Source organism: Caproicibacterium sp. NSD3 (genome assembly GCF_053613275.1).
On record NZ_CM132119.1, the window covers coordinates 287677 to 403019 of the forward strand.

102 protein-coding genes, 1 tRNA gene, 1 riboswitch and 2 other annotated features (2 of these 106 only partly in view) are annotated in these 115343 nt (G+C 44.9%); of the genes, 68 read left to right on the plus strand and 35 right to left on the minus strand.

Features of this window, described 5'->3' with window-relative positions; translation table 11 throughout:
* On the plus strand, positions 1 to 150 hold the 3' end of the coding sequence (gene spoVAC / locus ACVS9P_RS01360; protein ID WP_452103861.1) for a stage V sporulation protein AC. The gene continues 294 nt to the left of window position 1, outside the view; the window shows 150 of its 444 coding nt (coding positions 295-444); the start codon falls outside the window, past its left edge; the stop codon is at positions 148 to 150.
* A 15-nt stretch (positions 151 to 165) separates the two neighbouring features.
* Positions 166 to 1176 carry a stage V sporulation protein AD gene (gene spoVAD / locus ACVS9P_RS01365; protein WP_452103862.1) on the plus strand — a complete coding sequence of 337 codons (1011 nt, stop codon included), beginning with the start codon at positions 166 to 168 and terminating at the stop codon, positions 1174 to 1176.
* 98 nt (positions 1177 to 1274) lie between these two features.
* On the opposite strand, the gene ACVS9P_RS01370 is transcribed toward spoVAD, so the two are convergent.
* Positions 1275 to 2801, minus strand: a complete 1527-nt coding sequence (locus ACVS9P_RS01370) for a phosphomannomutase/phosphoglucomutase (protein ID WP_452103863.1) — start codon at positions 2799 to 2801, stop codon at positions 1275 to 1277.
* Between the two features lie 143 nt (positions 2802 to 2944).
* On the opposite strand from ACVS9P_RS01370, the gene ACVS9P_RS01375 reads away from it, so the two are divergent.
* Positions 2945 to 3853, plus strand: coding sequence for a ComEC/Rec2 family competence protein (locus tag ACVS9P_RS01375; protein WP_452103864.1), 909 nt, complete (start codon positions 2945 to 2947; stop codon positions 3851 to 3853).
* Between the two features lie 43 nt (positions 3854 to 3896).
* Here the strand turns inward: ACVS9P_RS01375 and ACVS9P_RS01380 are convergent, their stop codons facing one another.
* Positions 3897 to 4877: a hypothetical protein gene (locus ACVS9P_RS01380; protein ID WP_452103865.1), complete on the minus strand. Its 981-nt coding sequence runs from the start codon at positions 4875 to 4877 to the stop codon at positions 3897 to 3899.
* Positions 4878 to 5081: 204 nt separating this feature from the next.
* Here ACVS9P_RS01380 and ACVS9P_RS01385 point away from each other — a divergent pair, with 204 nt between their 5' ends.
* Complete coding sequence (locus ACVS9P_RS01385; RefSeq protein WP_452103866.1) at positions 5082 to 5924, plus strand: DegV family protein; 843 nt, start codon at positions 5082 to 5084, stop codon at positions 5922 to 5924.
* Positions 5925 to 5965: 41 nt separating this feature from the next.
* On the opposite strand, the gene dusB is transcribed toward ACVS9P_RS01385, so the two are convergent.
* The gene (dusB, locus tag ACVS9P_RS01390; protein ID WP_452103867.1) at positions 5966 to 6949 is read right to left on the minus strand and encodes a tRNA dihydrouridine synthase DusB; all 984 of its coding nucleotides are present in this window, start codon (positions 6947 to 6949) and stop codon (positions 5966 to 5968) included.
* A gap of 117 nt (positions 6950 to 7066) precedes the next feature.
* On the opposite strand from dusB, the gene polA reads away from it, so the two are divergent.
* The 10 genes from polA to ACVS9P_RS01440 all read left to right on the plus strand — a co-directional run bounded on the left by polA (position 7067) and on the right by ACVS9P_RS01440 (position 18851).
* Complete coding sequence (gene polA, locus ACVS9P_RS01395) at positions 7067 to 9691, plus strand: DNA polymerase I (protein ID WP_452103868.1); 2625 nt, start codon at positions 7067 to 7069, stop codon at positions 9689 to 9691.
* 10 nt (positions 9692 to 9701) lie between these two features.
* Positions 9702 to 10532, plus strand: a complete 831-nt coding sequence (locus ACVS9P_RS01400) for a putative RNA methyltransferase (RefSeq protein WP_452103869.1) — start codon at positions 9702 to 9704, stop codon at positions 10530 to 10532.
* Positions 10533 to 10545: 13 nt separating this feature from the next.
* Entirely contained in the window at positions 10546 to 10992 is a 447-nt protein-coding gene (rimI, locus tag ACVS9P_RS01405; protein WP_452103870.1) for a ribosomal protein S18-alanine N-acetyltransferase, read from the plus strand.
* A 134-nt stretch (positions 10993 to 11126) separates the two neighbouring features.
* Positions 11127 to 11951, plus strand: coding sequence for a helix-turn-helix domain-containing protein (locus ACVS9P_RS01410; protein ID WP_452103871.1), 825 nt, complete (start codon positions 11127 to 11129; stop codon positions 11949 to 11951).
* 109 nt (positions 11952 to 12060) lie between these two features.
* A complete protein-coding gene (gene tsaD, locus ACVS9P_RS01415; RefSeq protein WP_452103872.1) occupies positions 12061 to 13065 on the plus strand; it encodes a tRNA (adenosine(37)-N6)-threonylcarbamoyltransferase complex transferase subunit TsaD in 1005 nt (334 codons plus the stop codon).
* Between the two features lie 139 nt (positions 13066 to 13204).
* Positions 13205 to 14968: a phosphoenolpyruvate carboxykinase (GTP) gene (locus ACVS9P_RS01420; RefSeq protein WP_452103873.1), complete on the plus strand. Its 1764-nt coding sequence runs from the start codon at positions 13205 to 13207 to the stop codon at positions 14966 to 14968.
* Positions 14969 to 15403: 435 nt separating this feature from the next.
* Positions 15404 to 16801 (plus strand): NCS2 family permease, encoded by a 1398-nt coding sequence (locus tag ACVS9P_RS01425; RefSeq protein WP_452104656.1) that lies wholly within the window; start codon positions 15404 to 15406, stop codon positions 16799 to 16801.
* Positions 16802 to 16953: 152 nt separating this feature from the next.
* Positions 16954 to 17670, plus strand: a complete 717-nt coding sequence (locus tag ACVS9P_RS01430; protein WP_452103874.1) for a 16S rRNA (uracil(1498)-N(3))-methyltransferase — start codon at positions 16954 to 16956, stop codon at positions 17668 to 17670.
* A gap of 11 nt (positions 17671 to 17681) precedes the next feature.
* Positions 17682 to 18386 carry an elongation factor P 5-aminopentanone reductase gene (ymfI, locus tag ACVS9P_RS01435; protein ID WP_452103875.1) on the plus strand — a complete coding sequence of 235 codons (705 nt, stop codon included), beginning with the start codon at positions 17682 to 17684 and terminating at the stop codon, positions 18384 to 18386.
* Between the two features lie 78 nt (positions 18387 to 18464).
* Complete coding sequence (locus ACVS9P_RS01440; protein ID WP_452103876.1) at positions 18465 to 18851, plus strand: desulfoferrodoxin family protein; 387 nt, start codon at positions 18465 to 18467, stop codon at positions 18849 to 18851.
* 96 nt (positions 18852 to 18947) lie between these two features.
* Here the strand turns inward: ACVS9P_RS01440 and ACVS9P_RS01445 are convergent, their stop codons facing one another.
* The 5 genes from ACVS9P_RS01445 to ACVS9P_RS01465 form a co-directional block, all read right to left on the minus strand.
* The gene (locus tag ACVS9P_RS01445) at positions 18948 to 19796 is read right to left on the minus strand and encodes a YhfC family glutamic-type intramembrane protease (RefSeq protein WP_452103877.1); all 849 of its coding nucleotides are present in this window, start codon (positions 19794 to 19796) and stop codon (positions 18948 to 18950) included.
* Positions 19797 to 19962: 166 nt separating this feature from the next.
* Complete coding sequence (gpmI, locus tag ACVS9P_RS01450) at positions 19963 to 21477, minus strand: 2,3-bisphosphoglycerate-independent phosphoglycerate mutase (RefSeq protein WP_452103878.1); 1515 nt, start codon at positions 21475 to 21477, stop codon at positions 19963 to 19965.
* Between the two features lie 101 nt (positions 21478 to 21578).
* Complete coding sequence (gene tpiA / locus ACVS9P_RS01455; protein WP_452103879.1) at positions 21579 to 22349, minus strand: triose-phosphate isomerase; 771 nt, start codon at positions 22347 to 22349, stop codon at positions 21579 to 21581.
* 23 nt (positions 22350 to 22372) lie between these two features.
* Entirely contained in the window at positions 22373 to 23569 is a 1197-nt protein-coding gene (locus ACVS9P_RS01460) for a phosphoglycerate kinase (protein WP_452103880.1), read from the minus strand.
* Between the two features lie 194 nt (positions 23570 to 23763).
* A complete protein-coding gene (locus ACVS9P_RS01465) occupies positions 23764 to 24267 on the minus strand; it encodes a tRNA (cytidine(34)-2'-O)-methyltransferase (protein WP_452103881.1) in 504 nt (167 codons plus the stop codon).
* A 154-nt stretch (positions 24268 to 24421) separates the two neighbouring features.
* Here ACVS9P_RS01465 and ACVS9P_RS01470 point away from each other — a divergent pair, with 154 nt between their 5' ends.
* The 5 genes from ACVS9P_RS01470 to ACVS9P_RS01490 all read left to right on the plus strand — a co-directional run bounded on the left by ACVS9P_RS01470 (position 24422) and on the right by ACVS9P_RS01490 (position 30439).
* Positions 24422 to 24604, plus strand: a complete 183-nt coding sequence (locus tag ACVS9P_RS01470) for a hypothetical protein (RefSeq protein WP_452103882.1) — start codon at positions 24422 to 24424, stop codon at positions 24602 to 24604.
* Positions 24605 to 24850: 246 nt separating this feature from the next.
* Positions 24851 to 26482: an MORN repeat-containing protein gene (locus tag ACVS9P_RS01475; RefSeq protein ID WP_452103883.1), complete on the plus strand. Its 1632-nt coding sequence runs from the start codon at positions 24851 to 24853 to the stop codon at positions 26480 to 26482.
* Between the two features lie 23 nt (positions 26483 to 26505).
* Complete coding sequence (locus ACVS9P_RS01480) at positions 26506 to 27789, plus strand: MBL fold metallo-hydrolase (protein ID WP_452103884.1); 1284 nt, start codon at positions 26506 to 26508, stop codon at positions 27787 to 27789.
* 43 nt (positions 27790 to 27832) lie between these two features.
* The gene (locus ACVS9P_RS01485; protein WP_452103885.1) at positions 27833 to 29221 is read left to right on the plus strand and encodes an MBOAT family O-acyltransferase; all 1389 of its coding nucleotides are present in this window, start codon (positions 27833 to 27835) and stop codon (positions 29219 to 29221) included.
* 12 nt (positions 29222 to 29233) lie between these two features.
* Entirely contained in the window at positions 29234 to 30439 is a 1206-nt protein-coding gene (locus ACVS9P_RS01490; protein ID WP_452103886.1) for a DHHW family protein, read from the plus strand.
* Between the two features lie 49 nt (positions 30440 to 30488).
* Here the strand turns inward: ACVS9P_RS01490 and spoIID are convergent, their stop codons facing one another.
* On the minus strand, positions 30489 to 31532 hold the full coding sequence (gene spoIID, locus ACVS9P_RS01495) for a stage II sporulation protein D (protein WP_452103887.1): 1044 nt from the start codon (positions 31530 to 31532) through the stop codon (positions 30489 to 30491).
* 275 nt (positions 31533 to 31807) lie between these two features.
* Between spoIID and ACVS9P_RS01500 the strand changes: the two genes are divergently transcribed.
* From ACVS9P_RS01500 to gap, 3 genes are all read left to right on the plus strand, one after another.
* Entirely contained in the window at positions 31808 to 31936 is a 129-nt protein-coding gene (locus tag ACVS9P_RS01500) for a hypothetical protein (RefSeq protein WP_452103888.1), read from the plus strand.
* Positions 31937 to 31956: 20 nt separating this feature from the next.
* The gene (locus ACVS9P_RS01505; protein ID WP_452103889.1) at positions 31957 to 32817 is read left to right on the plus strand and encodes a hypothetical protein; all 861 of its coding nucleotides are present in this window, start codon (positions 31957 to 31959) and stop codon (positions 32815 to 32817) included.
* Positions 32818 to 32934: 117 nt separating this feature from the next.
* Positions 32935 to 33951, plus strand: coding sequence for a type I glyceraldehyde-3-phosphate dehydrogenase (gene gap, locus ACVS9P_RS01510; RefSeq protein WP_452103890.1), 1017 nt, complete (start codon positions 32935 to 32937; stop codon positions 33949 to 33951).
* A gap of 192 nt (positions 33952 to 34143) precedes the next feature.
* Here the strand turns inward: gap and ACVS9P_RS01515 are convergent, their stop codons facing one another.
* Both ACVS9P_RS01515 and ACVS9P_RS01520 read right to left on the minus strand, forming a co-directional pair.
* A complete protein-coding gene (locus tag ACVS9P_RS01515) occupies positions 34144 to 35445 on the minus strand; it encodes an Nramp family divalent metal transporter (protein ID WP_452103891.1) in 1302 nt (433 codons plus the stop codon).
* A gap of 162 nt (positions 35446 to 35607) precedes the next feature.
* A complete protein-coding gene (locus ACVS9P_RS01520; protein ID WP_452103892.1) occupies positions 35608 to 36579 on the minus strand; it encodes a dihydrodipicolinate synthase family protein in 972 nt (323 codons plus the stop codon).
* Between the two features lie 333 nt (positions 36580 to 36912).
* Here ACVS9P_RS01520 and ACVS9P_RS01525 point away from each other — a divergent pair, with 333 nt between their 5' ends.
* The 16 genes from ACVS9P_RS01525 to glgA all read left to right on the plus strand — a co-directional run bounded on the left by ACVS9P_RS01525 (position 36913) and on the right by glgA (position 55734).
* Positions 36913 to 37911, plus strand: a complete 999-nt coding sequence (locus tag ACVS9P_RS01525) for a LacI family DNA-binding transcriptional regulator (protein WP_452103893.1) — start codon at positions 36913 to 36915, stop codon at positions 37909 to 37911.
* 571 nt (positions 37912 to 38482) lie between these two features.
* Positions 38483 to 40267 (plus strand): gamma-glutamyltransferase, encoded by a 1785-nt coding sequence (gene ggt, locus ACVS9P_RS01530; RefSeq protein WP_452103894.1) that lies wholly within the window; start codon positions 38483 to 38485, stop codon positions 40265 to 40267.
* An 88-nt stretch (positions 40268 to 40355) separates the two neighbouring features.
* Complete coding sequence (locus tag ACVS9P_RS01535) at positions 40356 to 41021, plus strand: DUF6305 family protein (RefSeq protein WP_452103895.1); 666 nt, start codon at positions 40356 to 40358, stop codon at positions 41019 to 41021.
* 102 nt (positions 41022 to 41123) lie between these two features.
* The gene (locus tag ACVS9P_RS01540; RefSeq protein WP_452103896.1) at positions 41124 to 42392 is read left to right on the plus strand and encodes a TRAP transporter large permease subunit; all 1269 of its coding nucleotides are present in this window, start codon (positions 41124 to 41126) and stop codon (positions 42390 to 42392) included.
* 18 nt (positions 42393 to 42410) lie between these two features.
* Complete coding sequence (locus ACVS9P_RS01545; protein WP_266162618.1) at positions 42411 to 42560, plus strand: hypothetical protein; 150 nt, start codon at positions 42411 to 42413, stop codon at positions 42558 to 42560.
* 19 nt (positions 42561 to 42579) lie between these two features.
* Positions 42580 to 43731, plus strand: a complete 1152-nt coding sequence (locus tag ACVS9P_RS01550; RefSeq protein ID WP_452103897.1) for a succinylglutamate desuccinylase — start codon at positions 42580 to 42582, stop codon at positions 43729 to 43731.
* Positions 43732 to 44082: 351 nt separating this feature from the next.
* Entirely contained in the window at positions 44083 to 44727 is a 645-nt protein-coding gene (locus tag ACVS9P_RS01555; protein WP_452103898.1) for a succinylglutamate desuccinylase/aspartoacylase family protein, read from the plus strand.
* Positions 44724 to 45875 (plus strand): poly-gamma-glutamate synthase PgsB, encoded by a 1152-nt coding sequence (pgsB, locus tag ACVS9P_RS01560; protein ID WP_452103899.1) that lies wholly within the window; start codon positions 44724 to 44726, stop codon positions 45873 to 45875. The genes ACVS9P_RS01555 and pgsB overlap by 4 nt, the downstream gene beginning before the upstream one ends.
* The gene (gene pgsC / locus ACVS9P_RS01565; RefSeq protein ID WP_452103900.1) at positions 45865 to 46299 is read left to right on the plus strand and encodes a poly-gamma-glutamate biosynthesis protein PgsC; all 435 of its coding nucleotides are present in this window, start codon (positions 45865 to 45867) and stop codon (positions 46297 to 46299) included. The genes pgsB and pgsC overlap by 11 nt, the downstream gene beginning before the upstream one ends.
* An 11-nt stretch (positions 46300 to 46310) precedes the next feature.
* Positions 46311 to 47375, plus strand: coding sequence for a poly-gamma-glutamate system protein (gene pgsW / locus ACVS9P_RS01570; protein WP_452103901.1), 1065 nt, complete (start codon positions 46311 to 46313; stop codon positions 47373 to 47375).
* On the plus strand, positions 47372 to 48766 hold the full coding sequence (locus ACVS9P_RS01575; protein ID WP_452103902.1) for a sensor histidine kinase: 1395 nt from the start codon (positions 47372 to 47374) through the stop codon (positions 48764 to 48766). The genes pgsW and ACVS9P_RS01575 overlap by 4 nt, the downstream gene beginning before the upstream one ends.
* Positions 48759 to 49430 (plus strand): response regulator, encoded by a 672-nt coding sequence (locus tag ACVS9P_RS01580; protein WP_452103903.1) that lies wholly within the window; start codon positions 48759 to 48761, stop codon positions 49428 to 49430. Before ACVS9P_RS01575 ends, ACVS9P_RS01580 begins: the two co-directional genes overlap by 8 nt.
* A gap of 423 nt (positions 49431 to 49853) precedes the next feature.
* Entirely contained in the window at positions 49854 to 51875 is a 2022-nt protein-coding gene (gene glgB / locus ACVS9P_RS01585) for a 1,4-alpha-glucan branching protein GlgB (protein ID WP_452103904.1), read from the plus strand.
* Between the two features lie 17 nt (positions 51876 to 51892).
* Complete coding sequence (locus tag ACVS9P_RS01590) at positions 51893 to 53116, plus strand: glucose-1-phosphate adenylyltransferase (protein WP_452103905.1); 1224 nt, start codon at positions 51893 to 51895, stop codon at positions 53114 to 53116.
* Complete coding sequence (gene glgD, locus ACVS9P_RS01595) at positions 53113 to 54231, plus strand: glucose-1-phosphate adenylyltransferase subunit GlgD (protein ID WP_452103906.1); 1119 nt, start codon at positions 53113 to 53115, stop codon at positions 54229 to 54231. Before ACVS9P_RS01590 ends, glgD begins: the two co-directional genes overlap by 4 nt.
* 75 nt (positions 54232 to 54306) lie before the next feature.
* Positions 54307 to 55734 carry a glycogen synthase GlgA gene (glgA, locus tag ACVS9P_RS01600; protein ID WP_452103907.1) on the plus strand — a complete coding sequence of 476 codons (1428 nt, stop codon included), beginning with the start codon at positions 54307 to 54309 and terminating at the stop codon, positions 55732 to 55734.
* 73 nt (positions 55735 to 55807) lie between these two features.
* Here glgA and ACVS9P_RS01605 read toward each other — a convergent pair whose 3' ends face one another.
* Positions 55808 to 56521, minus strand: a complete 714-nt coding sequence (locus ACVS9P_RS01605) for a YczE/YyaS/YitT family protein (RefSeq protein ID WP_452103908.1) — start codon at positions 56519 to 56521, stop codon at positions 55808 to 55810.
* A gap of 119 nt (positions 56522 to 56640) precedes the next feature.
* On the minus strand, positions 56641 to 57324 hold the full coding sequence (locus ACVS9P_RS01610) for a helix-turn-helix domain-containing protein (RefSeq protein ID WP_452103909.1): 684 nt from the start codon (positions 57322 to 57324) through the stop codon (positions 56641 to 56643).
* A gap of 119 nt (positions 57325 to 57443) precedes the next feature.
* Between ACVS9P_RS01610 and ACVS9P_RS01615 the strand changes: the two genes are divergently transcribed.
* The 5 genes from ACVS9P_RS01615 to ACVS9P_RS01635 all read left to right on the plus strand — a co-directional run bounded on the left by ACVS9P_RS01615 (position 57444) and on the right by ACVS9P_RS01635 (position 63457).
* Positions 57444 to 58199 (plus strand): histidine phosphatase family protein, encoded by a 756-nt coding sequence (locus tag ACVS9P_RS01615; protein ID WP_452103910.1) that lies wholly within the window; start codon positions 57444 to 57446, stop codon positions 58197 to 58199.
* Between the two features lie 41 nt (positions 58200 to 58240).
* Positions 58241 to 58470 (plus strand) — a binding site (T-box leader).
* A gap of 127 nt (positions 58471 to 58597) precedes the next feature.
* A complete protein-coding gene (leuA, locus tag ACVS9P_RS01620) occupies positions 58598 to 60328 on the plus strand; it encodes a 2-isopropylmalate synthase (RefSeq protein WP_452104657.1) in 1731 nt (576 codons plus the stop codon).
* Complete coding sequence (gene leuB / locus ACVS9P_RS01625) at positions 60325 to 61395, plus strand: 3-isopropylmalate dehydrogenase (protein WP_452103911.1); 1071 nt, start codon at positions 60325 to 60327, stop codon at positions 61393 to 61395. The genes leuA and leuB overlap by 4 nt, the downstream gene beginning before the upstream one ends.
* Before the next feature lie 102 nt (positions 61396 to 61497).
* Positions 61498 to 62520, plus strand: a complete 1023-nt coding sequence (locus tag ACVS9P_RS01630) for an alpha-hydroxy-acid oxidizing protein (protein ID WP_452103912.1) — start codon at positions 61498 to 61500, stop codon at positions 62518 to 62520.
* A gap of 55 nt (positions 62521 to 62575) precedes the next feature.
* Complete coding sequence (locus ACVS9P_RS01635) at positions 62576 to 63457, plus strand: DUF6612 family protein (protein WP_452103913.1); 882 nt, start codon at positions 62576 to 62578, stop codon at positions 63455 to 63457.
* A gap of 53 nt (positions 63458 to 63510) precedes the next feature.
* On the opposite strand, the gene ACVS9P_RS01640 is transcribed toward ACVS9P_RS01635, so the two are convergent.
* The 6 genes from ACVS9P_RS01640 to ACVS9P_RS01665 form a co-directional block, all read right to left on the minus strand.
* Positions 63511 to 63999 (minus strand): deoxycytidylate deaminase, encoded by a 489-nt coding sequence (locus ACVS9P_RS01640; RefSeq protein WP_452103914.1) that lies wholly within the window; start codon positions 63997 to 63999, stop codon positions 63511 to 63513.
* A gap of 15 nt (positions 64000 to 64014) precedes the next feature.
* Positions 64015 to 64209: a hypothetical protein gene (locus ACVS9P_RS01645; RefSeq protein WP_452103915.1), complete on the minus strand. Its 195-nt coding sequence runs from the start codon at positions 64207 to 64209 to the stop codon at positions 64015 to 64017.
* A complete protein-coding gene (gene rsmA, locus ACVS9P_RS01650) occupies positions 64206 to 65069 on the minus strand; it encodes a 16S rRNA (adenine(1518)-N(6)/adenine(1519)-N(6))-dimethyltransferase RsmA (RefSeq protein ID WP_452103916.1) in 864 nt (287 codons plus the stop codon). The genes ACVS9P_RS01645 and rsmA overlap by 4 nt, the downstream gene beginning before the upstream one ends.
* Before the next feature lie 31 nt (positions 65070 to 65100).
* Positions 65101 to 66795, minus strand: coding sequence for an arginine--tRNA ligase (gene argS, locus ACVS9P_RS01655; RefSeq protein WP_452103917.1), 1695 nt, complete (start codon positions 66793 to 66795; stop codon positions 65101 to 65103).
* Complete coding sequence (locus ACVS9P_RS01660; protein WP_180341533.1) at positions 66788 to 67225, minus strand: DUF1934 domain-containing protein; 438 nt, start codon at positions 67223 to 67225, stop codon at positions 66788 to 66790. Before ACVS9P_RS01660 ends, argS begins: the two co-directional genes overlap by 8 nt.
* A gap of 110 nt (positions 67226 to 67335) precedes the next feature.
* On the minus strand, positions 67336 to 68412 hold the full coding sequence (locus ACVS9P_RS01665) for a D-alanine--D-alanine ligase family protein (protein ID WP_452103918.1): 1077 nt from the start codon (positions 68410 to 68412) through the stop codon (positions 67336 to 67338).
* 260 nt (positions 68413 to 68672) lie between these two features.
* On the opposite strand from ACVS9P_RS01665, the gene mltG reads away from it, so the two are divergent.
* The 9 genes from mltG to rplL all read left to right on the plus strand — a co-directional run bounded on the left by mltG (position 68673) and on the right by rplL (position 74055).
* Positions 68673 to 69446 carry an endolytic transglycosylase MltG gene (gene mltG, locus ACVS9P_RS01670; protein ID WP_452103919.1) on the plus strand — a complete coding sequence of 258 codons (774 nt, stop codon included), beginning with the start codon at positions 68673 to 68675 and terminating at the stop codon, positions 69444 to 69446.
* Between the two features lie 155 nt (positions 69447 to 69601).
* Positions 69602 to 70420 carry a DUF7674 family protein gene (locus ACVS9P_RS01675; protein ID WP_452103920.1) on the plus strand — a complete coding sequence of 273 codons (819 nt, stop codon included), beginning with the start codon at positions 69602 to 69604 and terminating at the stop codon, positions 70418 to 70420.
* Positions 70421 to 70574: 154 nt separating this feature from the next.
* Entirely contained in the window at positions 70575 to 70724 is a 150-nt protein-coding gene (gene rpmG / locus ACVS9P_RS01680) for a 50S ribosomal protein L33 (RefSeq protein WP_180341529.1), read from the plus strand.
* A 15-nt stretch (positions 70725 to 70739) separates the two neighbouring features.
* A complete protein-coding gene (secE, locus tag ACVS9P_RS01685; protein WP_266162644.1) occupies positions 70740 to 70976 on the plus strand; it encodes a preprotein translocase subunit SecE in 237 nt (78 codons plus the stop codon).
* A 15-nt stretch (positions 70977 to 70991) separates the two neighbouring features.
* Positions 70992 to 71513 (plus strand): transcription termination/antitermination protein NusG, encoded by a 522-nt coding sequence (nusG, locus tag ACVS9P_RS01690; protein WP_452103921.1) that lies wholly within the window; start codon positions 70992 to 70994, stop codon positions 71511 to 71513.
* A 152-nt stretch (positions 71514 to 71665) separates the two neighbouring features.
* Positions 71666 to 72091, plus strand: coding sequence for a 50S ribosomal protein L11 (gene rplK / locus ACVS9P_RS01695; protein ID WP_452103922.1), 426 nt, complete (start codon positions 71666 to 71668; stop codon positions 72089 to 72091).
* 74 nt (positions 72092 to 72165) lie between these two features.
* Positions 72166 to 72858 carry a 50S ribosomal protein L1 gene (rplA, locus tag ACVS9P_RS01700; RefSeq protein ID WP_452103923.1) on the plus strand — a complete coding sequence of 231 codons (693 nt, stop codon included), beginning with the start codon at positions 72166 to 72168 and terminating at the stop codon, positions 72856 to 72858.
* A 41-nt stretch (positions 72859 to 72899) separates the two neighbouring features.
* Positions 72900 to 73058 (plus strand) — a sequence feature (ribosomal protein L10 leader region).
* Positions 73059 to 73085: 27 nt separating this feature from the next.
* The gene (rplJ, locus tag ACVS9P_RS01705; protein WP_452103924.1) at positions 73086 to 73628 is read left to right on the plus strand and encodes a 50S ribosomal protein L10; all 543 of its coding nucleotides are present in this window, start codon (positions 73086 to 73088) and stop codon (positions 73626 to 73628) included.
* Positions 73629 to 73680: 52 nt separating this feature from the next.
* Positions 73681 to 74055: a 50S ribosomal protein L7/L12 gene (rplL, locus tag ACVS9P_RS01710; protein WP_452103925.1), complete on the plus strand. Its 375-nt coding sequence runs from the start codon at positions 73681 to 73683 to the stop codon at positions 74053 to 74055.
* A 126-nt stretch (positions 74056 to 74181) separates the two neighbouring features.
* Here rplL and ACVS9P_RS01715 read toward each other — a convergent pair whose 3' ends face one another.
* Positions 74182 to 74568, minus strand: coding sequence for a VOC family protein (locus ACVS9P_RS01715; protein ID WP_452103926.1), 387 nt, complete (start codon positions 74566 to 74568; stop codon positions 74182 to 74184).
* 50 nt (positions 74569 to 74618) lie between these two features.
* On the minus strand, positions 74619 to 75971 hold the full coding sequence (locus tag ACVS9P_RS01720; RefSeq protein ID WP_452103927.1) for a D-alanyl-D-alanine carboxypeptidase family protein: 1353 nt from the start codon (positions 75969 to 75971) through the stop codon (positions 74619 to 74621).
* Positions 75972 to 76088: 117 nt separating this feature from the next.
* On the opposite strand from ACVS9P_RS01720, the gene ACVS9P_RS01725 reads away from it, so the two are divergent.
* Positions 76089 to 77234: an exonuclease SbcCD subunit D gene (locus ACVS9P_RS01725; protein WP_452103928.1), complete on the plus strand. Its 1146-nt coding sequence runs from the start codon at positions 76089 to 76091 to the stop codon at positions 77232 to 77234.
* Positions 77231 to 79654 carry an AAA family ATPase gene (locus ACVS9P_RS01730; protein ID WP_452103929.1) on the plus strand — a complete coding sequence of 808 codons (2424 nt, stop codon included), beginning with the start codon at positions 77231 to 77233 and terminating at the stop codon, positions 79652 to 79654. Before ACVS9P_RS01725 ends, ACVS9P_RS01730 begins: the two co-directional genes overlap by 4 nt.
* A gap of 62 nt (positions 79655 to 79716) precedes the next feature.
* Here the strand turns inward: ACVS9P_RS01730 and recG are convergent, their stop codons facing one another.
* The 4 genes from recG to rny all read right to left on the minus strand — a co-directional run bounded on the left by recG (position 79717) and on the right by rny (position 86077).
* Positions 79717 to 81741, minus strand: coding sequence for an ATP-dependent DNA helicase RecG (gene recG, locus ACVS9P_RS01735; protein ID WP_452103930.1), 2025 nt, complete (start codon positions 81739 to 81741; stop codon positions 79717 to 79719).
* Positions 81742 to 81778: 37 nt separating this feature from the next.
* Positions 81779 to 83458 carry a DAK2 domain-containing protein gene (locus ACVS9P_RS01740; RefSeq protein ID WP_452103931.1) on the minus strand — a complete coding sequence of 560 codons (1680 nt, stop codon included), beginning with the start codon at positions 83456 to 83458 and terminating at the stop codon, positions 81779 to 81781.
* Positions 83459 to 83596: 138 nt separating this feature from the next.
* Complete coding sequence (locus ACVS9P_RS01745; RefSeq protein WP_452103932.1) at positions 83597 to 84364, minus strand: TIGR00282 family metallophosphoesterase; 768 nt, start codon at positions 84362 to 84364, stop codon at positions 83597 to 83599.
* 159 nt (positions 84365 to 84523) lie between these two features.
* Positions 84524 to 86077 (minus strand): ribonuclease Y, encoded by a 1554-nt coding sequence (gene rny, locus ACVS9P_RS01750; protein ID WP_452103933.1) that lies wholly within the window; start codon positions 86075 to 86077, stop codon positions 84524 to 84526.
* A gap of 580 nt (positions 86078 to 86657) precedes the next feature.
* Between rny and thrS the strand changes: the two genes are divergently transcribed.
* The 7 genes from thrS to ACVS9P_RS01785 all read left to right on the plus strand — a co-directional run bounded on the left by thrS (position 86658) and on the right by ACVS9P_RS01785 (position 94493).
* Positions 86658 to 88568: a threonine--tRNA ligase gene (gene thrS / locus ACVS9P_RS01755; protein WP_452103934.1), complete on the plus strand. Its 1911-nt coding sequence runs from the start codon at positions 86658 to 86660 to the stop codon at positions 88566 to 88568.
* Between the two features lie 442 nt (positions 88569 to 89010).
* Positions 89011 to 89084, plus strand: a tRNA-Gly gene (locus tag ACVS9P_RS01760).
* A 234-nt stretch (positions 89085 to 89318) separates the two neighbouring features.
* Positions 89319 to 89378: riboswitch (Fluoride riboswitch) on the plus strand.
* Between the two features lie 49 nt (positions 89379 to 89427).
* Positions 89428 to 89811, plus strand: a complete 384-nt coding sequence (gene crcB / locus ACVS9P_RS01765) for a fluoride efflux transporter CrcB (RefSeq protein ID WP_452103935.1) — start codon at positions 89428 to 89430, stop codon at positions 89809 to 89811.
* 197 nt (positions 89812 to 90008) lie between these two features.
* Positions 90009 to 90791, plus strand: coding sequence for an ABC transporter ATP-binding protein (locus ACVS9P_RS01770; protein ID WP_452103936.1), 783 nt, complete (start codon positions 90009 to 90011; stop codon positions 90789 to 90791).
* Positions 90781 to 92802: an FtsX-like permease family protein gene (locus tag ACVS9P_RS01775; RefSeq protein WP_452103937.1), complete on the plus strand. Its 2022-nt coding sequence runs from the start codon at positions 90781 to 90783 to the stop codon at positions 92800 to 92802. Before ACVS9P_RS01770 ends, ACVS9P_RS01775 begins: the two co-directional genes overlap by 11 nt.
* Before the next feature lie 6 nt (positions 92803 to 92808).
* Positions 92809 to 93483, plus strand: coding sequence for a response regulator transcription factor (locus ACVS9P_RS01780; RefSeq protein ID WP_452103938.1), 675 nt, complete (start codon positions 92809 to 92811; stop codon positions 93481 to 93483).
* A complete protein-coding gene (locus ACVS9P_RS01785) occupies positions 93480 to 94493 on the plus strand; it encodes a sensor histidine kinase (RefSeq protein WP_452103939.1) in 1014 nt (337 codons plus the stop codon). The genes ACVS9P_RS01780 and ACVS9P_RS01785 overlap by 4 nt, the downstream gene beginning before the upstream one ends.
* A gap of 278 nt (positions 94494 to 94771) precedes the next feature.
* Here the strand turns inward: ACVS9P_RS01785 and ACVS9P_RS01790 are convergent, their stop codons facing one another.
* Complete coding sequence (locus ACVS9P_RS01790; protein ID WP_452103940.1) at positions 94772 to 96073, minus strand: hypothetical protein; 1302 nt, start codon at positions 96071 to 96073, stop codon at positions 94772 to 94774.
* Between the two features lie 397 nt (positions 96074 to 96470).
* Between ACVS9P_RS01790 and ACVS9P_RS01795 the strand changes: the two genes are divergently transcribed.
* The 4 genes from ACVS9P_RS01795 (at position 96471) to ACVS9P_RS01810 (ending at position 100756) form a co-directional block, all read left to right on the plus strand.
* Entirely contained in the window at positions 96471 to 97916 is a 1446-nt protein-coding gene (locus tag ACVS9P_RS01795) for a M20 family metallopeptidase (protein WP_452103941.1), read from the plus strand.
* 114 nt (positions 97917 to 98030) lie between these two features.
* Positions 98031 to 99302, plus strand: coding sequence for an SLC13 family permease (locus ACVS9P_RS01800; protein WP_452103942.1), 1272 nt, complete (start codon positions 98031 to 98033; stop codon positions 99300 to 99302).
* 403 nt (positions 99303 to 99705) lie between these two features.
* Positions 99706 to 100089, plus strand: a complete 384-nt coding sequence (locus tag ACVS9P_RS01805; RefSeq protein ID WP_452103943.1) for a desulfoferrodoxin family protein — start codon at positions 99706 to 99708, stop codon at positions 100087 to 100089.
* A gap of 154 nt (positions 100090 to 100243) precedes the next feature.
* Positions 100244 to 100756: an O-acetyl-ADP-ribose deacetylase gene (locus ACVS9P_RS01810; protein WP_452103944.1), complete on the plus strand. Its 513-nt coding sequence runs from the start codon at positions 100244 to 100246 to the stop codon at positions 100754 to 100756.
* 14 nt (positions 100757 to 100770) lie between these two features.
* Here the strand turns inward: ACVS9P_RS01810 and ACVS9P_RS01815 are convergent, their stop codons facing one another.
* From ACVS9P_RS01815 to ACVS9P_RS01830, 4 genes are all read right to left on the minus strand, one after another.
* On the minus strand, positions 100771 to 103278 hold the full coding sequence (locus ACVS9P_RS01815) for a cation-translocating P-type ATPase (RefSeq protein ID WP_452103945.1): 2508 nt from the start codon (positions 103276 to 103278) through the stop codon (positions 100771 to 100773).
* Positions 103279 to 103452: 174 nt separating this feature from the next.
* On the minus strand, positions 103453 to 105720 hold the full coding sequence (locus tag ACVS9P_RS01820; protein WP_452103946.1) for a hydratase: 2268 nt from the start codon (positions 105718 to 105720) through the stop codon (positions 103453 to 103455).
* Positions 105721 to 105789: 69 nt separating this feature from the next.
* Positions 105790 to 107103 carry an SLC13 family permease gene (locus tag ACVS9P_RS01825; RefSeq protein ID WP_452103947.1) on the minus strand — a complete coding sequence of 438 codons (1314 nt, stop codon included), beginning with the start codon at positions 107101 to 107103 and terminating at the stop codon, positions 105790 to 105792.
* A gap of 15 nt (positions 107104 to 107118) precedes the next feature.
* Positions 107119 to 108030 (minus strand): DUF6282 family protein, encoded by a 912-nt coding sequence (locus ACVS9P_RS01830; protein WP_452103948.1) that lies wholly within the window; start codon positions 108028 to 108030, stop codon positions 107119 to 107121.
* A gap of 198 nt (positions 108031 to 108228) precedes the next feature.
* Here ACVS9P_RS01830 and ACVS9P_RS01835 point away from each other — a divergent pair, with 198 nt between their 5' ends.
* Positions 108229 to 109152: a LysR family transcriptional regulator gene (locus tag ACVS9P_RS01835; RefSeq protein ID WP_452103949.1), complete on the plus strand. Its 924-nt coding sequence runs from the start codon at positions 108229 to 108231 to the stop codon at positions 109150 to 109152.
* A 127-nt stretch (positions 109153 to 109279) separates the two neighbouring features.
* Here the strand turns inward: ACVS9P_RS01835 and ACVS9P_RS01840 are convergent, their stop codons facing one another.
* The 3 genes from ACVS9P_RS01840 to ACVS9P_RS01850 form a co-directional block, all read right to left on the minus strand.
* Positions 109280 to 110008: an ABC transporter permease gene (locus ACVS9P_RS01840; protein ID WP_452103950.1), complete on the minus strand. Its 729-nt coding sequence runs from the start codon at positions 110006 to 110008 to the stop codon at positions 109280 to 109282.
* Entirely contained in the window at positions 110001 to 110924 is a 924-nt protein-coding gene (locus tag ACVS9P_RS01845) for an ABC transporter ATP-binding protein (RefSeq protein WP_452103951.1), read from the minus strand. Before ACVS9P_RS01845 ends, ACVS9P_RS01840 begins: the two co-directional genes overlap by 8 nt.
* A gap of 155 nt (positions 110925 to 111079) precedes the next feature.
* Positions 111080 to 112426: a Na+/H+ antiporter NhaC family protein gene (locus tag ACVS9P_RS01850; RefSeq protein WP_452103952.1), complete on the minus strand. Its 1347-nt coding sequence runs from the start codon at positions 112424 to 112426 to the stop codon at positions 111080 to 111082.
* A 59-nt stretch (positions 112427 to 112485) separates the two neighbouring features.
* On the opposite strand from ACVS9P_RS01850, the gene ACVS9P_RS01855 reads away from it, so the two are divergent.
* The gene (locus tag ACVS9P_RS01855) at positions 112486 to 113415 is read left to right on the plus strand and encodes a LysR family transcriptional regulator (protein ID WP_452103953.1); all 930 of its coding nucleotides are present in this window, start codon (positions 112486 to 112488) and stop codon (positions 113413 to 113415) included.
* Between the two features lie 101 nt (positions 113416 to 113516).
* Here ACVS9P_RS01855 and ACVS9P_RS01860 read toward each other — a convergent pair whose 3' ends face one another.
* Together ACVS9P_RS01860 and ACVS9P_RS01865 are read right to left on the minus strand one after the other, a co-directional pair.
* A complete protein-coding gene (locus ACVS9P_RS01860; protein ID WP_452103954.1) occupies positions 113517 to 113825 on the minus strand; it encodes an AzlD domain-containing protein in 309 nt (102 codons plus the stop codon).
* Positions 113822 to 114568, minus strand: coding sequence for an AzlC family ABC transporter permease (locus ACVS9P_RS01865; protein WP_452103955.1), 747 nt, complete (start codon positions 114566 to 114568; stop codon positions 113822 to 113824). The genes ACVS9P_RS01860 and ACVS9P_RS01865 overlap by 4 nt, the downstream gene beginning before the upstream one ends.
* 97 nt (positions 114569 to 114665) lie before the next feature.
* On the opposite strand from ACVS9P_RS01865, the gene ACVS9P_RS01870 reads away from it, so the two are divergent.
* Positions 114666 to 115343, plus strand: partial view of a LysR family transcriptional regulator gene (locus ACVS9P_RS01870; RefSeq protein ID WP_452103956.1) — the 5' portion only. The gene runs 210 nt beyond the window's last position; the window shows 678 of its 888 coding nt (coding positions 1-678); its start codon is at positions 114666 to 114668; the stop codon falls past the right edge of the window.

Here is a 115343-nt window from a genome sequence, read left to right on the forward strand (position 1 = left end):
ATTGTTTCCCCAGCAATCGAGTTTAAAAGTGAAGGATTTATTACCGGAATGGGTGCGAAAATGTTTGTCATTGCAGGCCCTGTTCTGGTATATGGAACGGTTGCATCGGCAGTTTATGGACTGATTCTGGTGCTTTTCCATTTGTATTGAGGGGAGGAAAGCACGATGCGCGTTGGCACTTATACACTGAGACTTAAAAATCATCCACGGATTGTAGCAGGAGGTTCGGCTGTTGGCAAAAAAGAGGGAGAAGGCCCGCTGAAAAATTATTTTGACCACTGCTTTACCGATACAACCTTAGGAGAAAAGAGCTGGGAAAAAGCGGAAAGCGATCTGCAGCAGGAAGCGGTAAAAAGCGTTCTAGAGAAATCAGGAATTAAGCCTAGTGAAATTCAGTATCTGTTTGCGGGAGATCTGCTCAACCAGTGTATTTCTTCTGTTTTTGGATTGAGAAGTATGAATATCCCGTTTTTGGGGCAGTATGGCGCCTGCTCCACTATGGCGCAGACATTGGGGCTTGCGGCGGTCTTTGTAGACAGCGGACTTGCGCAAAACGCACTGGCAGTGACCAGCAGCCACTTTTGTTCGGCAGAACGGCAGTTTCGATTCCCGCTGGAATATGGGGGGCAGCGAACCCCTACTGCACAGTGGACCGTAACCGGCGCGGGAGCACTTTTGGTGGGACAGAAAGGAAATGTCTCGATAGAAGAAGTGACTTTCGGCAGGATGGCTGATCTGGGAGTCAAGGACGCTGCCAATATGGGAGCGGCAATGGCACCGGCTGCAGCACAGACAATTGAAGATTATCTAAAGGATACCGGGAAAAAGCCCGAAGATTTTGATTTGATTCTTACCGGAGACTTAGGACAGGTCGGCAGTACTTTACTGAGAGAGATTCTCAATCAAGATGGAATCGATGTTGAACGTCAGCAAAATGATTGTGGGTTGATGGTTTACGATCGTCAAAATCAAGATGTCCATGCAGGGGGTTCCGGCTGCGGATGCAGTGCTGCGGTTTTTAGCAGCTATGTGCTTCAAAAAATTTCTAAAGGAGATTTGAAGCATGTGCTTTTCATTGGTACCGGAGCGTTAATGTCACCAACCTCTTCCCAGCAGGGCGAGACAATCCCAGGAGTTGCTCATTTGGTGCATGTTGCGTGGAATCCGCAGGCATAAAAAATAAAAAGAGCTGATTTTACAAGATCAGCTCTTTTTTATTGGGTTTTTGAGGGGTCCCTTAATATCCGTTCCAAGAAATCCGAAATAATGATTTCTTATTTCCGTAAAAATTCTTCCAGAGGAGAAAGATCGATTCCGGATTCTTTTTCTAAAAAGGCGTTTGCTTCTTCAGCAATCGTACGAACGCCGCCCTTAGAGTCACTTTCCATGTTGAGCGGCAGAATCGGATCGTGAACACTTAGCCGCAGAAGCATCCAGCCGTCACCGTGAGCTTTGTCAAAGGAGATGCGGATTCCCTCTCGGTTATCCGGCGCGATTGACCAGCCTTCCTGTTTTTCGGCGTAATCGGTCAGATGATCAATTACAATCTGACCCGCTTTGCGTGCATCTTCTTGGGTAATGGGGATTCTGATTTCAGAAGCTTCCTGTGGTTCAGCGAGTGGCGCAAGCAGGTCTTCCAGAGACTTTCCTTCGCAGCGAAGCGCTGCCGTTTTAATAATAATTTTTGTGACCAGATAAGCGCCGTCGTCCAAAAAGTAATTTTCCCGCATGGCGGCATGACCGCTGGTTTCGATTGCCAGAGGGCAGTCAATCCCTTCGTTATTTAACCGGATGGCTTCATTAATTACATTTTTATAGCCGCGTTTAAAGCGGTGATGAATGCCTCCGAGTGTTTTTTCAATATAATCTTTAAGACCGGTGCTGGTGATAGAATCGGTGACGACGGTTCCGCCGGGATGATTTTCGAGGGCAATGGCACTGGCGACTGCTACGAGACGATTTCGGTTGATTTCTTCTCCCAAAGCATCTACGGCGCCGCCGCGGTCCACGTCGGTATCAAAGATCACGCCAAGATCTGCTTTGACATTGCGGACTGCTTTACAGATGGATGCCATTGCTTCTTCATTTTCCGGATTCGGGATATGATTGGGGAAATGACCGTCCGGCTCCAAAAACTGGCTGCCGGAAATATCGGCGCCAAGGGGCGCAAGAACATCGGTTGCGTAAAATCCTCCTGCACCATTGCCGGCGTCAACAACGATATGCATATTTTTAAGCGGCTTCTCTGATTCAGCAATTCCAATTCCATCACAGATCATTTTGCGAAGATGGGCGGCGTAGGTTTTCATATAGTCGCAGGGAACAGCAGAACCCATTTTTTCAGGCGCTTTTTTGTCCGCCTGTGCAAGAGCCAGGACTTCTTCCAGATCAGAAGAATCTAGTCCGCCGCTGCGGGTGAAAAATTTTAATCCATTGCGGTTCCATGGGTGATGGCTTGCGGTAATTTGAATGGCACCGTCGCAAGAAAGATCCACAGTTGTCATAAACATACTGGGGGTCGAAGCAAGTCCGCAGAGAAGAATCTTTATACCGGCCCGTTTTAGTGCCTTAACGACTGCCTGCTCAATCCGATCAGCGGAAATACGCGAGTCATGTCCCAAAGAAATCGTCAGTTTATCCGGCTCCTTTTTGACTTTTTGAGAAAGCCAGACGACGAAAGCCGCTGTAATTCGTTCGATAACGGAATCCGTCAAATTGATCTTTTCATTTGGAACTCCTTCACATGCTACACCACGCACGTCAGTGCCGCTTTTTAATTCTTTCCATAAGGGATCGAGCATAAAAAATTCCTCCTATTTTGATATCCTCTCTATTATAAAGGATTGCTGCCTTTTTCTCAACTTTTTCTGCAGGGGGTCAAATTGACAAGATGTTGTTTTCAAGCCTATAATGAAAATCAAAGTAAGAGAAGAGGAGAGATGATATGCGATTTTTTGATCGGCTGTGCCGAATTATTGCGGCGGCCGTATCAGTATTGTTTTTAGGCAGTTGTGCGGCGCCGGGAGCTGTGAAGCAAACATCCTCAGGCACTTCCTCAAATATAGACATAGAGGGAAAAAGCCAAATTTATTATTTTGATGTGGGGCAGGGCGACAGCGAGCTCATTCAGCTTTCAGACGGAAAAAACATATTGATTGATACCGGAACACCAGATTGTGCAGATCAGTTGGTGCGAAGGCTTCAAAAGCTGGGGGTCAAAAAGCTGGATGCTGTGATTGGAACACACCCGCATGCAGATCATATTGGCTCTATGGCAAAAATCATTGACAGCTTTGAGATCGGAGGAGTTTATCTGCCTCGTCTGCCGAAAAGTCAGACGCCGACAACAGCAACTTATACAAAACTGCTGGAGGCTATCTCGAAAAAAGGGTGTCGTGTTACGCAGGCAAAAGCAGGGGTGGAAGTTTTAAAGGAAGGCTCAATTTCTATGGAGATGTTGGCGCCGAACAAAGAGAATTATGAAGAGATCAATAATTATTCGGCGGTCTGCATGCTGCAGATCGGCGAAAAGAAATTTCTTTTTACCGGAGATGCCGAAAAAGAGAGCGAAAAAGAAATGCTTGCTTCCGGAAGAGATTTAAAAGCGGATGTGCTCAAAGTTGGCCATCATGGAAGTGCCACCAGCACCACGGCGAATTTTTATGAAGCGGTATCGCCGAATACAGCGGTGATTTCTTGTGGAAAAGACAACAGCTATGGGCTTCCAAAAGAAAGTGTTTTAAAGCGTCTTTCAAGCGGGAATACAGAAATTTACCGAACAGATACCAGTGGGACAATCCGGGCTTCGACCGATGGAACAAACATACAGATGGAAGTTCTTCCCGATTTTTAAGTTAAAAAAAGCTCCGACCATTTTTAGTGGCCGGAGCTTCTTATTATTTATTTCGATTACTATTTAAAAACTGATCCCAGTCAAAATTATCATTGTTTTGTGGTTTTTTAGGAGAAGCTGCGCGTGCAGCTGCGTCTAGATGGTGAGAGGGAGTATATCCTTCACAATCTTCCTGGTGTCCTACGTCATTACTGTAGGACTGAATATCTTTATATGGAGTCTGTTGCGGAGAAGATGTATGAGGAGCAGCGGAGGAGTGGCGAAGCGGAATGGTGTGAGTAGACTCATCTGCATCTGCATCATTATCATAGAAATTTTTGTCGGCATAATCAGAATCGTCGTAATCTTCTTCTTCATCGTCATAGTAATCGTCTTCATCTTCATAATCTTTATTTCGGCCTTTTCCGCGGGGAGAACGGGAATACCGTATTTTTGCGCGGTGGTGCAGAATAATAAAGACAATGATGCCGATAATACCGACTGCTACCAGAATAATCCCAACCAGCATAATTGTCGGCAATGTGGTGACGATCGTCCCTGAAAAGAATCCGGAAGAGACGGAAGAACTGACCTCGCTGGAACCAGAAGCAGTTTGGCTTGCAGTGCTTGAAGAACTGGTTACTTTGCTGCTTGAGGAAGAACTGGAAGCAGCTTTGCTTGTACTGGACGAAGTTGTTTTGCTAGAGGCGTTTGAGCTGGTCAGTGTCCCAATATAGGTACCGGTTTTGTCATCGTATCCATCATGATCTTGATCGGTATAGTTTGGTGGGCCAATGTAAGCGCCTGTGTTATCATCATATCCGTCATGGTCTAAATCGGTATGGCCATTGACTGCTGCACCTGTATTATTATTTTGGGTAACAGTTTCAGCACCGTTCCCTGCCTGGGCGGTTCCAATTGCGGAATTTTGATATCCGGCACCGGGCTGTTGAGTTTCGACTGCAAATGAAGGGATCTGCATGGTACCAACCGAAAAAATAAAAATCAATGTTAGTATAAAAATTTGGAAAAACTTTTTTCGCATATCCTCTGTCAACCTCCGATTCTTAAGATTCTCTTTAAATTCGATAAAACTCCATAAATCTCTATCATATTTTTTAATATTAACACAAATAAAAGGTAAATTACAAGAAAAATTGCAGAAAAAGCGGTTAAAGATAGTTTGATTGCAATTTTATCTTTGTTTTGGTATAATAATAAAACCCTGTATAGAATGGAAGTGGAGAATATGTCTGCTGCGATTACAACAGATTCCGGCTGCGATTTATTCCCGGATTTATATCTGAAAAAAAAGGTGGATGTCATTCCGCTTTATATCACGATCGGCAATCACACTTCCCGTGACTTCTTTGAGATCAAACCGCAGGATGTATTTGAAGATTTTGCGATTACAAAGAAGCTGCCGAAAACGGCGGCTCCGGCACCTGCGGATTTTTATGAAGTCTTTAAGAAATATGTTGATGCAGGGGAAGATGTTGTTCATCTTTCCATGAATTCAAAAATGTCAGCGTCTTATCAGAATGCAGTCATTGCTGCGCAGGAGTTTAAAAATGTTTATGTGATTAATACGTTTACCATCAGTTCCGCACAAGGGCTGATGGTTTTGGATGCCTGTGATCTAAGAGATCAAGGGAAAAGCGGGCAGGAGATTGCTGCTCTAATGGAGCAGGAAAAAGATAAAATCCGTACCTATGTTTTGCTGGATACATTGGAATTTGCTTATCGCGGCGGTCGTGCCAGCAGACTGCAGACAATGGGAGCCAATCTTTTAAAGCTGCGTCCGTGCCTGCTTTTAAGTCCACGAGGAGAACTTTCCATACACAAAAAATTCCGCGGAAATTATCCGCAGGTATGCAGAGAATATGTGCGTCATGTTTTGGAAATGCCGAATATTTGCAGAGACCGTGTGATGGTTTCTACTACCGGGATGGATCAATCTTTATTGGAGAGTCTCGTGCAAATGATCAAAGATTCCGGCATTTTTAAGGAAGTTTTGCTGACGTATGCCGGATGTACCACGACTGTGCATACCGGACCCAATACGTTTGTGGTGTTTTATAAAGAAAATTAAAAACAAATGTCCCCGATACTTTTACAGTACCGGGGACATTTTTAGCTTTCAGAGGAGCTCCCAAGATTTTCTGCCAGAATATCTTTAGAGAGCATCACAAGATCCTCATAGGTGTTGAGCCCTCCGGCTCTGCGCCGGAATTCTGCAGCACCTCTAAGCCCATGCAGATACCAGGAGACGTGTTTGCGCGCTTCCTGCATGGCGCGGTGTTCGCCTTTATATTCCACCATCTTTTGAATATGCTGCAGCATGACGAGCAAGCGCTCATGAATTTCAGGTTCGGGAAAAATCCGGACGTCTTCCCGGAGACAAGCGTTGATTTGAGAAAAAATCCATGGATTTCCCATGGCGGCTCGTCCTACCATTACGGCGTCGCAGCCGGTTTGTTCCAGCATGCGCGCGGCGTCGTCGGCATGGATAATATCTCCGTTTCCAATAACCGGGATCGACACGGCTTCTTTTACTGCGCGGATGATCCGCCAGTCAGCAGAGGGTGCATACATCTGGGTTTTGGTTCGTGCATGAATCGCGATCGCACTCGCACCGGCTTCTTCGCAGATTTTAGCCACCTCTACGGCGTTTTCATGAGAGTGGTCCCAGCCTTTGCGGATTTTTACGGTGACCGGAATATCAACGGCATTTTTAACCGCTTTTACGATTTCACCGCAGAGCTGCGGCGTTTTCATCAAGGCGCAGCCGCTGCCGGAAGTGTTGATCTTAGGAACCGGGCAGCCCATATTAATATCAATGGCATCAGGAGAAAATGCCTGCGCTTTTTTTGCGGCAATCGCCATCGAAGCTGGTTCGCTGCCGAAAATTTGGATCGCACAGGGATGATCGTTTCCAAGTTTCATCAGAGAAGGTGTGTGTTTGTCGCCGTATTCCAGCGCTTTGGCACTGACCATTTCAGTGGTGCAGAAGGCTGCGCCGAAGCGCATGCAGAGTTCCCGGTATGCAAGATCGGTAACACCTGCCATTGGTGCCAAAAATGCTTTTCCATTTAATTCGAGAGTTCCAATTTTCAAAATTCGGATTCCTTCCTAAAAGTTTTCTTAAGAGCAGTAAAAGAAGTATAACACTTAATTTTTCGCTTGAAAAGTGGTATAATGATTCAAAATTGAACCTTTCAAACGGAGGACTGTATGAAAATTCTGGTATTAGATGGAAACTCCATTTTAAATCGCGCATTTTACGGGATCAAAATTCTGACGACAAAAGAAGGGCTTTACACCAATGGAATCTATGGATTCCTGACGATGTTCCAAAAGCTTTTGGATGAAGTGCAGCCTGATTCGGTGGCGATTGCTTTTGATTTAAAAGGTCCAACATTCCGGCACAAAAAATATGCGGGATATAAGGCGAACCGTCACGGGATGCCGGAAGAACTCGCGCAGCAAATGCCAACACTCAAGGAACTTTTGAAAGATTTAGGCTATCATCTTGTGACCTGTGAGGGATATGAAGCCGATGATATTTTGGGGACTTTTTCAAAAGCCTGCACGGAAAAAGAGAACACTTGTGTCATTGCGACCGGGGATCGTGACAGTCTTCAGCTTGTTGGTCCCTATACCAGCGTGCGCCTTGCTTCCACAAAATTTGGCCAACCGCAGGTAACGCTCTATACGGAAGAAAAAGTAAAGGAAATTTACGGGGTAACGCCGAAAGAAATGATTGAAATCAAGGGGCTGCAGGGAGATTCTTCCGATTGCATTCCTGGAGTTCCGGGGATCGGGCCGAAAGGTGCCGGCGAACTGATTCAGAATTATCATTCGATTGATTATATTTACGATCATTTGGACGAGCTACCAATCAAAGAGGGCATGCGCAAAAAGTTGCGGGAAGGAAAAGAGAGTGCCTATCTTTCGCGGGAGCTGGGGACAATCTGTCTGAGTGTACCGATCGATACCGACATTTCACATTATGTGCCGTTTCCCATTAAAAAAGAGGAAACGACTAGACTGATGGCAAAACTGGAGCTTTTTAAATTGATGGAAAAGCTTCAGTTGCAGAATCTTCCGGATGAGGCGCCTAAAAAGCAGGAAAAGATTGATCATGCGGTCCTTTTTCGCAACCCGGCATTGGACATGTATCTGCCGGAGCTTGAGAAAAAAGGGGAAGCGCCGCTCTTGGCTTTTTATCAGAAAGACGGCTCGATCGAAGCATTAGCTGTCGCGACCGAACGTGGTGTCTGCATCTTGGAAAATCCGGAAGACATTCGCAGCCTTTTGGAAAATCCAAAAATTCCGGTCATTACCTATGACATAAAGTCTCTGCAGAATGCTGCTGCAAAGGACGGAATCTTTTTAAAACAGGTAAAAATGGATGTGCTTTTAGCAGCATATCTTTTAGACCCCTCTGCCGCAGGATACGATTTTGACCGTCTGTGCCAGGAATATGGGGTATCGGTCTGCGAAGTGTGGAAAATGGAGAATCCGGTACCGGAAGACCTTTTGCCGGAAAATCAGAAAAAAGCAGAGCGCTTTGCACGGGTGCTTTCTCTGCCGGGACTATTTGGGGCACTTTCAAAGAAAATTGCCGAAGCCGGACAGGAAGAGCTTCTCTCTAACATTGAACTGCCGCTTGCATGGGTGCTTTCCTGCATGGAGCGGGAGGGCTTTGCAGTAGACGCCGAGGGAATCAGAAAATATGGCGAGTCCATGCAAAGCGATATCGAGACCATTCAAAAAGGAATTTTTGAGGAAGTCGGCTATGAGTTTAACCTGAATTCTCCAAAGCAGTTGGGGGATGCGCTCTTTGTAAAATTGGGGCTGCCGCATGGGAAAAAGACAAAGAGCGGTTACTCGACCGGTGCGGCGGTATTGGAATCTTTGCAGTATGAAAATCCGGTCATTTCGGAAATCCTTCGGTATCGGAGTCTCTCCAAGCTCAAATCAACTTATTGTGACGGCTTGTTAAAAGTGATTGGCGCGGATGGAAGAATTCATTCCAGCTTCAATCAGACCGAGACCAGAACCGGCAGAATTTCGTCGACTGAACCCAATTTACAGAACATTCCGGTGCGTTCCGACCAAGGACGAGAGCTGCGGAGATTTTTTGTGGCTCGTCCCAGATGGGTGCTTGTCGATGCCGATTACAGCCAGATCGAACTAAGAGTGCTTGCTCATGTTGCAAATGATGAAAATATGCGCCAGGCGTTTTTAAACGGCGATGATATTCACCGTGCCACCGCTTCACAGGTGTTCCATATGCCGGAAGATTTAGTGACGCCTTTAATGCGCAGTCGTGCTAAGGCGGTGAACTTTGGCATTGTTTATGGAATTGGCGCTTTTTCTCTTTCGAAAGATATCGGAGTTTCCCGCAGAGAAGCCGATCAGTATATTAAAGATTATCTTGCCCACTATAGCGGCATTGATGAGTATATGAAAAAATCGGTAGAGCTTGCCAAAGAGCATGGCTATGCTGAGACAATCTTTGGCCGCCGCAGGTATCTTCCGGAGCTTCGGAGCAGCAATTTTAATCTGCGTTCCTTTGGGGAGCGGGTCGCACGGAATATGCCGATTCAGGGTGCTGCGGCAGATATTATTAAGATTGCGATGATCAAGGTGCAGAATCGACTCGAAAAAGAACACATGAAATCAAAGCTGATTTTGCAGGTACACGATGAATTGATCGTGGAAGCGCCCCGCGAAGAAGCGGAAAAGGCCACGTCTCTTTTAAGAGAAGAGATGGAAGGCGCGGTCGCGCTTTCTGTTCCGATGGTGGCAGAGGCAACAATTGGAAAAACATGGTACGAAGCAAAGTCCTAAGGAGAAGAATATGGGGTTTATCTGTCCAATCTGTAAAGATCCGCTGTTTTATGCGGAGAAAGAGCATGCCTTTCGCTGCCAAAAAGGGCATAGTTATGACCTTGCTTCAGAAGGCTATCTTTATCTTTTGCCGCCGAATCGGAAACACAGCAAAATGCCCGGTGACGATAAAAAGATGGTGGCGGCCCGAAGGAGATGTCTGGAGCGGGGCACCTATCAAATTTTTGGGGATGCTTTAGATCAAATTGCTTCCCGCTATCTTTCCCAAAAGAATTCCCCAGTGATCCTTGATGCCGGCTGTGGAGAGGGTTGGTACACGAACGGTTTAAAAGAATCACTTTTGCAGGAGGGCAAAACGCCTCTTGTTTTTGGTTTCGATATTTCAAAATTTGCCATCAAGGCGGCTGCAAAACAGTATCCTGGGATTTCTTTTGCAGTGGGGAGCAGCTTCGAGATCCCATTTTCCGATTGTGGCGCCGACTTTTTATTGGATGTCTTTTCTCCGGTGATGCCGCAGGAATTTCTGCGGGTGGTAAAACCGGGCGGAATCTTTTTGCTGGCAGTGCCGGGAGAGCGCCATCTTTTTGGCTACAAAGAGATTCTATATGAACACCCCTATGAAAATGAGCACCGCGAAACACAATACGATGGTTTTTCCTTTTTGGAGCGAATTCCGGTGCGCGGAGAGCTGAAGCTCGATGACAAAGAAGCAATCATGGATCTGTTTGCAATGACGCCTTATGCGTGGAAAACGCCCAGAGAAGGAATTGAACGTTTGGAACAAACAGAGACACTCAAAACAGAAATTGCATTTGATTGGATCGTTTACCGGAAAGATTAGGGGGGAGAAGCGATTGATTCGATTGAACCCGATGGAGGAAAAACACATTTCGGCTCTTGCTAAAATAGAAAAGCTATGTTTTTCCGCACCATGGACAGAAGCAGGACTGCGGGCGGAATTAGAAAGCAGTACGGCTGTTTTTCTGGTGGCAGAAGAAGATGAAACGGTCTGTGGATATGGTGGGATGCACTTTGTTTGCGGAGAAGGGTATGTAGATAATATTGCGGTACATCCGGATTTTCGCCGGAAAGGTATCGGAGAAATGATTACGAAGGGGCTTCTTCAGTATGGAAAAGAGCATGAGGGCAGCTTTATTTCATTAGAAGTCAGGCCATCTAATTGGGCGGCGGTCAGCCTTTATCAAAAACTGGGATTTCAAAAGAATGGGGTACGAAAACAATTTTATACAAATCCGTCGGAAGATGGGTGGATTTTTACGAAATTCTTAAAAAAAGATTGATTTTGGCTTTAAATTAGGATTCGCAACCAAAAGTTGCGCCATTTGAAAAGTAGAATTGCTGGTCGCAACCGAATCTTTTATGTTATTTTTAAAACACAAAATCAATTAGAAAAATCAGGAATGGAGTACAATCAATGAATATTGAGATTGCAAACCGAATGGTGCAGCTGCGGAAGAAGCAGGGACTTTCCCAGGAGGAATTGGCAGAAAAACTTGGAATCAGCCGACAGGCGGTTTCTAAATGGGAGCGGGCCGAGTCTTCTCCCGACACAGATAATCTGATTCTGCTCGCGCGGCTGTATCAGATTTCTTTGGACGATCTGCTTAAAACAGACGGACCCGTTGAAAATCGTGATCCGGAAGGAATCGTGGGAGAAAAAGAGGAAAAGATCTCTTTGGAACTGCCAAAAGTGCCGGGCCAAGAAGAAGCTTCTGCTGCGGAAAATTTGCAAAAAGGAGAGGAGCCGGCTCTCGAGATGCCTTCTGAAGAATCGGTAAAAGAAGCGGCGGAGCGCCTTCAAAAGCAAGCGGAACAAATGAGAAATGCGGCAGCTAATTCCTATGGACAAAACACGGAACAATCACAGCCGCAGCAGTCGGCAGAAAAATCAGAGCCGGATTTTTCGCAGGGATCCGTTGTTTATTCGGACCCTATTCCTGAAGAGCCCCGCAGGCATTCTATTTCTAATCAGATGATTGGAATTTGTGTTGTGGCGCTTTTGATTTGTATTGTGCTGTGGATATTTTTAAATATAAAATGGGTTTTGGTTCTCGGCTGTATCGTCCTTTGTCCGATTATCGCCAGGGTTTGTCATCTGGAAGGGGTTTATCCCGTCTTGATCACAATTCTTTATTTGGTACTTGGCTTTCTTTTTGACCTTTGGCATCCGGGCTGGATGTTATATCTGACCATTCCAGTTTTTTATGCATGGGTTGGCAATCAGAAAAAGAAAAATTGATTTTCTGGTCATTTTCAAAAGAATATGATAAAATAAAAAACTGAGTATGGAGAAAATCACATACTCGGTTTTTTATTTATTTTGAGCAGAATAAAGGAGATACGATCCTATGAGGATTTTAGCATTGGAAAGCAGCTGCGATGAAACTGCCGCGGCAGTTGTGGAAGACGGAAGAAAGGTGCTTTCGAGCGTGATAGCGTCGCAGGTAGAAGAGCATAAGCTCTATGGCGGGGTTGTGCCGGAAATTGCCTCTCGCAGACACTGTGAGGCAGTGGTGCCGGTAACAGAACAGGCGCTGGAACAGGCGGGCATGACGCTTTCTGAGGTAGACGCGATTGCCGTGACCTATGCGCCGGGATTGATTGGTGCTCTTTTAGTAGGTGTCAATTTTGCGAAGGGACTCTGTATGGCTTCCGGAAAGCCGCTGATTCCGGTCCATCATCTCAGAAGTCACATTGCGGCAAACTATCTGACTTCACCGGAGCTTACTCCGCCGTTTCTCTGTCTGGTGGTTTCGGGCGGACATACCCACCTAGTAGAAGTTCGGGATTATACGGATCTTCGTGTTTTGGGACAAACCAGAGATGATGCCGCCGGAGAGGCATTTGATAAAGCTGCCCGCGCAATGGGATTGCCTTATCCTGGCGGAATTGAACTGGATCGGCGCGCCGAAGAAGGAAATGAGAATGCTTTTCGCCTGCCGCACCCAAGAGTAGACGGGGCTCCGTTAGATTTCAGCTTTTCCGGATTAAAGACGGCAGTTATCAATTTGCTGCATAACGCAGAACAGCGTGGAGAAGAGGTCAATCTGACGGATTTGATGGCATCTTACCGTAAAGCGGTCGTGGATTGTTTGGAAGAAAATACGGTGAAAGCGATGGAGCAGACCGACAGTCAAAAGCTGGTGATTGCCGGCGGAGTGAGCGCTAACCGCCTTTTGCGCCGCCGGCTGCAAAGCGTGAGCGACAAACGCCATTGGCAATTTTATTGCCCGGAGATTCGCTATTGCGGAGATAATGCAGCAATGGTTGGCGCACAGGCTTACTATGAGTATCAGGCGGGGCATACTGCGGGACTTGATCTGAATGCGAAACCGGAACTTTCTATTTCTTAATCATTAATTTGGTAGATTTTATATTTTATAAAGATTACCCGCTGGGAATTCAACACAATTCACATTGATTCTAGATATCTTTTGTATTATAATAAAAATCGAATTTGAAAGGCTAAACGAGCTGGAAGGAGATTGGACTATGACTAAAAATCAGTCCGTATTGAAATGGATCGAAGAAATGAAAGCGCTGGTAACGCCGAAGGACGTCGTTTGGATTGACGGTTCTGAAGAGCAGTTGGAAGCTCTTCGCAAAGAAGCATGTACGACCGGCGAAATGATCAAACTGAATCAGGAAAAGCTGCCGGGTTGCTATCTGCATCGTACCGCTGTCAACGATGTTGCACGTGTGGAGGACCGCACTTTTATTTGTTCCAGAAAAGAAGAGGATGCAGGCCCTACCAACCATTGGATGGAGCCCCAAAAATGCTACAAGATGCTCTATGATATTGCCCGTGGAAGCTATAAGGGTCGCACCATGTATGTGATTCCTTATTCCATGGGGCCGATTGGTTCCCCATTCTCCAAAATTGGTGTGGAGCTGACCGATTCCATCTATGTAGTGCTCAATATGTCCATTATGACTCGTGTAGGCGATAAAGTCTGGGAGTCTTTGGGCGACAGCAGCGACTGGGTCAGAGGATTGCACGCAAAGTGTGATATCGACGCCGAAAAGCGGTATATCTGCCACTTCCCGGAGGACAATACCATTATTTCGGTTAATTCCGGTTATGGTGGAAATGTACTGCTGGGCAAAAAATGCTTTGCTCTGCGCATCGCTTCCTTTCTCGGAAAGAACGAGGGCTGGATGGCTGAGCATATGCTGATTCTGGGAGTACAGAATCCGAAGGGCGAGATTAAATATGTTTCTGCCGCGTTCCCGTCTGCCTGTGGCAAGACGAACCTTGCAATGCTGATTCCGCCGGAGGTCTATCGCAAGAAGGGCTATAAGGTTTGGACAGTTGGCGACGATATCGCATGGATGAGAATCGGACCGGATGGCCGTCTCTGGGCGGTCAACCCTGAAAATGGCTTCTTTGGCGTGGCGCCAGGCACCAATGCAAAATCCAATCCGAATGCGTTGGAATGCACGCACAAAGGCACTATCTTTACAAATGTTGCTGAAAATCTCGATGACAAGACCGTTTGGTGGGAAGGCCTTGACAAGAATCCGCCAGAGAACGGAGTGGATTGGAAAGGAAACCCATGGAACGGGAAGACAAGCACGGAAAAGGGTGCACATCCAAACAGCCGCTTTACTGCGCCTGCAAAGAATTGCCCGTGCGTCAGCCCTGAATTTGATAAGGGTACTGGTGTGCCGATTTCTGCAATCATATTCGGTGGTCGCCGTGCACAGACAACGCCGCTTGTTTATCAGTCCCGCGACTGGAATAATGGCGTATTTGTAGGTTCCATTATGGCTTCTGAGACGACTGCAGCTGCTACCGGTGCAGTTGGTGTTGTCCGCCGCGATCCAATGGCGATGCTGCCGTTCTGTGGATATCATATGGGAGACTATTTCCAGCATTGGATTGACATGGGCGAAAAGCTTGGAGACAAAGCCCCGAAGATTTTTAACGTTAACTGGTTCCGCCTGGATCAGGACGGACACTTTATCTGGCCTGGATTCGGTGATAACCTTCGTGTGCTTGAATGGGTTCTTGCACGCTGCGAAGGAAAAGCCGATGCAGTAGAGACGCCGATCGGATTTGTGCCGAAGGCGGAGAATATTAACCTGGATGGCCTTGATATGAGCCGCGAGACCCTGCAGTCCATTTTGAACGTAAATAAAGAGCAGTGGGCAAAAGAGGCAGAGGGAATTTCCGAATTTTATAAGAAATTCGGAGATAAGATGCCAAAGACACTGAAAGAAGAACTAAAGGGACTTCAAGGTCGCTTGAAATAAAAGCAATAAAAACAGCTCTCTATCTTTTTATAGATAGAGAGCTGTTTTTTTGTTAAAAAAGAAAATCATGATTGTTCCCCAATGCTTTTCATAAGAGATGGATTTTTAGAATGGAACATGATGAATGGGGCACCTTATTTTTTGTAGAACAAGTTCGGCTGTTTTTTTGGGATTTTTTAAATCGGCTTTCGCTAAAAAACTATTTTTAAAATATGGGAATTACTGGAATATAGGCAGTACAATGGAACATGGAACGATAATTTTGTCAAATTCTTGCTCATCTTTACCAGATTGCATGCATATTTTGAAGCATTTCCTGTAATTATGAACGATTTATGAATAATCTGTTGATTTTTTTGTCAAATGAGGTATACTTAAATCTGTAATTCTTGCGGAAAATCCGCAAAAAAGATCGAGAGTGAAAGAGGAGCGTGAATACTTTTGGAAAAAATCTTCAAGCTAAAAGAGCACGGTACCAACGTAAAAACTGAAATCCTGGCCGGCCTGACAACCTTCCTTGCGATGGCTTATATTTTGGCGGTAAACCCCAGCTTGTTGGGGTTAACAGGGATGGATCAAAACGCGGTATTCGTTGCAACAGCGCTGTCTGCAGCAATTGCAACTTTTGTGATGGGCTTTTTCGCAAACTACCCGGTGGCTTTGGCTTCCGGCATGGGACTGAATGCCTATTTCACCTATTCCGTATGCCTTGGCATGGGATTGGGAGATGGCGCCTGGAGAATCGCATTGACTGCGGTTCTGGTAGAAGGCTTTATCTTCATTTTGCTTTCCCTTTGCAAATTCCGTGAAAAGATTGTAAACGGAATTCCGGAAAACCTCAAATATGGAATCACTGCTGGTATTGGCCTCTTTATTTCGATGATCGGGCTGAAAGGTGCAGGAATCATTCGGTCGGATGCTTCTATTGTTGATGGAAAAGTTTCCTCTTCTACTTTGGTTGCACTCGGTGATTTTGCTTCTCCTACCGTTGTTCTCGCTTTAATTGGTGTTATTTTGATCGGTGTTCTGACTCATTATCATGTGAAAGCTGCTATCCTTCTTGGAATTTTGGCAACTTGGATTCTTGGTATTTTTGCAGAGCTTTCCGGTTGGTATGCGGTCAACCCTGCAGCGGGAGTTTATTCCAATATCCCGTCTTTTGCAAATTACACACCATTCCCGTCGCTTGCACCGACTTTTATGCAGTTTGACTTTAATTATGTGGTACACAATCCGATGAATTTTGTCATCGTGATGTTTGCGTTTTTGTTTGTTGATTTGTTTGATACGGTCGGCACTTTAATTGGTGTTGCTTCCAAAGGAAATTTGCTGAACGAAAAAGGAGAGCTGCCGAGAGCAGGCCGTGCACTCCTTTCCGATGCAGTCGGCACTGTTGTAGGCGCATGCCTTGGTACTTCTACCGTCACCAGCTTTGTAGAATCTTCTGCAGGTGTGGCAGAAGGCGGACGTACCGGCTTGACGGCAGTGACCAGCGGCGTTTTGTTCCTGGTTGCAATTCCGCTTTATCCGATCTTTACTTCGATTCAGGGATTTGCAACAGCACCGGCTTTGATTTTTGTTGGTCTGCTGATGATGAGCAGTGTTCTGAAGATGAAGTTCTCCGGAGATCTTGCCGATGCAGTTGGCGGATTCCTTGCAATCATCATGATGCCGTTTACTTATTCCATTGCAAATGGCATCATGTTTGGAATGCTTTCTTGGGTTATCATCAAGATCTTCACTGGTAAGATTAAAGATATTTCCCCCATTATGTATGTTGTTGGTGGCTTGTTTGTTCTGCGTATTATTACGCTGGCGATGCATATCGCATAAAAAGCATTCTTTTGAAATAATCGCTTTAAAACGATGCTGTAAAAACAGCATCGTTTTTTTGTTTACAAAGCCAAAAGTAAAAATCTCCATAGCAATCAAAATGGCTCCATGCTATAATTACTTTAGAACAAGAGTGACAGGAGAGAGATAAAATGCCACGTTTTTTTATTGATACAATTCCTGATGATGAAGCGATTATTAAGGGAGAAGATGCAAAGCATATTGAGAAGAGCCTGCGCATGACCGTGGGAGAAAAAATCACGCTGTGTGATTGCTTAGGAAATGATTACCTAGGAGAAATTGCTCAGATGAACTCAGACTTTGTGCGAGTAAAAATTATGGAGATCCAACAAAGTTTTGCGGAACCGACTGTAAAAGTGACTCTTTGTCAGGGGTTGCCAAAAAATGATAAGATGGATTGGATTATACAAAAATCGGTGGAACTTGGAGTAAGTCAAGTTCAGCCGATGGAAACTTCCCGATGTGTATCGAGGCCGGATCGAAAAGCGGCGGAAAAGAAAATTGCGCGGTGGCAGAAAATTGCGCTGGAAGCTGCAAAACAGAGCGGACGAGGAATGATCCCAAAAGTGGATCCAATTGTTTCGTTTAAAGAAGCGGTTCAAAATGCGGAAGGGAAGAAAGTCCTTTTTTATGAAGGCGGCGGAGAAAAAATTCGAACGCTTTTAAGCCCGCAAGATCAGAGAGTGACGATTTTTATTGGGCCGGAAGGTGGATTTTCACAGGAAGAAGTCCAAATGGTAACAGAGTCCGGAGGCGTTCCGGCAACCCTTGGCCCCCGCATTCTCCGTACAGAGACAGCACCGCTTGCGGCATTGACAGCAATCATGATGGCAACAGATAATTTATGAGGTGAAGAAATATGAAAACGGCATTGGTAACGGGCGGCAGCCGCGGAATCGGTGCGGCGTGCTGTCGGGTCTTAGCAAAAAAAGGATTTCGGGTGGCGATCAACTATCAACATAGTAAGGAACAAGCATTGGAATTGGCAAAAGAAATTGATGGAATCGCAATTGAAGCAGATGTGTCCGATCGTGAACAGGTGGTAAAAATGTTCCAGAGGACAGGCGGCGTAGATGTTTTGGTGAACAATGCGGGAATTGCACAGCAAAAACTTTTTACGGATCTGACCGAGGAAGATTGGAGACGGATGTTTGCCGTCGATGTAGACGGTGTGTTTCATTGCTGCCAATGTGCACTGCCTTATATGATTCATGAAAAAACAGGGAGTATTATTAACATTTCATCCATGTGGGGACAAGTGGGCGCTTCCTGCGAAGTGCATTATTCGGCGGCAAAAGCAGCAGTCATTGGCCTGACAAAAGCGCTGGCAAAAGAACTTGGACCCAGTCATATTAGGGTGAATGCGGTAGCTCCAGGAGTTATCCTTACAGAGATGAATCAACAGTATAGTGCTGAAACACTTCGGGAGCTTGCGGAGGAGACACCACTGGAACGCTTGGGAATGCCGGAAGAAATTGCGCAGGCAGTTGCTTTTTTGGCAGATGAGAATTCCTCTTTTATTACCGGTCAGATCTTGGGAGTAAACGGTGGATTTGTAATCTAAAATTGAAGATCACGGCTTATTTTCTTTGGAACAATCGTTGGGAGCAGCATAGATTGTTTTAGAAGGAGGTTTACGAATATGAATTCATCGAAAATTAAATTTTATCAATGTAAAGGCAAAAGCAATTTGGTTTATCTGCAAATGCATCCAGGTTCAGTGCAGAATGAATGCGAAAACGCTTTGGAAGAAGCACCATCGAACGCAAAGGGAAGTGCCGAAAGGCATTTGCCGGTTATTACTGTCACTGGAAATACGGCCAAAGTGCATATCAGTGTGCAAGATCACCCAATGGTGGACGCACATTATATTGAGTGGATTTTTCTTGAAACGAATCATGGAGGAAAGCTTCATTGGCTTTCTCCGGGAGATCGGCCGGAAGCGGAATTTTGTCTTTCAATAGGAGAAAAAGTAACCGGCGCAGACTGCTTCTGCAATTTACACGGACTTTGGAGAAAAGAATTATAAAAAAATCCCCGACAGGAAAGATTCTGTCGGGGATTTTTTAAAATCAAGTTTTATTTTTTTGCTGGGAAATTGGCTTTTTCAGGACTCGAAAAAAGCTTATTTTTTTCGAGAAGTACGCGGTTGTTCCGTAATTGGCGGAACCAAATCCCAATATTTTCGATAAAGCCAGTAAGTAAGAAAAATGACTGCAATCACAATCAGTGCAAATAAAACTTCTGCTACAATCAAATCCAAAGCGCTGGCTGCGGAAAGTGCGGTGGGGACTAAAGCAAGCATATGCAGTATAATGGCAATCGGGAAAAAGTACCATTTCAAACGGTGTGTAATAACCATCCACACTAATACTGCCAATGCAATCTGAAGAGAAATCATAAAAATTTGCTCTATGCCGGTAACAAAATATAGATAAGGCTGGATATCGGCAATCGCTTGAATTTGTTTTTGAGCAAGAATCTTTTGATCATCTGTAAAACTCTGGAGAACAGTGTCGATGCCCTGACTATTGACTGTGGCCGCAACACGAAGGGTCGAAATCTGATAAAGTCCAAACTCCAATGCTGATTTTAATCCGCCAAAGGCAATTCCAAAGCCGATTCCAATACCAATTTCAGAAGCGGGGGCTTTGTCTCGGCAGATTTTCGAACGTAGCAGAAAAGCAGAGGTCAGCATACCGGAGCCTTCGATCAGGCCAGCCATCAGCAAAACCATCACAACGTAAAGTGTTGGGTTGGTGGTTGGAAATGCGTTTAGAAGAGACAGCAGTTGCTGCCCCATAACGTCTTCGATGGCATAGCCGAAAAACAAATATGCTGCAAGTCCAAAAATGACCGGATAGACTCGAAAATTTTGAAATCGTGCATGAAAATAAAAATAAAGGCCGAATGGTAATATCACAGATGCCAGTATAATAAATCCCATACCGGCGATGTTTATGCTTGGAATCATGTTTTAAACTCCTTTTTGGAAAAGACTTCCCCGAAAAAATCATAACATAATAAAGAATAGGCGATTTTAAGTAAAATGTCAAATTAAAATATTTTTGAAGAAAGCAAAAAGCAATAAAAAAAGCCGTACAAGTTTAAGCCTGTACGGCTTTTTCTAAAATTACATTTTAAATGATTAGACTTTTCCCTGTCATTTCGGTAGGTTGCGGCAGTCCCAAAATTTTGAGCATTGTCGGAGCGATATCCGCTAGGCGGCCACCGCTTCTCAGCTTGCAGGGGTATCCGATGACACAAAACGGAACCGGATTAGTGGTATGTGCCGTAAAGGGGTTTCCGTTTTCATCCACCATCTTATCAGCGTTACCATGGTCTGCGGTGATAAGGGCAACGCCGTGCATATCGGAGATTGCGTTGACTACTTTTCCAACGCATTGATCGATTGTTTCTACGGCAGCTTTTGCCGCCGCAAAAATACCGGTATGCCCAACCATATCGCAGTTAGCGTAATTTAAAATGATAACGTCATATTTCCCGGAATGAATAGCGTCTACCAACTTGTCCGTGACCTCATATGCACTCATTTCGGGTTGTAAATCATAGGTAGCAACCTTCGGCGATTTGACAAGAATGCGGTCTTCGCCGGGATATTGCTTTTCTACACCACCGTTAAAGAAAAATGTAACATGGGCATATTTTTCGGTTTCTGCAATCCGAAGCTGTGTCATCCCATTTTTCGAGAGATATTCTCCCATCGTATTTTTAAGGCTTTCCGGTTTAAATGCGACCAGCACGTTGGGCATGGTAGCATCATACTGCGTCATGCAGACATAAGTGAGCGGGAAGAATCCTTTTTTGCGCGGAAAACCGGAAAAATCGGGATCAACAAAGGTACGTGTAATTTCGCGGGCACGGTCAGGGCGAAAATTAAAGAAGATTACGGAATCGCCGGATTTCACACAGCCTCTCTTGTCAATGACCGCGGGAATCACGAATTCATCGGTTACCTTTTCCTGATAGGATTTTTCTACCGCCTCTTCGGCAGAATCGGCAAAGTTGCCTTCTCCATATACCATGGCAGCGTAAGCTTTTTCCACGCGCTCCCAGCGGTTATCGCGGTCCATTGCATAATAGCGGCCCATCACAGTCACAATTTTGCCGACACCGATCTGTGAAAGTTTTTGATTGCAGGCAGCTACAAACCCTTTGCCGGAGGTTGGAGGAACGTCGCGGCCGTCCAGCAGTGCATGGATATAAACATTCTTTACATTCATGCGTTTTGCCATTTCTACAAGTGCATAGAGATGCTCAATATGACTGTGAACACCGCCGCTTGAGAGCAGGCCGATGAGATGAAGGGCTTTGCCTTCTTGTTTTGCATTTTCCATGGCAGAGAGGAGAGCCGGATTTTCGAAGAAATCGCCGTCTTGAATCGACTTTGTAATGCGGGTGAGCTCCTGATAGACGATGCGGCCGGCACCAATATTGGTATGACCGACTTCACTGTTGCCCATTTGGCCATCCGGCAGTCCCACGTTTAATCCGGAAGCGCCGATCTGAGTGATGGGATTTTCGGAAAAGAGACGGTCAAGATTCGGTTTGTTGGCACTGGCAATGGCATTCCCAGTGGGAGGGGCAATTCCGAAACCGTCCAATATCATTAGAATTAAAGGCTTTTTAGCCATAAATAGTTCCTCCTTTAAAAGAATCCTTTTTCTGCTTTGATATACAGAGCGCGGACAGGGCAGAAACGCCCGATCCGCGCCGAAAATTTAATAATTTATGATTAGCCTTTTGAAGCAGCATCTACGATTGCAGCAAAATCATCCGGCTTTAAAGATGCGCCGCCGATGAGACCGCCGTCCACATCAGGCTGAGCCAAAAGTTCCGCAGCATTCTTTGCCTTCATGGAACCGCCGTACTGAATAGTGGTTCCTTCGCTTACCTTTTCGCCATAAAGAGCTTTAAGGGTGTTGCGAATGACCGAGCAGACTTCGTTTGCCTGCTCTGAAGTTGCGGTTTTGCCGGTCCCAATTGCCCAAAGAGGCTCATAAGCGATAATCATTCGCTTCATTTCTTCTTCGGAAACACCGTTTAAAGCGATCTTTGTCTGCATAGAAACCAGTTCCGAAGTAATTCCTTGTTCCCGCTGCTCCAAAGATTCTCCAACACATACGATGACGGAAAGACCGGCGTCCAGTGCAGCACGAATTCGTTTGTTAACGGTAGCATCGGTTTCACCAAAATAGGTTCGGCGTTCGCTGTGGCCGATAATCACATAGGGCACTTCCATAGAAGCGAGCATATCGGCGGAAATTTCACCGGTATAGGCGCCGCTCTTTTCCCAATGGCAGTTTTCGGCACCGACCTTTACGTTGGTTCCATGAGTAAGCTCCAATGCTACGGGAAGATCAACATAAGGGACACAGCAGATGACTTCGCAGTCTGCATCTTTTACGAGCGGCAGAATTCCGCGGATCAGTTCAGCTGCTTCTTTCGGCGTTTTATTCATTTTCCAGTTGCCGGCAATTATCGCCCGGCGGCATGATTTTTTCATGGAAAAATCTCCTTCTTATGTGGTTAGTCTTTATCGTTCAAGCAGGCAATTCCCGGCAGAATTTTTCCCTCAAGGAATTCAAGAGAAGCGCCGCCGCCTGTGGAAATATGAGTCATCTTATCGGCAAAACCGAATTTCTCGACTGCAGCAGCAGAATCGCCGCCGCCGATAATGGAAATTGCACCGCTGTCGGCAACTGCTTGTGCAACCGCTACTGTGCCGGATTCAAAATTTTCCCATTCGGAAAGTCCCATAGGACCGTTCCAAACAACGGTTCCGGCTCCACTGATAGCAGAGGCAAAAAGTTTTTGCGTTTTGGGTCCAATATCGAGGCCCATCCAGTCGTCTGGAATTTGGTCGGAATCGACAACTTTTGCTTCGGTATCCGGCTTAAACTCATGGCCGATCTTGTTGTCTACGGGGAGCAAAAGTTTGACGCCCTTTTTCTCTGCAGAAACCATGATCTCTTTTGCAAGATCAACTTTATCTTCTTCGCAAAGAGAAGTTCCGACTGAATAGCCTTTCGCGCGGAGAAATGTGTAAGCCATGCCGCCGCCGATAATTAAAGTGTCGACTTTTGTGAGCAGGTTTGTAATGACGGAAATTTTATCCGATACTTTTGCTCCTCCCAAAATTGCAACAAAGGGACGTTTGGGATCGGAGAGCGCTTTGCCCATAATGGTGATTTCTTTTTGAATCAAAAAGCCGCAGACAGCCGGAAGATAATCGGCAACGCCTGCTGTAGAAGCATGAGCACGGTGTGCGGTTCCAAAAGCGTCATTTACATAAATATCTGCTAAAGAAGCCAACTCTTTTGCAAAAGCGGGATCATTTTTTTCTTCTTCCTTATGGAAACGAACATTTTCGAGCAGTTCCACTTCGCCGTCTTTTAAAGAAGCGGCGATCGAACGAGCGCTTTCACCAATGACGTCGGTTGCCATTTTTACAGGAAAACCAAGTTTTTCCGAGAGGCATTTTGCGACGGGTTTAAGGGAATACTTTGGATTGAATTCTCCCTTTGGGCGCCCGAGGTGAGAGCAGAGAATTACTTTTGCCTTGTGATTGACAAGGTAAAGGATCGTTTTCATTGCACCATCAATGCGTTTGGTATCGGTAATGTTTCCATGATCATCAAAGGGAACGTTGAAATCGCAGCGGACAAGAACTCTTTTTCCGGTTACATCAATGTCCTCAACTGTTTTTTTGTTCAGATAGTTCATGGTGTTTCTCCTTCCGTTTTTTCGCTTCCAGATAGGTAAAGAATCTTTAAATTGACTTTATTATACAACGCCCCAAACGGGTTTTCAAGCAACCAAAGGGCAATTTGGAAAAGATAATTAAAAATTTAACAAACTTTTTATTTCAAACATGGTTTTATTTTTTTCCGAAAAAAGGATTTCATTCATGATCGTTTTTACCAGTGCAGCCGATGCAGTTCTCCTTTGACGAGAAGTTCCGGATATCCCCATTGCCGCAGACATTCGTAAACGCCGATTGCAACGGAATTGGAAAGATTGAGACTTCTGGCGTCTGGATTGTTGAGCATAGGGATTCGTACGCAGGATTCCGGATTTTTGAGCAGCAGCTCTTCAGGCAGACCAGCGGTCTCTTTTCCGAAAACTAGATAGCAGTTTTCTATTGGGTAGGAGATATCGCTGTGGATGTGCCGGGCTTTTGTGGAAAAATAGAAAAAATTTCCGTCGTTTTCCGAAAAAAAATCGGTAAGACTATCGTAATAGGAAATATCAAGCAGATGCCAATAATCAAGGCCGGCGCGCTTTAATTTTTTATCGTCAATTTTAAATCCCATGGGGCCGACCAGATGGAGCCGGGCACCGGTCAATGCACAGGTACGTGCAATATTTCCGGTATTCTGTGGGATTTCGGGTTCGACAAGAACAATATTGAGTTTTGACATGAAGGGAACTTCCTTTCGCTTTTTATTTATTTTAACAGGAGATGGCAATTATTTCACCGAATGTTTCAAGCCATAAAACCATTCTAGAAGGGGATGATAGAAGATGGGACTTGTAATTATAGGTTCCGCAATTTTATTCGGGAGGTTGTATCTAATGTATAAGAATACAATGGGTTTTGTAAAAGGAATCGCCACTGGCGCCGCTGTTGGTGTTGCCGCTGTAGTTATTGGAGGAAAGGCAATGGAAAATAACCACCAGCTGAAAAAAACTGCCCATAAGGCAGCACAGGCTGTTAACGGCTTTGTTGATGAAGTCGGCTCGGCAATCCGCGGTTAATGAAATGAATTTTTCCTTTGGCATTAGGCTGTCCGGAAAAACCGGATGGCCTTTTTATTTTTTTGAGGTAGAATATCAGGATTGCTTTTCTAAGCATTAAATATATCATATTTTTTGGGAATGGTCTATCTTCCTTTCATTTAAAGAAGGAAATTCTGCAAAGTAGGTTGCATTATGCAAACGCTTTTCTTATAATAAATATGGACTATTTTGTTGAATTTTGGTTTTGAAAGGATGGCGGCAGTGGTGAGTGACCCGGTTTTTTATTCAGTAACCTGTGCGCGTTTCTGCGAGGACGGACAGGATCTCTTGGGGAAAGTGCGCCAAAACTGGTTCCGGGAAAAAATTGCCCAGCGTGGAGAGATCAGTTCAGAGGAATTTGGTGCAGACTTGAGCGCCAAATATCACCTTGCTGACCATCACTTTTTATGGAAAATGAAGAGCTCCGGAGAGATTTTTCAAAAAGCGATTCCGCAAAAAAATGGTTGGGCAGTGATTTCTTGGTATCCATCCGGCGCTGTTCGATCAAAAACTACTTTTAATGGGCAGCAGCAATGGGAGCGCACGGCGTATTATACCGGAAACCTTGAAAGGCCGCAGGTAGTGCTGATGCCTTCTCAAGAGGGAATCTCTATGCTGGAGTATGATCGAACGATAAAGAAGTACCGTAAAAAAGCTTTATATCCCGTCCAATTGGAAGAGGGGACAGCCCGTCGAAGCTTAGTGGATACTGTTGCAGGAAGTCCGCGGGTGATCGCGCGTACGCAGGATGGAATTTTTGGCTATGAAACCCAGGAAGAACTGGAATGCCGAGCAGCTGTCGAACGGGATTTTTCCAAAGGGGATTACAGCGAAGAACCGGATTGGAAGCCGGTAAAGATGGAGCCGATCGATTTTCAGTTTGTGCCGAATGATCATGCGCTGGATCCGGTTCAGCCCGCAGAAAAAGAACATCTTGAAGCAAAAACAGTGCCGTTGACGGTAGAGCAAGAAGACCAAGATGAAAATGAGGACGTCATTGTTGAAGCAGTACCGCCCAAAGAATCCGCAGCAATTGAAATTGCAGATTCGGAAGAGGAAAAGATAAAAACGCTTTCTGAAGAGAAAGTAAACATAGAAACAGCTGTAACAAAGCCGAAAGAAGCACCCGAAGATCATTTGCCAAAAGCGGAAGATCCGGAAATACAGCCGGAGAAAAAACAAGAACTGCCAACGAGGGAAGCGGAACCCGAGATCGCCGAGATGATTCCTGCAAAACGAATTGTTGTGAGTGCAAATGAAGATTATCGGTATTTTGGCCGTGTGATCGATGGTTTGCGGCAAGGCAAAGGCCGAACCGCTATGGAAAACGGGGATACAGCCTATGAGGGCAATTACAGAGACGATAAGCGCGACGGCTTTGGAACTTATTATTATCGTTCGGGGAAAATCTGTTATGTCGGCTCATGGAAAGAGAATCTCCGCGAAGGGATGGGAGTTAGCTTCAGCGCAAAGGACGGCTCTGTTTTTGTGGGCCGCTGGAAGGATAATATTCCGACCGGAACAGGTGCGGCCTTTGATTCCGAGGGCAATCTGACCTATTCCGGCATGTGGGAGAATGGAAAGCGCTGCGGGCAGGGAACAGAATATCAAAATGGTGCTGTCTGCTATGAAGGCAGCTTTCAAAATGATATGTGGGAAGGCCGCGGAATCCAGCATCTTGCCGGAGGAGGAAAACTTTCCGGAAACTTTAAAAATGGCATAGCGGACGGTGTCTGTGAAGAACACAGCGGGAAAGGGCAGCTTTTGCGTACTGGTGTGTGGAGAGCAGGAAAATTTGTTTCCGGCGTGCTCTATCAAGATGGACATCCGGTTGATCTGGTTACAGAGAAAAAATAAAAGGATCGGGGGAAAAAAGCGCGATGGAATGGCTCGAAATGCACAATGTAGAATATGGAGAATGTATTGTGCTGGGAGGCCATCACAATGATCTTTTAATGGTTGACTGCGGCAGTACCAACCGAAAGATTCGAGAGGGAGAGGTAGATTTTCGCAGCTATGTGGATCCGGCGCTTCTCAATCGATACGATGGCTTTTCGAGTCGTGCTTTTCTTTTGACCCACTATCACAGAGATCATCTCTGCGGCATGCGGGAAATTCTTGAAAAAAGGCCGGGATGGTTTTCAACGTGCTATCTTCCCTGCACCCCTGCAGATGAAAATGGAAAAGCATTATTGCTTGATTTTTCTCTGATTGCATATGCTTTTATGACAAGGCGCACGGGTTATGGTCAGGTGAATACGGCGGCAGTTAAAATCTTTTTCCAGACGATGCGGGCCCTTTTGGGAGGAAAACTCTATGCACTGGGAGAAGGGGACCGATTCCTGTTTGATGATGTGGAATATGAGGTGCTTTGGCCAAAACGGACAGGGTTTCTCTTTCAGGAAGCATTCGTGGAAATTTCGGAAGAACTCAACGTGATGCTTGCTTCCCCTTTTTTGCCGGATTGTGTGCGGGATTTTGTCGAGCTGAAAGAAGACTTTTGCAGAGCTTATTTGGAGATGTGCGATCATGCTCCAGTAAGAGAAGCTGATGTTGCTCATACGATGGCAATTTTAAATCGAATTGACGATTTAATTCCGATTTTGCAGAAGCAGCCGGTGGCTTTAGATATTTGTGAGTATCTGGAAAAGCCGCTTGTCCGCGAAGCTTATTCCGAACAGATCAATGCGGCAGGGATTGTTTTTCAGAATGTTCGCAAGCATCAGGCGACTTGTGATGATATTTTGATGACCGGAGATGCCCCGGCAGAAGTGATCGATTTTATTTCGGATTCCCTTTATTCGGATTATTATATTTTAAAAGCACCCCATCACGGCATGGAGTCTGGATGGAGTACTCGCTTTTTAGAGCTGAATCCTGCACATATCTTGATTTCCAATGGAGAAAGTCCGGCGGGCGGAAAAATTTCACCAAAATATGCGGAGCTTTCGGGCGTAAAGCATTGTACAAACTGCTCTGCCTGCGCGTGGTATCAGACGACCGGCTGCTCCTGCAACCGTGTTTCTACCTGCTATGATCAGGAACGCCCTGGCTTGGCACTGCGCTGTCCCGGAAATCAAAAAGGATTTAGCGGAGAAAGGCATCTGCCTTGTGGGATTTATGTGATTGGGCCTTCCACTTTGCGCGGATGTCTATGTGATTGATAATATTGAAAGCTGAGAGATCGAGAAAGGAACCTTTTAAGATATGACACTGAATACGTTGCCTTTTCTTGCGTTATTTTTACCGATTTCTTTGATAGTAGCGCTGCTTTTGCCGGAACGTTTTCGAAACGGCGGGTTGTTCGTGCTTTCTCTGATCTTTTATGCGTGGGGTGGTATTTGGCAGCTGCTGTTCCTTTTGGGCGCTGTACTGGTGGATTATTTTTGTGGAAGACTGATTGGAACTTTTCGGAAGACGCCCCAAAAAGCAAAAGTGGTTTTGATTTTCAATGTCATTTTTAGTGTACTTTTGCTTGGCGTCTTTAAATATAGCTCCATGGCGGTGGATACCGCTAATCACCTTTTTGATCTTTCGGTTTCGGCCCCAACGTTGATTTTGCCGTTGGGGATCAGCTTTTTTACATTTCGCAGTATCAGCTATGGAGTGGATGTTCTGCGGGGCGACTCACCGGTACAGAAAAATCTGATTGATTTTGGATTATATCTTACGTTCTTTCCACAAATTACGGCAGGGCCGATTGTTCGCTATCGTGATTTTGCGCCACAGCTCAAAAATCACCCGGTTACCCTTCAAAAAGTATCCCATGGGCTTACTCGATTCGGAATCGGTCTTTTTAAAAAAGTTCTGATTGCCGATTTACTGGCACAGATTTCTGCGCGGGTACAGTTTTATGAAGAGCCAAGTGTCTTAGCTGCATGGATTGGCGCATTGGCGTTTACCTTTGAAATTTATTTCGATTTTTCCGGTTATTCCGATATGGCGATCGGACTTTCCGAAGTCTTTGGATTTGAGACGCCGGAAAATTTCTTGCATCCTTATGAGAGCCTTAGTGTTTCGGAATTTTGGCGCCGCTGGCATGTAACTCTTGGAGCATGGTTTCGAGAATATATTTATATACCTTTGGGCGGAAACCGCCGGGGAACGGCGCGCACCATCTGGAACCTGTTTGTCGTGTGGCTTTTAACAGGCTTTTGGCATGGAGCCAGCTGGAATTTTGTCCTTTGGGGACTCTATTACGGAATTTTAATCATGTTGGAGAAATTCAGCCTTAAAAATTTTTGGGGCAGGCTTCCGAAAGGAATTTGTTGGTTTTACGCATTTTTAGCGGAAGTTTTGGGCTGGGTACTTTTTAGCCATACCGATCTTGCGCGTGCAGTCGGCGCTTTGGGAGCAATGTTTGGGGGTGCACCTGGAGTTGATCCTTTAGGGCTGTATCTCCTTTCCACTGCTTGGCCATTATTATTGATCAGTGCCGTCTTTTGTACAGAATTTCCGCACAGACTGTTTTTAAAGATGTGTCGGTCGATGCCGGGGAAAATTCTTTGGAGCGCAGGATTTGCAACTTTGTTGCTATTGAGTCTTTCTGCAATGGCCGGTAACGGATTCACAACATTTCTTTATGCGAAATTTTAGGAGGTGTGCGGATTGAATCAAAAAAAGAAGGGCCGCACATTTTTTGCTGCAGAATCCGGCAAAAAGCCCTGCGGCGAGCAGCTCTTTTCCATGGGATTGATTCTCGCTGTTTGCTTTTTTTCATTTGGTTGGATTTTGTTTGGACCAAAAGAGACTTATTCGCAGGAGGAAAATCGTTCGCTCACAAGTTCCTTACAGTGGGATTTGTCTAAGATTTCGGATGGAAGCTTTCAAAGCAGTATCAATGATTTCGTAAATGATCAGTTTTCGGGGAGACGACAGCTGGTAGAGCTCAATGCCGATGAAAAGGCAGCTTTGGGACAAAAAGATTTAAGCGGAAACTATATGCAGCAGCCACCGGAAGGCGGCGTTTATCTCGGAAAAGAAGGACATCTTTATGAGGTCTTGCTGCCTCCCGACCGCACGCTTCAGAAAAATGTGCAGGCGTTGGCAGACTTTGCCGAGGAAACTGGGCTTCCATTTTACGTGATGCCGGTGCCTTCCGGTGCTCAGGAACAGCCAGAGTGGCTTCCTGAAAACGCACCGAGTTACGATCAAACACAGGCATTAAACCTTGTGCAGACTAAATTTGATGGGATTCCCAATGCAAAAGTTTTAAATCTATTTGATGCGTTGAGTTTACATAAATCAAGCTATGACTATTACTTTAAGACGGACCATCATTGGAATCTTTATGGGGCATATGAGGGATATTCTGTTTTGACAAAAGCGATGGGGGAAACGCCAATTCCACTCTCTTCCTATACGTTGAAGGATCAGGGCGACTTTTATGGGACGCTCTATTCCCAAGCACTGCTTACAGCGCAGGAGGCAGATTGCTTTTTGCTTCCCTACTATAAGGGAGAGGAAAATGTGACTCAAGAGACAAATGGACAGACCAGAAGCGGAATTTACTGGGAAAGCTATCTTAGCGGAAAAGATAAATACAGCACTTATCTCGGCGGCAATCATAATCTGGATGTGATTCGGAATCCCAAGGCCAAGAGCTCAAAAAAACTGTTGGTTTTGCGGGACAGCTATTTTAATTCAATGGTACCATTTTTGGCGGATCAGTTTTCCGAGATTGATGCGGTTGATCTGCGGCACTATACGGGAGATCTTTCTCAATATATACGAGAAAATGGAATTACAGAGATTGCGGCTGTTTACAGCATCAAACAGCTCTGTGACGTGAACATTTCGAGACAACTTGGATAATCTCACAATAAAGAGAAAGAGCGGAAAACCAATTTGGTTTTCCGCTCTTTTAAACAGATTCTAGTGAAGATCCTGGATAGTACCACGAAAGAATTTCCCCATAAGAGTTTCCGCTTTGTGCCATTGCTTTGGCACCCACTTGACTCATTCCAACCCCATGCCCGTATCCTTTTACGGTAAAGGTAAAAGTATTATTCTCATAAGTCCATGTGAAATTTGCACTGCGCAGTCCCAGTGCAAAGCGCAGATCTTGTCCCTTTACTGTTTGATTCCCAAGCGTTTGGGTTAAAACATTTCCGGCTTTGCTGCGATTCGTTTCGCCAAACCATGAAGAGGGGTCCCCGTCCATGGTACAGCCTAAAGATTCCGCTGCGGTTTTTACTTCGTCGGACGAAAGCGTTTTTGTAGATAGAAAACCGGGATCAAAGCAATCTTCGGGACTTGCAACGCTGACGAGACAGGATTGCCCGCCACCCCAAAGATCACTGGCGTTTTCTGTCTCACCGGAACTAATTGCAAAGTAGGTCGCATCCACAAGTTGTCCGTCTATTTTAAGTGCTTGGCCTATGGTGGCATCTACGGCCTGCTCTACGGCTGCTTCGTAATTTTGATAATTATCACCCCAGCGATCCTTTCGCTGCTGCTCATCGGCATAGGTGAGCCATTTTCCTGTTTCGCAGGAAAAGTCTGCCCCCGAGAGGGCTGGATCCGGATTTGCCTGATGAACCTGCTGCTGCCGAAGATAATAGGTGTTGGCGGCAACCGCCTGTGCCTTTAAAGCTTCTGGAGGAGAATCTGGACTCATTTCGGTGCTGACGGTGCCGATTAAAAACTCTCTCTGAGAAATGGACTGCACGGTTCCACTCGTTTTATCAAGTACCGAAAAGGTTGTTTGTCCCGTTTCTGCCAGTGGGGCTGCAGAAACAGGCGCACTGCTTTCTGAAGTCTGTAAAATGGCGGAAGAGGAGATGCTGCTCGAAACGCTTGGAGTTTCTGAGGAGGAGTTTCGAGAACCGTTTCCGAAAAAGACAAGGCACGGCAAGAGCAGCAGCAATAAAAAGAACAAGACAAGCAAAGCAATGGTACCTTTCAAAGTAAAATCAGGCTCCTTCCTTTTTCTATTCATGAATCACATCAGATTCCTTTATTTTCGATCAAATAAAATTTCAAGAACAAGTGAAAGAGAAAAACAAATGAATGAATCAGTCGAATCAGGTTCATTTTGAGACAAGCAGGATAGGGGATAATATTGACTTTATCAGGGGGCTGCTATAAAATTATTACATTCTTTAGCCGGATATTCCTGATATCCTGAAAATCTCGTGAAAAAAGGGTGGAAGTTGAGTATACCGGGTAAACATCTTTATAATGGACAAGAGGAATGCTTCCTGTGAAAAATTTCGCGAAAGCAATGACGTTGACCAAAAGAAATTTGGTCTGTATAATGATATGGAAGAATTGGAAGCTGCAAAGCGGCAGGAATATTGCCTAAGTTGACAACGATAGGAGTTTTTGTGATGATAAAATCAAAGAAAGCAGGATTTACCAGCTTCTTTTTGGCAGCTGTCCTGATTTTTGGACTGCGTATCGCTATTTTTTTGCAGAAGGGGACTGCCGGAACCCTGTTTTTTTCTGATGGAGGAATCTTTTCTCTGCTCACAATGATTTGCCTTTTTGTTGGGACTGTTTTAATTTTTGCCCTTTTTCGTGGGACCAAGAGAGAAATCTGGCGTGCCGAACGCAGCGTTTTGCAGGCGGTGGTCGCTGTTTTATGCGGTGCTTGCCTGATTATTCAGTCTATTTATGCGGCTGTCGGTTCTTTTACGATAGAGACAATCCTCCTCTTGATTTTGGGAATTGCAGCCGGACTTTCGCTGGTAGTCCTTGGCTGTGCAAGTGGTGCCGGGCAGAATTTTTATGAAGATCATCCTTATCTGGCATTATTGCCATGCCTTTGGTGTGCAGCAGTACTGATTGTTCAGTTCCGTAAAAATTCCGCGCAGATTCTTTTACCGGAAAGCCTCTTTTTAACGATTGCATTTTGCTTTTTTCTGTATTTCTTTTTTGAACAGGCAAAAATTCTTTGTGGAATCGGAGCACCGTCTCTTCCTACGTTTTATCGTGCGGGACTTGCAGCGGCACTTTTTGGGTTCTCCGCTTCTTTGCCGGAACTTTGTGCAATGCTGTTTTCCTGTAATCCTACTGGGGAAACCTTGCCCGGTATGCATGGGCTATTGTTCCCGATGTCTCTGTATGTGATTGTGATTCTGAAAACTTTAAAAACGACGCCGATTTCTTCTTATGAAACCGTTCTTGATTTTTTGCAGAAGGAATATGAAGCAAAACCGAATTTTTTATTCAAAAGCGGGAATCATTAAATGCGTAAATAAACATTGATAATTTTTAGACAATGTGCTGATTCCACCGTAAATACTTGTAAATTACCAAAAAATGCGATACACTAATGGCAGAAATTAATTCGGGAGGTAAATCCAATGATTAAAATCGGTATCAATGGTTTTGGCCGCATCGGTCGTCTTGTTTTTAGAGCTGCGGTTGCACAGCCGGACAAATTTGAGGTCGTGGGGATTAACGATCCTTTTATGGAGCCGAACTACATGGTATATAACGTAAAGTATGATACCATGCATGGCCGCTTCCATGGTGACATCTGTGATGATGGGGACAAGCTTATTGTCAATGGAAAGAAGATTGCTGTTTTTGCAGAAAAAGATCCGGCAGATATTCCGTGGGGAAAAATTGGCGCTGAATATGTGGTAGAGTCTACCGGCGTTTTTGCAACCACTGAAAAGGCTTCCGCACATCTGAAAGGCGGTGCAAAGAAGGTTGTTATTTCTGCTCCTGCAAAGGACAAGGATACCCCAACTTTCGTTTGCGGCGTAAACCTGGAGACCTACACTTCCGATATGAATGTAGTATCCAATGCTTCCTGCACGACAAACTGCTTAGCTCCGCTCACCAAAGTAATCAACGATAACTTTGGAATTGTTGAAGGCCTGATGACAACGGTGCATTCCACTACAGCAACCCAGAAAACCGTTGATGGACCTTCTAAAAAAGACTGGCGCGGTGGCCGTGCGGCTTCCGGTAACATCATTCCTTCCTCCACTGGTGCTGCTAAAGCATGTGCTTTGGTTATCCCGGATGTTAAAGGAAAGTTGACCGGTATGTCCATGCGTGTTCCGACTTTGGACGGTTCTGTAGTTGACCTGACTTGCCGCCTTGCAAAATCCACTACTTATGATGAGATCTGCAAGACTGTAAAAGAAGCTTCCGAAGGACAAATGAAGGGAATTTTGGCTTATACCGAAGATCCAATTGTTTCCTCCGATATTTTGGGCGATCCGCATACCTCCATTTTTGATGCCGGTGCCGGGATTATGCTGAATGATCATTTCGTCAAATTGATTTCCTGGTATGATAATGAATGGGGCTATAGCAACAAGGTTCTTATGCTGATTGAGCATATGAGCAAAGTTGACCATGCCTGATAATGGCTTTTTTATCGTATAACAAATAATCGACACCCCTTATTAGAGTATTTTTTATGCTTTAATAAGGGGTGCTTTTTTATTTTATTGAAGCCGCATGTTTATTCCTCTGGTTTATAAAAATAAAGCCGTCATCTTTTAAGAAGGTGACGGCTTAAAGAAGGTTAAGTATGATGTATGTCCGCGCTGTTTTTAGAAGGAATGAATGAGCTTTGGAATTTGATCGGTTAGTGCGTTGATGGTCATATAGACTGCGAAAAGATAGCAGACGGTCATGGAAATCTGCAATACTCTTGGTGCTTTATAGCCATTGAACAGTTCCTTTTTCCACAGAATCAAAACCATGAAAAGTCCAGCGACAGGCGTTGCAATCGAGGTTGCAACATTTGCGATAAAGATCAGCTGTGTTGGAGATCCGCCGTATGAAAAGCAAATCACAGATGCGACGGCAAGGCATACAAAGCAGGGTACTTTGACAGCCTTAGAATCCAACGCGGTTTCCTTGTTGACACCAGCATTGAACAGAACAACACCGCGCTGAGTGTTTCCCAGTAAGGAAGAGAAGCCGGCTCCGATAATGGCAACGCCCATAATAATGGGAGCGGCATTGCCAAGGAATGGGCGAAGCAGATCCCCGAGTTGTGCAGGAGCTTTAATGGTTATGCCATTCGGATTCAGAACAATGGCACCGACCAAAACAATGGAACCAGAGATCAGGACGACGGTTGTAATGTGGAAAATCGCATCTGTGCGCATTGCACCATTAAAAAGGTCCTCTTTTTTCCAGTTCTTTTCAAAGCCGAGATAAGTGCCGTAAATACCCGCTGTGACGGCGGCGTTAGTGCTGATGTAGCCGAGCGCTGTAGCAAAGGAGTTATCCGCGAACTTCCAGTTGGTCAAGCCTTGGCCGAATGCGCCCCAATTCGGGCCGCCGGTCGCCACCAGTGTTGCAAAGAAGGAAATGATCATTCCAATAATGCAGATCAGAATTCCCTTTTCAACTTTGCCGTAGACACCCTTGGATAGGTAGCAGAATGCAAGCACAGCGAGCATAATAAGCGCACCGATTCTCCAGTCAAAACCGAAGATCAGGGTCATGCCTGCACCGGTACCTGTAATGTTGCCAAGTGTAAAGAAGAAGCAGGCGAGAAAAAGTGCTGTGCCGCAAAACGCGGCAGCGACACGGCCAAAATAATGGTCAATTGCGTGAATGACGGGCATTCCGGTCATAGTGGAAATTCGATACGATGCCATGGTGAAAGTGATGCCCATAACGATGACGGGGATCAGCAGCCACATCATTGTGTATCCGTAGTTTGCACCCAGCATGGCGGAGGTGGTAATATTTCCGGGACCGATGACAATGCCGGTTGCGATGATTCCGGGACCGACCTTTTTGAGCATTTCTAGGAAGGAGAGCTTTTTGACCGATTTAGGGTCAAAGCCAAGCCGCTCGGGCACTGGTTTGCTCATATCTACTTTTTCGTAAGCCATAGTGCACTCCTCTTTCTTGTTTGTTGAGAAAAGGGGCAGAAAAACAGGCGCGCATGAAAATAAATATGTTCTGATATATGCCTGCCTTTTCATTGCCAATTTTACTTGTTTTTAGAACCGCGCATATCCGATTTTAACTGCAGACTGCGCAGTACAACCATATTATTTATATTGCTCCATGTCAACCTTTGGCAGATCGCTGAGCTTCAGGCCATTCGCAACCCAGTCAATCTGATTCTGATCCAGAGGAAGAACCGGCTTTCTCATAAGTGCAGACGTAAAGATACCGCGCTGTTTGAGTGCTTCTTTGAGTCTTGCATGTGCTTCGCCGGAAGGTTGGCCGCCGCCATAAATTGCTTGGCTGATCGGATAAATACGGTTGGATGCGTCTTGTGCTTCCTTGAGTGTATGCTTCTGGGGATTCTTGAAAACATCCCATGCTTCGGTGATCAGTTCAGGCACGCAGCCTGCAAAGCCAATCAGTGCGCCGTCCATGCCGGGGAACCAACTGACACACAAGGTTTCGTCGTGGCAAGTGATCAAGGAAATGTCCGGGCACTGTTTGCGCAATTCGCGAACATCGTGCTCGTAAATGGAGGTAACACGTGTGCCCATCTTGATGCACTTTACATGCTCAATTTCCTTGCACATTTTGATTAGAGTTTCTACCGGGTAGAACGCCTTGGAGGTGGCAGGATACAGATGAATAATAATATCAATGTCTGCGCCCTCAGCAACATCTTTGACGTATTCAAACGGAGCGTTGGGGTTCATTCCAAAACGCAGCCACATGTGAGGGGGCATCAGCAAAATGCCGTCCGCGCCAGCATCTTTTGCATCCTTTGCCATCTCAATGGTTTCTGCCGTGTTTTCGCAGTTGACACCAGAAATGATCGTCATTTTATCTCCGCACTCCTCGGCGCAGATTTCAACGACTCTTTTTCTCTCGGCTCTGGTCAGTCCGGTGACTTCGCCGGTATGTCCGTTGCAGACAATTCCCTGAATCCCTTTGTCATAGAAGCTCTTGATCCACCGAAGGTATACGCGGAATTCTTCTTCATTGATGGAGTAGTCATCATTTAGGGGAACAGAGACCGCCGGGAAGATCGTTTTGAAAGTTTTTACCTTAGCCATTTGAATAATCTCCTTATCATATTGTTTTGAATTGGTTATGCAATCGATTGCACCTCTTTAATTATTTTGTACCACAAGGGAATCTTGTCGTCAATCATTTTACTTTCTTCTGCAAGTTATTGCATATTACATGCAAATATTTGTATAAATTATCTATTTACAACAAATAAGTGTAAACTATTTAGTGATAATTATAATGAAAGGCCAAAAAGAGTGATAGACGGAAAATTTCGAAAGATTAATTTCATGCAAACGATTGCATATAGACAACTATTTGCTATAATATTGGTGTCAGTTAAAGAAATTGGAGGTTTCATCAAAGGAGTTGTGAATATGGCTACCTTAAAGGATGTTGCAAAACTTGCAAACGTGGATGTCAGCACGGTGTCCCGTGCACTGAACAACACCTCCTATGTGCATCCGGATACTCGGGCGCGCATTATAAAAGCGGTGGAGGAGCTTAGCTATCAGCCCAACATTCTTGCGCGCGGTTTGCGGCAGGGAAAACGGAATACGATTGCGGTCATTGTCCCCAAGTTGTCCTTTTCAATTTTTGAGGAGTTGACTGCCGGAATTCAGGATGAAGCTCAAAAGCGTGGCTATTCGACGATTTTATGCAATACCGATGACGATAAGATCACGGAAAAAGAATGTCTGAACCGCCTGAGAAACACTTTGGTCGATGGAATGATTATTGCGGGTACCGGGTACAACAAACGGTTGGTTCGGGATATGAGTGTTGATGGGATGCCGATTGTTCAAGTAATTCGGCAGCTGGACCCAAATCTTTGCAGTGTTACAGTTGACAACGTCAGTGTTGGTTATCAAGCGGTTCAACATTTGATTAGCAAGGGCTGCCGGAATATTGGTTTGATTAATGGCTCTATGCAAATTTCGCCTTATGCTGAACGTTACGAAGGTTACAGTAAGGCCATCCGCGAAAATAAACTAAAAGAGATCACAGTGGAGCTTCCTTCTAAGAACCGTGGTGCGATCTACGGGTATGATTGCACGGAGCGTTTGCTCGATCAAAATGCAAAACTGGATGCCATTCTTGCGGCAACAGATGCTCAGGGGATGGGGGTTCTGCGTGCGCTAAAGGAAAACGGTCTTCGAGTGCCGCAAGACATTCGGGTCGTCAGTATGACTGGATACAGGATAGGTGAAATGCTGGAAACGACCTTGACTTCTATGGAGCTTCCGGGCTTTGAAATCGGTGTCAGCGCTGCAAATATGGCGATTACTGCGATTGAGGCGGACAAATCTCAGCCGATTGCTGTTCGGCATGTCAGCTTTTCAGCGATGCTGACACAGAGGGAGTCAACTATGTAAGCAGCTTCAACTTTTTTGAAAAAAGGCGTGCCAAAATCGCTGTATATTAAAGATAACAAATACATTATAAAAAAGGGATATCATCTACAAATAGGTGATATCCCTTTTTAGTTTTAGGACATGGCCAACCTGACAGTATGACGCTGTGATACTGCCTTTGATTTGAATAAATTATAAAAAAACTTGCAAATTTCTTAATTTTAGAAAGAATTTTTTTAAAAAATTTGGATTTTATATGGCTCTGCTATAGCTATTAATATTAAATAATAGCATTAAATTAACGATAAAATTGGGGAAAAAAGAATAAAATCGCTAGAAATTATTAACATGTTAAAAATATAATAACACATTACATAATTATGTGAACGTAGGGTGTAAATCATGAATGAAGTGTAAATTATTTTTGAGATAAATAAGAGAAAAAATATCTTTCAAAAATTGACTGTGATATACTGAACTTACAAATAGCACAAGAAAGGAAAAATTGCTAATTTTGAGCAATCAAATCCTTTCCAAATCTATGTTACCCGTTAGGTATACTGGGCACCCAAAATAGAAAAGGAGGAAATTTATGAAAAAGACTCAGAAATCATTATCCCTGCTTATGGCATTTGCCATGTTACTCTCTGCTACTAGTTGTGGCACGAATCCCAGCACTTCATCAGCATCCTCTACTGCTTCTCAGGGCGGCAGCGCTTCCTACACATCTTTGGATGATTTTAAGCTGTTTGATGCCGATAAACAAATGATTCGTACCGGACGAAATGATACAGGCGAAAAAGGTGTCGTTTCTACCGGCAAGTATGAAGCTTCCAAAATTGGCCGCCAGGTTATGGAAGAGGGCGGCAACGCAGTTGACGCTGCAGTCGCAGCGGCCTTTACTCTCGGTTTGGTTGAACCCAATTCCTCCGGCCTCGGCGGTGGCGGTTTCATGACCATTCATCTGGCTGATGGGACCAACCACTTTGTCGATTTCCGTGAAGTTGCTCCTAGCGCCGCTACTCCTGCAATGTGGGAAGTAGGCCAAGACGGCAAAGTGAAAGACAACGCCAATATGGTCGGCGGCAAGTCGACTGGTGTTCCCGGCGAAGTTGCCGGTATGCTGTATGCTTTGGACAAATACGGAACTAAGAATCGTAAAGATGTTATTCAGCCTGTTATCGATTTGGCTAATAAGGGCTTTACCGTAACCCCCACCCTGGCCGATGATATGACGAACTGTTATGAAAACATGCAGAAGTTTCCAGAGTTTGGAAAATTGTTCCTTGGCGAAAATGGTATGCCCTATGAGGTTGGACAGAACCTTGTAAATAAAGATTACGCCAAGTCTTTACAGATTATTTCCGACAAGGGGACCGATGGATTCTACAAGGGAGAAATTGCCCAGAAGATGGTCGAGATGAACAACAAGTATAATGGCTTGCTCTCCATGGATGATCTGGCTAACTATAAAGTAAAAGATGTTGATCCTGTTGAGGGAACCTACCGCGGCTACAAGGTCATTTCTTCTCCGGCTCCATCCTCTGGAGGAACCATTATTATTGAGATCCTCAACATCCTCGAGAATTTTGATTTGCCCAAAATGCAGGCAAACTCCGCTGACGAGCTCCATTTGTTCTCTGAAGCTTTCAAGCTTGCTTATGCAGACCGCGCTAAGTATATGGGCGATCCGAAATATGTCGATGTTCCGCTGAAGGGCCTTATGAGCAAAGAGTTTGCAAAGACACGCGCTCAGCTCATCGATACCAAGAAGTCCGCTGCGACCGTCGATGCCGGCGATCCCTTCGCTTATGAACATCAGGAAACGACTCATTTTTCCATTGCCGATAAAGCAGGCAACATGGTTTCTGTTACCCAAACAGTAAACGGCTATTTTGGCTCCAGTGTATGTGTTGATGGCTATGGCTTTATGCTTAACAACGAGATGGGTGATTTTTCCCCCGATGCCAAGAGCCCGAACTGCATCGCCGGCGGCAAATGCCCACTGTCCTCTATGAGCCCAACTGTTGTTCTGAAGGAAGACGGAACCCCTCTGATGGTTCTTGGCGCTCCTGGCGGCACAACCATCATCTCCACCGTTGCACAGACAATTTCTAAGGTGGTTGACCATGGCATGGGCATGCAGGAAGCTGTTGATGCACCTCGTATCAGCGGTTACAGCAACAACACAAATAGTTATGAAACCCGCATCAGCTCCGATGTAGTCGACGCTCTCACTAAACTTGGTCATACTATGAAAGCGTCAGAAGAGTGGAACCGCGGCATGGGTGCTGTTCAGGCTGTTTTGTACAAGAATGACGGTACTCTTGAAGGTGCGGCTGATCCTAGACGTGACGGTAAAGCTTTAGGATTTTAAGCACTCTGATCTTAATTAGGTTTCCTGTAAAAAGGAAAAATTTCCGGCACTTTTCGGCATTTAGTAAAATTTCAGGAGGAAAACAATTATGAAACTCAAAAAAGGTTTAGCGTTTGCGGCAGCTCTAATGATGACCGTCTCTATGGCGGCTTGCGGGGAGTCTGGTGGCACGTCCTCTGCGGCGCAGAGTGCGGCACATTCCACTGCTACTTCCGGCACTACTTCATCATCTGCTGCTTCCGGCGCTGCTTCTGCCAGCGTGCAAGGATTAAAGCAGCCCATCGCGGAGCAGCCGATCCTGCTGACTTCCGTTGGACAGAGCGCTGATGTAGAAATGGTCAAAACCTTATTTAAAAAGATTAACATGGACCCCACGACCGACCATTTAGCCACTGCGGATTCGATTGGAAATGCCAAGACACTGGTTCTGGCGATCGGCGGTTCCTCCAAAGGTCTCGGTGCTGCTGGTATTGATGCAGATCAGGAATTAGCCCGAGTTGCAAAACTGGTCGACGCTGCGAAAGCTAAGGGATTGAAGATTATTGCTATGCATACCGGCGGTCAAACCCGCCGCGGCGAATTGTCCGACAAGTTTATTAAACCCGCTTTTGACAAAGCCGACTATGCGATTGTAGTAGCTGACGGAGATAAAGACGGGCTCATGAAAGGCCTGGCGGCTTCCGAATCCATTCCGATGGATACGGTTGATAAAATAACGGATGTTCCAGATGTTCTTAAAACTGCTTTTAAGTAAAACTTCTTCTTATATCTTCTCACTATATCCCTAGCATGAAAATCTGCCACTGCGTCAGATAAATGAACGGCGGCAGATTTTCTTATTAAAGGAGGTTTTTGCATGTGCATTGAATTAATTATTTTCATCGCCATGGTCGTCGTGTTCGCCGGCGGTTGCTTTTGGCTAAAGCTGCCGGTGAGTATCTCAATGGTGATTTCTGCCATTGTAGGTGCTTTGATCGGCGGCCAAGGAATTCCACTTCGCCACTTGGTTGAAGGGACATTCTCTTATGTAGATACGATTCTAGTAATTGCCTGCGCCATGATCTTTATGAAAGTCCTGCAGGAAAACGGTTCCCTTGACGCACTGTCCTGTATGATCGTGGAGCGTTTCCACAAAGTTCCGGCACTACTTTTGTGCCTTATTATGTTGGTTATCATGTTCCCTGGTATGATTACAGGTTCTTCCACTGCGGCAGTTCTCTCTGCCGGTTCCATTATGATGCCGGTTCTGATTCTGATGGGAATTCCAAAACTGGAGACCGGTTGTATCATTGCCATGGGGGGAATCCTAGGAATGATCGCCCCTCCGGTCAATATTCCGGCTATGCTGATTGGCGGAGGCGTCGACATCCCCTATGTAGGCTTTGAAGGCCCGCTGGCACTGCTTACTTTTCCGCTGGCGTTCTTGTTTGTACTGATGTTTGGCTTCAAATATGTTAAGCATCTGGACTATGAGGCAATTCGGCAGCGGATGAATACCGAATCCCGTGAGAAATATGGATTCCGAAATTATATTCCGATTCTAGTTTGTGTATTCCTCATGATTCTGAACAAAGCCGTCCCTGCTATCCCGGATTTGGGGATGCCTTTGGTCTTTCTTATCAGTGCTATTGTGGGTCTGTTTACCGGTAAGAAGGTTCCCGTACTTAAGACCGCCAAAGAAGCTGTTAACACGGTTCTTCCCGTGCTTGGCATTCTGATGGGCGTAGGAATGTTCATTCAGATCATGACTCTCACCGGCGTGCGCGGTTTCATCGTGAACGTCTGCCTAAGCATTCCGGACGCATGGCGTTATTTGGCCATGGCGATCTCTATCCCGTTGTTTGGCGCGGTATCTTCTTATGGTGCATCTTCTGTTTTGGGCGTTCCATTTTTGCTGGCATTTTTGGCGAAAAACCAGGTTATCACCGCGGCGGCCATCTCTCTTATTGCCTCTTTGGGAGATATGATGCCTCCTACTGCGCTGGCTGGTATTTTTGCGGCGCAGGTTGTTGGTATTGAGAAGTATACGGACATCCTCAAAAAATGCCTCATTCCCTCTATCATTATGATCGTTTGGGCAGTCGTTATCATTATATTTTCTCCACAACTGGCGAAGATTATATAAGGAAGGATCTGAAGCGATATGATAATTACACTGATCTACCGTGCAATCGTAGCACTTGTTCTAATTTTTACGATTTGGAATCTGTTCACGGAAAAGAAGGTTGCGCTCCAGGCAAACGCTGCTCTTGTGGTGATTCCGCTAATCTTACGTTTTCTGATGATTAAATAAGAAAGGAGAATTCGACTTTATGGGTAAGAAGAATGTTATTTCAGCGACTATCTGTCTCGTGGCAGCGCTTACAATTGCGGCTGTAACCGGTAAAAACTTCATGGATATTAAAGCACCGGATACGCTGCATCCCAGCGCCAACGTCACAGAGACCAAAATGCTGAGTGACTACTTTGGAGATTTGAAAGGTACCTATGCAGATACGCCGATTTATGTGTTCAAGGGTTCTAAACCCGGCGGTTCTATGCTGCTTCTGGGCGGTACTCATCCGAACGAACCTGCCGGCTATTTAGCGGCTGTGACGTTTCTGGAAAATGCCAAAGTGGATCAAGGTACCGTTTATGTGATTCCCAGAGCCTGCAACAGTGGCTTTACAAACAATGATGCCCAGGAGGCTTCTCCACAGTATTTGCACTTTATAAATAAAAATGGACAGGAACGTCAGTTCCGTTATGGATCTCGTGCGGCAAACCCAGTCGACCAGTGGCCAGATCCGGATGTGTATATCCATGCGGGCTCCGGCCAGCAACTGTCCGGTTCCGAGACTCGAAACCTGAACCGCTGTTACCCCGGCAGACCCGACGGTAATTTAATGGAAAAGACTGCTTATGCCATTGTACAGCTGATCAAAAAAGAGGGCGTCAACCTGACATTTGATTTGCATGAGTCATCTCCAGAATACCCGGTTAATGATGCGACGGTTGCCCACGAAAAGTCCATGGACTTCGCTGCAGAGGGTATGTTGGAATTGGAAATGGAAGGCATCACTATGAGCTTGGAGCCTTCACCTACTAACTTACATGGCTTGAGTCATCGGGAACTTGGTGACTATACAGATACCTATCCAATTCTGATGGAAGCTCCGAATGCTTCTCAGGGCCGTTTGCGCGGTGCTACCAATGAAGAAATGGCTTTGACCGGCAAGGATAAATTTTATGTCAGTGCTGCAAAGTTAGGGTTTGTCTATGTTCCCTATGATGAAACAGGCCATCCGATTGAAGAACGCGTCGGTCGTCATCTGCAGGGAATCATTGAATATACAAAAGCGTTTAGCTCTATCCACAGCGACAAGGTAGTCAGCTTTGAAAATGTTCCCGGATATGAGGAAATGTTTACTGATGCTGACCCCTCTCAACTGGGTGGTCCCCATTTAGGTTCCTTCTTAAACTGAGTACAACTTTATTCTTTTTCATCCTTACTGTACCGGTGTGAATCCAGGGTTTTAAAATCCGGGAGCACACCGGTTTTTTAAAGGAAAATAAATACTTTCTTGCTACTTATTGGATGACGTACTATAATGTAATATAAATAGTTAATAAATAGCTTTCATTTTGCAAAAGCATTCGGAATCTCCATTAAGAAATCATCAAATGGAGGCGAGATCACAGTGGCTCCAAATTTTCTCCTGCGCAAAGGTAGCATTTTACTGTGCTTTTTGCTATGCTTGATCTTGACCGGGGTACCGGGTGATTCTGCTCCTTTTTCAACGATCTCTAGAAGTCTGTTGGCTCAAGGGACAGACATGGAAACCGAACTGATAGCCCTTAAAGGCAGCAGTCCCGGCCCCAGTTTGGTGGTAGTTGGAGGACTCCACGGCGACGAGACCGCCGGTTGGGAAGCCGCCGATCGGCTAAAACATACAGCTCGGATTAAAGCTGGTACGCTGTACATTTTGTCACCCGCCAACGTTTACGGTGCCAAACATGATGTTCGCTATACGGCGGAAAATTGGGATCTGAACCGCTTGTTTCCCGGTAACCAGGAGGGAGATCCCAGCGAGCGACTGGCGGCGCAACTGTGGGAGCTGATCCAGCGGGAACAGCCTGTACTGGTGGTGGATCTCCATGAGGCTTTGCCTAAGAAAGAAAATTGGGATTATCTGGGAAGTTCCATTATTGTTACGAAAATGGATGGTATCGAAGATTTAGTGGACGCAATTTTGTCCGATACCGCTGCCGGAACCTTGTGCTCCGAACCTTATAACTTTTACGGGCCCGGTATGCCTGGGAGCATCAACCGGACCGTTACCGAAAAGCTGAATATTCCGGCTCTGACGATAGAAACCTTCCGAGGGTATCCTCTCGAGCGTCGGGTAGGAGATCACTTGGCCCTGATCCATTTCATTCTGAACTGGTATGGAATGGAGGAAAAGGAGGTACCGCGATGACGAAGTCTATCGGGGTAATTTTGATTTTGGCAGCTGTATTTTTCGGTTACTTAATCTGGGAAAATCGACGGGCTATAAAAGACCGCCGTGCCATAAAGCATGTAGTCTATGTGAACGGAACCCGTGGAAAATCCAGTACGACTCGTCTGATTGACGGCGGTTTGCGGGGCGCAGGACTGCAGGTGCTTTGCAAAACGACCGGAACCTTACCCATGACAATTAATACGGATGGGGTGGAGCAACTGATTCACCGCCGGGGGGCAGCTAATATTCGGGAACAACTGCAGATTTTACATAAGGCGGCTAAGGAGCACGCTGATGTGCTTGTGATCGAATGTATGGCGGTGAACACAGCGTACCAGAATATTTCCCAGCACCGAATGGTGCGGGCAGACATCGGTGTTATCACGAATGTGCGGTTGGATCACACGGATGTGATGGGAGAAGCGTTGCCGGAGATTGCCGAGGCATTGTCTAATACGATTCCTAAGGCTGGTATTTTGTTTACTGCCGAGCAGGAACAATTCGATGTGCTGGCCAAAAATGCACAAGCCCTTGGAACAAGAATTTTTCAAGTTTTACCGGAAGAATCTTTGGCAACGATTGATTGGCCGGACAATGTGGCTTTAGCTTTGGCAGTCTGTGACCAATTGGGTGTAAGCCGGGAAACAGCCCTCTTTGGCATGAATACTTTTTATCAAAGGGATCCTTATGCCTTGTCTTTCTATCGGATCGGCAAAGGAACTCTCTTTATCAATGGGCTTTCTATTAATGACGCACAGTCCACACTAAAAGTCTTTGGGACTCTGCAGAAAAAGTTGGGGTTCGAGAAAGGAAAGCTTATTTTGCTTCTAAACAGTCGGGCAGATAGGGCTTCCCGTACGATCCAGATGGCGGAGTTGGTGCGTGATTTGGCACCGGATTCCTTATGGCTTTTAGGATCCGGGCGAAAGCTTTTAAATCATATTCTGCCTCGGCGCATTTCGAAAGACCGGATGCCGGAGGTACATCTTTATGCCAGCGCCGCAAAGATTGACTTTTCTGTTCTGCAACCTAAAGATATAGTTTTTGCGGCAGGTAACATTGCAATGGAAGGCAAAAAACTAATGGATCGAATTCGTGAGGAGGGAACCCCTGATGTATTATGATATTGTGGTTCTTGGAGTGATCATCGGTGTCCTTTTTTCCGAACTGACCCAATTGTCTCCAGCAGGTCTGGTGGTACCCGGCTATATCGCCCTCAACCTAAAATCACCGGAGCGCATTTTCTACACACTGCTGATTGCGCTGCTCACCTGGGGGATCGTAAAGCTGATGGGCAACGTAATGATCCTTTATGGGCGTAGGAGCTTTGCCGCCTCTATTCTGGTGGCTTTTCTGATTGACTGGCTGGTAACAATAAGCGGTCTGTTTTTGGGACACCCTAACATGATCGGCTGTCTGGTAGCGGGAATCATGGCACGGGAATTCGAACGTCAGGGCTTTTCAAAATCCATTTTGTCTCTTGGCATTGTGGTGGCTATTTTGGCACTCATCATGCTCCTGATTGGCCACCCGGCGTTGGGCCTGTAGGGGGGTGCGCCATGAAGCAAAAGCTGACACGGCGGGAAATTCCCCTTGCCTTTCTGTTCCTTGCTCTTTGCCTGGCGGTTTGGGGTATCAGCGTCGGCGGAAAGTCGGTGAAAACTTCGGATTACGAAGTTAGGCTGGCGGCTGCTCGACGCATGCAAGCCTGTATGGATGCGGTGAAAAGCTATAAGCAGGAGCGGAACATTCCCTTGAACCCTGAGGATGTTTTCGGAACCGGTATGCTGGGGGAAGAATACAACGGGATCACCACCACCTTAGGGGACTTGCAAGCGAAACGCACCACTGCAAACAGTGATATGGCTGCTCTATGTGTAGCGCTTTTAGAAAAGTCTGGAGTTAAGCAAGGTGATACGGTAGGAGTAGGGGTCTCCGGTTCTTTCCCTTCCATGAATCTGGCAGTGCTTTGTGCCTGTGAGGAGATGAAGGTTAAGGCTTTGACGATTCCCTCCGTAGGAGCTTCTACTTACGGGGCTAATAACCCAGAGCTGACTTTTCCGGCCATGTTAAAACTGTTGGCTAAGGATGGACTGCTGACGGACAACGTACTGAGGGTGACACTGGGCGGCGACAGCGACTGCGGTCTTAGCATGGACCCAAAGCTGAGAGATCAGGTGGAGCAGAATCTCAAAAATTCGGGGATCACTCTGTGGAAGGAACCCGATTTTCAGAAAAATCTTCAAGAGCGCATGGCTCTCTACGAAGAATATGGCCCCATTTCCTGCTATATCGGGGTAGGAGGCAACATGACTTCCATCGGTGTGAGCGGAAAGAAAATGACTTATGGCGTTACGGGGCCGAAAACGATGTTGGCGCCGGTGACGGAGAAAAGCGGCTTGTTGGATCTTTATCACGATAAAGGACTGCCGGTTATCAATCTACTCGATATTAAAAAGTTATGTACCGATTATGGCCTGCCCTTTGATCCTGCTACACTGCCGGAACCTGGAACCAGCGCGATCTATTATGTTGTCACCTATTCTGTTCCGGCAGTGGTGATAACTCTGCTGGTGGCTTTGGCAATCTTGATTTTATATTGGAGCAGGAGGAAAAAGCGATGAGTAATCTGCAAATTAAGCATATGGATCGGCGCAATCTGGTCATCGGGATTTCTCTTGTTCTGTTGAGCCTTCTGATGCCAAATCTGGTAAATGTGCAAAACTTTCAGATCTACGAAATTCTGTACCAATCCATCGCCACTCAGGAGCGGGTTTATATCATTTATGCGGCACTCAAACTGGTAGCTCTAAACGCTATCCGCTGTATTCCGCATTATGTGGGCGCTTTCTTCATTGGTGAGTCCATAGAGATGAGCTACAAAGGAAAGCCTGTTGCTTTTTTGCGGGCACTTCTGATTTGTACCATTATTCCCATTGTCTATTTTTTAATTGGACAAATTTATCATATTCGATATGACTTTGGGGGACCAGCCCTCATGTTAATTGCCATGCTCGTGATGCTGGAAAAGATCAATTTCAACCTAGTCAACCTTTCCAAAAAGACACTGATGGTAATCCTGATGATTATATCTCTGCAGCTTCTTGACGTAATGCCAGACCTCGATAACTTACCTTTTGGCCGCGGAGAAACTTCCACGGATATCAAAGTTATTTCTCATTTTATGGAGGCAGACACCTATTTGCAATTTGCTGCCACACTGCTGTTTTTCCTACTGTTTTTGGGGTCTATTCTGATGTGCAAGTTGATTCTGGATGAAAATAACCTGCGGCAAATGAATGAGATTAAAGAACAGAATGAGAGGATGCACACGAAGCAGCGATTGCAGGCCATGGAAGAACGTACCCAGCAGGAGCTGCGTCATCTGGTTCACGACCTTAAAACGCCGCTGACTACTGCACAGGCTTTGGTGAGTGTAGTAAAATTAAGCTGTCCACAAAATGACCGAGAACTGGAATACCTAACTCGGGTGGAAGATTCTATGGATCACATGAGTTCTATGATTTCGGAAGTGTTGTATGAAGACCGACGCTCTGTGGTGACTACTGAGCATATCACGCGGGCACTTTTGGCACAAATTTCGAATGCAGAGTATGCGACGTTGGTGCATACCCGCAATTCGGTGCCTGAAATTAAGGTGGAAGTCAACGAGATCCGATTTTTGCGGGCATTAATTAACCTAATAGAAAATTCATACTATGCATTAGAGCCTGACCGAGAAGGAGATATCTGCGTTCTGGTAACGCTAGATGCCGAAAGCCCTAATAGAGACGTATGCTTTCAAGTAAAAGATAACGGAAAGGGAATTCCGGCAGAAATTTTAAATTCCATCTGGGAAGACGGCTTTTCCACCCGGAATTCCCATGGCTTGGGCTTAAGCTTTGTACGCCAAGTAGTAGAACAGAACCATGGAACCATTGAAATGACCAGTGAAGTGGGAAAGGGATCCGTTGCAACCATTCGAATTCCAGAAAGCGAGGAGAATTATGCATAATCCGATCAAAATTCTATCCATCGACGATGAGCCGGATATCCGGTATGCCCTAAAGGCAATTTTTGATTTTGAGGGTTGGGTTGCCTTGATGGCACCGGATGTCCCGGTAGGACTGAAGCTGTTTCAACAGCATCAGCCGGACCTCGTTTTAATTGATTATCACTTGCCCAATGTCAACGGGATTGAAGGAGTGCGCCGTCTGCGGAATCTTTCTGCTACGGTGCCGATCTTGGTTTTCACCATCGACGAAAGCCAAGAAGTGGCGAACCGTTTTCTGGAGGCGGGAGCCACGGACTTTGCCCTTAAGCCTATCAAGGCTCCGGATTTGATCTCTCGTATTCATTTGCATATCCGCTTGTTGGAAAGTCAGAAAAAGCCGGAAACTTTAGAAGAACTGCCTCTTGCAAAAGGGATTGGGCTACCCACTCTCCAGCGAATTATGGAATTTTTCCAGGGGCAGAAAACGTTTCTCACCGTGAATCAAGTTGCGGACAGCACAGGCTTTGCCTACCAGACTACCTACCGCTATTTACAGTACATGGTATCTGTTGACCTAGCAGAGATTTGCAATACTTACGGCAAAATAGGCCGCCCTAAGCAAGGTTACCGGTTAAAAAGCAAAGTCCATAGAGGGAATCATCTGCAGCGTGCAGGAGAGTGCTGATAGGCTAAACGATCTCGTTCTGTAGATAAAACTTTTTATATCGTGATAAACGAAAGCTATCATAGTGTATGGACATTGGCTTTTGTCCGATAGAAGAAAAGCGCATTAGGAAGAAATTATCTTCTTGATGCGCTTTTTATAAATTTAGAAAACCGCGAAAGTTTTACTCAAAGCAGACCAATTTGGACAAGGTTTTTAATTCTGCTCTGTTATTCTTAAAACGCACGCGAAAAATCAAAAAAATCTTTTTTATTTTCTTACAGATTAAAAAAGGAATGATATTTATCAATATGACTAAAAAATCAAAAAATAAGTCCCATTAAAGTCTAGAAGTTTTACAAAATGCTTGAATTTTTTGGGATATGTGATATGATGAGGTTATAAATAATACCTAATAAAAAGGTGGAAAAGAGGTCTGTTAATATGCAAAAAAGCAAAAAAGAAAACAACTTGCCTTTGTATCTTTTTCACCAAGGCACCAATTGCCGTACATATCAGTATCTAGGGGTTCATAAAGAGCTGGAATTGGGAAAAGAAGTAACTCAGTGCCGTGCATGGGCACCAAATGCAAAATCGGTTTCTATGGTAGGCGATTTTAATAATTGGGACCCTCTGGCAGCACCGATGAAAAAGATTAGTGATGGAGTTTGGGAGTGTACGCTTCCGTTTGTCTTACAAAAGTATGAACGGTATAAATTTTGTGTGACAACGGGCGAGGGAGAAGAGCTTTATAAAATCGATCCCTACGCGTTCCATTTTGAGACCCGTCCCGGCACTGCCTGCCGCTATTATGAGCTTTCCGGATATCAATGGCACGATGATGACTGGCAGAAACAAAAGTCCCGTCATCCGCACGATACGGCTCCCGTTAATATTTATGAGGTGCATCTCGGTTCATGGCGCCGCTATCCGGATGGAAATCCATTCAGTTACGAAAAACTTTCGGAAGAATTGATTCCCTATGTCAAAGAGATGGGCTATACGCATATCGAAGTGATGCCTGTAACGGAATATCCATTTGATGGTTCGTGGGGATATCAGGTAACTGGATATTTTGCACCAACTTCCCGATATGGAACGCCGCATCAATTTATGAAATTCGTAGACGATTGCCACAAAGCTGGAATCGGCGTCATCATGGATTGGGTTCCGGCACATTTTCCAAAGGATATAGCAGGACTTGCCCGTTATGATGGTACACCCTGCTATGAGTATAGTGATCCAAGAAAAGGAGAACATAAAGATTGGGGCACGCTGGTCTTTGATTATGGCCGCAGTGAGGTCATGAGCTTTTTGATTTCCAGCGCGGTATTTTGGTTGACAGAGTATCATATCGATGGAATTCGAGTGGATGCAGTTGCTTCTATGCTGTATCTGGATTATAGCCGAAAAGCAGGAGAATGGCTTCCAAATAAGGATGGCGGAAGAGAAAACCTGGAAGCGGTCGCTTTTTTGCAGCGGCTCAATCAAATGGTTTTCAGAGAATGTCCGCAGGCCATGATGATTGCAGAAGAATCGACAGCGTGGCCGCTTGTGAGCAAACCTTCCGAAGTAGGTGGACTGGGATTTAATTACAAGTGGAATATGGGCTGGATGAACGATATGCTGCGCTACATTTCGCTGGATCCCATCTACCGAAAATTTAACCATGACAGTCTGACGTTTTCATTTTTCTATGCGTTTTCGGAGAACTATATTCTGCCGATTTCTCATGATGAAGTCGTCCATGGAAAATGTTCTTTGATCAATAAAATGCCGGGAGACCGACAACAGAAATTTGCAGGCGTGCGGGCATTTATGGCTTATATGATGGCGCATCCGGGCAAAAAGCTTAGTTTTATGGGGAATGAACTCGGCCAGTTTGTCGAATGGAACTACGAAAAGGAACTGGACTGGGGGCTTCTGGAAAATCCGGAGCATCAACAACTGCACCGCTTTTGTCGCGAGCTAAACCTGTTCTATCAGAAAATGTCGCCCCTTTGGGAGATCGATTTCAGTTGGGATGGATTTTCGTGGATCAGCAATGATGACTACACCCAAAGCGTGATTGCTTTTCAGCGCTTTGACAAGAAAAAGAAAAATTTGATCATCGTTTGTAATTTTCTTCCGGTGGATCATCCGGATTATAGGATTGGGGTCCCCGAAAGCGGGATCTATGAGGAAATCTTTTCAACAGACCGCACGGAATATGGCGGCGGCGGCGTGACAAATGGCAGCGGAATCAGAAGCAGTAAGAAATTTTCGATGCATCATCAGGAACAATCAATTTCACTGCATCTTGCACCGTATGCGGTAATCTATCTAAAGCTGAAACGCCACAGTCCCCAAAAGAGAATGTCAACTTTTAAAAAAGGAAAAAAGCAAGAACCGCAAAGTTTAAAAAAGCCCAGCAGAATAACTTCTCAGAAAAGTTCTGCGCGTTTAAAAAGCAGTAAAGAGGTTTGATAGAAGGAGGAATTAACATGTTGCCCAAACAAGAAGTCGTGGCAATGCTTTTGGCTGGAGGTCAGGGAAGTCGCCTCGGTGTTTTGACCAAAAAGCTGGCAAAGCCGGCGGTTCCCTATGGAGGAAAATATCGGATTATTGATTTTCCTCTTTCCAACTGTGTCAATTCAGGAATCGAAACGGTTGGCGTGCTGACTCAGTATCAGCCGTTGATTTTAAATGAATATGTAGGCTCCGGTCAGCCGTGGGATCTCGATCGTATGAATGCCGGGGTTACGGTGCTGCCCCCGTATCAGCGCAGTAAAAAATCAGATTGGTATAAGGGCACTGCCAATGCAATTTATCAGAACATTCCGTATATTGAGCGGTATAATCCGGATTATGTTTTGGTGCTTTCCGGCGACCATATTTATAAAATGGATTATTCTAAAATGATTGCGTATCATAAAAAAATGGAAGCTGCCTGTACGATTGCTGCAATCGAAGTCCCAATGGAGGAGGCTTCTCGCTTTGGAATTCTCAATACCGATGAGGATGGTGTAATCGAAGAATTCGATGAAAAACCGAAAGTTCCGAAAAGCAATCAGGCAAGCATGGGAATCTATGTGTTTACTTGGAGTAAACTGCGGCAGTATTTGGAACAGGACGAGGCGAATCCTAAGAGCAGCAACGATTTTGGACATGATGTGCTGCCGGCGATGCTGAGTGCCGGCGAAAAAATGGTTGCTTATCGCTTTGAAGGATATTGGAAAGATGTTGGTACCATTGAAAGTCTCTGGGAGTCCAATATGGATCTGCTCAATCCTAAAATGCAGATGGACCTTGCGCAGGAGGATTGGAAAATTTATTCCCGAAATCCGGTAATGCCGCCGCATTATATTGCGAAAGGTGCAAGAGTGCAGAATTCTATTGTCGCAGAAGGCGGTAATGTTTATGGTACCGTTGATTTTTCGGTGCTGTTTGCCGGTGTTTATATTGCGCCGGGAGCAGTGGTGCGGGATTCTATCATCATGCCTGGGACTCGTATTGAAGAGAATGCGGTGGTTCAGTATGCGATCGTTTCAGAAAACTCTGTAATCGGAAAAGGCTCTGTTGTTGGAGAACGGCCGGAAGATATGAAAGATAAATCGGCGTGGGGAGTCGCAGTAGTCGGGGATAACTGTACGCTTGCTCCTAATTCGGTCATTCCTCCCAAAGCAATGGTGGATTCAGAAACTTTGGAAGGGGTGGAGACAAAATGAATGGAAATAATGTATTGGGAATTATTTTCTCCAACGTTCATGAGGAAAAGCTGAGAGAGCTGACAGAGATCCGTACGATGGGCAGTGTCCCTTTTGGCGGCAGGTATCGTTTGATCGATTTTGGACTTTCAAATATGGTGAACTCCGGGATCAATAAAGTCGGCGTTATCACGAAAGCAAACTACCAGTCTTTAATGGACCATCTGGGCTCTGGAAAAGCATGGGACCTTTCCAGAAAACGTGAGGGATTGTTTCTTCTGCCGCCGTTTTCTGCAAATTCTTCTCAGTATTCCAGCAGCCGGGTAGAAGCACTTTCTTCCATTCGCCGGTTTCTTCAAAATTCCAAAGAAGAATACGTGGTGTTGATGGATGCGGATTTTGTCTGCAATATTAAATTTTCCGATGTGATGGCAGCCCATCTTGACAAAGAGGCCGATATGACGATCGTTTATCGCTACGGTGAAGTCCCCAGTGGATTGCCGGCGCCGCTGGTCTGCGATGTGGACCCGGATGGTGTGATTCAGGATGTATTGATAGATCCAAAATTGCAGGGAGCCTGCAATTATGCGATCGGCCTGACCATTCTTCGCCGGGAGCTTTTGATGGAACTGGTAGATGACTGTGTCAGCCGGAATCTTTATGATTTTAAACGCGATTTTATTCAGCGCAATGTGCGTCGCCTTCGAGTCTGTGGATATCCGTTTACCGGATATATCCGTCATCTTTGCAGTATCAATGAATATTTCGAAGCCAGTATGTCACTGATGCAGCCGGCGGTCCGTGCGGAACTTTTTAATGCGGAGCGCCCGATTTACACAAAGGTGCGGGATGATATGCCTGCACGGTATGGCCTGGATTGTTCCGTGCAGAACAGTATTGTAGCAGATGGCTGTGTGATTGAGGGAGAAGTTGAAAATTGTATTCTGTTCCGCGGAGTCCATGTGGGAAGAGGCAGCCAGATACATAACTGCGTGATTATGCAGGATACAAAAATTGGGTCTAATTGCCAACTAAATTATGTGATTACCGATAAAGATGTTGTCCTGAAAAATGATCGTTCTCTGCAAGGATATCAGTCTTATCCGATCTTTATCAGTAAGGGCAGTGTTGTCTGATCACTTTTATCTTTTCGTGATACGAAAAAGCGCTGAAAAGTTCCCTCAAAAGGACAGAAGGAGGTTTTTTAGAAGATGAAAGTTCTTTATTGCACCAGCGAGGCGAGACCTTTTGCTGCGACCGGAGGGCTTGCGGATGTAGCGGGCTCTTTGCCACAGGCACTCCGTCAGCGTTTGGTCGGCTGCCGGGTTGTGATGCCTCTCTATGAGGATATTCCCCAGAATCTGCGCGAAGGAATGCGCTTTCTTACCAGCCTTTCGGTGCCGGTTGCGTGGCGCCGCCAATATTGTGGTATCTTTGAGGCACGTTCCGGCGGAGTGATCTATTATTTCATTGATAATCAGTATTATTTCAAGCGCCATGGACTTTATGGACATTATGATGACGCAGAACGGTTTGCATTTTTTTCCCGTGCAATTCTCGAAATGCTGCCGTATATTGATTTTAAACCCGACATTATCCATTGCAATGATTGGCAGACTTCTATGGTGCCTACTTATTACAGCATTTTCTATGCAAATAATGATTGGTATCGCGGAATTAAAACGGTGATTACCATTCACAACATTCTTTATCAGGGAAAATATGGAAAAGAATTGGTAGAAGATGTATTGGGAATTCCAAACAGCGATTTTTCTATCCTGGAATATGATGATTGCGTTAATATGCTCAAAAGTGCCATCGAAACATCCAACCGTGTAACGACGGTCAGCCCGACCTATGCACAGGAGATTTTAGACCCATGGTTTTCCAGTGGACTCGATGGGATTTTGCGGGAGCGGAAGTGGAAGCTTTCCGGAATTTTGAATGGAATTGATACAAATTCCTATAATCCTGCAACTGACCCCGATATTTATCAGAATTATACGGTGGACGATATTCCTAAAAAAGCAGAGAATAAGCGTGCCCTGCAGGAACGTTTAGGACTCATGCAGGACCCGAATGTGCCGATGATCGGGATGGTTACCCGCATGGTAAGTCATAAAGGACTGGATCTTGTAAAAGAAACACTGGACGGAATCATGTGGAAGTCCAATATCCAGTTTGTCATTCTCGGCAACGGTGATTGGGAGTATGAAAACTTTTTCCGTGACATGCAGAATAAGTATCCTGGAAGGCTCTGTGCCTGTATTGGATTTATTCCGGAACTGTCCCGTAAAGTCTATGCCGGAGCAGATCTTTTGCTAATGCCCAGTAAAACAGAGCCCTGCGGCCTTTCACAGATGATTGCACTGCGGTATGGGACGATTCCGATTGTCCGTGAAACAGGCGGGCTCAAAGATTCTGTCCAAGACAGCGGAGACGGCAAAGGCAATGGCTTTACCTTTCAGAATTATCAGAGCGGAGATATGGTCAGTGCAATCAATCGTGCCTTGGAAGGTTACCAGAATCAGGAAGGCTGGCAGCTGCTGGTGGAACGTGCGATGCGCTGTGATATGAGCTGGGGATGTTCTGCAAAAGAATATATCAAGTTGTATCGCGGAATGCTTCAGGAAAAGTAATTTTTGAATCTTTATATAAAAAGCCCGGCTTTCCTTTTTAAGAGAGTCGGACTTTTTTATGTATTTTTAGGTATTAATTTTTAGAATTTGTTTCGAAATCCTTTTGCCGATTACGTTGTCGGTGAATATCGGCACTTCTCATTCGAATAAAAAGCGGGTCCCATAGCTTTTCGTTGAAAAACTGCAGGAAAGGGCCCATACAGAAAGCGGTAAAGATGGTGCCTACGCCGATGGTGGCTCCGAGAAGAAAACCAATCAAAACGCAGAAAAAGTCGGTTAAGACTCTCCAGAAACGAAACTGAAGTGGAGTTTTTAATTTTGCAAGGGAGATTGCAACCACATCGTAGGTAGAGACGCCTAAATCGCTGGTCATGTACATCGAGGCACAGAGGCAAAGAATGATCATCCCGATTAATAGATAGAGAATCCGTACTATAAAGTCGGGCGCGGGAGTAATCTGCAACAGAAAGCTTTTAGATAAATCGGCCATAAAACCGATTCCAATGATGTTGATAATCGTGGCAATCCCAATGTAATGACGCCCATAAAAAAGCATGGCAATCAGTAAGACTAAATTAAGCCACGGATATAACGTGCCATAGGATACATGAAAAAAGTTGGCGATCCCGGTGGCAAATGCGGTAAAAGGATCGGTCCCAAAATTTGCCACCTGAAAGAATCCCACAGAAAATCCGCAGACCAAAACGCCGACGATTGTCATCAAAAAGCGGCAGATCCATTCATAAGAGCAGAATTTATGAAGAATGGTCTGGAAAGGGAGACTCATTGGAAAAATCAGTCCTTTCACAAAACTTTTTAAGAGGTTCTCTACTTTTTAAAATCCATCAAGAAGCTTCATTTACAAGAGAAGCAAAAACCGTTATAATAATAAAGATATTTTATTTTTTAAGAAAAATGATTTTCTGCTTTTTGAAGCAGGGAAAAAAGAGCCGGCGCAAGATTCGGATAGGCAGCAGAAAGTTTTTCCGGCGTCAGCTGCGGCAGATGGTCTTTGGGAAGTCCTTTTTTATCTTGGATCGTTTCTCCCAATGCAAGGCATTGTGCGGCATTCAAAGCAAGAACCATAGAGGCTTCTGACTTTCCGATTGCCTGATTCTGTGAAACGGTAAACATTGCCTGGGGATTTTTTGGATTGCTGGAATATAGAATCCGAAAAGTGCGGTATATGGCAGTTTCCAGATAATCAGTTACCGAAGAGGTCAGCGGCTCGCAGTTACAGCTTTTTAGAATTTGATATAAAAGGCTCAGAGAACTTGCAAGGAGCTTTCGATCGGGATTGTCATCTGCATCATCATGCTTTTTGCGTGAATTTGGCTTCTCATCATCCGAAAGATCAGAAACTTTGATCGTTGCACCATTTTGATGAGGCGACAACCCCAAAAGATAGTCACAGGAAACTTTATAATATTCGGCGACTTTTACCACGAAATCCAGTCCGCATTCCCGAATTCCTTTTTCGTAGTGAGAAAGAAGTGCTTGCGAGATCTCCAGTGAGGCCGCAACCTCTTTTTGGCTGAGCCCTCGTTCTTTTCGCAGAAGGGTTAAAATACGCGGAAAATGATTATTCATGGTAAAATCTCCTGTCAGCTTTTGTCGATTATAAATGACGTAATGTATATTATATCGTAAGAATAACAATGTGTAAACCCACTGTATTTTGTAGTCAAATCACTAAAGGAGCGGAAAGTATGCAATCTTATACAATCCATTTGATTCGGCATGGTTTAACCGAAGGAAATCTTCTCGGACAGTATATCGGCAGTACCGATTCTTCGCTTTGCAAAGAGGGGATTGCGGAACTTGAAAAGTTAAAGCAAAATTATGATTATCCAAAAGCACAGGCTTATTTTTGCAGTCCGCTTAAGCGCTGCAAAGAAACCATGAAGATCCTCTATCCGGAAGCGAAACCAATTTTAATTCGTGACCTCAGAGAAATCAGCTTTGGGGAATGGGAGGGAAAGACTGCAGAGGAACTTGCTGCGAAAGACCCGCATTTTGCCCAATGGATGGAGTCGGGAAAAGCCTATACCCCAGAGGGAGGAGAATCCGGCGGCATTTTTATGCAGAGAACCTGCCTTGCCTTTGAAAAGATTGTAAACGGAATGCTTCGTTCTGGCACCACCAGCGCTGTTATTGTGGCGCATGGCGGCTCTTTGATGTCGATTCTCAGCACTTATGGCTTGCCCCGCGCGAAATTTTATGATTGGATGACGCAGAGTGGCTGCGGCTATACGATGCAGATTATTCCCGGACTCTGGATGCGTTCTATGGTGGCAGAAGTCTGCGAAACAATTCCGCCGCGGGAAAAGGCTGATCCGGATGATATATCCCGCCAGATCATTAACGCGGCGCGGGAAGCTGCCGATGAGGCATTTGGAGAAAAGGATAAACAGAAAGAGGACTCTCAGAAGAAAAACCCAGAAACTCCCAAAAAAGACTCTTGACAAAGTAAGGTCAGGTGTTATAATAAGACAAATTCAATTTTAAAAAGGCAATGACGGGAATAAGGCATGAGTCCCTCTTTCAGAGAGCCGGCGGATGGTGTGAGCCGGCAGAAGGATTGATGCGGATAGCTCATCCCTGAGCCGCCGGTTCCGATTTATTAGGGCCGGACGCAACGGTAGCGTTATCAGAGCCGTGGCCTTGATAGAGGCTGCTGAGGGTTCCTTTGTGGAACTGAACTTGGGTGGTACCACGAATTGATTCGTCCCAAAGACAGAATAATTTCTGTCTTTGGGACTTTTTTTGTGGGAGAATCCACACAGTCAATGAAATTCTCGGTTGGTTTTAGAGAAGGCCGGTAAACCAGTTTGATTGATAGAAAAGGAGCTGTTTTAAGATGATGTATGAGGGTTATAAAAAGTACATTCCGTTTCAGCCGGTTTCTCTGCCGGACCGCACATGGCCGGATCAGATACTCAATAAGGCGCCGGTTTGGTGCAGTGTTGATCTGCGCGACGGAAATCAGGCATTGGTAGATCCGATGAACCTGGAGGAAAAGCTGCTTTATTTTAAAACTCTAGTTGAGATCGGCTTTAAAGAAATCGAGATTGGATTTCCGTCTTCTTCAGAGACCGAATATGAAATTTGCCGGACACTGATCGAAAAGAATCTGATTCCGGACGATGTGACGATTCAGGTATTGGTGCAGGCCAGAGAGCACCTGATTCGTAAAACCTTTGAGGCAATCAAGGGTGCTAAAAACGTGATCGTGCATTTTTATAATTCCACTTCTACTTTACAGCGTAAGGTGGTTTTTAAAACGGATATGCAGGGAGTCATCAACATTGCGGTAGAGGGTGCAAAGCTGGTTCGCCGCCTGACGGAAGAAGAGATCAAAAGAAGTGGTGCCAATATTCGCTATGAGTATTCGCCGGAGAGCTTTTCAGGCACCGAAATGGATAACGCGGTAGAAATCTGCGAAAAGGTGCTGGATACTTTGGGGGCAACGCCGGAGAATAAAGTGATTTTGAATCTGCCCAATACGGTAGAGATGTGTACCCCGAATACCCACGCTGATCAGATTGAATATTTTATTCGCCATTTAAAGGCACGCGACCGCGCAATTATTAGTCTGCATCCGCATAATGACCGCGGCACCGGCGTTGCAGCGACAGAGCTTGCTCTGATGGCCGGAGCGGAGCGGGTAGAAGGAACGCTTTTTGGAAACGGCGAGCGTACCGGCAATGTGGATATCATGAACCTTGCAATGAACCTTTACAGCCAGGGAATCGACCCGCACCTCGATTTTTCCAATATTCGTCATATTCGTGATGTCTATGAAAAATGTACGAATATGCGGGTCCATGACCGCCATCCTTATGCGGGAAACCTCGTTTTTACTGCATTTTCCGGTTCTCACCAGGATGCGATCAAAAAGGGAATCGATTATATGCATACACATGAATCTCCTTATTGGGAGGTTCCGTATCTGCCGATTGATCCCGCTGATGTAGGCAGAGAATATGAGCCGATCATCCGTATTAACAGCCAGTCCGGGAAAGGCGGCGCTGCTTTTGTAATGCAGCAGAGCTTCGGATTCGATCTGCCAAAAGCGATGCATCCGGAATTTGGTGCGGCAATCAAAGAAGCATGTGACACTGCCGGAAGAGAACTGATCCCCAGCGAAATTCTTCATATTTTCCGCAAAGAATATTTGGATCTGCAGGCGCCTTATCATCTCAAGTCTTATAAGCTTTATGAAGAACGGGTCAGCGACGATGAAAGCGATTCTGATGAGGATACTCCGTCTGCGGTTCATTTCGAAGGAAATATTCGTTTTCATCATGAAGACCATCCGGTCAGCGCCATTGGAAATGGCCCGATCGATGCTTTCTTTAAAGCGTTGGAACAGGTCGGAATCAAGAATTATCGGTTTGTAACTTATCGAGAGCATGCAATCGATGCCGGTGCCGACAGTAAGGCAGTTTCTTATATTCAGCTTCAGGACCCCAAAGGACGGGATATTTTTGGTGTTGGGGTGCATCCAAATATCAGTATGGCATCGATTAAAGGAATTATCTGTGCGGTAAACCGTGCAGTGTTACGGAATCAGAAGGAGGCAGAAGAATGAATACGTATCATATCGCAGTCCTCAAAGGGGACGGAATTGGGCCGGAGATCGTGGAAGAAGCGATGAAAACGCTCGAAAAAGCAGGCGAAAAATATGGATTTTCGATGGAGTTTAGGGAGGCACTTTTAGGCGGAAGCGCGATTGATGCAACAGGCGTTCCGCTGCCGCAGGAAACGATCGATTGCTGCAAAGCGGCGGACAGTACCCTTTTGGGCGCAGTTGGAGGGCCTAAATGGGATCATCAGCCCGGAAATAACCGTCCGGAAGCGGGACTGCTTGGAATTCGCGGTGCCTTGGGACTTTTTGCAAATCTGCGTCCGGCGGTCATCTTCCCGCAGCTGAGAGAAGCTTCTCCGCTCAAGAGCAAAATCATTGGAGAAAATCTGGATATTTTAATTGTGCGGGAACTTACCGGTGGAATTTATTTTGGCGAGCGGGGCCGCGGAGAAAAAAATGGAAACATTTATGCCTATGATACCGAAAAATATTCGGTACCGGAGATCCGCAGGATTGCACGCAAGGGCTTTGAAATGGCAATAAAGCGCAATGAAAAGCTCTGCAGCGTCGATAAGGCAAATGTGCTGGAATCCTCTCGCCTATGGCGCAAAACAGTCGCTGACATGGCAGAGGAGTATCCGGAAGTGGAACTCACCAATCTTTATGTGGATAATTGTGCAATGCAGTTGGTTTGCAATCCGAAACAGTTTGATGTGATTGTGACTTCCAATATTTTTGGAGATATTCTTTCCGATGAAGCTTCTATGATTTCAGGGTCTATCGGAATGCTGGCTTCCGCAAGCCTCGGTGCCGGCAAAGCAGGTCTTTATGAGCCGGTTCACGGCTCAGCGCCTGATATTGCGGGAACCGGGAAAGCAAATCCTCTCGCAACGATCCTTTCCGGCGCCATGATGCTGCGCTATTCTTTAGAGGAGCCGGAGGCCGCAGAAGCGATTGAGGCAGCCGTCACAAAAGCGTTAGACCACGCGCGCACGGCAGATATTGCTTCGCCTCAGCTTCCTCAGGTATCCTGCAAAGAAATGGGCGAGTTAGTGCGAAAATTCATCTGAATAAAATTTTTTGCGGTGTCGAAAAACGGCACCGCTTTTTGTTGCCATCAAAGAGAAATGCTGGTAAAATAAAAGTAACTTTATAAAGATGGAGTTAAAAAAATGACATACGAAGAGATTTTAAAAAGTGCGCAGGGACAAATGGGGCCTTTTTGCAAAGCCTGTCCTGTTTGTAATGGAATTGCCTGTAAGAATCGAATCCCCGGTCCCGGTGCAAAGGGCACCGGCAGTGTCTTTATTCGAAATTATCAGAAGTGGCAGGAAATTTGCGTCAATCTGGATACGATTGGAGACCATGCTCCGGCCGATTCTACATTTTCTCTTTTTGGAAAACAATTTTCCCTGCCGGTTTTTGCAGCACCTGTTGGTGCAATGCAGCTGCATTACGGCGATAAATATGATGATCTTGCTTACAATCAAATTCTAGTTTCTGCGTGTGCGGAAAATGGAATTGCTGCTTTTACTGGAGACGGAACAAATCCGGCAGTCTTCGAGAGCGCGGCAAATGTGATCGGACAAAACGGAGGGATGGGGATTCCTACCATAAAACCGTGGGACCCTAAGACGTTGAATGATCGGATGAAGCTTGCAGAGAAAGCCGATCCACTTGCGATTGCGATGGATATTGATGCGGCAGGACTTCCGTTTTTAAAAAATCTCAATCCTCCGGCAGGAAGAAAAACGGTCGAAGAGCTCAGAGAAATCATCTATATGACGCAGAAGCCGTTCCTTTTAAAAGGAATCATGACGGTAAAAGGCGCAAAAAAAGCACTGGAAGCAGGCGCCTCTGGAATTGTTGTTTCCAATCACGGTGGAAGGGTGCTGGATGGGTGTCCTGCTACTGCCGAAGTTTTGCCACAAATCGCAGATGCAGTCGGCGGTAAAATGACGATTCTGGTAGACGGAGGAATTCGGAGTGGGCTTGATGTTTTTAAAGCGCTTGCCCTCGGTGCGGATGGTGTTTTGATTGGGCGTCCTTTTGTTACCATGGTTTATGGAGGTGGAAAAGAAGGGGTCAAAACTTATGTGGAAAAGCTCAGGGCAGAACTTTGTGATACAATGGAACTTTGCGGAGCGCACACATTGGGGGAGATTGACCGCTCGATGATTTTTAAAACAGTGTAATTTTTTATTTTCTTATATTGGAAAAATTTATGAAAAGAAAAGGATTGTGATAAAAATGAAGAGAGTTATCACTGGAATTTTAGCATTGGCATTCGTGGGAACAATGTTGTCAGGTTGCGGAAACAAACAGACGCCTGCAGAAAAGTTGGCTGCAGCGGCAGAAAAGACAAACCAAGTGCAGAGTGCCAACAGTAAACTAAACATGGATTTTGGAATAGGTGTCTCTGCCAATGGGATGAATATGAATTTGGATATGAAGATGAATTTTGATTGTACTTCTTTTAAAGACCCTCAAAAGACAAAAGCAGACGGAACCCTTGATATGGGTATTTATGGCAAGCAGACGATGCAGATTTACAGCGAAAAGCAGGATGATCAAATGAAGGTCTACTGCAATACGGGTTCCGGTTGGGAGACTGTTTCTGCGGATATGATGAATGAAGTGGATCCGTCGAAGGACTTGGAACTTTATACAGAAATTGCGGGGGACTTTAAAGAAGCCGGCACCGAAAAAGTCAATGATCAGGATGCACTCAAAATCACAGGAACTATTTCGGGAGAAAATTTAAAGAAAATTTTTGATAACAATACATTGCTTCAAGAGCTGAAGTCAGTTGTTGGAGATGATCAGGAAAAACTTGAACAGCTTTACAATAATCTCGGGAGCATTTCCGTCAATTTCTGGATTGATTCCAAGACCGGATATTTGGTCAAAACGCAGATGGATATGACAGATGTTCTAAAGAATCTATTTTCAGAGGCAACGACACAGTCCGAGGCTCCTTCTGGGGTTTCATTCGATGTCAGTACGGCAAATGTTGAGATCGACTTCTCGAATTTTGATAAAGCAGATGACTTTACAATACCGGATGAAGCGCGCGCATCTGCGAATGGCAACAATGTGAATAGCTCAAGTTCCGCTGTATTGGCAGCATGAAAACAAAAAGATAAAGAAAAAGCCTTTGCGGGGTTAGCCCCGCAAAGGCTTTTTTAATATCCAAATGTACCGCTTAAAGACTCATCGTTTTCAATCCAGTCATGAACCGGAAAGGCTTTGTATTCTGTTCGATTAATTCTAACAATGACCTGTAAAATTCCAGCGTTGATCACCATGCGTTTACACATGGAGCAGGAGGATGGATTTTCTACATATTCCTTAGTGGCAGCATCACGCCCCACCAAATAAAGAGTGGCACCGATCATATCTTTGCGGGAGGCGCTGATAATCGCGTTTGCTTCCGCATGGACGGAACGACAGATTTCGTAACGTTCTCCGCGCGGAATTTTTAATTTTTCACGGATACAGACGCCGGTATCCAAACAGTTGGCGCGACCTCTCGGAGCGCCATTATAGCCGGTGGCGACAATCTCATCGTTATTGACGATGATCGCGCCCCACATTTTTCTCAGACAAGTTGAGCGTTCCGAAACAGTTTCGGCAATGTCCAAATAGTAGTTGATCTTATCTTTTCGCAGCATAACGATTTTTCCTCCTTATTGGTTTTGAGAGTGCTTTAGAGACTCGAATGCAAGAAAAATTCCACCGAGTGCAATAACTACCGCAATCATGGAAAAGGTGATAGAGAGAGCCTCTTGTTCAAGAGGGCTCAAAATCATTCCAATCAGTGCACAAACGCAGGCAACTGCAAAAAAAATCCAGCTGAGCTGTTTGTCCGATTTCTCTTTCATATGATTTCTCCTTTTGAAAGTGCGCGTGTAAGAGCCGCAAATTCATCCATTGAAAGCTGTTCGGCACGGCGGTTTTCAAGAATTTTTGCTTCAGAAAGCGCCTGTCTGGCTTTGTCTTTCGGAAGGGATAATCCTGCCGAAAGGGAATTCAGCACGGTTTTGCGACGCTGGGAAAAGCAGGCGTGAACGGTTCTGAAAAAAGCTTTTTGAGAAGGAACATCAACTGGAGGCTTGCTGCGAATTCTTAACTGAATCACAGCGGAATCTACTTTTGGACTGGGCAGGAAACAGTTTCTCTTTACCGAAAATAGAATCTCAGGCTCGGAATAAAACCAGACGGCTGCGCTGACCGAACCGCAGACCCTTGTCCCAGGAAGGGCGCATAGTCGCTCAGCAGCTTCTTCTTGAACCATAACAGTCATAGCATCAATGGGAAGATCTGTTTCCAGAAGGCCCATAATGACCGGAGAAGTAATGTAATAAGGAAGGTTCGCACAAACTTCAATTTTCAAACCGGGAAATTCTGCTTTTAACAGCTCTGGAAGATCCAGCTTTAAAATATCCCCTTCTATTACATGGAGGTTGGAAAAATCAGAGAGCGTCTCGGAAAGAACCGGTAAAAGCCGATGATCGAGTTCTACCGCAGTTACTTTTTGTGCGCGGGAGCAAAGTTCCTTTGTTAGAACACCAATTCCAGGCCCAATTTCGAGCACGCCGACTCCTTTGTCTGCACCGCAGGCTTCTGCCATGTTTGGACAGACAGAAGGGTCAATCAGAAAGTTTTGCCCCAGCCCTTTACTAAACGAAAATCCGTGACGAGATAAAATCGACCGAATTGTTTTGGGGTCTGAAAGATTCATCGGCAAAATTCTCCTTTCTGTGTGATCAAAATTACATGGATTCCGGAGCGTTGATTTTTAAGAGTGCCAAAACATTTTCCAAAACAACGGCAGTGTCATGACAGAGGAACAGGCGTGCTGCTGCAAGGTGTTCTTCTTCACCCTTTATACGGCAGGCGGTATAGAATTTATGGAACAGCGAAGCGAGGCTGAGCGCATACCGTGTAATTCTGGTAGGATTCAGTTCTTTGGCAGCATCTATAATTTCATCTGTATAAGAAGAAAGGATATTAATGAGTTCCAACTCTTCAGGAGCTTTCAAAAGAGCAAGTTCCTCTTCTGTGCAGGGGCGCGGAACCATGTTTTCTTCTTCCTTGAGTTTCTTCATCATGCTGCAAATACGCGCGTGTGCATATTGCACATAATAAACAGGATTTTGGCTGTCCTGCTGAACCGCAAGATCAAGGTCAAAATCAATCTCGGAAGTTGGCTCGCGCAGATTAAAGAGGAAGCGTGCAGCATCTACAGGGACTTCATCAAGAAGCGTGACAAGCGTAATCGCTTTTCCGCTGCGTTTGCTGGCTTTAATCACTTCGCCGTCGCGCATCAGGCGAACCATTTGCATCAGAACGACGTCCAGACGGGAAGTATCTACCCCTAACGCCTGCAAAGCGCCTTTTAAACGCGGTACATAGCCGTGATGATCGGCGCCGAATACATCGACAGCGTAATCAAAATTCCGGGTAACGAGTTTGTTGTAATGATAGGCAATATCCGGAACAACATAGGTGGGAATCCCATTTTTACGGACCAGGACAAAATCTTCGGATCCGTAATTTTCCCCTTTAAACCAGGTGGCGCCTTCTTTTTCATAAGTGGCGCCCTTTTCTTTGAGCAGCTCGACCACTTTTTCAACTTCACCGTTTTTGTGAAGTGTGGATTCTTTAAACCAGTTGTCATAGCAAATTCGATATTTGAGAAGATCTTGCTTTAATCCTTCGATATTAAGCGGCAGAGCATATTGGATCAGCGCTTTACGGCGTTCTTCAGAAGAAGCTTTTACATATTGATCGCCGTATTTCTGGGAAAAGCTTTTTGCATGCTCAATAATATCTACCCCTTTGTAGCCATCTTCCGGAAAAGATACAGCATCTTCTCCTTGATAAAGCTGCAAATAACGTGATTCCAGAGAAGCACCGAATTTATTGACCTGATTTCCGGCGTCATTGAGATAAAATTCTCGTTCTACCTGATAACCGGCTTCGCCCAATACGGCGGCCATGGTATCACCCAGAACACCTCCGCGGGCATTGCCGACGTGCATAGGTCCGGTGGGGTTGGCAGATACAAATTCTACAAGGACTCGCTTTTTCCCGCCGAAATTGCTTTTTCCATAATCTTTTCCGCAAGCATTGATGTCATTAAGCACCGCCGCGTAAAATTTAGGCTTATAAAAGAAATTCAGGAATCCGGGACCGGCGATCTCACAGTTTTCGAAGAAAGTATCGGAAAGAGAGATGTTCTCTTTGATTGCTTCTGCAATTTTGCGGGGAGCCATATGAAAAGTCCGGGCGGATACCATAGCGGCATTAGAGGCCCAGTTTCCATGGCTGTGGTCAGCGGGGATTTCCAGCGTAAAAGCAGGAGCTTCTCCTTTTGGCAGAGTCCCTTTTTCCTGTGCTTTTGTAATTGATTCGAGAATAGCCGTTTTAAGTCCTTCGGTTGCGATTCCTACATATTTAGACATCTTTGCTTTCTGCCTCCTTGACGGTAATATAAAGTTCATTGCTGCTTGCAAGACTGGAGTTGATATCCAGCGTATATTGAACCTTCAGACTGCCGCCTTTATCGGTCAGAAGATTTTGCAGTTCCGAGGTTGAAATGCCGAGCATTAAATTCCCATAGCCGGTATTGTACTGGCAAAGATACCGCTTGCCGTTTTCCAAAATCAGGTGGGTGCCGTCCGTCCCTCCGCGCATTACAGTGAGGCGGTTATTTCCCTCTATTTTCAAGATGTTGGTTCTGGTAGGCTGGGAATTTTCATCATATTCTTTATACATAATATAGCGCTTATCGCCTTTGCGGACGTAAGTGCCTGTTGTGTTGACTTCAATTTCATCCGACTGTCCATTGACCTGTTGCTTGCCGAGGACGGAAATCAGATAGTTTTCTTTCATAGGTATAGTTGACTCCTTAAAATGCTTCGATATCAATCGGATTTATATGGTTCTGATTCATATCGTACTGCAAAATGATGGCTCAAAAAAGCAATGGGATAAAAATAAAATTACTGATAATGCTTGCGCTCAAATGCCAAATTAATTAAATCCGTCAATAGCTCGCTAAATGATTTTCCGGCCTTTTCCCAGAGCTTTGGATACATGCTGATGCTCGTAAAGCCCGGCAAGGTATTGAGTTCATTTAGGATGACTTCTTTTCCGTCATGTACAAAGAAATCTACACGGGCAAGGCCGGTGCAGCCTAAAAGACGGTAAGCACGGCAGGCAGTATGACGGATTTCTTCGGAGACTTCCTCAGAAAGATGGGCCGGAATATAAAGCTGGCTTTTTCCATTTTTATATTTGTCATCATAATCATAAAATTCGGCAGCCGCTGCAATTTCGCCGACACCGCTTGCTTGCGGATTTTCGTTTCCGAGAACAGCGCATTCCACTTCTTGGCCGACCACTAAACTTTCTACCACAATTTTGCTGTCTTCGTTCGCAGCTTTTTGAACGGCAGCATCCAGCTCGTCTTCAGAATTCACTCGGCTGATTCCAACGGAAGAACCAGCGTTGGCAGGCTTTAAGAAAACCGGATATCCAAGACGTGCTTCAATCTTTTGACGGATTTTTAAACGCCCGGCTCCTTGATATTTATCGGCAAAGAACCAGAGGTATTCTGCCTGCCCGATTCCCCAACTGGAAAGCAGCGTATGTGTGACCGCCTTATCCATGCAGACGGCACTGGAAAGAGTCGCACAGCCCACATAGGGGATTCCGCTTAAATGGAGAAGCCCCTGCATGGTTCCGTCCTCACCATTTTTGCCGTGAAGTACCGGGAAGATGCAGTCAACTTTAATTACATCAAAAGAATTTTCACCCTCGAGAACGATTCCTTTGAGAGAAGTATCGGGGGAGATAAAAGCTTTTCGGTTCAGCTCATTATTTTCCCATGAGCCGTCCCTCATTTCGTCGGTAGAGCCGCTGAAAAGATACCAACGACCGTCTTTCGTAATCCCCAAAAGCCGTACATCATAGAGCTCGTGGGAAAGATGGTCGGCAACGGCGGCTGCCGAAACACAGGAAACCTCGTGCTCGGAAGAACTGCCTCCAAAGAGGATCGCAATCGCTTTTTTTGCCATATCAGAACTGCCTCCAATTTTGTCAGAATTGTTTTTAAAGACAAATAATTATAATTCTTGAACTTATATGATACCACAAGAACTTTTCATGCGCAATGCTGAATTTGGAGGCTCTTAACCCAAAACCAAATCTTTTTCAAAAGGGCTTTGACAGGAAATTCCTCAGCCGGTATAATAAAAAAAGCAAAAATTTTGCACATTATATTTAGAAATGGCAAATGACCTATTACTCTTACTAAGATAGCAGAAAGAGGTCGTCTATGAGACACAAAATTTTACTTTCCGGGATGTTGTTACTTGGGATCTGTTTATCAATCGTTCTGTTTTGCGGCTGTCAGGCGGAAGATATTGGCCTTTCTTCGTCCGGAAATTATGTGAAGGTGACGATCCCGTCCGGGAATACCTTTGAACAGACGGCAGATCTGCTGGACGAAAATGGAATCTGCTCTAAAGAAGAATTTTATATGGTCTGCGAATCTTATGAACCTCAGACATTTACAATTCCAGATGATCCAAAATGTGCATTTCGGATGGAGGGATATTTGTTTCCTTCTTCTTATCTGTTTCAAAAAGGAGAAAACGCTGAGATGGTTTTAACTCAGATTTTAAAGGCCTTTGAGACAAATGCAGGGGACTTATCAGAAGATGAGTTAACTTTAGCTTCTCTGGTGCAAAAGGAAACGAAGGTATCAGATGAGATGCAGATGATCGCAGGAACGCTGCAGAATCGGCTGGACAGCGGGATGAGGCTGCAGCTTGACTCTACCCGCGTGTATGCAGATTCGATTTCTCAAAGCAGCCTCTTGTCCCACTCGGAAGATTATCAATCCTATTATAATACAAATCGAAAAAGGGGGCTTCCGCAAGGGCCGATCTGCAGCCCCAGCGTTGCGGCGATCGATGCGGTGCGCAATCCGGCGGGAACAGATGCACTGTACTTTTTCTTTGGTAACGATGGGAAGAGCCACTATTCCAATACCTTTGAAGAGCATTTGAAGGCAATGGAAAAATATGGGGTACAAAGTTTACTGTAAAATTTCCGGAGTCCTTCGGATTTCGGGGGTGACAAATCCATAATCATATAGTATAATCAAATTAATCCGGACTTTTTTAACGGTATTTTTTAAATTAGAATTGAAAAATAGTCCTAAGAATTTTGGGACTTTTAAAAAACAGGAGTGATATCATTTTGGAGCAGAGCGTTTATAATCCGCAGAACGTGTTTGAGCAAGTGAATTCCCGCGTAGGAGAAGTTCTTAACAAGAATCATTTTGAACGTCAAGGCGAGATCACTACGGAGGATGACGGCTATAGCACTGTTTATATCAAAGATGATTTGGCTTATCAGATTTATATGAATAATGAAAAACATCAGTTTCTGCTGCGTTACTGCGGGGTGGAAAACGATGAGACCGATGGGAAATGGCGGACACGTTCCCTTCTTCTGTTTGAACCGGAAGATGAGTCACAGATTAAAAGGGAAGTCGAAAGTGTTGTCAATGATTTTACGGAAGAGATTGCCGGCCCTTCAAAGGCTGCAATTGTTCTGAATCAGGTTCAGAAACGCCACCGCGGCACGGAAGAAAATACAACCGATCCGGTTTTCTTTTTTAACCGCCTTGTCCCGCTCTGCAAAGATCTGCGTGACGACCTTCTGAAGGAGCGCGTTACTTACGGAGAAGTGCGTGGTGCAACATTTGCGAAAGAAAAGGTACTGCCCAAAGTCCAGCTGCTTTTAGAGAGCGGCAGCCAGTCTTCTATTGAGAGACTTGCCAATATCTTCAGCGATTTGTATGAAGTGGGCGACCTAGATGTACGCTCCATTATTACGCTGGTTCTGATTAACGGCCTTACCGAACAGGAATATCAAAAGTTGGAGCCGCTTTTCAGCGACAACCTGAAAAAAGGCGCAAAAGCAGGGCTTCGTATGAAGGGTAAAACGATAAAACCGGAGAAGAAAAAGAAAGCAGCCCGTTATGTGGCCGATAACCTTAATGAGACGCGCTGATTATTTTTAAATTTAAAAAACAAGTTGACAAAATACCTCTCTTTGTGGTAAACTTTTATTACCTCAAAAAGGGGTATTTTTTTTGCGCCCTTTTCGAGGGAGGCCGGAATCCAAAAAGATTCCAATATTTTTCCGTACAACGGGAGGTGCCGTCATGAGAGTAAAAGTCGTATTGGCCTGCACAGAGTGCAAACAACGCAATTACAACACAAAGAAAAACAAGAAGAATGATCCGGACAGGCTCGAGATGAACAAGTACTGCAAATTCTGCAGGAAGCATACACTTCACCGCGAGACTAAATGAACGGGGTGACAGAGAATGGCTGAAAAAGAGATGAAAAAAGGGAACGCACTGAGCCGTGCGGGCAAGCGCGCTTCTCAGTTTTTCAAGGACACCAAAGCCGAAATGAAAAAGATCGTATGGCCGACGCCACAGGCAACATGGAAAAACACAGGTGTTGTCATTGCGTTTATCGCCGTAGTTGGTCTGTTCATTTTCCTATTGGATACGGCGTTTCTTTCCCTACTCCGTCTGATCATGAATGTTGCAGTTTGAAGGTGAGGTTTGAAGATGCCAGAAGAAGCACGTTGGTATGTAGTTCATACCTATTCCGGCTATGAAAACAAAGTTGCCTCAAACCTTGAAAAAACAGTTGAAAACCGTAATTTACAGGATCTTGTTCAGGGGATTCGAGTTCCCACCGAGACCGTCGAAGAAGTAAAAGACGGAAAAACTCGCCAAGTGGAACGTAAGATTTTCCCCGGCTATGTTCTTGTGAAAATGGTTCTCACAGATGAATCCTGGTATGTCGTGCGCAATATTCGCGGCTGTACAGGTTTTGTCGGCCCATCCAGCAAGCCGGTTCCTCTTACAGAGGAAGAGGTCGCTTCGATGGGAATCGAAAAACGCAGCGTAGAGGTTTCTTATCAGGTGGGTGATACTGTCAAGATTATTGATGGACCATTCGATGGCTTTGCTGGCCGTGTCGAAGAAATCGATACCGAGAAAAATCGTCTGCGCGTAACGATCAATATGTTTGGGCGCGAGACTCCGGTTGAGCTTTCGCTTGACCAAGCGGAAGCTGCAGAATAATTTTGTAGCAGATCCGTTCAAAATCATCAATTTTTAGAAGATCTGCGGAGATACTCCGCTGATTTTGGGGCGCAGAGGTGCCCCAGTGGGAGAAACAGGAAAATCTATTATCCCCGTTTCGCTTTTACCACAAAATTTGGAGGTGCAGTAAAATGGCTCAAAAAATTACCGGCTATATCAAGCTCCAGATCCCTGCCGGCAAAGCAACCCCGGCGCCGCCTGTTGGACCGGCTTTAGGCCAGCACGGTGTTAATATCATGGCGTTCACTAAGGAATTTAATGAGCGCACCAAAAAAGACGCAGGCCTTATTATCCCTGTTGTCATTACGGTCTATGCGGATCGTTCTTTCACTTTTGTCACCAAGACTCCTCCGGCTGCAGTTCTGATTAAAAAGGCTTGCCAGATTGAGACAGCTTCCGGTGAACCGAACAAGAAGAAAGTTGCAAAGATCACCAAAGAACAGGTGAGAGAGATTGCCGAAAAGAAAATGCCCGACTTAAACGCTGCAACTGTAGAGACTGCTATGAGTATGATCGCAGGTACTGCACGCAGCATGGGTGTTGAAGTAGTCGAATAATCCGCAGATCAAATGAAACCCGGGTGGGAGGAACCCGAACAATTCCGCCATACCACTCAATAGGGAGGATTACAATGAAACATGGTAAGAAATACGTTGACAGCGAAAAGCTGATCGACCGTTCCAAATATTACGATTCAGCGGAAGCAGTGGAACTTTGCGTTAAGACCGCTACCGCAAAATTTGATGAAACCGTTGAGGTCCACGTAAAAATGGGCGTTGATGGACGTCACGCAGACCAGCAGGTTCGTGGCGCCATTGTGTTGCCGAATGGAACCGGAAAAACAATTCGTGTTCTGGCAATTTGCAAGGGCGATGCCGCAAAAGATGCTGAAGAGGCTGGTGCCGATTTTATCGGTGCTGAAGAAATGGTTCAAAAGATTCAGGGCGGCTGGATGGACTTTGATGTTCTCATCACCACTCCGGATATGATGGGCATGGTTGGTCGTCTTGGTAAAATCTTAGGACCCCGTGGCTTGATGCCTAACCCGAAGGCGGGTACTGTTACTCGTGAAATCGGAAAAGCAATCAATGAGGCAAAAGCCGGTAAGATTGAATACCGTCTGGACAAGTCCAACATCATTCACTGTGTGATTGGACGCGCATCTTTTGGTGCCCAGAAGCTTCAGGAAAACTTTGATGCTTTGATGAGCGCAATCGTAAAGGCAAAGCCTGCCGCTGCTAAAGGCCAGTATATCCGTTCTTGCGTAATTGCAACAACGATGGGCCCCGGCGTACGTCTTAATGTCAATCGTTTTAGTGCGTAAATTTTTGCTTCTTGACATACGGTAAACCGTGTGTTAAAATAAATAAAGCTGTTTTTTATTCAAAGACAGCAGGTGCATTTTGCATAAAGGGGAATCCCACCTGCCGAGGATAAAGCAAATACGTTTATTTATACAGTTTGTATAAAATGTAAATTTGCCTTCTCCGCGGTCAACGTGGAGAAGGCTTTTTGTATAATGCGGGATTCGTTTTATGGAGGTGAAATCATTTGCCAAGTAAGAAGGTTCTGGAAGAAAAGCAGCAGGTCGTAGCAGATCTGGCTGAGCAGCTGAAAAAATCCTGTGTCGGCGTTGTCGTTGACTACAAGGGAATTTCTGTTGCCGATGACACAAAGCTTCGTAAAGAATTGCGTGAAAGCGGCGACCAGTATAAAGTCGTCAAAAATACGCTCTTGAAGCTGGCTTTAAAAGAAGCTGGAATCGAAGGTCTTGATCCGGTTCTGGAGGGAACAACTGCAGTCGCTCTGAGCGATAAGGACTATGTCCATGCAGCAAAAACACTCTATACTTTTGAGAAGAACAACAAAGGTGCTACTCTGAAAGTAAAAGCTGGATTCATTGATGGAAAGGTTCTAAGCAAGGACGATGTTGCTGAACTGGCAACTCTGCCCAGCAAAGAGGAACTGGTTGCGAAAGCACTGGGAAGCCTCAATGCTCCGATTACCGGATTTGTTACCGTGTTGAGCGGAACAATGAAGGCTCTTGTAATTGCACTGAATGCAATTGCAGAAAAGCAGAGCGTAGAAGCATAATTACGCTCTTTATAAAAAATGATTATAGAATTTAATTTTGGAGGTATTTATCATGTCTGAGAAAGTTACAAAGCTGATTGAAGATGTAAAATCCCTGACCGTTCTGGAACTGAACGAACTCGTTAAGGCCCTGGAAGAGGAGTTCGGCGTTTCTGCTGCTGCTCCTGTTGCTGTTGCTGCTGCTCCGGCTGCCGCTGCTGCTCCTGCTGAAGAGCAGACTGAGTTTGATGTTGTTTTGAAGTCTGTTGGCCAGAACAAGATCGCTGTTATCAAGGTTGTCCGTGAGATCACCGGACTTGGCCTGAAGGATGCAAAGGCTGTTGTCGATGCTGCTCCTAAGGCTGTTAAAGAGGGCGCTTCCAAGGAAGATGCTGAAGCAATTAAAACAAAGTTGACTGAGGCTGGCGCTGAAGTCGAACTGAAGTAATTTCGCTTTTCCATAAAAACGAAATTTGTCTTTTGGCAAAATTTAAAGAGGTACTGCAGAAAACCTGCAGTACCTTTTTTTTGCTGAAAAAATATAAGGAAAACAATCAATTACTGTTTTAAAAATTCAAATGGTAATTTCGATTCGGATTTGTTCAGGCCCAAAAACACAGCTTTCGTAATAGCTGTCTCCGGTAGTCCTAGGTCCGCTGATAGTAGAATAACCGCCTTCTTTGAGTACAGCCGTCAGCTGATCAACTTTTTCTTTGCTTCCAACTGAAAAAGCCAAATGATCGAGTCCAGAACAAACAGTGCCGGTTTCTTTAGACGAAAGTTCAGGGCGATTCATTAATTCTAATCGTGCACCGCCGTCATTAAAAGATAAAAAATAGCTTTTAAACCCGGTCTTTGTGTTATGGTAAAGTTCAGAAGTGTTTGCCTCAAAATAAGTTTCAAAAAACGATCTCATCTGTTCCAAATTGGAAGTATAAAGCGCCAGATGCTCGATTCTCATGAAAATTAAATCCTTTCAAACATAGTCAAATGACTTTAAAAATTTCTGATTTACATTTTGCGATAGCGATGAACTTTTCGTTTGGCAGCTTTCTTTTGATGACTAAACAGTGTTAAAACAATGTAGACGATAATTAGCACCGCCAAAATAGCGGCAATCAAAACGAACCAGCGGGAAGTAACAATTCGTTTGGCAAGCGTGATAATATGGACCCATTCGCTGCGGTCGACGCTTTCACTGGAAACCAAATTTACAGAACCAATTTGTTCTCCGTTATAAACCAGCTTCGCTGTTCCAACTTGGTCTCCGCGTTTTACTGGTGCTGCAACCGATTGAGGTAAATCCGGCACAATTTCTACGTTGCTCGGGTCAACGTCGTTCGGAAGAACGGCAGATACCGTTGTTTCAGGACTTAGAAGCAGATGATCTTTGTTCCACGCATAGTCGAGCGGAACTTCCATAGTTGCCTGCGAAGCGGATAAAACCTGTTTTAGCTGAAAATTCTTGTAGGCCCAGCGATATAGCTGACGGGTATCAAGCATCTCTTGGTGAATGACAGCTCCGCTGCTGTCTGTGCCGGGACTTTGAGTGTTCATCATTACACACAGATAGGAGATCCCTTCTGCGCGGGCTGAAGTTACTAAACAGTAACCAGATTCATCAGTATGTCCGGTCTTGATACCTCGCGCATATTGATAATAATAGTCCGTGGAACCAATCAAGTTCTGATTAATAAGAAAGTTTGTGGTGTCTACCCAGGCGGTAGTGCCTTTGCGGGGGCCATCTTTAATGGTAAAGGTATATCGAAGAGTATTGGTGATCTCATCGAAATAGTTCATTTTCATTGCATACTGTGCGATCTTTGCGAGATCAGATGCAGTTGTATAGTGGTTTTCATCCTGCAGGCCATGGGGATTCATAAAATGTGTATTGGTACAGCCTAGATCCTGCGCTTTTTGATTCATCATATCGACGAATTTTTGAATATCTCCGCCGCCGACATAAGTGGCCAGCGCAACAGCGGCATCATTGCCGGAGGGGACCATCATGCAGTAAAGCAAATCATGAGCGGTCAAAACATCGCCGACTTTTAAACCGGCAAGAGAACTGCCAGACCCCGTAAGAGTATCTGACATTTGCTGCGTAAAAGTGATCATCGTATTATCAAGATCAGGAATGTTTTCAGCAGCAATAATGTAGGTCATAATTTTAGTGGTAGAGGCAGGATAGACTTTAGCGTCCGGCTGCTTAGAATAGATGGTCGTATTTGTATCCAAATTGATCATCAAAACAGACTGCGCTTGTGGCTGAAAATCGGGAGAAAACGCAGCATTTTCTGAGATTGTACAGAAAAAGACTGTAAAGATAATGAAAAGAGGAAGGAGGAAACTCCGTTTCTTCATAGAACTTTTGCCTCCAATGTGATAAAATAAAAAGTAATAATATTTAGTATACCAGTATTTCGAGAAAAAGGAAAGCAGGAAACAAGGATTTTTCAGAGAGAATGGAGGAAATACCAAATGAAAATTCTGCATACGGCAGATTGGCATCTTGGAAAGAGCCTATACGGAAGATCCCTTCTGGAAGATCAGAAATGGTTTTTAAATTCGTTTTTATTGCCCTTGCTGGAGCGGGAGAACCCGGATGCCCTTGTTGTAGCGGGGGATCTTTTTGACCGGCAGGTGCAGCCCGTAGAAGCAATCACGCTGCTGGATGATTTTTATACGAAGCTTCATAAAATGGGGATTCCGTTGATTGCAGTCGCAGGGAATCATGACAGCGCAAAACGACTGTCTCTTGGGAGCACTCTTTTAAGAGAAAGCGGAATCATTTTGGCAACTCGTCCGGAAGAACTTTTTTGTCCTGTAGAACTGAAAACCGAGTCCGGAAAAATTTGTTTTTGGACCCTGCCGTTCTGTGAACCTGCACAGATAAGGGAATTGTTGGGGCAGGAAGAAATTCACTCGATGGATGAAGCGTTTCGTGCGATGATCGAAAAGGTGGAGCCAAAAGGAAATGCAGTGAATGTTCTGGTGACGCATTGCTTTGCGGCAGGCGGACAGATCGGTGCGAGTGAAAGTCCGGCATTTGTGGGCGGGAGCGCACAGGTGGGAACGGATTTATTCGAAAAATTTGATTATACGGCTTTGGGACATCTTCATGGGCCGCAAAAGGCTGGAAAAGGACGATATTCCGGTTCGCCGCTTACCTACTCTTTTGATGAGGCAAATCAAAAAAAATCGGTGACCATGGTGGAATGGAACGATGAAGGACAAACGGTAACGGAAATTCCGGTTTGCCCTCCAAACAAAGTCCGGGTGATTTCGGGAGATTTCCAGGAGCTTTTGCAAGATGCCAAAGAAAATCCAAGCGAAGATTATCTTTTTGCCGAGCTTTGTGATACAAAACCAGTTTATTTGCCTCTTGATCAGCTGCGCCCCTATTATCCAAACCTTCTTGGGCTTTCGAGTCAATGGCTTCTTTCCAAGGGGGAAGGAGATAATCAGAAATTGCGGGAACAGATTCATCACAGAGCGGATGATCTGGCGATCTTTGAGGAATTTATGAAACAAATCTGCGGAATAGAGGCAGATGAGGAAGATAAAAAACTGATTCAGAAAATGCTTCGCATAGATTTGGAAGAAGAGGGGGAGAAAGCCGAATGAAAGCACTTTTTTTGCGTATGAAAGCATTCGGCTGCTATCTGCACGAAACAAGTCTTGACTTTGAAAGCCTTGGAGAGCACCCATTATTTTTGATTACCGGAAATACCGGCGGCGGAAAGACAACCATTCTTGATGCGATGTGCTTTGCACTTTATGGAAAAGCAACCGGAGGGCAACGCAGCTGGGACAGTATGCGCAGCCTTTCTGCCGCGATGAAAGAGGAAACCTTTGTGGAATTTACGTTTGCTCTTTCGGGGAAAATCTATAAATTTTATCGGGAGCAGAAGCATTACGCTGGGCGCGGCACTGGAGAAGAAAAAATTAAAGAGACAAATGAGTGCTGGAAGAAAGATAAATTAGGAGAATGGAAGCTCCTGGAATCTGGTTCCGACAAAACGATTCGGGAATGGGCGGAAAAGCTTTTGGGATTAAATTGTGAGCAGTTTTCCCAGGTCGTAGTGTTGCCACAGGGGGATTTCTTGCGGCTTTTAATGTCCAATTCTATGAAAAAAGCCTCATTGCTGCAGACCCTTTTTCATGCGGGAAAATGGAAAGTCCTGACGCAGAGGATGCGGGAGAAAGAACGTGCACTTTCTCGGGAAGCAGGAGAAAATTTAGCGTCTAAAAATTCTATTTTGGAACGGGAATCTTCTTCTAGCGGGGAAGAGCTGGAAAATTTCTGTAAAAATCGGAGAATTAAGATCAGTGAACTAATTAAAGAACATGAAAAAGCGCAGACAGAACTTGAGAGGCAGAATCGTTCATATCAAATGGCAGCTGCCTTGGATACTTCCCAAAAAATGTTGATTAGCTGCCGCAAAGAGCAGGAAGAATCTTCTCAGCGGGCGAAAAATGCGGCGGAGGAAAAGAAACAGGCAGAAGCTTTTTTACCAAAGGCAGACGAAGCAAAGAAAAAAGCGGATTCTTTGAGGGAAAAGCGAGGCAGTTTTCGGATGGCTCTGGAAGGGGTCAACAGACTGCAGTCCGTTGAGGAGCATTGTCAAAAGCTAAAAAAGCAGGCAGAGGAACAGCGAAAAGTAAAAGGAGCAGCGGAAAAAGAATGGAATGAAACCTCGGTCAGATGCGAAAAGGGAAATGCTTACATTGAAGAAATTAGTAAGACGGCTTCTTTTTTGCCATCTTTATCAGCTCAGATAGAGCAGGAGATCAACAAAAATGCAGCGGCGGCGGTAGCGATTCATCTTGAAAAGGGAAAACCATGTCCGGTCTGTGGCTCTTTAGAGCACCCGATTCCTGCAGAGCCTTCGCTGATTCTACAGGTACTCATAAAGCGCCGGAAGGAGACCCAAGAGGCTGTAGAAAAGCTGGAGAAAGCGCGCAAAAAATTAAAGCAGCTGGAACAGGAACGCGAAAAAGCCCGGGATCAGGTGCAGCTCGCAGAAAAGGCACAGAATCTGTTGGGACAGTCTTTAGCGGCAGAAGAAGCAAAGATTGAAGAGCTTTCTAAAACGGTACAGGGGAATTCTTCGGCAGCAGAATTAAAATCTGTTCTGGAGAAAATAGAAAGATCGATCTCTGACTGTGAAAAGATGGAAAAGGAGATTACGGAGCGGATGCAGTTGGCGCAGCGTTCGATGGCAGCAGCGGCAGCTTCACTGGAAAGTGCAAAAAAAGCGTTCTTGAATGCACAGGAAACAGACCGCAAGGCACTAGAAGCATATCATATGGCTTATGGGGAGCAGGCGGAGCGCCCGAATGTTGAAGCGATTGGACAGACGCGAAAAGAAGCGCAGGATCATGTTGCAGAACTTTCAGCTCAAAAGGGTGCTGCACAGGAACGGCTGCAGAGTGCAGAAAAGTCTTTGGAACAGTTAAAGCAGTTGGAAGCACAGGGCGAAAAGCTTCAGGAGCAGTATGCAAGAGTGAGCCGCCTCGCTAAATTGCTTTCCGGAGATTCTGCAATGAAAATCCCCATTCAGAATTTTGTATTGGGTGTAATGCTGGACGAAATTCTGCAGAGTGCGAATCTCTTTTTTGCCGATCTTTCCGGAAACCGTTATCAGCTAATTCGAGCAACAGAAGAAAACAATGGAAATGCAAGGGGCGGGCTTGATTTACAAGTTCTGGATGCCGCGGCAGGCGGAGCAAGAGAAGTAGCAACGCTTTCGGGCGGAGAACTTTTTCTAGCGTCTCTTTCGTTGGCATTTGGGCTTTCCGATGTGGTGCAGAGCACTTCCGGCAGCGTCCGTCTGGATTCTATTTTTATTGATGAGGGATTCGGAAGTTTGGATCAGGAGACGCTGGATACCGCTATGAATGCGCTTTTGCGCCTTCAGCAGAGCGGCAGAACAGTAGGAATCATTTCTCATGTGACCGAATTAGAGAGTGCAATTCCGCTACAGGTAAGAGTCGGAAAACTTTCCGATGGGACAGGCACTCTGCGTGTAAAAACTTTATAAGTATTAAAAAACGGATTGCCGAAAATTTTTGGCAATCCGTTTTTGATGATTTTTGATTAAGGTTAAGAAGACTCAAGAGATTGAAAAAGAAGCCGCACCTCTGCACAAAGGCCGCGGTGATCTTCATTTTTAAGTTCAGGGTCTTCCGCTAAAAGAGAGCAGGCAATCGTTTGAGTTCGCTTGAGAACTGCCAAATCGGTGTTGATGTCGGCGATTTTTAATTGGGGAAGACCATGCTGCCGATCTCCAAAGAAATCCCCGGGACCACGCAGCTTTAAATCCCGGTCGGCGATTTCAAAGCCGTCCTGTGTTTCACACATTGCCTTCATTCTTGCCTGTGCGTTATCGTTTTGCGCGTCGGAAATCAAAATACAATAGGACTGAAATTTGCCGCGCCCGACTCGTCCGCGCAGCTGATGCAGCTGCGAAAGCCCATACTGTTCTGCATTTTCAATCAGCATAACGGTCGCATTCGGCACATCTACGCCGACTTCGACAACGGTTGTCGAGACGAGAATATCAAGGTTTCCAGCAGAAAAATCTTCCATGATTTTGTCTTTCTCTGTCGCTTTCATTCGTCCGTGGAGAGAGCCAATTCGGCAGGAAGGAAGCTCTTTCTTTAGCTTTTTTGCATATTCTGTAACGCTGGCTTTTTCGCTCCCGTCCTCAATCATGGGGCAGATCACATAGCATTGCCGATGAAGCTTTACTTGCTTTTCTAGAAAGCCAAATGCACGTCGGCGTTTGTCTCCGGCGATCCAGAAGGTTTTTATTTTTTGTCTGCCGGGAGGAAGTTCATCAATCACTGAAAGGTCTAGATCTCCGTAAATAATCAATGCCAGTGTCCGTGGAATCGGCGTTGCACTCATGACAAGCACATGGGTGCCTTTTGATTTTTCCACAAGTTCCGCTCTCTGCCGAACGCCGAACCGGTGCTGCTCGTCCGTGATGACAAGGCCGAGATTTTGGAACTGCACATCCTGCGTGAGAATTGCATGGGTACCGATCAGAACATCAATTTCTCCCGAAAGCAGAGCGGCTTTTATTTCTCGTTTTTCTTTTGCTTTCATCGAGCCGGTCAAAAGGCCAACCCGGATTCCACATTTTCCGAGGAGGGGAGAAAGCGAAGCGAAATGCTGATGAGCGAGAATATCAGTCGGGACCATCAGCGCCGATTGAATCTTATTTTTCGCCATCGTATGGCAAAGCGCAGCTGCAACAACGGTTTTACCACTGCCAACGTCGCCTTGAATCAGGCGATTCATAGGTTTTCCGCTCATTAAATCTGCAATCGATTCTTCTACGGCACGTTTTTGCGCATTGGTCGGGGAAAAGGGAAGAAGACTCCAAAACTCCTTTGTGTATTCAGCTTTAATCTGAAATTTGCTCTTTTCGCGGGTATGGCTTTTCATGGAGAGAAGCCCTAACTGCAGAACAAGAAGTTCTTCAAAAATCAGCCGTCTGCGGGCGGTTTCCATTGATTCAGTGTCTTTGGGGCAATGAATATTTTCGAGAGCAAAGCGCAGATAGCAAAGGCCTTCTTCTTTGCGCAGAGAAGGGGAAAGCGGATCTTTGATTGTTTCGGGCAGCAGACGCAAAGCTTCGCGGACTGCATTTTCGATCATACGGCTGGTAAGTCCCTTTGTCTGCGGATAGATTGGCCGAAGCCCTGTACAGCGTTCTTCTAAAAGAAATGCAGGGGAAGCCATTTCTTTGTGCCCAAAATTTTCCGTTACTTTTCCGTAAAAAATATAGGTGCTGTCAGGAATCAACAAGTGCGGGATATAGGGATTATTAAAAAAAGTAAGATTCAGAATTCCAGTTTCATCTTCTGCAGCGCCTTTAATCAGAATCATTCCGCCATGAACCCGAACGGGAGAACCAATCGAAGAAACTGTTGCCCGAATGGCACAGACAGTCCCTGGAACAGCATCAGAAATGGTAGAACGGTGGTTCCAGTCTTCGTAGGTACGTGGATAAAGGCGCAATAAAGCGCCGACAGAAAGCACTCCAATTTTTTGGAAAAGAGGAGCACGCTTTTTGCCGACGCCTTTTAAATTTGTAATTGAAACCGAAAAAAGAGACACGAAAAATCCCAACCTTTTTGGTGGTTTTCAATTGGAATTATTCAACTGAAATGATAAAATAATAAACCGGTTGACCACCGTTGACTAAAGTAACTTCAATATCGGAACTCACATGAGATTTAATGCGATTATAAGCATCATTGGCCTGTTCTTCGGTTACATCCTGACCATAGATAATGGTGATAAAGGAGGTAGCACGATTTACCATGGAGCGGGTCAATTTGCTGCAAGTATGAACGTAATCTTTTTCAATAAACTTCATCTTGCCGTTTTCAAGGCCAAGAATGTCGCCCTTTTTCATTTTATGACCGCCAAACTCACTGTCACGAGCGGCGAAGGTGACCATGCCGGTATTTACATTCCCGGCGGCTTCCATCATTTTAACGGAATTTTCTTCCGTAGTGGATTCCGGATCATAAGAAAGCATGGCAGAAAGTCCTTGCGGAATTGTACGAGTAGGCAGAACAATAACTTTGCGGTCGGTAATGAGTGGAATGCACTGTTCAGCGGCCATAACAATATTTTTATTATTCGGCAGAATCATGACATTTTTTGCCGGAGTTGCTTTGACAGCTTCCAGAATATCTTCTGTGCTGGGGTTCATTGTTTGGCCGCCGCTCACAACGTGAGTGCATCCAAGATCTTTAAAGAGGGTTGCTAATCCTTCCCCTGCGGCTACAGAAATAAATCCGATTTCTTCCGTAGGTTCTGCAGACTTTAGTCCCTCTTTTTTAAGCTCTTCTTTTTTAGCAGCCTCTGTTACTTGTGCTTTGCGGTGCTGTTCTTTCATGTTGTCAACTTTTACAGTCAGCAGCTGACCAAAGACTAGAGCGGCTTCCAGAGCATTTCCGGGATCCTCTGTATGCACATGAACTTTGATGATCTCATCGTCTGAAACCACTACAACGCAGTCGCCCATGGTTTCGAGGAAAGTACGAAGTTCTTCCGGATCTTTCTGTACTTCGAGATTACGCCCGACAATAAATTCGGTACAATAAGTGTAGTGAATTTCCTGGTCAAATTCAGCTGCAGCATTGCGGAAGAAGTCATCACTTAAAGAAGCAGCAGAATTTTTTTCATCTTCGTCCCCATCATTTTCGATGATGACACCGTCACGAAAAACACTCATCATACCCTCAAAAATGTAGCAGAGCCCTTTTCCACCTGCATCCACGACACCGGCTTTTTTAAGGACCGGTAAAAGTTCAGGTGTATTTTCCAGAGCTTCTGCAGCGCCTTTACAAACGGCACTCCATACATAAACCGGATCGTCATCAATTGCTGCGGCAGCTTTTCCTTTTTCGCAGGCAACGCGGGAGACAGTTAAAATCGTTCCTTCTGCTGGTTTCATAACTGCCTTATAGGCAGCTTCCACACCCATTCCCAATGCATTGACAAGGTCACTTCCGCCAAGCGTGTCCATTCCTTCTGTTCCTTTTGAGAACCCGCGGAAAAGCAAAGAAAGAATGACTCCGGAATTTCCACGGGCACCACGCAATAAGGCACTTGCTGCAATGTGGGCTACTTCACCGGCTGTTTTTTCTTCTTTTACTTTTTCAAGTTCAGCGGCGGCATTTCCGATAGTCATAGACATATTCGTTCCGGTATCTCCATCTGGGACCGGAAAAATATTCAGTTTATCAATGCTGGATTTATGCTTTGCGATATTGTTCGCAGCTGAAATCATAGCGTTGCGAAGATCAGTTCCGTTGATCATATCGACACTCCTCTTCATAAGGCGGTTCAGACCGCTTCCATGCTTTTAATATCCAATATTATATCACAATCGATAAATGGATTCAACCTGAATCTTTTCCGCTGTGATGGGACAATATGTGTAAAAGATAAAACACTTTTAAGTGAGCTCAATTCGCTTTGCAGAAAGGCAGCGCCCGGTTTTTTCATCAATGCCAAAGAGACATCCGTCCATTTTGCAAGGACCTTCCTGCAAAAGATCAAAGCGAACCGGCATTTTGGTGCGGGCTTTCTCAATGGTTAGTTCCGGTTTGACCCCCAATACAGATTCGATCGTACCGGTCATTCCAAGGTCGGAAATATAGCCTGTGCTTTTTGGCAGCAGACAGTCATCCGCTGTTTGAACATGAGTGTGAGTTCCCCAAATTGCACTGACCCTTCCATCCAAATAATAGGCGAGACTGCGCTTTTCTCCAGTTGCTTCCGCATGAAAATCCACCACGGTAATTTTGGGCGCGTCTTTTAAAAGACGGTCGGCGCAATCGTAGGGGGATTCCATGGATTCCAGATAAACAACTCCCATCAAATTGAGAATTCCCACCTGAATGCGGCCCATATCAACCACGGTAAATCCTCTTCCCGGGGCGGAAGCAGGAAAATTTGCTGGCCGCAAAAGCGTTTCGCAGGTATCATAAAGCTCATAGCTTTCTTTTCTGCGAAAACTGTGATTGCCGCCTGTAAGCACATCGACGCCGCTGTCGAAAAGATAGCGTGCAGAGGAAGGGGTCAGGCCATTGCCGTCGGCGCTGTTTTCGCCGTTAGCGATTACCAGGTCGATTCCTTTATATTTTTTAAAAGCGGGCAGTTTTTCCCGAAGAAATCGGCATCCAATACTGCCGACAACATCTCCGATTGCAAAAAGATTCATTTTAGAATTCCTCGATTCTATTTTCAACTGTTTCCTATTATGAAGGAAAAAATTCCAAAAGGCAAGAGCGGTACAGCTTTAAAGCATAAAAAACGCCCGTCTGAACAATCAGACAGGCGTAAGATTTCAAAAGAAAAGCATGCGGCTCAACCGCAAAGTTTATTTTGCATAGTCAGAAGCGCGGCTTTCACGAATAATGTTTACCTTGATCTGACCGGGATATTCAAGCTCATTTTCAATCTTGTTACAAATTTCGCGGGCAAGCAAAACCATCTGATCGTCACTGATGACTTCAGGCTTTACCATTACGCGGATTTCGCGACCTGCTTGGATGGCATAGCAGCTTGCAACCCCTTCAAAACTGGAAGCGACTTCTTCAAGCTTTTCAAGGCGCTTGATGTAGTTTTCCAGATTCTCTCTCCTGGCGCCGGGACGAGCGGCACTGATTGCATCGGCAGCCTGAACGAGACAGGCAATTACCGTTTTAGGTTCAATATCATTGTGATGTGCGGCAATCGCATGAATGATTGCTTCACTTTCCTTGTACTTACGGGCGACATCAACACCGATATCTACATGGGAACCTTCCATCTCATGATCCAGAGATTTTCCAATATCATGTAAAAGACCGGCTCTTCTCGCAACAGTCGGATCCATTCCGAGTTCACTTGCCATAATTCCACAAAGGGAAGCAACTTCAAGAGAGTGATTGAGCACATTCTGCCCATAGCTGGTACGATAACGCAATCGTCCCAGAAGTTTGATCAATTCAGGATGCAGACCGTTTACACCGGCCTCAATAACAGCCCGTTCACCTTCCTGCTTAATGGTCGCGTCCACTTCATGGCGGGCTTTATCCACCATTTCTTCGATTCTGGCTGGATGAATCCGGCCATCGGAGATCAGTCTTTCCAATGCAATTCGTGCAATTTCGCGGCGAACCGGATCAAAACTGGAAATGGTAATTGCTTCTGGTGTGTCATCAATAATCAGATCGACTCCGGTCATCGTTTCAATTGCCCGGATATTGCGTCCCTCACGGCCGATAATGCGGCCTTTCATTTCATCGTTTGGCAGTGGAACAACGCTGATGGTTGCTTCTGCTACATGGTCTGCAGCACAGCGCTGAATTGCCATAGAGATAATCTCTCGAGCCATTTGGTCGGAATTATCTTTCATCTGTTGCTCCATGGTCATCAGCTTGGCTGCTTTTTCATGAGTCAGCTCATTGTCAAGGTCTTTGAGCAGATATTCTTTTGCCTGGTCTGCTGTATAACCAGAGATCTTTTCCAGCATTTCCAACTGACTCTTTTTAACCTCTTCTGCATCTGCGAGCTTTTGGTCGGCATCTTTGAGCTTTTGCTGCAGAGCTTCGGATTTTGTATCAAATGTTTCTGATTTTTTGTCTAGAAATTCTTCCTTTTGCTGGATTCTCCGTTCTTGTCGCTGTACTTCTTTGCGGCGGTCGCCGATTTCCTTTTCCGCTTCTGAGCGCAGCTTATGCAACTCATCTTTTCCTTCCAGCAAGGTTTCTTTCTTTTTGGATTCTGCATTTTTTAGCGCATCGCTTACGATCCGCTTGGCTTCTTCTTCTGCAGAGCCAATCGCAGCTTCAGCTGCCTTTTTTCGATGTGCAGAACCGACAAAAAAGCACACAACACCAGCCACCGCTGCACAAACTGCTGCGATGAGGATTGCTGTGAAAGTATTCAATTTTAGGGGCACCTCCTTTTAAAAAAAAATTTTTAAGAAATTGATTTTGAAAATATTAAGAAAATTGGGTGCGTCATTCCCAAAAATGCAGTCATGTGTTTTCCACTCTTGCATTCTTTACAATTGTATACCGCAAAGAGGGGGGTTGTCAAGAATGGATCCTCCTTTTCCAAAGGGTTCTGCAGCCAAAAGAAATTTGGAATAAAGATTCTGATCGCTTGACAAGGAAAGAAAACGGTGATAACATGACTTTTATCCGGAGATTACCGGGTGATATTTAAATAAAAAGCGATGACGAGGAAGCCGCAGATTGGTTTTGGATCAGAGAGCAAAAGTCTTAGGCTGAAAGCTTTTGCACCGAATACAACTGCAAGGACTACCACCTCCGAGCTGCATGCTGAAGAAGTATGCCGGAAAAGCACCGTTAGAAGCTTTTTTAATGAGTCCCGTTTTAAGCGGGAGAATATGGGTGGAACCGTGAGACAAATCAAGTCTTGCCCCATTTTAGGTGGGGCAGGGCTTTTTTATTTTGTCAGCTGCCTCTCTAAAAATATTATATAGAAAGAAAAGGAGCAGAAAAATGATTCAGGTATCTTTAAAAGGCGAACCAAGAGAATTTGAATCCGGAATCACAGTTGCAGAAGTTGCCAAAAGCATCGGAATGGGACTTTATAAGGCTGCCTGCGCTGGAAAGCTGAATGGAAAAGTGGTCGATCTGCGGACTCCACTAACAGAGGACTGCGAGCTGGAGATTTTAACGTTTGACCAGGTGGACGGCAAGCGTGCTTATTGGCACACTACCTCTCATATTATGGCACAAGCGGTTCAGCATTTGTTCCCTGATGCGAAATTTGCGATCGGGCCTGCAATCGATAATGGATTCTACTATGATTTCGATCTGCCCAGGACGCTCACTCCGGAAGATCTCACGGCGATTGAAACTGAGATGAAGAAGATTATCAAAGAAGATATTCCATTAGAGCGGGTAGAGATGTCGGCACAAGACGCATTGAAGCTGATGAAGGATTTACATCAGGATTACAAAGTCGAACTGATTGAAGAACACAGCGGCAAGGGCGAAAAAATCACTTTCTATAAGCAGGGCGATTATATTGACCTTTGCGCTGGTCCTCATCTTTTGAGCACCGGAAAAGTAAAAGCGGTCAAATTGACAAACTGCACCGGAGCTTATTGGCGTGCAGATGCTAAAAATAAGATGCTGCAGCGTGTTTACGGAATTTCTTTCCCGAAGAGTGCAGATCTCGATACCTATGTGAAAATGCTGGAAGAAGCCAAAAAGCGGGATCACCGTAAACTAGGAAAAGAACTGGAGCTCTTTACAATTATGGATGAAGGCCCCGGATTCCCGTTCTTCCTGCCAAAGGGAATGATTCTTAAAAATTTGCTTCTGGATTACTGGCGTGAAGTGCATAAGAAGGCCGGCTACCAGGAAATCAGCACGCCGGTGATTTTGAGCCGGAAGCTTTGGGAGCGCAGCGGACACTGGGCACATTATAAGAATAATATGTATACTACGGTGATCGACGACGAAGATTATGCAATCAAGCCGATGAACTGTCCCGGTGGAATGCTGGTCTATAAGACAAAGATGCGTTCCTATAAAGATCTGCCGCTGAGAATGGGTGAGATTGGTCTTGTCCATCGTCATGAACTTTCCGGTGCTTTGCATGGCTTAATGCGTGTACGCTGCTTCAATCAGGATGATGCGCATATCTTTATGACGCCCGATCAGATGAAAGATGAGATCAAAGGCGTGGTGCGTTTGATCGACAGCGTTTATAAGACTTTTGGGTTCCCGTATCATATTGAACTTTCGACCATGCCGGAAGATCATATGGGAGATAAGGCAACTTGGGATAACGCAACGAATGTTTTGCGCGAAGCGATTACGGAACTCGGGTATGACTATGATATCAATGAGGGCGACGGCGCATTCTATGGCCCGAAGCTCGATTTCCATCTGCAGGACTGCTTAGGCCGTACATGGCAGTGCGGAACCATTCAGTTGGACTTCCAGCTGCCGGAGCGTTTTGAACTGGAATATACAGGCGCAGATGGGCAAAAGCATCGTCCGATTATGATTCACCGTGTTGTATTTGGTTCGGTGGAGCGCTTTATTGGAATTCTTACCGAGCACTTTGCTGGTGCATTCCCGATTTGGCTTTCTCCGGTGCAGGTACAGATTCTACCGATTAGTGAACGCCATCACGATTATTGTGAAAAGCTGCAGAAAGAATTGGAAGATGCCGGTCTGCGGGTAGAAAGCGATATGAGAAATGAAAAGATCGGTTATAAGATTCGTGAAGCACAGCTGCAGAAGACCCCTTATATGCTGGTAATTGGCGATAAGGAAGTTGAGAGCGGAGAGATTTCTGTACGTCACCGTAAAGAGGGAGATCTTGGCACAATGGCTGTCAAAGATTTCATTGCGCGTGTACAGAAGGAAGTTGCAGATAAAAAGCTGGACTGATTCTTATTGAATTGAGGTAAAAAAAGCCGCAGGGATTTTGTCTTTATTGACGAAGTCTCTGCGGCTTTTTACAATTATCAAGACGATTATTTAGAAGGCTTAAATATCAAGAGGAAGATGTTCTGTCAAACACATAATTTTAGTTTCCTAGAAACTTATGTAAACAGTTTGTCCGGGGAAAGTTTTGACAGCTTAGCGGTGGAAGTTGTGGAAAACTACCCCCAATCGGCTGACTTTCGCCCTTTTTTCAAATCACTTTGTGGAAAAGCCGGTGGAAAGTGTGGAATACTACAGGGAAAAAACAAAATTATAAAAATATTTTTTTACATTATGTAAACCAGCGAAACTAAAGAGAAACCTTTTTTCATAAAAATCATCATAAGATTCCCTTGCATTGGTTACTGTTTTATGTTAAAATAACAACCATAGTTTTGCTGATTATGCAGGAGTAGTTCAGTGGCAGAACATCAGCTTCCCAAGCTGAATATGGGGGTTCGATTCCCCTCTCCTGCTCCAAATAAACTGAGTCTGAACGCAATTTCGCGTTCGGACTTTTTTCTTTCTATATACTATATGGCTTATCGCTTTCATTTGCCTTTTTATCGAAGTTGATCAATAAAAGGGCCTTTAGGCCTATAGAGTTTGTCAGTCAGCAAAAGTGTGATAAAGACACAAAATTTGATAAAAAGTGTAAGAATATTTTTAACTTTTCTATCTTTACAAAATGATGAAAATTGTATACTCTTAATAAAGTGGTTTGGTGATGAGGCTCACTATAATGCAGTGATTGCTAATGGCTTCTACTTTAAGGGATTGAGGTAGGAGCCTATATTTTTGTCTTGAGGGTGGTATCGTTGTTATGAAGTTAAGCAGAATCTTAATCGTTGGGTTTGGGGGATTTCTTGGTGCAGCACTGCGCTATGTGATTTCAACCGCTACAGCTAAATATTTTGGAGATTTTCCTCTGGGAACTCTGATTGTAAATATCTTTGGTGGATTCATTATGGGATTCATCATGGAGGCAAGTTCCAGTGCTTGGCCCATTTCAGCAAATGCCAGAATATTTTTGACGACCGGGATGATGGGGGGACTTACTACTTTTTCCACCTTCAGCTATGAAACCATTTCCTTCTTTTCCGACGGCGAATATCTGATGGGTGGAATGAATGCCGGATTAAACCTTTTTTCAGCATTGTTTGCCTGCTGGCTTGGAAAAATAGTCGCTCATTTATGGTTACGCTGATGTGCTTTTTGCTATATTTTCGAATGACTTTAAATATTATGCTGTAGACTCGCCGTTTTAAAATGGCGAGTCGTTTTTTATATACAACAAAAAGGGCCTGCAATGATTTAGGGGGTTCACCTTACAGCAACTGTAAGTGGTATTTGACTGTTCTGAATGCTACAATGAAGACAATCAATGAGCAGGAGGAATTTACCATGAATGCAAATGATCGAATCTTACAGGTGGAAGGTCTGACAAAAAGCTATGGGAAAGGCAGCACCAAGACGGAAGCCCTACGGGGGATTAGTTTTGATGTGTTGGAAGGGGAATTTCTTGGAATCATGGGAGTCAGCGGCTCTGGAAAAACGACGCTTCTAAACTGCATTGCGACCATGATCAAGCCAAGTTCCGGTAAAATCATTCTGCACGGCAAGGATATCTCGACCTTTAACGGAACGCAATTAGCAAACTACCGCGGCAAGGAGATCGGCTATTTGTTTCAGGAGTTTGAATTGCTCGATAATCTAACGGCAAGAGAAAATATTACCCTCCCATTGGCTTTGCACGGCGTCACTGGGGAAAATGCGGAAAATAATATTCGGCAGATTGCCGCAAAATTGGATATTACAGACGTTTTGGATAAATTTCCTTCACAGATGTCCGGCGGACAAAAGCAGCGTGTTGCAGCGGCAAGAGCTTTGATTTCTGATCCGAGCATCGTTTTGGCTGATGAGCCTACGGGTGCTCTGGACAGTAAAAATTCTAAAATTTTAATGGATAAACTTTCTTCTATCAATAGTGAGCAGCATAAGACGATTATGATGGTCACCCATGATGCCAACGCGGCAAGTTATTGTTCCCGTATCCTCTTTATCCAGGATGGCCGTCTGTTCCACGAGCTCAGAAGAAACATGGCAGCGGAAATACCCGTTTTCTTCTACGAACGGATTGTAACAGTGATGGCTCAGTTGGGAGGAGGAAGCGCAAATGTTCTTTAAGCAGATCCGGCGCAATGCTGCCAAAAACCGCAAAGGGAACGGTCTGTTCTTCCGCTCTCTCATCATTGCCATTGTTGCTTTCTATACACTTCTTTCATTGGATAAACAGGATGTTATGCGCTTTTTGAGCACGATCGAGAGCGATGCTGTTCATAAACTGATGATGTTGATTCCATTTGTATATGTAATATCGTTGTTTTTCGTATTTTTTCTGGTATACTTTGCTTGTAAGTATCAGATAGATAGCCGGCGTCGGGAATTTGGAATGTATCTCATGCTGGGGATGAAACGCAGCCGCTTATTTTTCCTTCTGCTGTGTGAAACGCTGTGGAGCAGTCTGATATCCCTGCTGATCGGGCTGCCGGTGGCCCTGTTTCTCACAGAGGGAATCAGCCTTATAACAGCAAAACTGATTGGGCTAGGAATTCTCGGTCACAGCATTTCATTCTCTGGGGATGCTATCCTATGGACAGTCTGCGGCTTTGTCATGGTACAGCTCCTTTCCATGCTGATCATCTGTATCCCATTAGGAAAAGCAGAACCAGCAAAGCTTTTAAGTTCGGATGCTTCCGAAAAGCAGGCACCAATGTCGAAAAGAAAAAGCGGCACTTTTTTTATTCTCGGAATATTATTTCTGCTGATTGCCTATTATTTCGCAATTTTCCAACTGAGCAGCATGGATTTATCTGCTTTGATGATTTCTGTTCTTATACTTTTCATGTGCGGCATTTTAGGAACTTTTTTTCTATACCGCGGACTTGGCGGTTTTATAGGGAAGCAAATCAGCCGCAAAAGCCAAAATGCAACAGGACTCGCAACTTTTACCGGGCGTCAGGTTCAGGAGAATGTACTGTTTGAGCATAAGTCGCTGGCGGTATCATCGTTACTCCTGCTGATCGCGCTTTCCTGTATCTCTTATGGAATCGCCATGGGGATTGGCAGAACAACAGAGTCGAGAAGCACCGATTTTTCGATTATGGGAACAGAATCGGATATTTCTGCCGTTTTAGAGAACCCGAAAATCAACGAAATGATAAAAACTTCCTATCCTGTTTATCTGTCCATGACGAAGACGAAATTTGAGACGAACCATATAATTGATGCGTTAAAGAAGATTCCGAAAGCTGACAATCTTGTGCAGAACTTTCATTTGGAATATATTCTGTCGGAAACATCTTATAATCATATGATGTCTGCCATGGGAAAAGAGCCGATCGATCTCAGCGAAAACAAGGTGGCGCTTTATTCGACGATGGGCAGTGGAGAAGGCAACCTCTATGATCTGCTTAATGAAGCACTGAAAAGCAAGGTGACCATAGGAATCAACGGAGAAGAATATAGCCTTTTGCCTCAACTATATCACGACAACATTGTCGCCAACCGTTCTATTACGCTTTATACCGCATTGATTGTTCCCGATGAGCTGTATCAGAAACTTGCCGAAGATACACAATCATTTTGCCAAAATATACACCTAAAGAAGAGCCTGACTGATGAGTTGGGACTGATGCAGGCAATTCAAAAAATGGACAGCTGCCTTGCGGGAACTGGTCTTCAATATGACAGCTATCTTGGCGGCATCGGAAGAAATCTGTTTTATACTGTGGCTGCAAGCTATCTGACAATTTATCTTGGCATTTTGTTTTTGCTGATTTCCAATACTTTGGTCGGCTTAAAATATCTGATTCAGCAGCGGAAGAATAAGCACAGATATATTACTCTGCTGATTCTTGGCGCAGATACGGAAGATTTATGCCGTTCTGCAAAAAAACAGATTCAAATGTTTTTTACACTCATGCTCAGTGTTGCGGTCTGCAACAGTATTGTTGCGATCTTTGTCATGTTTACAAATCTTACGCGACTGCCGACCGGCACTTCGATAGTTACCGTTGCTACGCTTGCGGCGATTGCGCTCATTGTCTTTATTATGACGGAGATCATTTATATATCTATTGTAAAACGGACGGCCTGCCGGGAAATCAGGATGCTTGAAATCACAGATCGGGGGTAAAGCCGCTTGATCAGAATTGTCATAGTGGAAGACGATGAATATTTGCGCGAAGAAATCATGATGACCTTTCAAAAGAAGGGATACTCGGCCTCGGGTATCTCTTCCTTTGCTGCTCCTCAAAAGGAGATCCTTGATCTTCATCCTGATCTTGTTGTGCTGGATGTTAATTTGCCCGGTAAATCAGGATTCGAACTCTGCAAATGGCTAAAAGCAAGGGCCTCTTTTCCAATACTGATCCTAACTGCCCGTGATACGCTGAATGATGAACTGACAGCGCTTGGGCTTGGAGCTGACGATTTTTTGATAAAGCCGTGCCACCCAGATCGGCTACTTGCCCGTGCGGGCAGACTTTTGCAGACCTATGGCAAGGTAAAGAGCGTCATTCAGTGTGGAAAATTATCGCTCGATACCGATACCTATAAATTGATTTTGAAAGACAAACACATGATACTGCCGGAGAGGGAGGGCAAAATTCTTCGCCTTCTGATGGAGAAACATCCTAAGCCTGTTTCTCGTGCGGAATTATGCTCCTTTGTATGGGGGACAGATGAATTTGTGGACGAAAATATTCTGCAGGTCAACATGACGCGGCTTCGGAAGAATCTTAGCAAAATGGGACTTAAAAATATTGTTATGACGATTCGGGGGAAGGGCTATCAGCTGGAGGTCTCAGATTTATGAAATTGTTTCTAAAAAGAATTGGGCACTGGCTGATTCTGCTGCTGTTAACGGACTTGACCTTTATCCTATTGACATGGCTGCTTCGCCCGGATGCAATGAAAAGCATATGTCTGTTTATTTTGCTTTTTACAGCGATCATCATTGGGGTTGGCTATTTTTTGCAGTGCCGAACTCAAAAAAGAAAGATCAATGCGGTTGATAGTTTTTTTAATGATCCAAACGAAGCGACAAAACAGGCCCTTATCGTTACACTTGATGATTCATGGGCGTATGTGATTGAAACGGTGTATGAACGGCTTAAAAAGCAAAATGCTGATCTTAACGAGAAACAGCTTAATTTGCAGAATTATCAGGAATATATAGAAGCGTGGACGCACGAAATCAAGACTCCGATGTCTCTGATGACTTTGGTGTTGGAAAATCATAAAGACGAGATGAGCCCTTATGTTTACAGCAGAATGGAGCATTCGAGGCGGCAGATCAGCGAAGATGTCGAAAAAATTCTCTACTATGCCCGCTTACAGACGGCTCATGTGGATTACAATTTTACCCGGTTTAGACTGGATGAGTGTGCCGAAGAAGTCATCAGAGAATTTGCATCTCTCATAGAAGAAAAACAAATAGACCTTGTGACGAAATGGAATCCCACAACGGTCGTTTCAGACAGAAAAGTTCTTGCTTTTATGATTTCACAGCTGCTCAGCAACGCCGTCAAATATGCAGCGAAAAAAGACGGACAAGTTTTTGTGTCCACCTGGCAAGATAATGATAACCATAAAATCTATCTTTGTGTGAGGGATAACGGAGCAGGAGTTCCGCCGGAAGACGCACCGTTTATTTTTGAGAAGGGGTTTACCGGAAATCACCCTGATCGTCAAAAAGCGACAGGAATGGGTCTTTATTTGGTGAAAAAATATGCCGAGGCGCTTTCTGCTGAAGTGAACTTGGAAAATGGATTTCCGGTAGGCAGTGGGTTCGGCATTGAACTGGTCTTTCCTTATGTATTATAGACAATCTATATTGCAAATTACCACCTATTTTTAATTAAAAATTATAAAATACGGCAAATAGAGAAGCAGCTTTATTAAAATAATTTCCTAGTTAGTCAGGAGCTTACACTACAATAAAGGCACGATATGGAATCACATTCTTCTAGAATTCCATATCGTGCCTTTAAAATTTTGCAAAAAATGTTTGACACGTGTCTTTTTATAGTGTATAATTCGACACATAACAGCAAAGGCGCTGCGGGTTTTTCCCGCAGCGCCTTTTTTGTTAGAATAATCCGTTATGTCAATTTTTGAAAAAGGATCTTATAAATCTTGGCAGGCCGTCCCCGCAAATTAAGTTGGCGATTATATTGAACGGTTGCAGCACCTCCGGCTTCCAGCTTTGAAAGAATGCGCGATGCACTGCGGGTAGTAACGTTCAAAAAGAAGGCTAACTCTTCTGCAGATAAAGTATCACTGCCCTTTTGATTGAGGACAGAAATAATTTTGCTCAGATAAAGTGGGGAAACAGAAAGACTTTTGCTTAGATTTGAGAGATGCTGATTCGGAGAATCTGTATAACTGATCCTTCGAACGCTGGAAAGCGGCCCAATGATCACATTGTCCGCGGTGACAATAAAAGCAGCAGAACCTTTGCGCAGAAAAGCTTCTTTTATGGCTCGCTGTGCGTTACGGTGTGCATCGATCACGTTATTGGAACAGCCCCAGCCTACGCAGACTGGAAAATCCAAATTGTTTTGCAAGAATGTCATAACAGGACAGGTGGTGTATTGCTGAGACATTTCTTTTAGCACTGCAATATTTGTGGTTAATTCATAATGGTTCCCATGCTCATAGACAAGAAAAGGCATACCAAACTGCTTATTGCAAGTTTGTAACTGTGAGGATAACGCAGTGCGTTGTGCTTCTGTCATAGTGTGTGCTGTGCCAACCAGCCCGATACAGGCTGCGGAGTCATGCATAGAAACAGCGCTGAGCTGCATAATTAGGCCGCGGAAAGTTTCTATCATAGATTCAGCTGAAGGGTATAAAAATTCATGCCGAATATGATTTTTATTGAAGTATTCGTCCATACTGCCGAATCGGGTGACTAATAAATCAGCTTTACCGCTGTCCCAAACCTGGCGATAATATTCGAGCAGGGGCTTGTACCACTCAACAGCATCGACTGTTTCCCAATCAATGGGCGCCGTACCGAGGAGAGGAATATCCGATTTGTTAAAAATAGAAGTAAAATCCACAGGTATTTCCGGCCGGTCAAAATAAACCCGCGAAAAATCCAACTGTGGCTTTTGTATCGCCAAACGCGCGATCAATTTGTAATAATCACGGTCAGTAATATTGAAATAGGTAAAAGGTTTTAGAAGATTATTATATTTTTTAACAATGACTTGGTAAGGATAGGAGCCGCTGAATAAAAGCCCATCAAACTGGTTAGCATTTTTTTCGTATAAAAATTCCAGATGCTCCAGAGAAGAATAAGGCAAATAAGTGATGTTGCTGTATGTGCGCATTTCCTTATCAATGCACATGATATATCGCAGAGACTGCTCCGTAGTGAATACACCAATAGAATACATGAAAACATCCTCTCACTATACAATATCATTCATTGCAATTGTATACTACAAAAATGATAAAAGCAAGACAAATGTCTAAAAATATGTCTAAAAATTTTTTAAATGAAAAAATAGGATACAAAATGTCTAAAAATAGTTTCTTTATTAAATAATAACCAAGTCTTGAATTTATCCTTTGTAGGAAAGAGAAAAGATTGTTTTTAGGCATAAATTTTGCTTGACCGAGGGATTCCTTAATGGTATATTTTAAATGAAATTTCCGAAAGGTGTCCGAAAATATAGTGAAAATTTCATTTAATAATTTTAAATTCGGCATCTTTCACTTTATTTTAGAGTCCATGGGTAACGACTTTCAAAAGCAGCAATTACAGCATAGACAGAAAGGATCACAAATATTATGTCAATTAAAAAAGAACAAGCAATTACTTTTATTGATGAAAAGAGCAAAATGCTCACTGGAATGAGCGACTTTTTATGGGATCATCCGGAAATCGGATACCATGAGACGAAGGCCGCCAAATTGTTTTGTGAGACATTGCAGCAGGAAGGGTTTACAGTTGAACGCCCATTGGCCGGAATTCCTACTGCTTTTTCCGGAACATTTGGTTCGGGGGCGCCTATCATTGGATTTTTGGGAGAATTCGATGCATTACCTGGTTTAAGTCAGGTTGCTCAATGCCCAGAAAAAAAGGCTGTTGAAGTTGGTGGTGCCGGCCACGGTTGTGGACATAATTTGTTGGGGGTCGGATCCCTTGCGGCAGCGATCGCAGTGAAGCATTATCTGGAAGAAAACGGTTTGCCGGGAACCGTCAAATTCTTTGGGTGCCCGGCCGAAGAAGGCGGTGCCGGAAAAGGGTTTATGGCGCGTGACGGTGTTTTTGATGAATTGGATATTGCCTTCAGCTGGCATCCTGGAGAAGTGAATAGCGTGGCACGCGAAAGCACAATGGCAAACTATCAGGCATGCTACCACTTTTATGGCATCTCTTCTCACGCGGCTATGTCCCCGGAACTTGGCCGCAGTGCATTGGATGCCCTGGAACTGATGAATACCGGCGTACAGTATCTGCGCGAACACATGCCAATGGACAACCGAGTTCACTATGCAATTACGAATACCGGTGGCACACTCCCAGGAGTTGTTCAGCCTTACGCCGAGGGATTATACCTAATGCGTGCGCCACAGCTTGGACAAGCCAAAGACCTGTACGAAAGAGTTAATCGTATTGCAAATGGCGCAGCAATGATGACGGATACCCGAGTGGAAATTGAATTCGTAAAGGCCTGTTCCAATACCGTGCTTAATACCAACCTGCTCCAAGTTTTACAAAAAAATTTAGAGCAAATCTCCGCGCCGGAATTTTCAAAAGAAGATTTTGCGTTGGCAAAGGCTATGCGCGCAACTCAAAAAGGGAGTGCTTCCTATTTTGATGAGCTTCTTCTGGATGTCACTGACCCAGAAGAGCAGGAAAAGCTTTCCCAAAACTCTGGCAGCGACATACATAATGTGGTGATGCCCTTCCCGATGGAACGTCAAGGCTTTGCCTCCTCAGATGTGGGGGATGTTAGTTGGGTATGTCCGGTGGCTCAGCTCAATATCGCCACGATGCCCGCAGGAACTGCAATGCATTCCTGGCAAGAAGTTGCGGTAGGAAAAAGCGGAATGGCGCATGGAGGAATGCTTTATGCCGGTAAGGTGCTCGCAGGTGCAGCAATCGATGTGCTAAAAGACCCTGCCATTGTTGAACGCGCTAAGCAGGAAAAGCTGAAGCGCACAAAATCCCAGGCGTATTGCGCTCCTATTCCAAAAGAGATAAAACCAAAGATTCCCCAAGGCATATAAAAACAGATTCAAAATAGTTAAGAAGGTCAAGTTGCCTTTTCTGTGCAGAGAAGTTCAACAATATTTGTTCCAATATTTTATTGGATTAATAAGGAGGAAGAAGAAATGTCCCAGATGACAATATGCTTATTAATTTTTGCATTTATGATTGTCTCGTTTTTCATGAAAAAAATACCGATGTCAGTTACCTCAATGCTTGTTATGGTGCTTTTAGTTATCACTGGATGTACCGATGTCAAAACAGCATTGCCGTCTTTTGGCAGCACAACCGTTATTACAATGGTCTGTATGTTCATCGTTGCTGCGGGTTTAAGCCGTACCCAGATGATCACTCATCTATCCAAAATGCTTTATAAGGTGACCAAAGGGTCCTTTACCAAAGTCCTTGCTACTTATGTCCTGATGACTTGCGTTCTGGGACAATTTATTCCCAGTATTGTAGCACTTTTTGCTTTGGTCTATCCGTTGGTTCAGGGCATGTGCGACGAGATGCACATCAGTCCGTCTAAAATGATGTATCCAATTGCTATCGCATCGGTGTCCTGCGCATTTATTATCGAGCCTATCGGCCCTTATGCCGCATGGTACACTACTGATAACGGTTACATGCAATCCTTTGGTTGGACTGCCACTCAGTTTAACCTTTGGTCAGAAACAGCCGTTCTATTGCCGGTCGGACTTATCACCATTTTGTTAGCAATCTTTGTAGTCCCAAAATTTTTGCCGGAACAGCCGGAAATGCCTACCAGCATGGTGCAAGGTCATGAACTGAAGCATCAAGAACCACTCAGCCCTGTGCGCGAAGTTTTGGGCTATGGTGTGTTTGTAGCAGTTATCATTGCTTTGATGCTGGGTGTTCCTTCTTGGGAAGCTACCATGATTGGTGCTGTCGTGATTGTAGCTAGTGGCGTTTTGACCGAGCGTGAAGCAATCAATAACATGAATATGGAAATTATCCTATTGTATGTGGGCGTAGTTGTTATGGGCAATGCACTGAGTGATACCGGTGCTGCACAAATGTTAGGAAAATTGTTTGCCTCTATGCTCGGTCATACAACCAATGGCTATCTCATTGGTGCGGCATTCTACATCGTTGCTTTCTTAATGACCTCCGTGCTGTACAATCGTGCTGTTACAACAGTGCTGGTTCCATTGGCGGTTATGACCTGCGTTTCAATGGGCTGTGATCCGCGCGGACCAATCATCCTGTGCGCATTGGCATCAATGTCTTCGTTGATTACGCCAATGGCAACTGCCGTTGTGCCAATGGCTATGGGCGCTGGCGGATACAGCCAGAAAACTATTTTGAAAGCCGGGTTGATTCCTGGTGTTGTTCGTGGCGTAGTTGGTGTATTAATTGCAATGACATTGTATCCAATCGGCTGATTTGTTTGATCTGCACAGAAACAAATCTTGATATAAGAGAATGGCTTAATAATAAATAAATTTGTAGAACAATCCATCAAAATCGTAATATAGACAAAAATGCGGCGATAAAAAGCAGAGTGATCTTAATACCATTAGGTATTTTGATTGCTCTGCTTTTTTATGATAGCCTACAGATATCAATATTTAAAAGATAAAAAATCAGGATTTAATTCGGGGGATGCTCTATTTAGAAGACTTAGACATTATTTTAGACCAAAACGAAAACTTTTAACAGATCATTAACAGATTACTGGAAAAATATGATATACTCAAAGCAAGAATTTAGTCATTTGTTGGATGGTAAAAGAGAATCAGCACAGATGGTTGAATCCAAAAAATTAAAGAAAAAGGAGTGTTTTTTATGTCCAAACTGAAGTTCTATATTTGTCGTCACTGCGGGAATATTGTTGTCAAAGTACATGATAGCGGAGTCCCTGTTGTGTGCTGCGGAGAAAAGATGCAGGAACTTGTTCCGAATACGACAGATGCGGCTGCTGAAAAGCATGTTCCGGTCATTGAAGTTTCAGGCAGTACTGTTACGGTCAAAGTCGGCAGTACTCCGCATCCGATGACCGAAGAACATTCGATTCAGTGGATCTGTCTGGAAACAGAAAAAGGTTATCAGCACAAGGCATTGCACCCCGGAGAAGAGCCGAAAGCAGTGTTTGCATTGACATCAGACGATCAGCCGACCGCAGCTTATGCTTATTGCAATCTGCATGGACTTTGGAAAGCAGAAGCTTAAATGGCAGCCGAAATGCAGTCATCGATCAATTGACTGTGTGATGATAAGCTAAAATTTTCATTGTTAAAGAGCCAATCGCTTTTGCAGGCAGCAAAAGGGATCGGCTCTTTTTTGTATGGGACAAGCGAAAGAAGCTTAAAAAGGAGGAGTTTCCATGTCAAAGTTGCAGATCGTTTTAGGAGACATTACGAAAATGCGGGTAGATGCAATCGTGAATGCTGCGAATACAACTCTTTTGGGAGGCGGCGGAGTAGACGGCGCGATTCATCGTGCGGCAGGGCCCAAACTTCTGGAAGAGTGCCGGACGCTGGGTGGCTGCTCTACCGGCGAAGCGAAAATCACCGGCGGATATCTTTTGCCGGCAAAGTATGTGATTCATACGCCAGGGCCTGTTTTCCACGGTGGAAAGAGGGGAGAAGCACAGCTTTTGAGAAACTGTTATCGAAATTGCCTTTGCCTAGCGCAGAAAGCACATTGTCACACCGTCGCTTTTCCATCAATCAGTACCGGAATTTATCGCTTTCCACTTCCAGAGGCGGCAAAAATTGCGGCTTCTGAGATCTTAGAATTTTTAAAGTCTGATTGTGGCATTGAAACGGTTTATATGGTCTGCTTTGATCCTGTTACGGAGAAAGCCTATCAGAAGGCGCTACAAGAATTATCCTAAATGCTTCTAAATCATTAACGAGAAAGATGTTTGATCGGTTCATACCAAAAAACAGAAACTGCCGCCAAAAAAACACATACAAAAAATTGAGAAATCGGCAGAGGAGAAAGCTTTAAAAAAGCGCATAATGGAGAATTGAGCATTAGAAAAATCAGGAGAAATGTTCCGAGAGCGGAAAACTGTAAGACCCGATCTCGCAGAAACGATTGCATTCCTCTGAAAGTTGATCCTCGGTCGAAAGCGGAGAGCAGTACCAAAAAGAAATTGGCAGTCATTAGAATACAGAGCCCTATTGAGCGGGCAAAGGCGGCATTTTCGTGTAAATGATTCAAACAAAAAACATAAGAACCGGATGATACCAGAAATAGAATAAATCCCTGTAAGAAACTTTTTCCGAGAAGATGATGAGAAAGAAGGGAGCCTCCTTTTTTTCTGGGTGACTGTTTCATAAGATCCGGCTGTGCCGGCAGACGCTCCAATACTAAGGAACAGGTGGGATCGATCAGAAGCTCTAAGAGCATGATGTGGACAGGAAGTAAAAAGAGAGAGTCAGGCAGAATTCTGAGAATCGGCATGAAGATTGCCGAAAGCGCAATCGGAATGTGAATCGTAAAAATATAGCTTACGGCTTTGCGAATGTTCTCGTAGATTCTGCGGCCGTCGTGAATCGTTTCAACGATAGTAGAAAAGCGGTCATCCATTAAAATCAGGTCAGCAGCTTCCCGAGAGACTTGATTTCCTTTTTTTCCCATGGAAATACCAATATCCGCATATTTTAGAGCCGGTGCATCATTTACTCCATCCCCGGTCATTGCAACGACTTCTCCATTTTTTCGAAGTGCCTCTATAATTCGCATTTTGTGGGAAGGAATCGTGCGGGCAAAGACAGAACTTGTTTTGACAACTTCTAAAAGTTGCGCTTCGTCCATTTGATCCAACATGGCTCCGGTGATGGCACTATTCGTACTTTGTATCCCAACTTTTTGGGCAATTGCATAAGCGGTTAAAGGGCTGTCTCCGGTAATCATTAAAACACGGATTCCTGCGTGGTGGCAGTTCTCAATATCCTGTTTGATGGATTTTCGAGGAGGGTCACAAAGCCCAATCAGTCCAGCAAATTGGGGGCGGCATTCTAAAATTGTTTTTGGAATCGCTTCTGATTCTTCCAAAATTTGAATGGCAGCTGCAATGACCCGCAGACCGGATTTTGAAAGCAATTCATATTTTTTACGGGCGGCTTCAAGAGTTGCCTGAGGAGGTTGGCAGAGCTCTAAAATCTGTTCCGGACTGCCTTTTAATGCAATTTCAATGTGACCATTTCGTTTCCAGACGTGTCCCATGATTTTGAGATCGTCAGTAAGAGAGTATTCCGCAAGAAATTCTCCACGGGAAGAAGAATCCATTAAAATATTTTGTTCTCTGCAGAAACGCAGCATCGCTTTTTCCATCGGGTCATAAGGCGGCGTTTCACATCCTAGCCCCATGATTTCGGCAAGATAAGACTGATTGATGTTAAATGGCCAAAGCTTTTTTACCTTCATTTCGTTTTTTGTGAGGGTTCCGGTTTTATCTACGCATAAGACCGAAACGGCGCCCAGCGTCTCCACACTGGAAAGCTTTCGTACCAGCGCGTGTTTTTTGGCAAGCCGCCATGCGCCCATTGAAAGAAAGACCGTTAGCACCACTGGAAATTCTTCCGGAATCATCGCCATCGAGAGCGTGATGCCGGAGAGCAGACTTTCCGTTAGACGCTCACGCAGAGGAAAATCCAAAAGATTCCAAAAGGTTAAAAAAGTGACCAGAACAAAAAGCCCCATGGTGAGAATTGCGCAGCTTTTAATTAATGTGGCAGTTTGAGATTGAAGCGGCGTTAGTTTTTCCGGTGCCTGAGAAATGGCAGTACCGATTTTTCCGTATTCCGTAAAACGCCCTGTGCGTTCTACAAAAACGGCAGCGCTTCCGCGTGTTACCAAAGTTCCTGCATAGCAGCTGTCTCGGCGAAAATAAAATTCGGAAAAATCATTTTTAGAAAATGGAACTTTTGAAATTGCTTCTGTTTCTCCAGTAAGCGTTGATTCATCTGTCATAAAATCGGAACATTCTAGAATTCGTCCATCCGCAGGAATTTTATCTCCTTCGAAAAGCAGCATTCGGTCACCGGGGACCAAATCACAGCTTGAAATTTTTTGCTCCTTTTTATCCCGAATAACTGGAATTTGAGGCGCTGAAAGTTCGCGCAAAGCAGAAAGCGTCCGGTCAGTTTTCCAACTTTGAATGCTGTCGATGGTAATCATGCCGCCTACAAAGATCAGCATAGTACCGCCGTCCTGTGGCTTTCCGAGAAAGAAATACAGCGCTGCTGTTATAAGGAGCAAAAGAAACATCGGTTCCTTTAAGACTTTTAAAAATTTTTGAAAAGGACGATTTCGTTGCGAAACGTAAAGTTCATTTTTACCATAAATTTTAAGTCGCTTTTCAGCTTCTTCGGAGGAAAGTCCTCGGTACTGCGAAAAGTCATTCATAAAAAAGCCTCCGGAAGTTTGGTCGTTTTAGTTAAAAAGTTTCCATCTATCTTATGCGGAAACTTTTAAAATGGTATCTTGTCCGGAGCCTTTTTATTTAATATCAAGAAAGCCCACAGCTGTATTACAGTTGTGGACTTTCTTTGTACAAAAAAAGGTAAGAAGAAGGCTAAATTAATGACCGCGGTAGTAATTGATCAGGCAGCCGGCGACGATAATCTCGCGTTCGGCTTCGGTCAAAGCACCTGTGGAAACGGAGAACTTGGTAACAGTGCCGTCAGCCTTGACAGCATATGCTGGGAAATTGGCCTTGTTCTCAAGAACAGCCTGCCGCACACCGGGAACAAAGAGATAATCGCCCAGCTCGAATACTTCAGGATTCTCTACGAGGAAGGGAGTCATACCCCAGTTGATGCAATTGGAACGGTAACGCTTGGTGGCATAGGCTTTAGCAAAGTTAGCAAATGCACCCATCACTCTCTGACAGGAGGCAGCTTGTTCACGTGCAGAGCCATCGCCGGGCATATTGGCAAAGATCGTGGAACCGATGTTGGTGCTCTCTGGGTGGTTTTTGATACCGGCTGCAGTTAGAGCAGCGTAAACTGCTTTTACCTCATCGGAAAGTCCTTTGCCAGCCTGACGGTCACGCTCCTGCTGACGCATCACCTTGCTGCGGGAGACATACTGAGGATCACGGCGGGAAAGAGCAAATTCGGAAAGACGCTCAGGATTGGAGCGGTAGGAAGAAGTTTCGCCTGAGGGAATCAATTCGTCAGTAGTGGTAACAGGGTCGGTGATGTAGGAACAGACCTTTACCAGCAAATCATCGGTCAGAGCAGGCTGTGCAGGCCAATCCTTAATGTTGGGGCCAAACTTCAATTCAGTCTTGGGTTCGGGCTTTGTCCAGCCGTTGTAAACCCTTTTTTCATAGATACTGCCATCAAATTTGTACTCAGGATTGGTATACTCAACTTCGATATCGGTTGCGGCGGTCAGCTTGCCGCCATTTGCCGCGGTGGCTGCGATAGAGCGTGCGTCCATAAGAGCAACAGCTGCCATCTGACCTTCACCGGGTTTGGAGCCTTCGCGGTTGGGAAAGTTGCGCGTGGTATGGCGGATAGAAAACTCGCCGTTTGCGGGGGTATCACCTGCACCGAAGCAGGGGCCGCAGAAGCATTCACGCATGATGGCACCGGCAGAGACGAGATCGGCAGCTCTGCCATTCTTTATCAGCTCAGCCAAAGCGGGCATGGAGCCGGGATAGATACTTAGTGTGAAAGCACCGTTTCCGCAGCTCTTGCCTCTGAGAATGTCGGCGGCAGCACAGATATTATCAAAGGTACCGCCTGCGCAGCCTGCAATCTCACCTTGTTCTACCCATATAGCGCCGTCATGGAGCTTGCTGACGATGTCCATTTTTGCACCCTTTATCTGCTTGTTGGCATTTTCCTGAACAAGATGCAGAATGTCAGCGGCATTTTCCTGCAGTTCGTGAATGGTGTAGGTGTTGGAAGGGTGCATGGGCATTGCAATTGTGCATTCCACTGAGGAAAGGTCAATATAAACACAGCCATCATAGTAGGCAACGTCAGCGGGTTTAATTTCTTTATAGGCTTCAGGACGGCCATGAATGGTAAAGTATTTCTTCGTTGTTTCGTCCGTGACCCAGATGGAGGACCAACAAGTGGTCTCGGTGGTCATAACGTCAATAGCGTTGCGGTACTCGATTGGAAGGTTTTTAATACCGGGGCCTACAAATTCCATGACTTTGTTCTTTACATATCCGTTCTTATAAACAGCGCCGCAGATCGAGAGCGCGACATCATGGGGACCGACACCGGGCTTGGGAGCACCGGTCAGATAGATCGCGACAACACCCGGACGGGCAAAGTCATAAGTTCTGCCGACAAGCTGTTTTGCAAGCTCGCCGCCGCCCTCGCCAATCGCTAGAGTGCCAAGAGCACCGTAACGGGTATGAGAGTCGGAGCCGAGGATCATACGTCCGCAGCCTGCCATGGTTTCGCGGTTGTAGGAGTGAATGTTTGCCATGTTGGTTGGAACATAGATACCGCCGTACTTATGAGCAGCAGAAAGTGCAAACTTGTGGTCATCCTCGTTGATCGTGCCGCCGACAGCACAGAGAGAGTTGTGGCAGTTTGTCAGAACGTAGGGTAGCGGGAACTCAGTCATGCCGGAGGCACGGGCAGTCTGGATAATACCAACATAGGTGATATCATGGGATGTCATGGAATCAAACTTCAGCTGAAGATTCTCCATATGATCGGTGGCATTGTGGGCTTTCAGTATGCCATAGGCCATGGTGCCTTTAGTGGCTTCTTCCTTAGAGACGGTCTTGCCGACAAGGCTGGGAAGTGCTGCGCTGTCGGTGACGATGGTTTCGCCATTCACGAGGTAAATACTGGATTCATATAATTTAACCATTGCTTTTTTACTCCTGTAAGATAATTTTTATTTTCTGCTCAAAAACAAATTCGGACAGAAAATAAAGGATCACATGACCAGAGAAACAATCAGATTATAGACTGCACTGAGGCCAACGCTGACGGGAACAGCTACGAACAGCAGACGATTAAAGAGAGCATTGCGTTCTTCCTCGTTGCCGCAGGAGCCAAGAATCAGGCTGCCGCCAGAAGAGAAGGGACTAATCGCAGAGCTCTGCGCACCGAGAACCGTACAGGTGAAAAGGACTGCGGGGTTCAGACTGGTAGCGGCTGCCAGCGCGGGGATAAGCGGGAACAAAGCCGGGCAGACAACGCCAGTGGTGGAACTGAAGAAACTCATAATTGCCGCGACGATGGCCAATGCCATAGGAATGAACCATGTAGGAACGTTGCTGCCGATCCAGTTGGAGAGCATGGTGATAGTACCTGCTTTAACTGCAACAGCGATCAGCATACCGGCACCGGCAATCATAAGAATCGTATTCCATGGAATCTTTGCAATGATTTCTTTCTGAGGAGCAAGCTTCATCAGAAGAGCGATGACTGCAAAGACAATTGCAACAAGACCGACATCTATTTGGCCTGCGATGACAGAGAAGATCTTGACGCTGGGGATGAGAAGCTTGAGAATGGGGAAGACCAGGACGACTGCCATCATGATAAGGATGAGGGTCAGGGTCTTCCGCTGAACCTTATTGTAGGCTTCAGGTTTTTCAAAAGCAACACCTTTGCCGATGTTGCGGTTAGACTTAAAGGCAAAACGGAAAAAGGTGATGATGATAAGACTGGAGATGATTGCGAGACCAAACATGGTCAGGGTGGCAGTAAAGTCATCAATGGGGGTGAGGTCGGGAGCGCCTTGATAAGCGGTGCCCATCAGACCGCGGAATATAACGCCGAGGGCTGCGGTTGGAAAGTCGCCGCCGGCGAGAGCACCGCAGTTGATTGCGACAGCACCGGTAAGCTTATCCATGTTTGCTTCTTCGCAAATCATAAGGGTGATAGGAGCGAGGAAGGCAAGAACGGTAAAGTAGGCAGCACCCATAACGGAAAGGATAACTGCGACAGCGAACAGTGCATAGGGTAAAATGCCAGGAAACTTGCGGCATGCATAAAGTAGGCTGCGGGAGATCTTTTCGAGAGTGCCGTTGGCAGCTGCCACGTTATAGAAGAGAGAGACTGCCAAAATAACAAACATCGTGCTGGTAGGCCAGAAGGCAATTAGATCCTTAGGCTTGAGGCCCATCCAGAAGCAGCCGATGAAGTATGCAAAGACAAAGCAGAAAAAGCCGGTGTTGATGTTTGTCTTGTAGCCAAGGTATACAGCTAGAGCAATGGCCAGGACGATTACTAAGCTCAGCATTTTGATTCCTCCAGATTATTTTTCTATCCCCAGCAGATGGCAGGGGGTATCATGAGTCATATAACGGACTTGTTCTTCGGGAATACCGTGGTCATAGAGATACTGCATATATTCGTGCATTGCAATTTCCCAGTGAGGGTTTTCAGTCTGACCGCCGTCAGTGTCTACCATTACGTTTTTGTAGCCGACGGTCTTGATAAGCTCAAGATTGTCAGGTAGGTTGCTGCGATATTTGCCGCCGCCCATGTTTTGTGCATAGCAGCGCTCGAGGATTACATCATAGTCCTTGACAAGCCGAACCTGATCTTCAATGCTCATGCCGACAACCCACCATTCGGGATGAGTGATCACAATCTTCTTGACGCCGGCATTGCGCGCGGCCTCCACAACTACAAAAGCCTCTTCGGGGGAGATATGGGCTGTACCCAGTACGGCATCATAGTCGTTAATGAGTTTAAAAACATCCAGCATCTCGGGAACGACCTTGCCGTTCACAACGGTATCGACACAGCCGTCGGTAGGTTTGCCCATCTTGGAGAGGTGATTGCGGGCGGATTGAGTAGGCAGCCATACCACCTTTGCACCCAGTTTAAGAGAATTTTCCACTGCAACGGGGTTGATGCCGCCGACGCAGCGGTTGAGAGTGATAGCACCGAACATGGTAAAATCATTTTCTCCATGAACGATCTTGTTGTAGTGATTCACCAGCGCAGCACGGCAGGAGGTGTCACCAAGATGTGTTTTGATGACGATGGCACGCGCGCCGACTTTTACAGCGGCATCACACAGTTCAAAGTCATCATAGGCCCGCACTCGCAGGTCGGGATTCGTATGGACGTGCATATCGATCACGCCCTTCATTGACAGTTCCGACATCTTTTCTCCTTTCTCACAATCGGACTGATATTTGAAAAAACGATATATCATTTAAAAGCATCAAATATCAATCGGCTTTTTACATAAAAATGGTCTTGAAACCTTAATAAATTTATTATATACTGGAGAAAAAGATTGTCAATTAAGATTTCGGCATAGTACCAATCGGAAAAACCGATATTACATGTAAGGCCTCACAAATAAAAGTAATTGCTTTTGTGCAACAATTTAAAAAAGGGGAAAATGAGCATGGAATTGAAAGAATTGGAGTATATTGTAACCATTGCAGAGGAAGGCGGTATCAGTAAAGCGGCACAGAAGCTGTATCTTGCACAGTCAAGCCTAAGCCAGTTTCTGGCTCGCTATGAGGCGGAGTTGGACACAAAGCTTTTTGTTCGCACAGGCTCTGGTGTACGTCCTACGATAGAGGGAGAAATCTTTATTCGCAATGCGCGGCAGATGCTCCAGCAGTACCGTCGTGTTAAGGAGGAGCTTCGGGAGGCAGAATTGCCGAAAGGCGGTCAGCTTATTTTTGGGATAAGCAGTTTCCGTGGAGCGGCACTGATTCCACCGGTGCTGCAGCGGTTTCGTGCAGAATATCCAACCGTAAATGTGATTATCTCAGAACACGACAGTATTGTTTTGCAGAAAAAGGTTGCAGCAGGCGAGCTTGATATGGCACTGGTTGCGTTCCCGGCTAATCAGTGTCCCCGCAAAAATTCAACTGTTTTGCAGGATGAGGTGTGTCTTGTTGCCAATCGAGCACATCCCGTTATGGAGTTTGCTCATTATGGTCAACTCAGCCGTCCGTGGATCGATTTGAGGGATACTGCAAATTTTGAGTATCTGCTGTCTAAACGCAGCAACGTGCTGGGGGCGGTGGCTCAGCAACAATTTAAAAAATATGGGATGAATCCTCCTGTCATCAATGAAAATTTGACAGCAGCTTTTGCACAGTCCATGGCAGCTTATGGGCTGGGGTTGGCGTTCACCTATGGCTCGTGTGCAGTACCAAGTGCAGATGTGGAATATTTTAGTTTGGGAAAAGAACGCTACTTTGTGGATCTTGCTCTGATGTTCCCTCCGGACGGTTACCGCAGCCGCTCCAATCGGGCTCTTGAGGAAATGATTCGTGAATTCTTCAACAACGAAGATAATAACGGAGAGATATAAAAATGCCTGACCGTTTTCAGAACGATCAGGCGTTTTTCTTGTATTATTTAAATGAAGAACTTATTTAAGGGTTGCGCATACTGCGCATTCAACGGATCTCTTTAATTTTAGTACGAAATTTTAGCAATCAGTTGACTTCCTGTCGGTGGAAAATTAAGAGTCCACCGAAGCAGAATACGACTAAGTGAATCGCAGCAACCCATACAATGTTGATCAGTTGTTCTGGGGCAGTCGTTATAATGCTGTTTGTCTGCATAAAGAGGGTCAGTTTTTCGAACTTTAAGAAAATTGGATTTGCATAGTTCAAAAGTCGGAAGAGCAGCACTGGAAAGACCAAAATTCCAAAATATGAAATGCTGAACAGTGCATTTTTCTTGACAATGAAAGCCAAAGCAGTTGACAAAAAGCAGGCGGCAATATAGCACAAAAAAGCAGTTCCAAGATAGGGCATCAGATCAGAAAATGTCTGAGAGAAGCTGCCGTCGGAGTGCATCAGCAGAAAATCGCTGGCCATATATACTCCGAGCGTGATAATCCCGGTGATTAAACCAATGATAAGGGTACTGATTTGCTTTGCAAAATAGATCTTACTCCGGGAGACTCCGGCAGCAATCGTATTTTTTAGAGAATGCTCTTTATTTTCTTCTGCAGTTGTCATATCGGAGAAAAGACAGATCAAAAACAGAGGATAAACAAGAAGTTCCAAAACCATTTTTAGTGTCATTTCAACTGAACAATCCGATTGAGCAGCAATCACATTGACAAGAACGGCCAAACCGGCGAGGCAGATAATGATTACATAAAGATAGGCTCGATGAAATGATTTGTAAAGATCAGCTTTGATCAGATTAAACATGCTGCATTCCTCCCACAAGATTGATAAAGTATTCCTCCAAATTAAGTCCGGTTCGCTCTACACCGGAGACCATAACATCGTTTTGGACTAGCTCTTTTACAACGATCTCTGGGGTATCAAGAAAAGCGTCCAAACGCATTTCCCGCTCATTTTCAATCTGAAATTCATTGCATGAAAGATTTTGTTCCAAAATTTTGGCAGCACGTTCCGTATTGTCTACCGTCAGCTTTAGATTCATTTTGCATTTCTCTTTCAAATCAGCGGCGCTGATGTGTTCAATCAGTTTTCCGTCATTCATAAAACCAAAAGTAGTCGCAATCTGAGAAAGCTCACCAAGAATATGACTGGAAATCAAAACGGTTGTGCCTTTTTCGTGGTTGAGCGAAAGAATCATTTCACGAAATTCTGCAATTCCCATAGGATCAAGACCGTTGATCGGTTCGTCCAAAATGAGCAGTTCCGGATCATCTAAAACGGCAAGAGCAAGGCCAAGACGCTGTTTCATGCCAAGCGAGAAATTTTTGAATTTTTTAGTTCCGGTTCCCGAAAGACCGACAAATTTCAGCGCTTTTTGAACGCAGCTTTTGTCTTTCATTCCTCTTTGTAAACGATAGTATTCCAAATTATCGTTTGCGGAAAGGTAAGGCAAAAATCCGGGAGTTTCAATCATACAGCCGGTTTTCGCGCGGGCCTTTTGAAATCCGCTTTCGGTGGTTTCGCCCAAAAGCCGCAGGGAACCACCACTCCGAGCGGAAAGTCCGCTGATCATCTTGAGCAGGGTCGTTTTTCCAGCTCCGTTTTTACCGATCAAACCATAAATTTCACCGCGGCAAAGTTCAAGATCCAAATCGGAAACTGCTTGAAAATTACCGAATTTTTTTGAAATTTTGTTTGTGCTAAGAATATTTTCAGACAAAATCCTCATCTCCATAATGTATTATTGTATTAAGTCTCTAATACAATAATACAACACTTTTACAGTTTGTCAAGATAAAAATAAAATTTTTTTAAAATAAAAAAACAAATAGGACGATTCCTTTTTTGCTAAGAGAAAAGGAATCGTCCTATTTATCATTGATTGATTCGTTTTTTGTAAGTGACCTTAAAAAAGTTCCATAGAGGAATTAAATATAAATAAAAGGCAAATAAAAGACTGATCTGAGGTGCGCCTACTGCGGCCAGTGGAACCCCGCCCGCGATGGACCAAGGGATAAGGGGGGCCAAAACAACAACAGTATTTTCCAGATTGATTGCCATTTCTTGATGATCAGGGATCATTTCGTCACAAAGCTGATGAGTTAGCATAATGGCAAGTGTCTGGTTGCAGGCAATCATTGAAGTTCCAATGGAAGTGCAGAGAAGGCTGCCATAAGGAGAAATCTTCTGGCTAAGTTTTCTAATGTTTTCTTTTAAATTGATAAGAAGGCCGGTACCATTAAAAATTCCGGCATAGCAAGAGGAAAGACAAACAATCGCGGTAACATTCACCATTGAGAGGATGCCGCCCCCATCAATTAATTTTGCCAAGGCAGGATCTTGTGCATGATAGCCGAAGATCAGCAGGTGAAACACCGCAGTGGGCTCTAGGCCTTGTATCCTAAAAGCAATTCCGACAGCAGAAAGGATGCTTAGCGACATCGTGATTTTGACGGGAATTTTAAAGCAAGATAACACTAAAATTAAAATCGCAGGAATTAAAGTTAAAAAGGAAAGATTAAAATTCGTTTCAAAAATTTCTTTTATTCCAATCGAATTAGCTTCTGAATTCTTAGTAAATCCTAAAGTGATATATAATACGCAAGTAATAGAAAAGGGAACAAGAGAGGTAAAAAACATTTTACGGATATTTGTAAAAAGGTTCGTTTTTGTGAGTTCACTGACTAAAAGTGCACTGGTAGACATCGGCGAACAGCGATCCCCGAAAAAGACCCCGGAGAGAATGGCCCCTCCGAGGAAGGCGGGATCTAAGCCCATCGCGTTTCCGATTGCCATCGTGATAACTCCCATGGTAGCTGCCGATCCGAAGGCAGTTCCCGTTAAAAAGGAAACCAAACAATTTAAAAGGAATGTGATTACAAGGAAGAAAGAAGGAAGCATTAGTCCGAAAGAATCACAAATAATGGCAGGAATCGTCCCTGCTGCACGCCATAAGGCGGTAATCATTCCGATTAATAGGAAGACGATCAAAATATTTTTAACAGTTTTAATTCCTGTAAGGGACATTTTTAAAAGTTCCTGTGGCTTTTTTCCCTTTTGCAGTCCATAAAAACAAAATAAAAAGTATCCGAAGACCAGCGCATATAAAATCGGGAAATTAAAAAGGACACAGCAAAATAAAGCAGCCGCAAAAAGCAGTAAAGTAACAGTTTCCATCAGAAAGCCTCTTTTCAATTCCAGTATAAAATTTATAAAAACCATTGTCAAACTGTTATTTACCGTATAAAATACAGTTAAAATACTGTAATAGGAGAAAAAGAATGAACTTTTTAAATATACACTATTTTTTAATGGTCGCGCAGGAGCGCAGCTTTACCAGAGCCGCAGAGCGCCTTTATATTACACAGCAAACTTTAAGCGCCCAGATTGCTTCGATTGAGGAGGAATTGGGCTGTAAGCTGTTTCAAAGAAAAATTCCCCTGGAACTGACTTATGAGGGCCGCATATTTTTGAATTATGCAGAAGAATTTTCGGGAAGATATGAAGAAATGCAGCAAGAATTTGGAGAGATTTCCGGCAATCAGAAAGGCTGCCTCCGTATTGGAATTGCCTATACGAGGGAACATGCGCTGATGCCGAAAATTCTCAAAGAATATCAAGAGGAATATCCTAACATTGAGATTCAATTGGTGGAAGATCTGAATGATATTTTACAGCGAAAGCTTTTAAAAGGGGAAATTGATTTAGCGATTGCAGGGTTTCTGACTCCTTTAAATGAAGTTCAGATGCGTGATTTTTATAAAGAAGAAGTGGTGCTCTTGGTTGGAAAGGAGCTGTTGTCTCAACTTTATGGAGATCATGTAAAACAGGTGGCTCAAAAGATCCGGGAGGAAAAAAAGGTTACTCCGTTGGAAAAATGTCCGTTTTTAATGAATGGGCAAAAAGATATTGCCGGAAGAATTGGTCGGCATTTGATTGCACAGGCTGGCTTTATTCCGGATATTAGAGTGGAGGGGGGCAATATTGAAACGCTTCTGGAACTCTGTGCAAAAAATATGGGGGCTTGTTTTTCTCCCAAAATTTTGGCACAGGCAGTTCTTTCCGAAAAGCAGCTTTCAAAAATGGAAGTTTTTCATTTTCCAGAAGACACGTGGTATTGGATTCGCTTTGCTTGGCTGAAACAATCCTATGCACAGACTTTAATTACTCATTTTATTGAAATTACAGAAAAATTGTGTTTTGAAAAATAAAAATCGGCCCATAGAAAATGGGCCGATTTTGTGATGTTTTAAGATTTTATTAAACGATCATCGGGTCAGCAACTATAACTTTTATTTTTGTAAAAACACTTTTAAAAAAAGCAGAGAATTTGTTCGGTTAAAAAAACCGCAGCGCAGCTGCAGGCGGCTACCATAACGAGGCTTTTCCCCCAGAGAGATATAATTATGGCAACCAAAAAGCCAATCAGACCGCTGATCAGAGAATTTGTAGAGTAAAGAATCGACGGAAACGTCATGGCAGTCAGACAGGCACAGGGGACATAAGTTAGAAAAGACCGCAAAAACCGATTTTTGATCTTCTTTTGAAAAAGTGTTAAGGGCAGCATGCGAATCAGATAAGTTGTCAGGGCCATTGCAAAAACACTGATATAAATGTTCACGCCAAGGCCTCCTGCACGTTTTCTTCATCGCCTATCGGGAATAAAAGCGCGCCAATCGCTGCTGAAATTACCGTGCAGAAAATGACCGAGAGGCTGGAAGAAATTCCGTTCAGCGCTGGAATCCAGTAAAAGAGGCAGCTGAGAACAAGAGAAATCAGCGTGACGGCTAAAATGGATTTTTGTGCGCGTGCCTGCGGAATTACAATAGCAATGAACATTCCATAAAGAGCAACGCCAAGAGCAGTACGAATCATCAGCGGCAATGCGGAGCTTGCCAAGGCACCCGCGAGCGTTCCACCAGTCCAGCCTATCATTGGAGTTAGGCCGAGGCCCAGCAAATAGGGAACCGTCAGAGGCTTTTGGCGCGCCATCGCCAGAGCGAAAATTTCATCGGTGTTAAAAAATGCAATGATGAGTCTTGGCAGCGTACCGATGCGGCTGCCCATTTTTTGTCCAAGAGAAAGGCTCATCAGGGCATAACGGCTGTTGATGACTAACTGTGTCAAAATCAGTTCCCAAAGAGAAGCTCCCGCTGTGATTGCAGTTAAACCTGCAAATTGACCGGCGCTCGTTAGATTGGAAAAGGAAATCACCGCAGCATCCCATGCACTGATTCCGTGAGATGCTGCCAGAGCGCCAAATCCAAAACTGACTGAAAAGTATCCGATTCCGACAGGCATCCCGTCCCAGACTCCAATTTTATATTCCATACCATTCATATTCCCAAATAACTTCTTTTCCATTTATTTTCCTCAAAAATAGTATACCTGTTTCTTTGCAATCAGTAAAACAAATTGTTATAATTGATTCATTAGAAAAACTAATGGGGTAGGTGAAAATATGACTAGATATGAAGTCTTTTTACAGGTGGTCGAGACCGGGAGTTTTACAAAAGCGGCCCATCAGCTCGGTTATACCCAATCCGCAGTCAGCCAAAACGTAAAGGCTTTAGAAGAAGAGCTTTCCACAGCGCTTTTGCAGCGGACCAAAAATCGGGTAGAGCTGACGGCAGATGGAAAAGAATATCTGCCTTATCTGCAGGCACTTTGTGCGGCACATCGGCGCCTTGAGGGAAAGGTGCTGGAAATGCATGGCCTTCAAAATGCGGTGATTCGGATCGGAACATTCACCAGTGTGAGCCGCAGCTTTTTACCGCGTGCAATGAAAGAATTTCGAAAACTTTATCCGATGGTGCAGTTTGTATTGGATCAGGGAGAATATACAACAATCGCCCAATGGATTAAAGAAGGGCGTGTGGATTTTGGCTTTCTTAATCCGGATGCAGTCAGCGGTCTTGAGACGATCCCTCTTTGTGAAGATGAAATGATGGCGGTACTGCCAAAAAATCATCCTTTAGCTTTCGGCCGCCATGTTGAAGTGAAAGAGCTTGCGCAGGAGCCGTTTATCCTTTTGGGAGAAGGGGAATACAGTGTGCCGCTCAATGTTTTTCGAAGCCTTTCGCTGACTCCGAATATCCGTTATCGCGTAATTGATGATGATACGATTATTGCAATGGTA

Excerpts from the sequence above, each read along its gene's own strand:
- ACVS9P_RS01775 (WP_452103937.1), top strand. The coding sequence starts at position 90,781 with ATGTTCTTTAAGCAGATCCGGCGCAATGCTGCCAAAAACCGCAAAGGG.
- ACVS9P_RS01635 (WP_452103913.1), top strand. The coding sequence starts at position 62,576 with ATGAAGAGAGTTATCACTGGAATTTTAGCATTGGCATTCGTGGGAACA.
- tsaD (WP_452103872.1), top strand. The coding sequence starts at position 12,061 with ATGAGGATTTTAGCATTGGAAAGCAGCTGCGATGAAACTGCCGCGGCA.
- pgsW (WP_452103901.1), top strand. The coding sequence starts at position 46,311 with ATGAAGCAAAAGCTGACACGGCGGGAAATTCCCCTTGCCTTTCTGTTC.
- tpiA (WP_452103879.1), bottom strand. The coding sequence starts at position 22,349 with ATGAAAAAATCATGCCGCCGGGCGATAATTGCCGGCAACTGGAAAATG.
- ACVS9P_RS01575 (WP_452103902.1), top strand. The coding sequence starts at position 47,372 with ATGAGTAATCTGCAAATTAAGCATATGGATCGGCGCAATCTGGTCATC.
- ACVS9P_RS01485 (WP_452103885.1), top strand. The coding sequence starts at position 27,833 with ATGACACTGAATACGTTGCCTTTTCTTGCGTTATTTTTACCGATTTCT.
- ACVS9P_RS01665 (WP_452103918.1), bottom strand. The coding sequence starts at position 68,412 with ATGGCAAAAAAAGCGATTGCGATCCTCTTTGGAGGCAGTTCTTCCGAG.
- ACVS9P_RS01550 (WP_452103897.1), top strand. The coding sequence starts at position 42,580 with ATGGGTAAGAAGAATGTTATTTCAGCGACTATCTGTCTCGTGGCAGCG.
- ACVS9P_RS01590 (WP_452103905.1), top strand. The coding sequence starts at position 51,893 with ATGTTGCCCAAACAAGAAGTCGTGGCAATGCTTTTGGCTGGAGGTCAG.
- ACVS9P_RS01645 (WP_452103915.1), bottom strand. The coding sequence starts at position 64,209 with ATGAAAGAGAAATCGGACAAACAGCTCAGCTGGATTTTTTTTGCAGTT.
- ACVS9P_RS01740 (WP_452103931.1), bottom strand. The coding sequence starts at position 83,458 with ATGATCAACGGAACTGATCTTCGCAACGCTATGATTTCAGCTGCGAAC.
- ACVS9P_RS01525 (WP_452103893.1), top strand. The coding sequence starts at position 36,913 with ATGGCTACCTTAAAGGATGTTGCAAAACTTGCAAACGTGGATGTCAGC.
- rsmA (WP_452103916.1), bottom strand. The coding sequence starts at position 65,069 with ATGAATCTTTCAGACCCCAAAACAATTCGGTCGATTTTATCTCGTCAC.
- pgsC (WP_452103900.1), top strand. The coding sequence starts at position 45,865 with ATGTATTATGATATTGTGGTTCTTGGAGTGATCATCGGTGTCCTTTTT.
- ACVS9P_RS01500 (WP_452103888.1), top strand. The coding sequence starts at position 31,808 with ATGGACAAGAGGAATGCTTCCTGTGAAAAATTTCGCGAAAGCAATGAC.
- ACVS9P_RS01800 (WP_452103942.1), top strand. The coding sequence starts at position 98,031 with ATGACAATATGCTTATTAATTTTTGCATTTATGATTGTCTCGTTTTTC.
- ACVS9P_RS01795 (WP_452103941.1), top strand. The coding sequence starts at position 96,471 with ATGTCAATTAAAAAAGAACAAGCAATTACTTTTATTGATGAAAAGAGC.
- ACVS9P_RS01640 (WP_452103914.1), bottom strand. The coding sequence starts at position 63,999 with ATGCTGCGAAAAGATAAGATCAACTACTATTTGGACATTGCCGAAACT.
- ACVS9P_RS01770 (WP_452103936.1), top strand. The coding sequence starts at position 90,009 with ATGAATGCAAATGATCGAATCTTACAGGTGGAAGGTCTGACAAAAAGC.
- ACVS9P_RS01850 (WP_452103952.1), bottom strand. The coding sequence starts at position 112,426 with ATGGTTTTTATAAATTTTATACTGGAATTGAAAAGAGGCTTTCTGATG.
- rplK (WP_452103922.1), top strand. The coding sequence starts at position 71,666 with ATGGCTCAAAAAATTACCGGCTATATCAAGCTCCAGATCCCTGCCGGC.
- rpmG (WP_180341529.1), top strand. The coding sequence starts at position 70,575 with ATGAGAGTAAAAGTCGTATTGGCCTGCACAGAGTGCAAACAACGCAAT.
- rplL (WP_452103925.1), top strand. The coding sequence starts at position 73,681 with ATGTCTGAGAAAGTTACAAAGCTGATTGAAGATGTAAAATCCCTGACC.
- ACVS9P_RS01545 (WP_266162618.1), top strand. The coding sequence starts at position 42,411 with ATGATAATTACACTGATCTACCGTGCAATCGTAGCACTTGTTCTAATT.
- ACVS9P_RS01855 (WP_452103953.1), top strand. The coding sequence starts at position 112,486 with ATGAACTTTTTAAATATACACTATTTTTTAATGGTCGCGCAGGAGCGC.
- crcB (WP_452103935.1), top strand. The coding sequence starts at position 89,428 with ATGAAGTTAAGCAGAATCTTAATCGTTGGGTTTGGGGGATTTCTTGGT.
- ACVS9P_RS01580 (WP_452103903.1), top strand. The coding sequence starts at position 48,759 with ATGCATAATCCGATCAAAATTCTATCCATCGACGATGAGCCGGATATC.
- ACVS9P_RS01720 (WP_452103927.1), bottom strand. The coding sequence starts at position 75,971 with ATGAAGAAACGGAGTTTCCTCCTTCCTCTTTTCATTATCTTTACAGTC.
- ggt (WP_452103894.1), top strand. The coding sequence starts at position 38,483 with ATGAAAAAGACTCAGAAATCATTATCCCTGCTTATGGCATTTGCCATG.
- ACVS9P_RS01715 (WP_452103926.1), bottom strand. The coding sequence starts at position 74,568 with ATGAGAATCGAGCATCTGGCGCTTTATACTTCCAATTTGGAACAGATG.
- ACVS9P_RS01430 (WP_452103874.1), top strand. The coding sequence starts at position 16,954 with ATGCCACGTTTTTTTATTGATACAATTCCTGATGATGAAGCGATTATT.
- ACVS9P_RS01400 (WP_452103869.1), top strand. The coding sequence starts at position 9,702 with ATGGGGTTTATCTGTCCAATCTGTAAAGATCCGCTGTTTTATGCGGAG.
- ACVS9P_RS01785 (WP_452103939.1), top strand. The coding sequence starts at position 93,480 with ATGAAATTGTTTCTAAAAAGAATTGGGCACTGGCTGATTCTGCTGCTG.
- ACVS9P_RS01865 (WP_452103955.1), bottom strand. The coding sequence starts at position 114,568 with ATGGAAAAGAAGTTATTTGGGAATATGAATGGTATGGAATATAAAATT.
- glgB (WP_452103904.1), top strand. The coding sequence starts at position 49,854 with ATGCAAAAAAGCAAAAAAGAAAACAACTTGCCTTTGTATCTTTTTCAC.
- ACVS9P_RS01660 (WP_180341533.1), bottom strand. The coding sequence starts at position 67,225 with ATGAAAGAAAACTATCTGATTTCCGTCCTCGGCAAGCAACAGGTCAAT.
- gpmI (WP_452103878.1), bottom strand. The coding sequence starts at position 21,477 with ATGGCTAAAAAGCCTTTAATTCTAATGATATTGGACGGTTTCGGAATT.
- ACVS9P_RS01810 (WP_452103944.1), top strand. The coding sequence starts at position 100,244 with ATGTCAAAGTTGCAGATCGTTTTAGGAGACATTACGAAAATGCGGGTA.
- ACVS9P_RS01470 (WP_452103882.1), top strand. The coding sequence starts at position 24,422 with ATGTATAAGAATACAATGGGTTTTGTAAAAGGAATCGCCACTGGCGCC.
- leuB (WP_452103911.1), top strand. The coding sequence starts at position 60,325 with ATGAATACGTATCATATCGCAGTCCTCAAAGGGGACGGAATTGGGCCG.
- mltG (WP_452103919.1), top strand. The coding sequence starts at position 68,673 with ATGAGACACAAAATTTTACTTTCCGGGATGTTGTTACTTGGGATCTGT.
- ACVS9P_RS01825 (WP_452103947.1), bottom strand. The coding sequence starts at position 107,103 with ATGCTGAGCTTAGTAATCGTCCTGGCCATTGCTCTAGCTGTATACCTT.
- spoVAD (WP_452103862.1), top strand. The coding sequence starts at position 166 with ATGCGCGTTGGCACTTATACACTGAGACTTAAAAATCATCCACGGATT.
- ACVS9P_RS01410 (WP_452103871.1), top strand. The coding sequence starts at position 11,127 with ATGAATATTGAGATTGCAAACCGAATGGTGCAGCTGCGGAAGAAGCAG.
- ACVS9P_RS01520 (WP_452103892.1), bottom strand. The coding sequence starts at position 36,579 with ATGGCTAAGGTAAAAACTTTCAAAACGATCTTCCCGGCGGTCTCTGTT.
- ACVS9P_RS01820 (WP_452103946.1), bottom strand. The coding sequence starts at position 105,720 with ATGGTTAAATTATATGAATCCAGTATTTACCTCGTGAATGGCGAAACC.
- ymfI (WP_452103875.1), top strand. The coding sequence starts at position 17,682 with ATGAAAACGGCATTGGTAACGGGCGGCAGCCGCGGAATCGGTGCGGCG.
- nusG (WP_452103921.1), top strand. The coding sequence starts at position 70,992 with ATGCCAGAAGAAGCACGTTGGTATGTAGTTCATACCTATTCCGGCTAT.
- ACVS9P_RS01380 (WP_452103865.1), bottom strand. The coding sequence starts at position 4,877 with ATGCGAAAAAAGTTTTTCCAAATTTTTATACTAACATTGATTTTTATT.
- ACVS9P_RS01465 (WP_452103881.1), bottom strand. The coding sequence starts at position 24,267 with ATGTCAAAACTCAATATTGTTCTTGTCGAACCCGAAATCCCACAGAAT.
- ACVS9P_RS01515 (WP_452103891.1), bottom strand. The coding sequence starts at position 35,445 with ATGGCTTACGAAAAAGTAGATATGAGCAAACCAGTGCCCGAGCGGCTT.
- ACVS9P_RS01805 (WP_452103943.1), top strand. The coding sequence starts at position 99,706 with ATGTCCAAACTGAAGTTCTATATTTGTCGTCACTGCGGGAATATTGTT.
- ACVS9P_RS01385 (WP_452103866.1), top strand. The coding sequence starts at position 5,082 with ATGTCTGCTGCGATTACAACAGATTCCGGCTGCGATTTATTCCCGGAT.
- pgsB (WP_452103899.1), top strand. The coding sequence starts at position 44,724 with ATGACGAAGTCTATCGGGGTAATTTTGATTTTGGCAGCTGTATTTTTC.
- ACVS9P_RS01505 (WP_452103889.1), top strand. The coding sequence starts at position 31,957 with ATGATAAAATCAAAGAAAGCAGGATTTACCAGCTTCTTTTTGGCAGCT.
- argS (WP_452103917.1), bottom strand. The coding sequence starts at position 66,795 with ATGTCTAAATATGTAGGAATCGCAACCGAAGGACTTAAAACGGCTATT.
- polA (WP_452103868.1), top strand. The coding sequence starts at position 7,067 with ATGAAAATTCTGGTATTAGATGGAAACTCCATTTTAAATCGCGCATTT.
- ACVS9P_RS01840 (WP_452103950.1), bottom strand. The coding sequence starts at position 110,008 with ATGTTTAATCTGATCAAAGCTGATCTTTACAAATCATTTCATCGAGCC.
- ACVS9P_RS01610 (WP_452103909.1), bottom strand. The coding sequence starts at position 57,324 with ATGAATAATCATTTTCCGCGTATTTTAACCCTTCTGCGAAAAGAACGA.
- ACVS9P_RS01790 (WP_452103940.1), bottom strand. The coding sequence starts at position 96,073 with ATGTATTCTATTGGTGTATTCACTACGGAGCAGTCTCTGCGATATATC.
- leuA (WP_452104657.1), top strand. The coding sequence starts at position 58,598 with ATGTATGAGGGTTATAAAAAGTACATTCCGTTTCAGCCGGTTTCTCTG.
- ACVS9P_RS01460 (WP_452103880.1), bottom strand. The coding sequence starts at position 23,569 with ATGAACTATCTGAACAAAAAAACAGTTGAGGACATTGATGTAACCGGA.
- gap (WP_452103890.1), top strand. The coding sequence starts at position 32,935 with ATGATTAAAATCGGTATCAATGGTTTTGGCCGCATCGGTCGTCTTGTT.
- ACVS9P_RS01370 (WP_452103863.1), bottom strand. The coding sequence starts at position 2,801 with ATGCTCGATCCCTTATGGAAAGAATTAAAAAGCGGCACTGACGTGCGT.
- glgD (WP_452103906.1), top strand. The coding sequence starts at position 53,113 with ATGAATGGAAATAATGTATTGGGAATTATTTTCTCCAACGTTCATGAG.
- ACVS9P_RS01830 (WP_452103948.1), bottom strand. The coding sequence starts at position 108,030 with ATGATATATCGTTTTTTCAAATATCAGTCCGATTGTGAGAAAGGAGAA.
- ACVS9P_RS01630 (WP_452103912.1), top strand. The coding sequence starts at position 61,498 with ATGACATACGAAGAGATTTTAAAAAGTGCGCAGGGACAAATGGGGCCT.
- ACVS9P_RS01615 (WP_452103910.1), top strand. The coding sequence starts at position 57,444 with ATGCAATCTTATACAATCCATTTGATTCGGCATGGTTTAACCGAAGGA.
- ACVS9P_RS01440 (WP_452103876.1), top strand. The coding sequence starts at position 18,465 with ATGAATTCATCGAAAATTAAATTTTATCAATGTAAAGGCAAAAGCAAT.
- secE (WP_266162644.1), top strand. The coding sequence starts at position 70,740 with ATGGCTGAAAAAGAGATGAAAAAAGGGAACGCACTGAGCCGTGCGGGC.
- thrS (WP_452103934.1), top strand. The coding sequence starts at position 86,658 with ATGATTCAGGTATCTTTAAAAGGCGAACCAAGAGAATTTGAATCCGGA.
- ACVS9P_RS01375 (WP_452103864.1), top strand. The coding sequence starts at position 2,945 with ATGCGATTTTTTGATCGGCTGTGCCGAATTATTGCGGCGGCCGTATCA.
- ACVS9P_RS01445 (WP_452103877.1), bottom strand. The coding sequence starts at position 19,796 with ATGATTCCAAGCATAAACATCGCCGGTATGGGATTTATTATACTGGCA.
- ACVS9P_RS01480 (WP_452103884.1), top strand. The coding sequence starts at position 26,506 with ATGGAATGGCTCGAAATGCACAATGTAGAATATGGAGAATGTATTGTG.
- rplA (WP_452103923.1), top strand. The coding sequence starts at position 72,166 with ATGAAACATGGTAAGAAATACGTTGACAGCGAAAAGCTGATCGACCGT.
- ACVS9P_RS01540 (WP_452103896.1), top strand. The coding sequence starts at position 41,124 with ATGTGCATTGAATTAATTATTTTCATCGCCATGGTCGTCGTGTTCGCC.
- ACVS9P_RS01745 (WP_452103932.1), bottom strand. The coding sequence starts at position 84,364 with ATGAATCTTTTTGCAATCGGAGATGTTGTCGGCAGTATTGGATGCCGA.
- ACVS9P_RS01420 (WP_452103873.1), top strand. The coding sequence starts at position 13,205 with ATGACTAAAAATCAGTCCGTATTGAAATGGATCGAAGAAATGAAAGCG.
- ACVS9P_RS01725 (WP_452103928.1), top strand. The coding sequence starts at position 76,089 with ATGAAAATTCTGCATACGGCAGATTGGCATCTTGGAAAGAGCCTATAC.
- ACVS9P_RS01535 (WP_452103895.1), top strand. The coding sequence starts at position 40,356 with ATGAAACTCAAAAAAGGTTTAGCGTTTGCGGCAGCTCTAATGATGACC.
- ACVS9P_RS01835 (WP_452103949.1), top strand. The coding sequence starts at position 108,229 with ATGGAATTGAAAGAATTGGAGTATATTGTAACCATTGCAGAGGAAGGC.
- ACVS9P_RS01555 (WP_452103898.1), top strand. The coding sequence starts at position 44,083 with ATGGAAACCGAACTGATAGCCCTTAAAGGCAGCAGTCCCGGCCCCAGT.
- ACVS9P_RS01815 (WP_452103945.1), bottom strand. The coding sequence starts at position 103,278 with ATGAATGACTTTTCGCAGTACCGAGGACTTTCCTCCGAAGAAGCTGAA.
- glgA (WP_452103907.1), top strand. The coding sequence starts at position 54,307 with ATGAAAGTTCTTTATTGCACCAGCGAGGCGAGACCTTTTGCTGCGACC.
- ACVS9P_RS01730 (WP_452103929.1), top strand. The coding sequence starts at position 77,231 with ATGAAAGCACTTTTTTTGCGTATGAAAGCATTCGGCTGCTATCTGCAC.
- ACVS9P_RS01605 (WP_452103908.1), bottom strand. The coding sequence starts at position 56,521 with ATGAGTCTCCCTTTCCAGACCATTCTTCATAAATTCTGCTCTTATGAA.